Origin of the sequence: Photobacterium sp. J15 (genome assembly GCF_963870815.1) — a bacterium.
Taxonomy (GTDB): Bacteria; Pseudomonadota; Gammaproteobacteria; order Enterobacterales; family Vibrionaceae; genus Photobacterium; species Photobacterium marinum.
This window is the reverse complement of the sequence record NZ_CAWMUI010000001.1, coordinates 2,247,306-2,362,648: the sequence shown is the minus strand read 5'-3', so window position 1 is coordinate 2,362,648 and position 115,343 is coordinate 2,247,306. Positions and strand designations below refer to the sequence as shown.

Below are 115,343 nucleotides of genomic sequence, written 5' to 3'. Positions count from 1 at the left end.
CAGGTTTGCAGGGACTATGTAATTTCCCTTTCTTATGGGAATAAATATGCCACTTTTGATGAGGGTATTATTTGATCTGTTACACATAAATGAGCGAACGAACATTCGCATACGCTCATTCTGGCTCGTTTGTTTGAAAACTAAGCAAAATAAGAGCCACTTTGGGCTCTTATCATTGATTTAAGACTCTTTGACACGGGGAAAAGGGAGTTATTGCGATCAGGCGTATGCTTTTCGACGTTCGTTTCCCTGATATTTATAGCCGACCGGATGGAAGCGGTAACAGTCACGACCCGAATCTTTGCATTCATACAATGCTCGATCTGCTCGTTCGATAAGGGATGACAAGGTATCGCCGCTTGAATAAGTGGAGATTCCTATGCAAGTGGTTATTTTTAAAGTGTTTTGATCCAAGTTCATGGGGAGCTCAAGGTGGCGGATATACCGTTGCATTCGCTCTGCAATGCTTAGCGCCATCTCCTGGTTGCAATGGGGTAGAAAGAGCACGAACTCTTCACCGCCGTATCGACCGAAGAGATCTGTTTTACGGATTTTCGTTTGAACAAAATCGGTGAAACCGCGCAAGACTTTGTCACCGACACCATGTCCCCAGGTGTCATTAATGCGTTTGAATTTGTCGATATCGAAAAAAAGCACTGAAAACGGGGCATTTCTGGCTTCACATTTGATCAAGGACTTCTGAGCCAACTGGAGCAGCATCCGTCGGTTATATACACCGGTTAGCGGATCCAGCGTAGCTTGACGGTATAGACGCATCAGCATATAAAGCTTGGATAGCTGAGACCAAATGACCATTAGCGCCAGGGCATTTTGCAGCCAGTAATCTGAAATGCTTTCCGGGGTGAAAATATGGCCACTATGATAGTGGACGAAGAGTTGAGTGGTGGCTGTAATAACAAGAAGATAAAAGCTTTCTTTCAGGGTTACAGGAAGAATGGTCAGTATGGCGACGTGTAATATCGGCAACAGGGTATAGCCGTATTCGAAACCTGTATAAACCACCGGAAATTCAAGAACTGAAATAGCGTAAAGGTAAAACAGGTTCAGCCCACATACCATCAGGCTCATGTACCATTGCACCTGTTTTAAGGTTGACAACTGGTTATTAAACCTGGCAAGGGAAAACAGGTAAATCGCCAGTACGATTCGTGCAATGGCGATACTTGCCCCCTGATGATCTGTTAGAAAGATCAGGTCGAAGGGAGTCCAGAGAATGATCAGTATTCCCCAGACAACCGACAGCATTGTTGTTCTCGTTCGTAAATAACCAGTGCGGGTATTCTTGAAACTACTGCTGTGCGTCCGGGCGCTCCATAGATCAGGAATATGGAGCCTGATTGTTTTTAACAGTTGCTCTTGATGATCATGCATTCCTTTACCAGCCAGGTCAGTTATGCTTGTTTGTGTTTTTGACAGGCTGAATTGTTGTATTTATTTGATTTATATATTGAAGGCTTAGTCTGTGAAAAACGGCATAACATGTCTTTACTTTCTCACTGAGAATTATTCCATGTGTTGAATAAAGTTTCCGTGATGTTTTCGTGATAATGAAGTGTTAAATCAATTGGATTTTCTAATGGTATTCATCAGATAAATTAATGGGAAGATTCATTCATCTTTTACCTCCAGGCCCAATAAGGGCTAGCGATGGTGATTGGCTGTGCATTGCAGACCGATCTTGGTATGATCCGGGCCCGTTTTATTTAACTCAGGTTTACATATGTTTTCAGGTTATTTGCCGCTTTTAATCCCGGCATTGCTGGGCGCTCAATTGATTCTGACGCTGGTGCTTACAAAAGGTGAAATTTGCCCGGGTCAGCGTGGCAGGGTCCATAAAACATTGCCTGTTATTTTGGTCGGGTGGGTGCTGGTGGTGATTAGTCAGCCTGTTGCTTTGCTGCCTCTGCTGACGCTGGCATTTTTTGCATTCAAGGTGAAGACCGGCAAGACGCGTGATGCGGGGCCAATCAAGGTGCTTTATGCTTCTGACGCTCTGGCATTTTTGAGTTGGGTAATGTTGCTTCCAGCAATGTCATTGCCTCAGATTGGCCTGAGTTTTATGGCTGTTGCACTGTTCGGTGCTTTGTTGGCACATCTGCTTCTGACCCAGGCTCGTACTCGTTTGCAAGCTTTTCACCGTCTTTTGCCTTTTAGTGGTTTTGTCAGTGCGATCCTGAGTGTATTGATGATGCTTTTGCTGCTGAGCGGCCTTGAGGAACAGACGATAACTGCGATGACAGGCGATGTTGTTGCTGCGCTGGCCTTATTAGTGTTGTCTCTGTTGGTCTGGAGTGGCCATATCTTGTTGACTAAAACTGTTAATCGTTGGCAATTACTTGTCGCAACTGTGTTGCTGACATCATCCGGTGTGATGCAGATGGCGATGTTCTGATTCATTTCGCCAAATCGATATTTTGTGATGAGCCCTTCCAATCGGAAGGGCTTTTTTTCGCAGGTTACTGTGGAATAGCTATGCTTAATTTGAGCAAGTGACCAACTGAGCAATGTACGAGATGTAAGGGGTTAGTATGGAAATTAGTAATCTGCTTAAAATGGATGGCAATATTGTCCTCGGCATTATTAATGAAAAACTTCGCCTCGAGTGCGACACAATTGATGATCTGGTAAGCCGCTACGAACTCGATTCTGAAGAACTGAATAATAAAATGGCCGAATTGGGTTATCGTTACGATCCGATCACCAATCAGTTCAGATAAAATCTGATAAGCGATGAAAAGAGTTACATAAAGCCGCCTTGATCTGGTGTTGGCTTCAGATCAGGCGGCTTTAATTCCTTCCAAATGAGTTTGGCACTGCTGTTTTGCTGTGGCAAAAAATGCTTGTAGGTAATGTCGGTCTCTTTCCGATGAGCGGATTGCGGCAAACAGCCTGCGCCAAAGCCCGTCACCCAATGGTTTACTGACAATCAGCCCTTGCCGGGCAAAATCATAGATAGCCCAGTTGGGCAGGGCGGCAACGCCCAATCCCGCAGAAACCATTTGCACCAGCATCAATGTATTGTCGGCCTGTTTCCAGTTAACCGGTTCTATCTCAGCTGGTTGAAGGAAATGCTTCACCACATCAAGGCGACTTTTTTGTACCGGATAGCTGAGCATAGTTTGATCCGCAAGATCCTCAGGAGAGATGTAATCTTTGTCAGCCAGTGGTGACTGAGGTGAAACCACCAGCCGCATTTCGAAATCGAACAGAGGTTCAAAGTGAATTTCACTGCGCGGCTGAATATCGGATGTGATCACCAAATCAAGTTCTCCAGCACTCAGTGCCGGTAGCGGTTCGAAGCCGAAACCTGACGAGAAATCCAGTGTTACGCTGGGCCAGTTGATTTGGTATTCCTTGAGGGCGGGCATCAGCCACTGGAAACAGGAGTGACATTCAATGGCCATATGCAGGCGACCGTTAGCATCTTCTTTCAGGCTGGCGAGCTCATATTCGGCTCTGGCAATACGCGGAATCAGTTCGTCGGCCAGGCGCAGCAGAATTTCACCTTCAGCAGTAAATTTTACCGGACGGGTTTTGCGCAGGAACAGCTGGCCGCCAAGGCGTTGTTCCAGATCTTTCAGCTGGTGGGAAAGGGCGGATTGAGTCAGGCACAGTGTGTTAGCTGTTGCTGTCAGTGAGCCGGTATCTCTGAGTACGGATAATGTTCTTAAGTGTTTTATCTCAATCATCGCTGTTGTGCTGTCCTTATCACTGTTTATTTCTATATCCCTGTAAAAACAGGTGGTTTTAAACTTTTCCTTCACACCTGGCTACTCAGAAACTGTTTTTCAATGTAACTGTTAATTTTGGATGTGTAAACATCTGGACGTCTATTTGGTTTTTAAAAATGCAAGCTCTTGTATATGAGTTTTATTCATAATCAATGTGAATGATAAGAAATTGTTCACATCAGAGCCTTCCGTCATTGTTGAAGCATCAACACTTACAGGATGTGAGAAAGAACAATGACAACACAAACCGCTAAAACAAAGACACATATTCTCGGTTATCCACGTATTGGCAGTCAGCGTGAATTGAAATTTGCTCAGGAGAAGTATTGGCGAGGCGAAATTGGTCAGCAAGAGCTGAAGGAAGTCGGTAGTCTGCTTCGCTACCGTCACTGGGGAGAGCAGGTCGGTGCTGGGCTGGACTATGTCTCGGTCGGTGACTTTGCCTGGTACGATCATGTTTTGGGTACCAGCATGTTGTTAGGGCATATCCCAAAGCGTCATGACAACGGTTTTCCAGACCTTGATACCCTGTTTCGTGTCGCAAGGGGCAGGGCTCCAACAGGTTGCGCATGTGCCGCTTCAGATATGACCAAGTGGTTTAATACCAATTATCACTACATAGTGCCGGAATTTACCGCAGACGATCAGTTCAACGTCAGCTGGCAACAGCTGTTCGAAGAGGTCACCGAGGCCAAACAAGCCGGTCATCAAGTTAAGCCGGTATTGTTAGGGCCTGTATCCTACCTATGGCTGGGCAAAGAGAAAGAGCAGGGGTTTGACCGTTTATCACTGTTACCGCGATTGCTAACGGCCTATCAGAAAATTCTGGCCAAACTGGCTGCTCTGGGCGTTGAATGGGTGCAGATTGACGAGCCGGTTCTGACGCTTGAGTTGCCGAAAAACTGGGTAGAATCTTTCAGGTTGGCGTATCAGGTGCTTCATGGTAGTCCCAAGCTGCTGTTGACCACATACTTTGATGATATCACTCATCATCTGGATAAAATCGTTGAGCTGAATGTAGATGGCCTGCATGTTGACTTGTCCGCCTCACCTGAGCAACTTGAAGCTGTTGTCGCTCAGCTTCCGGAGCAATGGGTGCTTTCTGCCGGGGTGATTAACGGGCGTAATGTCTGGCGGGCAGATCTGGCAAAGCTGCTTGGAATTCTTGAACCGGTGAAATCTAAGCTGGGAACGCGCTTGTGGCTGGCAAGCTCATGCTCATTACTTCACAGCCCGATGGATTTGGAGCTGGAAACCGATCTTAACCCTGAAGTGCGCCAATGGTTGGCTTTTGCCAAACAGAAATGCCGAGAGATTTCTCTGTTGGGTCAGGCACTGGATGGTTGTGAGGCTTCCCGTTCCGAATGTATTCATTACAGCGCACCGATTAAGGCAAGGGTCAACAGTGCTTTTGTGAATAACCCGGATGTTCGTCAGCGAACATTAGCTATTTCACCGATATTTGCCGAGCGTAAGGCGCCTTATTCCGAGCGAGCACGGTTACAACGATCAGCTCTGGATTTACCCTTGTTGCCGACAACGACGATTGGTTCGTTCCCGCAAACGGATGAAATCCGTGTTCAGCGTCGTGACTTCAAAGCGGGAAGGTTGGCTGAAGCAGACTATAATACGGCACTGAAAGGCCATATCACGGACGCCATAAAACGCCAGGAAGCATTAGATCTGGATGTGTTGGTTCATGGTGAGGCAGAGCGAAATGACATGGTGGAATATTTCGCTGAGTTGCTGGAGGGCTTTGCTGTTACTCGTTTTGGCTGGGTGCAGAGTTATGGCTCACGTTGTGTGAAACCCGCGGTAATTGTATCTGATATCTATCGTGCGAAGCCGATGACGGTTGAATGGGCGACTTATGCCCAATCTCTTACTGACAAGCTGGTGAAAGGTATGCTAACCGGGCCGGTGACGATTCTTGGCTGGACATTCCCGCGTGAAGACTTAACCCGTGAAGAGATTGCGAATCAGATTGCGCTGGCACTGCGTGATGAAGTTGCTGATTTGCAGGCTGCCGGAATTAAAGTTATCCAGATTGATGAGCCAGCTATTCGAGAAGGCCTCCCGCTTAAAGCCAGCCAGTGGCAGGCTTATCTGAACTGGGCCGTTAATGCCTTTAAGATTGCTGCGGCAAGTGCTGATCCGGAGACACAAATCCATACCCATATGTGTTACAGCGAATTCAACGACATTATTGAGTCGGTGGCAGCACTGGATGCCGATGTGATTACCATAGAAACATCTCGTTCGGATATGGAGTTGCTGAAAGCATTTGAAGAGTTTGATTACCCGAATGAGATTGGCCCTGGGGTTTACGACATCCATTCCCCGAATATCCCAGAAGTTGAGCATATCGAAAAGCTGGTGGAGAAGGCTGAATCGTTAATTCCGGTTGAACGTTTATGGATTAATCCGGATTGTGGCCTTAAAACCCGTAACTGGGAAGAAACAGAGGCTGCGTTAAAGAATCTGGTGACAGCGGCGAAACAGCTGCGTGAGCGATACGTTGCGAATGTACGGGTGAAAACGGGTTAACATTAAGTCGCCAATTCAGCGAGCCGCAATTAAACAAAAAGAGCGCCACTGGCGCTCTTTTCCGTGAACATAACGCTATAGCCAAAGAATTGTTTGATGGCTATTTCAGTGGGCGATTACTGCTCTACTGTCCGCTGGAAAGTCAGGCTGTGAGTAGCGTTTGTCAGCGTCAGCTCGTTGCCTGAGATGGATGCATCGCTCCATTCGGTTAACGTGCGGCTCATTAGCTGTTCCATTTTCATTGCCGGCTCCGGACAGGCCATCATGGTCATGCCCATTTTTTCAATGCGGAGCTTGCTGTCTTTCAGTTCAGCCTGACCGAAATAGCGGTTACAGCCTGAGTGACCGTGTGCAGACATATCCTGGCTTAGCTCCAGGTTTGGAGCGCGGAACGGTTCTGGCAGGTCAATGGCTTTGTTATCAACTTTTGTCAGTACCCAGTTGTGGGTAACAAGATCAGATTCGGCTACCATGTCGGAATTGTCACTGTCGAATGCACATGCAGCAAGAATAGCGGGTAGGGCTAGTACGGCCAGAAAACGTTTTTTCATAGTATGATTTCCTGAGTATGTTTTTTATCCGGTCGCATTCGAGCATAAGTTTGCTGAATAGGGCGTAAACAACTTATCGGCTCTGATGCGCATGTTTTTATTGCTGCTGTCTTGTTGCAGCTGTTTTGTTGCGGTATTGCTTTTGATTCAGGGTGATGGTTTCAATTAATTGCTTTCCGTCACTCTATATCAGCGAAGCTTGTTGTTTGTTGAACGAGAAACACGCAATAAATAACAAAGCTTTTTCTATAGTTTGCCAACATGAGTACTTAATCATGTTAGACGGATGTCATATCTTAACTTAAGTGATTACTCTGGTTGATTTTTAACCATGTGCAGGTGAACGTCCTGTTGTGGGAACGGGATCGAAATACCTTCTTTATCGAAACGTAACTTAACCTCTCGGGTTATATCCCAGTACACATCCCAGTAATCATCGGTTTTCACCCAAGGACGGACAATAAAGTCAACTGATGAGGTGTTAAGCGTATGAAGTTTGATAGTTTTTTCCGGTGAGCGCAATACCGCCGGGTGAGCATCAACGATTTCATTCAGCACGCGTTCAGCATGTTCAACACTGTCGCTGTAACCGATACCAAACACCATATCAACGCGTCTGACTCGTTCATGGGTAACATTCTTGATGGTATCGCCCCAAATCTTGCTGTTAGGGACGATCAGTATCTGGTTATCGAATGTTTTGATGGTAGTGCTGACAAGGCTCATGTGGCTGACCTTCCCTGAAACACTTCCGGCTTCAACAAAATCCCCGACATCAAACGGGCGGTATATCAGTAGCATCATGCCGGATGCAAAATTTGACAGGGTATCCTGCAAAGCGAAACCGATGATGATACCGGCGACCCCGAAACCGGTCAGGATAGGGGTTAAGTCGAGACCGATTTGAGACAGGGCGATCATTAAGCCGATAATGAAAACACCCTTGCCGGACATCGAAATGAAAAAGTCCTGCATCAATTTAGACATACGCAGGTTAGGTGAGGCAACGGCTCTGGCTACCATCTTACGGCTCAGGTTCTTCAGGATATTGAAGATAAAAATGATCAGGCCGAAGACGAAGAGTTTGAACAGAACCTGAGGTGTATTGTCCAGCAGCCATTGGCCGACATTGCCTGCCCAGGTGGAAAGCAGAGCGATAAGTACTTTCGGGTTCAGTATATCGTCAGTCAGGTTGCCTGTAGTTTGAAAAATTTGTTGGGTGTAGGCTGTGGTATCGATATCCATTTTGTTTGCCAGCTCAACCAGAAAATTCAGGTTGTCGATATCACTGGCAAGGTTTCTCTGCGCCAACAGATGAAGGATTTGAAGCGACGGTTTTTCTGCTTCCGAAGCGGCTTTGAGCTGTTTTGACAACATCTTCTCTTGCTGGCTGTCAAAAGTAAGCGAAGCCGACATAAACTCAAGTCGGTGCTCAATGTCTTTAATGAGTTCAGCCTGACGCTTTGGATCTGGTATTCCTAGTGTTTCCAGCCATTTGTAGTTGACCCACTGTTGACCGAGCATTTCAGTGTAAAAGCGTCGGGCCTCATCCAGACGTTTTTGCACCATCAGCTTTTCTTCCTGTCCGGCTTCATCCAGCTTTTTCTCTTCAGCCGTAATTTTTTCGCCAAGGAATTTTGAGGCGCGGGAAATAAAGGAGACTTGCTGCTTTACGTATTTTGTTAGCAGTGGTGTGGTTTCGTCGGTGCGACTGTCAATGAGATCTTTCAGAACAGCTCGCAGCTGATTGTTTTTATTAAGCAACTGCATGTCGATGACATTTCTGGCTGAGCCAGTTTTGGTAAGAGATTCCTGGTAAAGAGTGGCAATCTCCTGCTCAAGGTTACTTAACTTTTGTGAGAGTTCATCACTTGGTTGTGCCATGACTAACGATGACATCAGCAGTAAAACAATCATCACTATACGCATGTTACAGCTTACTCCGGCTAACAGTTTGTTCTGCAAATAAAAACATTATGACAGTTATAGGGGATTATGGAGAGTTAGTCTAAGTCTTGCTGACATAAAAAGTTGTGATTGTGAAACTGACAGCACCAGTCGGGAAGTTTTATTTCTTGATTTAATATGACGGTCATTTTCTGAGGATGGTGATGTAAGACATGAAAGAGTGTCTCGTAATGCTCACGATCACAGATAAGACTATCGCATGCAGAGGCGGCAATAGTTTCAGCCATTAATTGGGTGTTGATTCTGTTAGCTTTGCCAAAAGAAGATAGTCCTTTGACATGACAGTAAGTGAGCAACTGCTTTGCCAGTGGAGGTGAGGACTGAAGGATACCGACCAGTTTAGGCCGTGCTTTCATTGTGCTCAATAATTCAATCCATGATGCTGCCTGTCTGATTTGCTGACATTTTTGCACGCTTTGTCCCTCCTGATTCCGTTAATGATGTACCAGTCCAGAGTTCGCTGGATGGTATCAGTCTTGATGAAACGCTGTTTTATTTTATTGAGGGGTTATTGAGAAATGTCATTACAAGGTTAAATTTGACAAAAAAAGCCCATACCGAACGGTATGGGCAAATAGCGAGTGTTAACAGTTTTATTTGCAATTGCAAGGTGTGTCAAAGCGACACGACAAGTCAGTACTAAGTTTTCTTAACCTTAGCTGGCAGTGAATGTGGTTTCGCCTGTTGATGATGCTTCACCTTGCTTAACCGGGATTCGGAAAAGAATGGTGTAGCACACCGGCAGAACAATCAAAGTAAGCAGGGTCGCAAAGCCCAGACCAAAGATGATAGTTACCGCCATGGCCTCGAAGAACGGGTCAAAGATCAGCGGGATCATCCCCAGCATGGTTGTGATTGCAGCCATACATACCGGTCTTACACGGCTGACTGAAGAATCAAATACTGCATCGTATGGTGATTTACCTGCATCCAGTTCAGCCTGAATCTGGTCAACCAGAACGATACCATTTTTAATGATCATACCGCTCAGGCTCAGCATCCCCAGGATTGCCATAAAGCTCAGTGGGGCGTTCAACAGCAGCAGACCAGCAGCAATACCGATGATAGCCAGCGGGACGTTGAACCAGATAACCAGTGGCTGGCGCACCGAGTTAAACAGCACCACGGTGATCAGGAACATTGCCAGGTAACCTATTGGCAGTGAACTGAAGATGCTGGCCTGGGCATCTCGTGAAGTTTCATATTCACCACCCCATTCCAGGCTGTAGCCATCCGGCAGAGGAATGTTCTCGATCTTGTCGCGGATCCGGCGGTGTACTGAGTCGGCGGTTTCCTCTGTGCCAAGAATTGGGTCAGCCAGCACAGTCAATACACGCTTACGGTCACGACGCATGATGATCGGGTTTTCCCACTCAGTATCAAATGATGAGATCAGTTGGGTAACCGGAACAAAGGTGTTGTTCTCCGGGCTCCAGACCTGAAGCTTCTGCAGGCTGTTGGCATCCAGTCGCTCTTGTTCCGGTGCGCGGGCCATGATTGGCATCAGGTGAGACTGCTCGCGGTAAGTACCAATGGTCATACCGCTGAAGTTGATCAACAGTGCGTTATCAAGATCCTGTTTGCTGATGCCTACCTCACGTGACTGAGCTAGGTTCAGTTGCGGGCGAACAACCGTAACCTGATTGCGCCAGTTGTGGCGAATGTTCTCTGCTGTTGGTTCTGCAATCATGACTTGCTCTGCCTGATAGGCCAGCTGACGCAGTACTTCAGGGGCTTCGCCGTAGAAACGTGCTTCAATCTTTGCTGCCGGAGACGGACCGTTTTCCAGATATTTCACGCGGAATTCAGCTTCCGGATAACTATCACGAAGGTGGGCGGTCAGCAATGGCATGCCGGTTTCCTGTTGTTCCAGGTCGTCCATCTCAATGATTAGCTGAGCATACGCCGCGTAACCTTTTTCTGGTACATAGGGCAGCACGAAACGCTGTGCACCTTGGCCGATAACAGAGGTCAGGTTTTTAAGGCCAACATTGTTTTGGGCCTCGTAGCTGAGAATGTCGTCTTCAATGGTGTTAATGAATGTTTCTGTACCGCGTACATCAGTACCTTCTGGCATCCACACATCTACAAAGAAAATTGGAGTGCTTGATGGCGGGAAGAAAACATTTTTCACATGACCCATACCGAAAACAGCAGCAACCAGCATTACCAATACCAGACCGATACTCGCTACGCGGAAACGCATTGCAGTCGTCAGCAGGGCACGGTACAGGTTGAAGAACCAGCCTTTATACAGATCTTCCTGCTCAGCTTCAGCATCATTGGCCTTACCATCTTTAAACAGCAGGTGACAGAAGAAAGGCGTAATTGTGATTGCTGTGATCCAACTGATAAACAGAGAAATAAGCAGAACCTGGAACAATGATGCACAGAACTCACCGGTTGCATCCTGAGACAGGCCAATAGGCGCAAAAGCAATAATTGCAATAATGGTTGCACCAAGCAGTGGCCATTGCGTCTGTTTGACGACCTGACCCGCCGCCTCAAAGCGGGTTTGTCCACGCTGAATGCCAATCAGGATACCTTCAGTAACAACAATGGCATTATCAACCAGCATCCCGAGGGCGATAATGAGTGCACCCAGGGAGATGATCTGTAACTGAATTCCCAGTACGTTCATTACAATGAATGTACCGAAAATGGTCAGCAGCAGCACTGCACCCATCAGCAAGCCGGAGCGAACTCCCATGAAAACAAGCAGTACTACGATAACGATGGCAACAGATTCTGCCAGGTTGATCAAAAAGCCTGTAACGGATTTCTCAACGACAGCTCCCTGGTCATAAACAGTATTCAGCGTCATGCCAACCGGTAGCTGTGATTCAAGCTCAGTGATTTTGGCAGAAATTGCTTTTGATACATCAACAACATTTACACCAGTGCTGAATGAAATACCCAGCGACAGGGCATCCTGACCCATGTTGTGATAAATGATGTTTGGTGTTTCTGTTGTCGTCTTGTAGACAGTTGCAATGTCACCAAGATAAACGAGGTCGGCACTGCCCGGAGGGCTGACCAGAAGGCGGTTCATTTCTGAAACATCATCGAACTCACCGGTTGGGTGAATACGGATGCGGTTTTGACCAATAAGCATCTTACCTGCGTTAGAAACCACATTCTGATTTTGAATCTGACTGTAAATGTAGTTCTGATCCAGACCTAGCGCGGTCAGTTTTTCCTGGCTAATTTCTACAACAACCTGCTCTTCAGGAGCACCGACTACGGAAACTTTTTTCACTCCATCTACCAGCACCAATTCACGGCGCAGATAATTGGCGTAGTTTTCCAGTTCACGATAGCTGTAGCCTTCGCCCTGAATATTCAGCAGGATGCCGAAAACATCGGAGAAATCATCGATGATTTGTGGCTGTACGGTACCCGGAGGTAGATCAGCAACAGTGTCATTGACCTTTCTGCGCAGCTCATCCCAGATTTGTGGCAGTTCACGGGCGTCGTAGCGGTCTTCCATTTCGACTTCGATTTGTGAAAGGCCTGCACTGTTAATCGATGTAATATGTTTGATTTGCTGCATTTGCTGGATAGCGTCTTCTAGCGGCAGCGTCACTTCTTCTTCTACCTGCTCAGGTGATGCTCCCGGGTATGGGGTAATTACCAAAGCCTGTTTGATCGTAAATTCAGGAAATTCAAGCTGACCCAGTCCACTAAATGAAACTGCACCGCCGATCAGCATCAACAGGACAAACATCCAGCTGATTACTTTGTTCTTAATACTGTAATGAGCAACATTCATGGATTAAACGCCTCGTTCCCAGCGCAGAGGTTTTACTTCCATGTTGTCTTTAACTGCCGTAGCTCCGACGGCAACAATTTGATCACCGATGTTCAGACCGGAAATCACTTCAACACCCGAACTGCGGATTTGACCAAGGGTTACAGTAACAGCTTCCAGCTTTTTACTGTCTGGCTGGTAACGCCACACCTTAGTTTCATTGCTATTGTCAGTGTGTACAATCGCTGTCATTGGTAATACAGCAACAGGCTGTTGTGCGCTGTTGAAAGATGACATATCCAGTAACAGTTCAGCGCTCATGCCCGGCAGGATATTCAGTTCTGCTGGTGGCGTGAGGGTAAATACCACTTCATAGGTCTGGCTGCCCGGACTTACTTTACTGGCATGCTCTTTATATTGAACAGGGTATACCGATGTTTTGCCTGTTGAGGTCATGGTCAGGTTAAAGCCATTTTCAAGTGCCAGCGTTTTTGGTGCCTGGAAGCGAACCATTGGTTTGAAGGCTTTATCGAATGATGCATCTTTTTTTAGCGACATCAGCAGTGATTCCGGAACTTGAATACTGACATCAACTTGCTTGTCGCCTTGCAGGGTAAGTACGACCTGAGTCGCCTGGACATTTTGGTGGTTGTCTAGGTGGACTTTTGCAACAGTACCAGAGAATGGTGCTTCAAGGCGTGTATATTCTAGCTGGTCACGAGCACTGTAGAGTGCAGCTTTCGCTGACTTCAGCGCAGCCTTAGCAGTATCGTATTCCGCTTTTGAGATCAGCTTGCGTTTGTAGATCTCTTCCTTACGTTTGAAGTCAACCGAAGCCAGATCATGATTGGCTTCAGCATTAAGTAGGGCGTTTTTTGCATCACGATTATCTAACTGCGCAAGCAGATCCCCTTTTTCTACATGTTGCCCTTCAGTCAGATTAAGTTTTTTCAATTCCCCATTGATACGAAATGCCAGATCAGCCTGTTGGCTGGCAGCAACTTTCGCCGGGAATGCGCGCAGGTTTTGAGCGACATTATCGTCAATTGTCATCAGCTTAACCGGGCGGACCACAGATGATTGTGTGACAGCACTTTCTGCTTCTCCACATCCGGTTAGCACGGTTGATATCATTATTGAAATAAGGCTGATTTGCGCCAGTTTCATTGTCGTTATTTCCTGTTGTGATATGACGAGCGAAAATATAACCTGTATCAAAGTTGCTAAAAACCGGACTATTTGGAATGCATTGTTCCAAATTTTGCAACAAAAAGAGGCCGGTTTTTTCTTTACAATGATGTAGTTTTTTGAACACACGGGTACAGGATGAAAACGGAAGATATAGAGCTATTCCATCGGGTTGTAGACGCTGGAAGCCTGATTCGGGCAGCGGAAATTTTTGACTTGCCAAAGTCTAATTTGAGTCGACGGATTAAAGCTCTGGAAGAAGAACTGAATATTCAGCTTTTCCAGCGGAATAACCGAGCTATGCAGCTAACTGAAGCCGGTGAGAAGTTCTATGAAAGGACGAAGACGATTCTGAATGACTTGGAGCAGAGTATTCAGGAAATTACTGCGCCAAGGTATGAAATTTCCGGACACTTACGGGTACAGCTGCTTCCATTGCCGAATATCGTGGAAATTGGCCGAATGATCTTCAAATTTATGGACCTGTACCCGAAGGTCAGTGTTGAAGTGCTTATGAGCTCTGAAGAGTCTAACCTGGTTGAAAATCATATTGATGTCGCTTTGCGGGTAGGGGATAAACTGGAAGACTCCAACCTGATTGCTCGTCCGCTTACATCATCGTCATTCGGGTATTATGCAACGCCGGAGTACATTGCTAAACATGGTAAGCCGACTACACCGGAGGAAATTAAAACCCATAACTTTATTCGCTATCGTTTCCCGAACGGACAGATTTTAAATGATTTGCCACTGGAAGGCAGAGAGCCTATTTCTGTATCAGGAAACCTGGTGATGAATAGCGTGCCGCTGATTATGGAGGCGTGTTTGCAAAATCGTGGAATAGTGTTCATTCCGGAGTTTTTAGCTGATTTTTATATTGAAAAAGGGATGTTGGTAAAATTACTCGAAAACCAGGATCCGGTGATGCGGCTTGGTTGGCTGGTATATCCGTCTCGTAAATATCTGTCGCTTACCGTCAGAACCTTTATCGATTTTATGCTGACAGAGCTTGAAAAAATGCCTATGTGTGAACATCTGGAAGCAGATGTCCGCGGAATGGCGGTGTAATTAAATAAATACAATAAAGAGTTTGCGAAGTTTATTTTGATTACTTTGCTTTAAATAAACTTTGCAAAAATTCCTTTTAAGAATAACTAGGCGCGAGGAATTATTTTATTTGTTAAAGTGGAAATTATTGATGCGTAAATATCACCCATAACGTTTAAGTCTAAGTCGTTTGATTGGTTAGGGGTGATTAATCTGGTGAATATCAGCTCTTGATTGAATTATGATTATGTATGGGTTTTCATACTTCTTTGTAAGCATAGAAGTATGGGGGTTTATAAAACAACGTCGTTCATTACAAATTATAATTCATCATGAAAAATACATTAAACCGTTTCAAATTACTCATCATATCTGCTTCAGTTTTGATTTTTTCTGGTTGTGCCAATGTAAATGACATGCCAATTCAGGAAAACGGTAATCACATTGACACTTCGGAAGAAAGTGTTTTGGTTGGGCGCCTTTCTATCAAGAATGTTAATGCACCGGATTATCAACCAGAATTGCTGACGATAATTACTAAAAAAGGCGAAGAATATTTTTCACACGTTAGTCCGGTACTGTTGGCAAGTAATGGAGAAAACGGAAAAGACTACTTTTTTAGTATGAAAGCAAAGCCGGGCAATATGGAACTAAAACATATTCGCTTTTTGAGTAATGGCTTTTTGATTCATGGAATGGGTGACCTGATTGTCAATCAGTCTGTTGATGTGCCGGAAGATCAGGTTGTATATATCGGTAACATTGACGCAGTGATTGTGCCGAGAGAAGAAGGACAGATGCGTGCAGGTCCGGTAATTCCACTGATTGACCAAGCTGTTACCGGCTTTTCTGATGGTACATATGAAGTAGAAATCAGCGATCAGTATGAAGATGATGTGCGTCTTCTTCTGAAAAAATATCCATATTTAAAAGACAAGAAGATTAGCAAGCAGATCTTGGCACCTTGGAAGGCTCCTGTGGTTGTCGAGTAGTAAGACAGCAATATTTTTTTTTAAAAAAAAGGCCCCCTCATTAAGAGGGGGCAATAATTACCATCGCTTTTATTATTCGCTTACAACGACTTTGAGCTGAGGAAGTTTTTCTTATTGGCTCATTAGCCGAAATCACCGTTTACGTAACCACGGGTGCGGTCATCGTGCGGGCTGTTAAACAGTGAATGAGTGTCATCGTGCTCAACCAGTTCACCCATCAGGAAGAAGGCCGTTCGGTCTGAGATACGACGCGCCTGTTGCATTGAGTGAGTAACGATCACGATAGTGAAGTCCTTTTTCAACGACTCCATCAAATCTTCAATTTTCTTGGTAGCAATTGGGTCAAGCGCAGAAGTCGGTTCGTCCATCAGGATCACTTCCGGTTCCATTGCAATGGTTCGGGCGATACACAAACGCTGCTGCTGGCCACCGGACAGACCGAATGCGTGAGACTTCAGGCGGTCTTTCACTTCATCCCACAGTGCTGCGCCGCGCAGTGATTTTTCAACCACGGCATCAAGACGTTTCTTGTCACTAATGCCCTGAGCTCGCAGGCCGTAAGCTACGTTTTCATAAATGCTCATCGGGAATGGGTTTGGCTTCTGGAATACCATGCCGACTTTGATGCGAAGCTGTGCAACATCGATGTTGCCATAAACATCTTCGCTGTCCATGGTTAGCTTGCCCTGGATTTTTACGCCTTCAATCAGGTCATTCATACGGTTCAGGCAGCGCAGCAGGGTAGATTTACCACAACCGGACGGGCCGATTAATGCGGTTACCTGACGGTTCGGGATTGGCAGACAGATTTTCTTCAGAGCCTGGTTTTCACCGTAGAACAGATCCAGGTTTTCAATTTCAAATTTGTTCATCATTTTCTCTTCCCCAAAAATTAGTAAGTCGCAGTGTTGAATCGGCTGGCGATAAGTTTGGTAATCATGTTAATCACAAGAACAATCACAATTAGGATGGTGGCGGTTGCGTATGCCTGATTCCATTCGTGAATGGTGTAGAGTTCCTGGGTCAACTTATACAGGTGAACGGTTAGCGTACGACCTGAGTCCAGCATGCTCTCAGGAATACGCGCCACCATACCTGCTGTCATGAATACCGGTGCAGATTCACCGATAACACGACCTACGCTGAGGATGATGGAGGTTACGATACCAGGCATCGCGCTTGGCAGAATAAGTCTCCAGATTGTGTAGATTTTTGAGGCACCCAAACCGTATGAACCTTCACGGTAGGTTTGTGGAACAGCCATTAAAGCTTCTTCTGTAGTACGGATGATAACCGGAAGAATCAGGATACTCAGTGTCAGTGCGCCTGACAGGATCGAGTAGCCGAAGCCCAGAACGACCACGAAGAAAGTCATACCGAACAGACCGTAGATAATCGACGGAATACCGGCAAGAGATTCAGTACAGAAGCGGATCACTTTAACCAGACGGCTACCGACTTTTGCATATTCAGTCAGATAGATAGCAGTCATGATACCCAGAGGTGCCGCAACGGCGATGGAAGCTGCAACCATATACAGGGTTGAAACAATCATCGGCCAGATACCCGATTCCTGACCAATTGTGGTGTAGTTGCTGGTGATGAAATCCCAATCAACGTGGGACAGGCCATTACTTAGGATGTACCAGACAACCCACAGCAGGAAACCAACCGTGATAGAGGCTGAAAGCCAGATTACGCTTAGTGCAATTTTATCTTTTAGTTGCTGCTTACCAGCATTCGTAGACTGTAAAGACATAGTGATTACCTCGCTCGCTCACGGTTCAGGTAAAGCAGAGCGGCATTTAGCGTCATGATGAAAATAAGCAAAACAATACCGGTGGCATAAAGTGCACTGGCGTGAATACCGGTTGCGTACGACATCTCAATGGCAATGTTCGCAGTCAGAGTGCGCGCTGAGTCCAGAAGACCCCGAGGCATAGCAGGGGAGTTACCCATCACCATGATGATGGCCATGGTTTCACCTAATGCACGGGCAACCCCCAGGATAACGCCAGTCATGATGCCTGAACGGGCTGCCGGAACGAGCAGTTTGAATACCGTAAACATATGTGACGCGCCCAGTGCCAGAGAGCCTTCTTTATAGCTCCGTGGTACTGCGCGGATAGATGTTTCTGAAACCGTGATAACGGTTGGCAGGATCATGACAGATAGCACAATGATACCTGCAAGGATTGTGTTACCAGCTGGTACCGAGAATACGTCCTGGATTAGTGGCACGATGATCACCAGACCGAAGAAACCGTATACAACTGAAGGGATACCAGCCAGCAGTTCAATCATCGGACGAATCAGGTTTGCCAGGCGCACCGGTGCAACTTCAGCAATAAAAATGGCAGTTAGTACACCGATTGGTACACCAAGCACAACCGCACCGGCTGTTGATACAACAGACGCTACGATCATCGGGGCAATACCGTAAAGGGCTGGCGGAAGCCAATCCATACCAAATACGATGCCTTCTACACCAGCCTGGGCAAAGGCGTCGAAACTTTCGCGGAAGATAAAGTAGCCGATAGTAATCAGCGACAAAATGCCAAGTGCGGCACTCGATAAAAATAGGTACTTAAAAAAAACTTCGCGCCAATCAGTCTTATTCTTGGTCTTTAGCGAAGGCCCTTTAGGCGGATTTTCTATGTTATTTGCGATGGTCATAATCTGTACTCCGATATTGATCAAGCTTTGGCTCATTCATATATCAGGGAATCAAGAAAATCCGGCCACCGTCATCGACGATGACCGGACAAAATATCAGCTAAATTATTTAACTGAGATGAAGCCTTTTTCTGTAACAATGTTTTGTGCTTGTGGAGTGTGAATCCACTTCAGAAATTCTAGTGCAGCTTTAGAAGGACGGCCTTCTTTATACACAACAAGGAATGGACGTTGTACGCTATATTCACCTGCTTTGATTGCTTCAACAGATGGTTTGTGGTTATCGATAGCCAATGGTTTAACTGAGTTATCTACTGACCCCAGAGAGATGTAACCGATAGCAAATGGGTTGTTCGCCACGATTGTTTTCAGCTGACCGTTACCGCTGGCAACCTGTGCGCGCTGAGAAATCGCAGAAACTTTAACACCGTTGATTTTCTTCTTCAGGCTCATGATGTCTTCGAAAGCGCCACGAGTACCAGATGCGGTATCACGGGTTGCAACTACGATTGGCTTGTTTTCACCGCCAACCTGATTCCAGTTAGTGACTTCACCTTTATAGATTTGAGAAACCTGCTCTTTAGTCAGGTTAGAGATGGGGTTGTTATTGTGAACAACAACGGCAATGCCGTCGCGAGCGATAACTACCTCTTTAATGTTGTCTGCTTTTTCAGATGATTTCAGGTCACGAGAACTCATACCAAGGTCAGAAGAACCGTCGTGTGCGGCACGGATACCAGCAGAAGAGCCCGGGCCCTGAACTTCAACAACAACATCGTGAGAGTTTGCATAGGTTTCACCAAGTACTTCCATGATAGGTGATACGGAGCTTGAGCCTACAACTGAAACAGTTTCATTTGCGACGGCAGTGTTAAATACCATTGAACCTGCAAGGGCTAGTGCACCAATAACCTGTGTTTTCATTTTCCTAATCCTTAAAAAGCTGGCCTTATTGCCAATAGGTTTGAATGAACGATAAAAAGGTTAGGAAAGTTTTATGACAATCATGTTTCAGAAGTTTGAACACTCTATGACGATGCAGATAAGTGCTTAATGATTGATCTATTTGTGGAAATGTTAACTTCGTAGGCTGTTCATAATTTAAACCAATGGAACTGTGTTTTTTATAAATCAAATGAATTGTTATTAACGATAAGTGCAAGATTTTTCAAAGAAAAACCGGCTGATAATTTTGTAGACATTTGTGTGATCCAGATCTATATTGTGCGCTCTTTAGTCAGTCTGAATTACCTACTGTATTTTTGCGGATACAAAAATTAAATTTGAGGCCAAAATGCAATTTTCATTGAAAAACTTATCCATTCGTTACCAGGTATTGATGCCTGTAATGTTAATGGTGGTAGTGCTCTTTACGACTTTGATGATCGCAAAAGGAAAACTTGATAACGAACAAGAAGTGATCGCTCAAAATACCGATGCCCTGGTTGAGTATAAGGATACACTGGCCAAAATTGATGATCGCGTTTATCCGCTGCGTATAAGTGCAGTGTACGCTATTTATGACCCTGCGCGCCGCGACAGTTTTAAAGGTGAACTGGCCAGTGCAGAAAAAGAAATTGCGCGTGATCTTAAATTGCTGGAGCAGGTCGATGCTTTCAGAAGTGCGGCTGACAATGTTCATTCGGCGATTCAGGACTACATTGCTTACTCTAATCGTGCGGTTGTTACCCTGAATCAGCACGACCGTGGTGAGCTGTCTGAACAGGAATTTAATAATTTCATCTCTAAATACCGTGCTGTCGGCAATCGTATGGTTGAGTCTATCAACGAGCTTTCGCAGCAGGTGAATTCATACTCTACCAATACGCTGGATCAGAGTGCTGAAAATAGCCGTAATATGATGAACAGCGCGACGTTCGCGATTCTGGCTGTATTTGCTATTGCTGTGCTTGTGGCCTGGTGGATGTCTGGTTTGGTGGTTAACCCGATCTTCAAACTTCAGTCTGTGATGCGTGATGTGGCGGCTGGTAACCTGCGTGTCAATGCTGAGCAGGACGGTACTAATGAAATTGCTCAGCTGAGCAGTGATGTAAACCGTACTGTCAAGCAGTTGCACCAGACGGTTGATGCACTAATCCGTATCAGTGAAGATGTGGCATCTGCTTCTACCGAACTAGCTGCGGTAATGACTCAGTCTGAAGCGAATGCTCAGCAGGAGCACAATGAGATTGATCAGGTTGCTTCTGCGGTTAACGAACTTTCAAGTACAGCTGAAAACGTCAGTGATAACGCAACTGCTGCGGATGCAATGGCTAAGCAGACTGATGAACTGGCTCGTGAAGGTTTGAGCATCTTCGAGCAAAGCAGTGCGGCAAGTGTTCAGATGAACAAGACTCTGACAGAAGCGGCAGACGTTGTAACTCGCCTGAAAGAGCAGTCTGAACAAATCAGCAAGGTTATTGAAGTTATCCAGGGTATTTCTGAGCAGACAAACCTTCTGGCTCTGAATGCTGCTATCGAAGCCGCTCGTGCGGGTGAATCCGGCCGTGGTTTTGCGGTAGTAGCCGATGAAGTACGTATGCTGGCAGCGCGTACCCAGTCGTCGACTCAGGAAATCCAGGCAATCATTGAAGAGTTGCAGTCACAGTCTAACCAGGCGAATGACAGCATGCAGAGCAGCCTGGAAATGCTTGAGCGTAATCAGGAACTGTCGAATCGTGCTAATGACGCATTGGTTGGTATCACAGAATCTGTAGTTCAAATCAGCGATATGAACACTCAGGTTGCAACAGCCGCAGAGCAACAGTCTCAGGTAACACAGGACATTAATCGCAATGTCACCAATATGTCGGAGATTGTGAATCAGAACGTTGCTGGTATTAGCCAGAGTGCGACGGCCAGTAATGAATTGTCGCAGCTTGCTGAGAAGCAGAAACAGCAGCTTTCTTTCTTTACAATTTAAGCTGAATTAAAATAGCTAAATAAGTGGAAAAAGACCTGTCCCTGACAGGTCTTTCTGTTTTCATATAAAGAAGAACATAAAAACCGAGGCCCGAAGGTATCCATGCTTAAAAAAGCACAGCAAATGGTTGTATTTAACGCTCTGACAAAACAGAAGAGCTTTACCCGTGCAGCACAGTTGCTAGATATTTCCAGAACCCAGGTTAGTAAGCAAATACAGCAGTTGGAAGAGAGGTTGGGGATACAGCTTGTTCAGCGTACAACACGTTCGTTTGCTCTGACCGAGGCCGGACGAAACTTTGCCGCTCATTGCGCCAATATCGTTGATGAAATTAATGAAGCGGAAAGTGAGTTACTGGTTGATTCAAATAGCCTTCATGGTTCATTACGTGTTGGTATTGCCCAGTCTTTTGCTTCGAACCATATCGGCCCATACATTAGTGAGTTCCATGAGCAATATCCGCAGCTTAATCTTGAAATGAGCCTGTTTGATCACCGCGTTGATCTTATTTCCGAACAGCTTGATTTATGGATTGGCATTATGGATACCCCTCCAGAAGGCTTTGTGGCCCGCCACTTGGTTGATTGCCAGTTTGTATTGGCTGCCAGCCCGGATTATTTGGCGAAGCATGGGGTGCCATACCATCCAAATGACTTGAAAGAACATAACTGTATTACCTATTACAGCCGGGAGCGTAAAGATACTTCCTGGAGCTTCAGTAAAGATGATGAAAACTTACAGGTTAAGGTAAGAGGTAATTATCGAGTGGATTCGGCTGATGCTATTCGTGATGCCACTTTGGCAGGGAATGGTATTGGTTACCTGGCGACGTATCTGCTGAAGAATGAGTTCAGGGAAGGGCGGTTGATTCGCTTAATTCCTGACTGGGAACCTAATCAGCATATGCCGTTATATGCGATTTATCCTCGCCATAAATTCTTGCCTGCTAAGGTAAAAGTGTTCATTGATTTTGTCCGTGAGCATATTGGAGAGCCTGCTTTCTGGGATCGGGAACTGATGTAGTTTGTAGCCAACCACTGGGTTATTGGTAAATAACGTTTAAAATTTGCCATTATTAGACGCAGGATCAGCACGAAGAAGCTGCAGCTTCTTCGTGCTTTTTTTTATCAGTGGTACATCAGATACTTAGTTTGGGTATATGGTTCAAGCTCATACTTGGATTCAAGGAAAGTGATTAAGTCCACTAACTGACCAACAGTCATCACATCATTGTAAACAGGCATCACGGATTGTCCTGAAATCTGAACATCTTTTAAGTTGTAACCTTTTGCAATCTGATGAGATGGGTTGATCACCGAAGTAACCAGTTCCGCGTACGTTTTCAGGCTCTGTACTTTCCCGCCCAGCTCGACCGAAAGCTGGTCTTCTGAATCTGCTGGTCTTTCAAAGCCTTCCATTGCATGACAGCTGAGACATTGCATTTCAAGAAATACCTGTTGGCCTTTGGCGGGATCGCCGGCAGGTAAGCTAAAACCTCGCGGACCGTCTTCACAGCCAGTGAGGCCGAACACAAAAAATATCATTGTTAGTATTAGATGTTTTTTCATGAAATCACTCCGTATTCGTACATTGCCAAGCTATTTATGAACATGCTGTTGAGTATCTTATTGACAAGTGTAGAGGATGATGAAAAAAGCATCGGCAAAATAGCCGTAAATTGAACAGGGCTAATAGTGTGATCATGGTCATCATTGTCACTTATGCTAACAACAGTATCCCGTACAAGCACCAATCTGCCGTTTTCGTTTGCTTTGCCGATATTTTCCTCGATTTTTTGGTTTTATGTATCAATTCTGTAAATTTGCATAACAATTTGATGCTTGTCACAGTTTTTAAAATCCCTAAAATGCCGCCGCAATCGTTTTACTAACCCACTAATTAACATTGGAGAATGACCATGGGGCATCTGGTCAGCATCTTAGGTATTGTTTCACTATTTGCGGTTGCAATCTTATTTTCGGAAAATCGTCGTGCGATTAGCTGGCGTGCAGTAGGTGGCGCGTTTGCAATTCAGATTCTGTTCGCAGGATTTATTTTGTATGTGCCTGTCGGACGAGAAGTTCTGAACACAGTATCCAATGCCGTCTCTGGTGTTATCGACTACGGTCGTATCGGTTCTGAATTCCTGTTTGGTGATCTGGCTAAGTTTAAAATTGGTTTTATCTTTGCCGTTAACGTATTGCCGACAATCGTATTTTTCTCTTCACTGATTGGTGTGCTTTACTACCTGGGCATCATGGGTTGGATTATCCGTGTTCTGGGTGGCGCGCTACAGCGTGTACTAGGCACCAGCCGCACTGAATCTATGTCTGCAACGGCTAACATCTTTGTTGGTTCTGTTGAAGCACCGCTGGTTGTTCGTCCATACCTTGCAAAAATGTCTCGCTCTGAGCTTTTCGCGGTAATGGTTGGTGGCCTGGCTTCTGTAGCCGGTGGTACGCTGGTCGGTTACGCGGGTCTTGGTGTTGAAATCAGCTATCTGATCGCTGCAAGCTTCATGTCTGCACCTGCTGGCCTGATGATGGCGAAGATTCTGGTTCCACAAACAGAAACGCTGACTGATGAGCCTCAGGTTGATGATGAAGATGAGAATGCGCCTGTTAACATTATCGACGCAGCATCTCAGGGTGCGCTTAGCGGCCTGCAGATTGCGATGGCTGTTGGTGCAAGCCTGCTGTCTATCATCAGCTTGATTGCTCTGCTTAATGGCGGTCTTGGCCACCTTGGCGAACTGATTGGTGTTGAAAACCTGAGCCTTGAATTGCTGTTTGGTTACATTTTCGCACCAGTTGCATGGCTGATCGGTGTGCCATGGTCTGAAGCAACAGTTGCAGCAAGCCTGATCGGTAAGAAAATTGCTGTTAATGAATTCGTAGCCTTCGCTGATCTGATGGCTGTTAAAGATCAACTAAGCGCTCACTCTCAGGCTGTTGTTACTTTCGCATTGTGTGGTTTTGCAAACCTGACATCAATCGCAATGCTGATGGGTGGTCTGGGCGGTATCGTACCAAGCCGCCGTCCTGATATTGCACGTCTGGGTCTGAAAGCTATTTTTGCAGCGACTCTGTCAAACCTGATGAGTGCAACGCTGGCAGGCATCTTCCTGTCATTCTGATCAACAAGCATCAGTTACCAAATAAAAACAGAGAGCTTCGGCTCTCTGTTTTACTTTTGGGGGTATAGTTAAATCCGTTTGAATGGATTTATGTACTGTTGCATTTAAGACCTAAGGACAGAAGTAATACTAGTGGGCCTGTAACTACCGCTTTGTCTTAAAAATGAGATAGAGACTGGCTCGCGCTTGTTGAAAAAGCGGTCTTGGTTTTATCAATACTTGCCATTAGCTACTTGTTCCCGGTAGCATCACCGCTTTCATTCCTCTTATTAATCAAGAGATAGCCATGAAATCACCTGTCGATAAGTTGCTGCAAAGTCATGAAAACCTTGTTCATTCGGAAGGAATGAAGGTGACCTCCCATACTCAGCGTGAGGATGGTGACTGGATCCTTCATACGCTGATGGTTGAAGGATGCGAAGCTCCGTTTAAGTTCAGGCGTACAAAGAAATACAAGAGCCTGAAAGGGGCAAAGGTCAATATGACGTATTATCCTGTTACAGAAAAAGTTGCCGGCTTTGATATCGAAGTAATGAAGGTGGTCAGAGTTAAACTTTATTGAATTCCACAGCAAAAAATAATTTACAACCGCAGCTATGCATGTTCAGAGAATTTCATTCTCAGATTTTTTATCTTTTTCTTTATTTTCAATGAGTAGCTGCGGTTCTGCGGTGGTTCCATCATCTTCCTGCCTGTGACACAGAGCGCAAGTTTTAACATTAGTCTCCTTAATGTAAATCAAGGTGTCATTACCACAATGGCGGCAGGTTCCTGAAAAGCTAAGTGTTTGTGTTTTAGGCTTGTTTGATACACCCGGCATAGCGATATCCTTTCCAACTGCTCATTTCCGATTTATCCGCAACATGTCAATGCATTGTTATGCATACACGGCTATCTACCAGACTAGACCAGAATTTTTTTAATAGACAAGTTTTACTAATTTTGTCTTCAAGTAAGCTTCTGAGGAAAAAAGGCGCTCACCGAATACCGGGAGCGCTTCAAGTAAAGGGGATTGGAAAATAGCAAATACCAAAAAGAGACCGATTTCTTTTACACCTCCGTTATCTATCTTCAATTAAAATCACGATTAATTCTTTCGGGCCGTGAGCACCATAGGCCAGTGTTTGCTGGATATCAGCGGTTTTAGATGGCCCGGAAACCAGAATGGCATTTGTTGGCATGCCGATATGCCACGCCTGTTGCCTTATCAGTTCAGCGAAGTTGTTGCTGAGTGTTGAACGTTTGAGTAGTGCGACATGTGTTGGTGGTATCAGTGACAGTGTTCGAGGCTCGTCTGTACTCGGCCACAGAACTAAAGTGCCTGTATCGGCAATGCCAGCCAGACAATGGGTGATACCTGCGTCGACCTGTTCAAAAAGCTCATGTTTCCATTCTCTGATGTCCTGATCAAAGCTGATCACATCATTTTGTCCTGATGCCTGTTGGATCTCATGAATGAATTCTCCGTCTTTACCAATCGCGATGCGCTTGAGCTGTTTAGTTGCAACTACTTCTGTCAGGGTGCTTTCAAGCAGCTCGACTTTGGTGCTAATCACTTCGGCATGGCTGGCAATCATAGCCTCGACGAATCGTTGTTGCCGCTCTTCATCTGAGTCGGTTTGCCACGGGCTGTAGCTATGATTGTTTGAGCTTACTGGGTGCGCGCCTGCATCACGAAGTCGGGACAAAATTGTAGAACGTGCTGGATTCATTTCTTTCTCCTTACTTCCGTGCCTTCATCAGCTGATGCAATGTTTTGTCAGCAGGCTTCGGCGCTGTTCGACATTGAGTCCATGGGCCCAGGTTGCTTGGAATCAGTGCTTTCAGTTTGGTTGCCGCATAAGTACCTGAATGGTAAAGCGAAGGGTGAGTTGCGGCATAGGCAAAGCCTTTCATCGCCATTCTTTCCGTTGAATTAGCTGCGGCTTTCTGGCCGTCAATTTCTTCATTTCCGGGCTTTGGTGGATTCTTTGCTTCATAACGCAGTCGTTGCAGCAGTTCCGGGATCGGGATTCTGACCGGGCAGACTTCATCGCAGGCACCGCAAAGACTGGAGGCGGTAACCAGATCTTTAGTTTGCTTCAGTCCCATTAAGTGTGGGGAGATGATCTTTCCAATCGGACCCGGATATACCGTGCCATAGGCATGTCCGCCGATACGGGTGTAGACAGGACAATGATTCATACAGGCACCGCAACGGATACATTGCAGCGTTTTACGCATCTCCTCGTCGCGGTAGGCTTGTGAACGTCCGTTGTCCAAAAGAACTAAGTGGACTTCTTCCGGGCCGTCGAGTTCACCGCTACGTCGTGGCGAGGTGATCATGTTGAAATAGGTCGTGATGGCCTGGCCTGTTGCCGATCGGGTAAGGGCACTGTAGAGCGGTGGTACGTCAGACAGAAATTCCACTACTTTCTCTATGCCGGTGATGGCGATATGGACGTCAGGTACAGTGGTACACATCCGGCCGTTGCCTTCGTTTTCGACAAGACACAATGTCCCGGTTTCTGCGACGGCAAAGTTAACGCCGGACAAGCCGATTTCAGCATCGCGGAATTTTTCCCGTAGTCGGGATCTTCCTGTCTGAATCAGAGCGTCTACATCCAGCGTCGGGGTGAAATTTTCCAGGTTATGTTCAAAAGTATCGCTGACTTCCTGCTTATTTTTATGAATGGCAGGCATGATAATGTGTGAAGGCTTGTCGCCATCTAACTGGACGATATATTCGCCCATGTCACTTTCCAGGCATTCAATACCGATCTTTTCCATTTCGTGGTTAAGTTCAATTTCTTCACTTACCATGGATTTCCCTTTCACAATGGTCTTGGCATTGTGCAGGCGAGCGATATTGGCAATGATGTAGTTGGCCTGTTCAGCATCTTCAGCCCAGTGAACCTGGATACCGTTGTGTTTACAATTTTCTTCCAGTTGCTCAAGCAGATCCGGTAATTTGCTCAGGCAGCGTTGGCGGATGGCTTCAGCCAGTTCACGAATGTTCTTCTCTTCAGCCGGATCCGGAAAAGCCGAGCGGCGTTTATCACGGAGGTAATCCATCGCACCGCGGAAATTCTGACGCAGTTGTTTATCTGCCAGTGCAGATTTTGCCTGCTGGTGGAAGAACTGCGGTCCCTGATCTTTAGTGTATTTAGTCATGGCGACTTCCTCCGGTTCTTTCCAGCAGGAAGCTGGCAAGATGGCGTCCGCGCATGGTTTTGCCCTGATATTCCAAAGCACCGTTGATATTAAGCAGACACCCCCAGTCAGCACTGACCAACTGTTCAGCGTTAGTGTCTGACAGGTGGCGGGTTTTATCTTCAACCATTGCCTGGCTGATGTTCGGGTGGCGAACGGCAAAGGTTCCGCCAAAGCCACAGCATTCACTTTCGTAGGCTTGTTCTCGCAACTCAACATTCTCAAGCTGGTTGAGCAACTCGGTTGCCGTTACATGGACATTCATTTCCCGACGGGCGGCACAAGAGGTATGCATGACGACAGAAGTTGGCTGGCCGTGATCTGTCAGTTTCACTCGGCAGACATTGACCAGGAATTCGGTAAGCTCAAATACGCGATCACAGAAAATTTCAACTTTATGTTGTTTTTCATCACCTTTAAACAGGCGGCGATAGTGATGGTGCATCATTCCGCCGCAAGATCCAGAAAGAACGACGACAGGCCAGTTTTCATCAAATAATGCTATCTGGCTCAGTGCGACTTCCTTAGCTTCATTATCGTAGCCTGAGCTGTAAGCCGGTTGGCCACAACAGGTTTGTTTCTCGATGAAGATGACTTCAATACCTTGCTGTTCCAGCAGCGTGATGGCATCCAGTCCGGCTTCAGGATCGAACATGTCGACCAGACAGGTGGCGTAGAAATATACTTTGTCCGGCTTGGCTGGGTAGATTCGCATCCTGGACTCCTTGAGAGCAGTAGGCTATTTCATCCGGCAGTCTGGCTTGTGTGTTCTGCTGCCTTGCTGCCGGATGAAATAGTGGTGTTGCAGGTGGTTATTTCTGTTATGTGGTGAGTTATTACTGTGTTAATTGTATTAGTTCATCAGTGCATCTGTGATATGGAAGCCATAGATGATTGCCAGACCAATCAGACCGGTAACAACCAGGTAGTAGAACGTTGGGATTACTGTCTTGCGTAGGGTGGCACCTTCGCGTCCTAGCAGGCCGACGGTTGCCGATGCGGCTACCACATTGTGGATAGCAATCATGTTCCCCGCTGCTGCGCCGACAGCCTGTAGTGCTACAACTGCTGCACTGGAAATTGTCAGGGTCTGAGCAACTTCAAACTGGAACTGGCTGAACATCATGTTAGACACCGTATTCGAGCCTGCGATGAATGCACCTAAAGCACCGATTGTTGCACTCAGTGCCGGGAAGAAGTCACCGACAAGGTTTGATGCAAAGTTAGCTGTTGTTACCGGCATACTTGCAAGGTCGGCAGCGTTAACACCAGAGTTGATGAAGATACGGACCATCGGGATGGTGAACACCAGTACAAAGCCTGCGCCAATCAGTGTTTTGCTTGACTCTCCGAAGGCTTTAACCAGAGGTGTGACCTTACGTGATTGCAGAAGAACTGCCAGCAATGCTACGAAGACCAGAATGCCGCCCGGCAGGTACAGTGGCTGGATAGCCGCACTGATACCGGTTTCGCCTAGGATGTCTTTGAAAGACAGGCTGATCCCGACAAGGAAACCTTTGAAGTCTGCGCTAACACGGCTTGCAACCAGAATGACTGCCAGCAGTACATACGGAGCCCATGCTAAAGCCATGTTCATTGGCTTTTTCTCATCGTTACTTAGATCCATTTTCAGGGAACCAAGCCACTCTTCCGGCCACTTGTCTTCGCTTTCAAAGTCCCAGTGGTTTTTGGGTACCAGGAACTCTTTCTTAGCGGCAACAACAACGATAGCCAGACCGATCAGACCACCAATCAGTGATGGGAATTCAGGCCCCAGGAATACACCGGTCAGGGCGTAAGGGATAGTGAACGCAAGGCCGGCGAAAATTGCAAATGGCAGAATTTCCAGACCTTCTTTCCAGCTCTTATTCTTACCGAAGAAGCGGGTCAGCATCATTGCCATCAGAACAGGCATCAAAGTACCGACGGTGGCGTGAATAAGCGCAACATTGGTGGTGATTTGTTGTAGGTAGATATCCCAGGTAGAGCCGTTGGCGACCAGGGATTCAGTAATGTTATGGGTATCCAGACCTTTGTTAACACCAACAATGATTGGTGTACCTACCGCACCGAATGAAACCGGTGTGGACTGAATCATCATGCCCATTACAACAGCAGCCAATGCCGGAAAACCGATAGCGACCAAAAGTGGGGCGGCAATAGCTGCTGGGGTACCAAATCCTGAGGCTCCCTCGATAAACGAACCGAAGCACCAGGCAATAATGATGGCCTGAACCCTACGGTCAGTTGAGATGTCTGTAAAGCCGCTTCGGATAGTAGCGATGGCACCGGTGTGCTTAAGGGTGTTAAGCAGGAATATGGCACCGAAAACAATCCAGAGAACTGCAACTGTAATTGCAAGTCCTTGCAAGGTTGAAGCGAAAATACGGGTTGCCGACATGTCCCAAAACAGCAGGGCGATACCGACAGTCATGATAAAGGCTACAGGCATGGCTCGTTTCGCTGGCCAGTTCAGGCCGACCAACAGAACCGCAGCAACCACAATGGGTGAAAATGCGACTAACGCTAGTAGGGTTTCGTTCATAGTAGTACTTCCTTAGTACAGGTGTTTCTTGTCTGGCTACTTATACGTTGTTATGGATTGTAGGTTGTTTGTTAACGCGGTGTGACATTACCGCTTTATTTTTTCCTGATATAGGGAAATAATGAAAAAGATTAATTCCAAAAGTGGTTAAATTATGGCCAAGACAGATGACTTAATACTTTTTGCGCAGGTAGTCGAGTGCGGTTCTTTCAGCAAGGTTGCAGAACAGAATTCCCTTACAAACTCAGTAGTTAGTAAACGAATTGCGAGACTGGAAGAAGATCTGGGCGTTCAGCTTTTGTATCGGACGACGCGAAAGTTAACAGTAAGTGAAGCAGGAAAGGTTCTGTATCAGGGTGCGAAAAATGTGAAGCAGGCAGCGGTAGAAGCGATCGATGCTGTCAGTGGATACGGTGAAAAAGTAAGCGGTCATGTCAAAATGTCTGTACCGACGATATCCGGTGATTTGCTTCTGGCAGATGCAGTGGCTGAGTTTTGCACTATGCATCCCGGCATGTCGGTAGATATGTCTCTTGATAATCGCTTTGTTGATTTGATAGCAGATGGCTACGATCTGGTTATTCGCACCGGATATTTGGAAGATTCGAGCCTGATTGCCCGCCATATACTGGATTCGCAATGGGTAATATGTGCAGCTCCTTCTTATATAAGCAAGCATGGCCGGCCTGCCATACCGCAGGACTTGGTTAACCACAATTGTCTTCAATACGCTTACCAGACAACAGGTGCCAGCGAGTGGCAGTTCATTGGTGAGCAGGGTAATTACATCCAGCGTGTCAGTGGCAACTTTTCAACTGACAATGCGGCAGCACTCAGGAAAGCTGCTTTGGGAGGATACGGTATAGCTTATGTGCCGCGTTGTCTGGTTTATCATGATTTAATTGAAGGTAAGTTGGTTGATTTGTTCCCTGACCAGGTTGGCAAAAAGCTCGGCGTTTATGCAGTGTATCCCTATACACGTCAGCCATCGCAAAAAATTCGACTATTAATTGAACATATCCGCAAGAAGTATCTAGAAATGCATTATTATTTTTAGGTTATATTTGTACTTTATTGAGGTTATTCAATATCAAATAAAGTATTATTTGATGTAATAGATAGAATTGTAATTAGATAGTAAAGATAGGGAATAAAATGAATTGGTATCTTCATGTCCTAAAAAATTACGCAGTATTTAAAGGACGAGCACGCCGAAAGGAATATTGGTACTTCTTTCTGATCAACTTAATCATAAGTATTGTCTTAGGTTATGTTGATAGCGCTTTGGGTACCCCTGGCGCAGCTGAGGGGGCGGGTGCCATTGGTGCCGTATATTCACTTATTGTTTTAGTTCCGGCGATCGCAGTCGGTGTTCGTCGTTTGCATGATACAGGACGTACCGGTTGGTGGATGCTGATTGGCCTTATTCCTCTTATTGGGGTTTTGGTTCTGCTGTATTTCTTTGTCCTTGATAGTAATCCTGGCAGCAATGAGTATGGACCTAATCCAAAAGAATCAAATCATAATCAGGAAGGCAGCTTTAAAGTTTAAACCACATTTTACTTGTGGTAATTGCTGTTATTTTAATTAATTAAGAAGTAAAAGCCCGGCAAATTAGTCGGGTTTTTTTATTAAAAACAGTAGCCTGTAGCATTTGAATCTTATTAATGAGAATGAATGTGTATTATTCTCCCAGATAATCAGTCAATTAGCGGATAAAAGTATTTTATTTTAAAGGGATAGGTAGTGATATCTATTTTCTGATAACTGATAATAATTACCGTGTAACCATCTACAATTAATACCGAACTGAAATTGCTTTGGTAATTGAATGATTCGATTTTTATCGATTTGCTTCTATTTGAACTATTCATCAAATGTGAGCTTGTAATGCTTACCTTATCTGAAAAGGTTAGCAGGGTAGTTATTGCTATTAATAAAACCGGAAAGGTTGTTAGTTGGCTAGTTAAATAAATCATGCCACAAGTAATTAGTGGAGAAACGTAATGAAAATGAATAAGGTAGCGTTATCTTTCCTGGCGGTATGTATTGGCTTTTCAGGATATTCTTTAGCATCTGAGAAAGATTACTCTCATTACGAAAGTGGTGGGAGTGAAGACGATTATAAAGGTTATGAAAAATACAAAAAACATAAAGATCATTACAAGAAATATCACCCCAAAGTAAGAGATGCTGGAAGACTAGCTTTGAACCTTGTGGGTAAAGGCAATATGTACGAGAAAGATGTACCAGACCTTGACGGTGATAAACAGCCGGATTCTGCTTCTTGTTTCGATGTTGAGTTGAAAGATATAGAGAAAGGAAGATTAATAGGTACTGCGACTGATTGTCTTTCAGAAGTTATGGAGCAAGATGGCGGGATCAAGTTGATCGGAACTACATTCTTTAATTTACCCGGCGGGCAGATTGTTACACGAGGGCTGACGACTGTTCAGCCGGTGTTGCAAGATACTGTAACTCCGGATGGAGTGGATATCAGCCATATAACAGGCGCATCCAGTGATAAAAATAGTATTATTAAAGCGACAGGAAAGTATAAAGGCCATATAGGTACCGTTAGGTTATCAGGAATGGTGAATCTTGATGAGTTCACAGGCGAAGTTGGTACGCCAATATTCTTTGACTGCTTGTTCATTGTTGATTTAAAAGAGATTAAGTTCAGATATCCACATCATTGGTATAAATGGTATAAAGAGCATTATTATCAGGATTTCTATAAAGCCCACTATGGCATTGAAAATGATGAACCTGATAATTCATATGACGATACCGGTGATTCAGGCGAATCTTATGAAGATACAGATTCCGGTGGCGAGTCATACGAGGATACCGGTGGTACAGAAGAGCCATATGAAGATACCGGTGATTCAGGCGAATCTTATGAAGACACAGATTCCGGTGGCGAGTCATACGAGGATACCGGTGGTACAGAAGAGCCATATGAAGATACCGGTGATTCAGGTGAATCTTATGAAGACACAGGTTCCGGTGGTGAGTCTTATGTAGATACTGGGGAAACTCAGGACCCATATGAAGATTCCAGAGATTCATATCGATATTATTAAAGTCTGACTTTTTTAAGTAAAAAGCCACTATCGTCATGATGGTGGCTTTTTCAGTTATGACTTGTTTTGCGATTACTTGGCTAATTAAGCTTTCGCAAATTTATAGGTACGGAAACCACCAATCAGGTTGCGCGCTTTATAGCCATTGTTTACGAGCTGGCGGTATGCGACGTTACCACGGAGGCCAACAGCACAATAGATAACAATTTCTTTATCTTTTGGTAGTTCATTCATGCGGTTGCGAAGTTGGTCAACCGGAATGTTAAGGGCACCCTCGATATATCCCATGTTCTCTAGTTCACCCGGATTACGTACATCCAGCAGAACTTGGTCTTCTGACAGGTTCTCAATTTCATCGAAATGAATCGCTGTCGCATCACCTTTCATGATGTTACTGGCAACAAAAGCAGCCTGATTAATGACATCTTTAGCACTGCCGTATGGTGGCGCATAAGTCAGTTCAAGATGCTGCAATTGTTCTACTGTCATACCTGCACGCTGTGCTACTGCCATCACGTCGATACGTTTATCAACGCCGTCTTTACCTACAGCCTGAGCGCCAAAAATTTTACCTGATTGTGGGTCAAACAGCATTTTGAATGACACGATTTCTGCACCAGGGTAGTAGCTGGCATGGCTGGCCGTGTGAACGTATACCTTTTCATAATTGGTACCTTCACGCTTCAGCTGCTTTTCGTTCTTACCGGTAGAAGCGACGGCTAAATCGAAGATCTTACAGATCGCTGTTCCCTGAGTGCCTTGGTAGGTTTCGTTGCGACCCAGCATATTATCTGCTGCCATACGACCCTGACGGTTAGCCGGACCGGCTAGTGGAACAAGAGTGGCGTCACCTGTTACAAAGTCTGCTTCTTCAATTGCATCACCCACAGCATAGATTGCAGGATCGCTGGTCTGCATGCTCGAGTTGGTCCAGATACCGCCAAGTTCACCGATTTTCAGTCCGGCTTCTTGTGCCAGCTTGATTTCAGGACGAACACCGACAGCCATGATCAGGATGTCCGTTTTTAAGGTATCACCATTGCTCAGGGTCAGATCCAGATGGCCATGGATATGCTGATGAGCAGCATCTTCACCGGAATCTTCGCTGGCAATATGGGCTTCCGGAACATACTCAACAGCGGAAAGCGCCGTGCTTAAACGCAAATCAACACCGTGGCTACGGATCTCAGCATGAGCAAACCCGGCCATTTCTTTATCTACCGGAGTCATTACCTGATCAGCAAGTTCAAGCAGGGTGGTTTTAATACCGCGCTGGTGGAAGGCTTCCATCATTTCCAGGCCGATGAAACCGCCACCAACCACGGTTGCGTGTTCGACGTTGTTCATCTCAATGGTATGGAGAATCTTGTCCATATCAGGGATGTTACGTAGTGAATGGGTAAGCGGATTGTCAACACCTGGAATCGGTGGAACAACCGGTGCAGCCCCCGGGCTGATCAGCAGAAAATCATAGTTTTCGGTGTACTCAGAGCCGTCTAACATACTACGAACAGTAACAGACTTTTCTTCACGGTTAATGCTGATGACTTCGTTCATAGTACGAACGTCAACATTAAAACGGGCAAGGAAGCTTTCCGGAGTTTGTAGCAACAGTTTGCTTCGTTCTTTGATATCACCACCAATGTGGTAAGGCAAACCGCAGTTGGCGAATGATACGAATTCACCACGTTCAAACATGATAATTTCGGCGTCTTCGCTTAAACGGCGGGCACGTGCTGCAGCAGAAGCGCCACCTGCAACACCTCCGACGATAACAATTTTAGTCATTGATAACTCCACAAAAACATAAATCAACAGAGAACTAAACCAAGCTTAGTCCTCGGGATATTCGGTATGGGTTTTTTAGCTGATACTCTGATTTTTAACTTAAGGCTTTGATGTAAATCCAAGTTTACTTAATACGTTGGTTGCCGGGCAAAAACCTGTGAATGCGCTTTGGATCAGGTTGGCACCTATAAACAGGGTGAACCAATAAAAGTTTGGATGGACCCAAAGTGTTAATGCCACGGAAATAAAGATCATTGTTCCTGCGAATACGCGAACAGCATTTTCCAATGTCATATCTTTTCTCCCCGGACAGGTTTTAGCAATTAACGATTCTGTTGAAAACTATAAAACTTTAATTTAGCTTTGTCTAATAAATATTATCCTAAATTAGTGTTGACTTAATCCTGTGGTTTAGTAATCTCTAAATTAGGTTTTGCTTTGGTAGTGAGGGTGAAATGATCGACATAGATAAAATGCACTGTCATGCGATTGAAGTAGCTAACTGGTTGAAAACTATCGCTCATCCGGAGCGTTTGATGGTTCTGTGTCAGTTAACTAAAGGGGAAGTACCTTTGAAAGAATTGCAACAGAACTCGAGCCTTGGGCAATCAGCGCTCTCACAACATCTCGCCATTCTAAAAGCGCAGAAGCTGGTCAGTTTTCGTAAGCAGTCTCAGCAAGTGTTTTATTCTCTGGCGGATGACAAATCAAAACAGCTACTTGAAGCGTTACAAGGTATTTGTTGTGTATCGGAGGAGAAGAAATGACGGGGCTGATTCCACTGAATGCGTTACTGGGAGGGATGCTGTTAGGTGTATCTGCAGTATTGCTATTGATGGTAAACGGTCGGGTGGCCGGTATTAGCGGTATTGTTGCCGGTTTGCTAAAGCCGCAAAAAGGGGAGTTTTCATGGCGATTTCTTTTTGTGCTGGGAATGATTCTGGCTGGTTTGATAGCACCTTACCTTGGCTTTGACTTTCCTCAGACTCTGCCGGTGACATCGACGTTGATGCTTGTCATTGCAGGATTGCTGGTGGGGTTGGGAACCAAACTTGGCAACGGTTGCACCAGCGGTCATGGCATATGTGGGGTGGGACGACTTTCAAAGCGTTCGATAGTCGCAACTGGTGTATTTATGGCTGCCGCTGCCATTACTGTTTTTATTCGTCTTCATAGTTAAGAGGCCAGAATGTTTACACGATTTGTCACTTTGTTAGCTGGTTTGTTGTTTGGCTTGGGCATGATGATGTCCGGTATGGTTGACCCGAATAAAGTTATTGGATTTTTAGATTTTGCCGGTAATTGGGACCCAAGTCTGGCCTTCGTGATGGGAGGTGCGTTGCTTGTTTTTATGCCTGCGTATTTCTTTATCATCCGCAAAATGGATCGCCCTGTCTGCGATACAGATTTCCGGTTAAGTAAAAAACAAGCTGTAGATAGTCGATTGGTTATCGGAGCTGTGTTGTTCGGGATCGGCTGGGGGATTGCAGGTATATGCCCTGGCCCTGCTGTGACGTCATTAGCAGGTGGTCATGTGAGCGTTTTGATATTTATTGCCAGCATGGTGGCTGGAATATGGCTGGGCTGCAGACTGACAGATATGTTTGAAAACGCTAATGAGCTCAAAGTTAAAACTGCAGATGTTAACTAACCTCAATAGCGACATGTCGAAATAGCAGGGTATTGATTAAAAAAGTATTAACTCATGGGATTCGTAGAGATAGAACCGATTTGTGAGCGATGACTGAGAAGGTCAGCGGTATTGAAAAGCAAGGGAGAAGCAAGATGGCAGATAAGGTCAGTCAAGGCATAGTCGCTAAATTCCTTAACAGCTTCTTTCCTCCTATTTTGATCATTCTGGCTTTGATGGCTGGTGTCGCAGCTTTATTGCTTACGCCAAGGGAAGAAGATCCGCAAATCATAGTGCCAATGGCTGATGTGCTGATTCAGGCACCGGGCCTTTCTCCGTCACAGGTTGAGAATCAGGTGACTCAACCTCTGGAAAAACTCCTCACTCAGATAGATGGTGTCGAAGATGTTTATTCGACATCTCTGAAAGGTGCTGCTCAGGTTATCGTTCGTTTTTATGTTGGTGAGCAGCGTGAAGAAGCTCTCATCAAGCTTTATAACAAGATTTATTCGAACCTGGATCTGGTTCCTCCTTCCGTTACTCAATGGGCTGTCAAACCGGTAGAAATTGATGATGTCCCTGTTGTTGTTGCGGCGCTTTACAGTACAGAGCCGGAGTTGACCGGCAGTGCTGAATTGCGCCGAATCGCCGAACAAGCAGTTAATCAGCTACAGGCGTTGAATGATACCAACCGCGTTTCTGTTGTCGGGGGGAATCCGCGGGTGATTCAGATTTCGCTCGATGCTGCAGCTATGGCAAGTCGAATGACCACAGTAGATGATATCCAGCAGGCTTTTGCGCTGACTAACCAGCACCAGCAACTTGGAAATATTCATCAGCAGGGGCGGGTATATCAGCTCGAAAGCGGACAATTTTTCCGGAATGCAGACGATGTTGCCGATACGGTAGTGAATGTTGTTAATGGACAGCCTGTCTACCTGAAAGATATTGCTACCGTCACCGACGGACCGGAGGAAGCTGAAAACCAGACCTGGTTCAGCTTTGGGCCGGCAACTGAGCAGTTCAGTCAGCAGAGAGCGGAGCCTTACCCTTCTGTTTTTCTTGCTGTTGCAAAACAGAAAGGAAGTAATGCGGTCTGGGTTGCTGATGACGTGGTCAGCTTGTTGGAAGAGATGGCTGACACTCAATTTCCGCCGCACGTTAAAATTTCTGTAATTCGTAACTACGGCGATACAGCCAATGAAAAAGTCGGCAATTTGGTATCCAGCTTGGGGTTGTCGATTCTTACCGTAGTGGTATTTGTTGGTGTATTTCTTAACTGGCGTTCGGCTGTGGTCGTCGGGATTGCTATTCCGATAAGTTACGGTGCAGCGCTGGCGATGGACCTGGCCTTTGGTTATACCATCAATCGGGTAACCCTGTTTGCTCTTATCCTGGCTTTGGGCCTGATTGTCGATGATCCTATAGCCAGTATTGATAATATTGAGCGCTTCCTGAAGCGCAAAGGTCTCAAAAAGCCGACGGCAATTGTGATGGCAATGTCTGAAATTCGCAGTGCACTGTTGATGTCTACTGTGGCCATTGTCATTGTTTTTACACCGATGTTTTTCATCACCGGAATGATGGGACCATACATGGCTCCGTTGGCCTTTAACGTTCCCGTCAGTGTGATTTTTAGTACCGCAGTCGCTTTCTTGATTACGCCGTGGTTGGCTAAAAAAATACTGACCACTGCGACAGACAAAGGTCATTACCGTATAGAAGGCACACTGTTATATAAAGCTTACGAGAAGGTACTTACGCCGCTTTTGGCTCGTAAGCGAAACAGTGTCATCTTTCTTATTAGTGTCGGATTTGCTTTTCTTGCGGCAGCAATGCTGCCTGTTTTGCGTGCTGTTCCTCTCAAATTGCTGCCTTATGACAATAAGAATGAATTCCAGCTGGTATTGAATATGCCGGAAACCAGCAGTGTCGAGCAAACCTCTAACGCCTTGAGCGATTTTGCCGATTACCTGAAAAGTGTGCCTGAGGTGGTGTCAGTATCAGGTTTTGCCGGAATTGCATCACCGATGGACTTTAACGGTATGGTCCGGCACTACTTTATGCGAACCATGCCTCATCAGGGAGAGCTGCGCATTGTGCTGGCAGAAAAGAACCGCCGTCGGCAGCAGTCTCATGAGCTGGTGACCCGCCTGCGTGCAGACTTGACGGCAATCGCACAAAAACTGGATGCCGATATACAGTTGGTGGAGACTCCGCCGGGGCCTCCGGTGATAGCGACGATTGTCGCAGAGGTCTACGGTCAGCCACAGACTCCGTACCACGAGCTGCAGACAGCAGCAGTTAATGTTGCAGAACGATTGAAGCGAGAGCCTTTTGTGGTGGAAACGGATACCAGCATTCAGGGGGAGCTGGAAAGCTGGCAGTTTATTGTCGACTCAGAGAAAGCCGCGTTATCCGGAGTCTCGGTACAGGAGATAAATCAAACTCTGGTCGCCGCCAATGTCGGACGGGTTGTCAGCTATCTGCATGATGATTATGAAATTAATCCGCTGCCGATTGAAGTTCGTCTCACGCGAAGTCAGCGAGATGATCTCAGCGCACTGGAGAACCTCTATGTACGAGGTTTGCCAGGCATTACCAAGCGGGTAGAGCAAGGCCGATTGGTTGATGCCGGGCAACCATTGGTGCAGATATCTGAGCTGGGTGACTTCGTGAAAGTACCTGCACCACAACCTGTAATGCGTAAAAATCTCCGTCAGGTTGTCTATGTCTTTGCCGAGTCTGCTGGTCGTGTACCTGCGGAAGTGGTTGTGGATGTGTCCGCTGATCTGCAAACCGCATCAGGTGAGGTTATGCTCGCGTCGGATGAAGGAAATATTCGCCAGCCAGGTAACCGAACCTACTTTTCTAATGGCGGCGATGATTTCTGGCAGTTGCCGCCAGGCATTGAAGTGAAATGGAGTGGTGAAGGGGAATGGAAGATCACCCTGGATGTATTTCGCGACCTGGGTATTGCCTATGGAGCCGCATTATTGGGGGTGTTTGTGGTAATGGTATTGCAAACAGGGCTACCTGCTGTCTCTGGAATTATCATGTTGGCAATTCCCTTAACTGTCATCGGCATTATGCCGGGGTTCTGGCTTCTCAATCAGATTGGAACCACTGAAATTAACGGTATTCCGAATCCGTCTTTGTTCACTGCAACTGCCATGATCGGCATGATAGCACTTGCCGGGATTGTAGTTCGTAATTCGCTGGTGTTGATTGAGTTCATCCACCAGTCATTAAGAGAAGGTGAAACACTCAGGGATGCGTTGATTAAAGCGGGAGCTGTCAGGATGAGACCAATATTACTTACCGCCGGAACGACCCTGCTCGGTAATGTGGTGATCACTTTGGATCCAATTTTTAATGGTCTCGCATGGGCGATTATCTTTGGTATCGCTGCATCGACATTGTTTACTTTGCTGGTGATACCCGTTGTTTATTATCTTGCTTATGCCAACCAACCTGGCCATGGATTACCGGAAAAACCCGAATCCGAAAAGAATGTGGATGTAGAAGAGAGCAATAACGCTGAATCGAACCAATTATTCAATTCACCTGAAAACTACAGGGAGTCGCAATTATGAGTACGAAAAAGCTGGCACTGATAATTGCCGCGTTTGCAGGGCTTGGGATCCTTTTCTTTGCGATATCCGGTGGTTTTGTAACCAAACTTGATACTGAAAATGAGTCGTTGCAGGGAGAACCATTAGCCGGACGTGAAACTGTTCAGGTTACAGCCCGCAAATTACCGGTGTGGCAGGCATATACAGGCACCATTATTGCTGATCAGCAGGCAACACTTTCTGCCAGATTGACGGCTCAGGTTGCTGACGTTTTAGTTGATGTAGGGGATAAAGTAAAAGCGGGAGATATTCTTATTCGGCTTGATAACCTGGATCTTGATGCTCGTGTCCGTCAGACAGAGCAGGCACTGGCTAGTGCACAGGCACAGTTGAACATTGTCCGTAAGGATTATGCCCGAACAAAATCATTAATTCAGAAAAAGCTGGTTGCTCAGTCAAAACTTGATGAAGCCCTGAGTGCACTACAAACTGCTGAAGCTAACTTTAAGCAGCATCAGGCTTCACTGGAAGAAGCGCAGACGACCTATGGCTACAGTATTATTGCTGCACCTTTTGATGGTGTGATTACGCAAAAGTTGATGCATAGAGGTGATATCGCATCCCCCGGTGTTGCTATGCTGAGCTTGTATAACCCTCAGACATTAATGATGGAAAGCTCGATTGCTGCCAGCCAGCGGTATTTATTGGAGCTGGATCAGCAATGGCCCGTCACTCTTTCTGAGCAGAAACTGTCATTCAACGGTGTCATAAAAGAAATAACGCCTGCTTCTGATGCCGGGTCACGAAGTGTGATTGTGAAACTGGCTTTTAGCAATGGCGCATCACAGCCGGACGAGCAGTTGATCTATCCTGGCATGTTTGCACGGGTGAAGATTCAGACCGGCGAACAGGAGTCTTTGTTGATTCCTCGCTCCGGTATGTATCGCATCGGGCAGTTGCAATACATTAAGGTGGTTGAAGATAACCGTGTTGTTCCTCGGCTTGTTGAGACCCGTGCTTTTGACAATGACAACTTGATTGTCAGGAAAGGGGTAACAGAATATACGGTTCTACTTGTAAGCCCATAATTGTTGCTTGATTCCAGTAGATGGGCATAACGTTAACCCGCTTTTAGCGTGGAGATCCTTATAGAAATCCGATAAACCATTAATGAAATCGAAGATTTCATTAATGGTTGTTGTGATTTAATTCCCATAACCTTAAGTTGCTATTTGACCGAACAAAAACAGGATAATTTACGGAAGATTATCCATATCTGCAGGGACATATCGTTTTTTGGAGTACGATAAATGAAACATCATACAGCAGGGCTGCCAGATACAGCCACGAATGGCTTGTCGCATATGCGATGTTCAGCCGCTCAACCTCATCAACATTCTGCTTTCTCTTCTGCTTTTACCTTCCCGTATTTTGGCTTCTTTGCCGATTTCCGATTTAGCAACTTTAGCTAATTCCCCTGTTTAGTCCTCAACGGACTGGCGATCCCTGTATTAATTCAGGTTTGTTTTTCGCTGCTGACCACGGTGTTTAACTTTGTAGATCGCAAAACAATCCCTTTTATCTGTTTGAGACTGACCGAACAATTTACTCAGACAGAGCGATATAAACATTTTCAGAGATAATTGTTGTGAAATTGAAGCTTTTAGGTAGTGCGCTGATCGTTGCGGGTACAGCGCTGGGTGCGGGAATGCTGGCAATCCCGATGGTACTGGCACAATTCGGCCTGCTATGGGGCACATTGATGATGCTTTTCATCTGGTCGGGTACAACTTATGCGGCGTTGTTGCTGCTTGAAGCCAGCATTAAAGCTGGTGGTGGCCTGGGAATGAATACCATTGCCCGTAAAACACTGGGCAAGGGCGGCCAGGTAGTCACAAACGGCCTTCTTTATGCCTTGCTGGTTTGTCTGTTGATGGCTTACATCATCGGTGCCGGTGATCTGGTTAAGAAAATGCTGAGCGGTGTGGGTCTTGAGTTAACCATGATGCAGTGTCAAATTGCTTTCGCTCTGATCGCTGGTGTTGTAGTTGCTGCCGGTACCGCGGCGGTAGATAAGCTGAACCGGGCTCTGTTTGCCGTTATGGTGGTGATGTTGGGTCTGACCCTGGTATCTCTGGTTCCGACTATTTCTGTCGATAATCTGTTAGAAGCCTCCAGCGACAGCAAAATCGATCTAATCAAGACAAGTTCCGTACTGTTCACCAGCTTTGGCTTTGTTGTGGTTATCCCGTCTTTGGTTACATACAACGAAGACGCGACCCATAAGCAGCTACGTAACATGATTATCAGCGGCTCCTGCATTCCATTGGTTTGTTACCTGTTCTGGCTATACGCAGCGATGGGTAACCTGTCAGCTGAACAGATGGTATCTTTCGCGAATGTTTCTGAGCTGATTGCCGCTTTGGGCGCAAATCACAGCATTATCAACGTGGTTCTGTCGGTATTTACTGGCCTTGCTTTGCTGACATCTTTCCTGGGTGTTGCAATGGCGCTGTTCGATCAGAATGCGGATGCTTTCAAACAGAACCGAGCGGTGACGTATGTACTGACCTTTATTCTGCCATTGACTGGTGCGCTGCTTGCCGCGGATAAGTTCCTTTCTGTTCTTGGTTATGCTGGCATCATTCTGGTCTTCCTGGCGGTGTTCATCCCAATGGCAATGACCATTAAATTGCGTGGTGAAGATGACTCTGCATTTGAAGTTGATGCGACAGGTGTACTTTACAGAGCGGGTGGTGGCCACATGGCGATGGGACTAAGCTTCCTGTTCGGATGCTTCCTGTTAGCTGCTGAGCTTATTTAAACTTCACTGAATAAAACTACGAAAAAAAGGCGTTTACCCTTAAGGTAGACGCCTTTTTTATTCAGAGAAATTGTTGAAACTGAAGCGTACAATAGTGTTTGACCGAACAATAATGTACTGATTTTAAAAGCCTTTCAATGACCGAACGAAGGCTTCTTTCAGCATCCCGTTTGGAGTACTACAAGGGAATAGGACGGGATAACTGTCTGTTTCAATCAATGCGGTGATAATACAAACTTTCCTGTAGTGCGGCTATAGCTCATGACTTTTGTGCAATGTCATAATTGAGCTGCAAGTGTAAACTTATTAATACAGGTGATTGAAAAAACAGCAGTTTAAGATAATCTGATGGTGTTAACAGGAATAAATAGCAATGCTTTGTCTGGTGACAGGGGTAATATATTGCTATCGAGAATAGTAAAAGGATGTTGGGGGAATAGTTATGTTTTGGGATGACGCTGTACTTGTATCTGAAAAGGCGTTGGCTGGTGGTGAATTGATGCCGATAACCACAGAAGCTGAGGTCATTCAGGAGCATGGCGTGAGTTATCTCGGCTATGTCGTTACTCAAAACGCCCGGAAAAAGCCGATCGCGAAAACTCAGCAGGCTAACCCTTTTTTACCTTATGAGCCGGCTATGTATGTAGGGGAGGCCGGTAAAAATCATGTCTGTCTACTTAATAAGTTCCCGGTGATCTCTCCTCATCTTCTTATTTGCTCCAAAGAGTTTGTTGCTCAGTCCTCGCCTTTGACATCGGATGACTTCAAAGCATGGTTGTTAGGCTTCAGTCGTTCTGATGTGCTTGGTTTTTATAATAGTGGTCCAGAGGCCGGTGCTAGTCAGCTTCATCGTCATATGCAGATTGTACGGGCGGACATACCGATGGAACCTGTTATTTCATCGGGTAAGCTGCCGTTTAAGCATTGCCTCTTTGTTCATGACGAGCTGAATGCGGACAGATTGTATCAACGCTATATGACAGCGTTGGAGTTATTGTCGTTAAACGACAATAACCAAGGCCAGTGTCTGCCCCATAACATACTGCTGACAGCACGCTGGATGTTGGTGTTGCCTCGATCGATAAACAATATAGAAGGAGTGTTTGCTAATGCTCTTAACTACAGCGGGCGTTTTTTGGTAAAGGAGCCAAAGCAGTTGGAGTGGTTACAGCGTTACGGGATTATGCGTTACTTATCTGAATGCAGTGTAATCTAGAGGTTTAGATACGTCATTAACTCAAGGACTGTTTTCAACTGTTTCAGATAAAAGAAAACCCGGTTGCCGAAGCAACCGGGTTTTTTAACACTTAAAGTAATTAAAAATTACTTCTTAGCGTTTTTCTCTTTCTGCTCAGCGATTACTTCTTCAGCAACGTTTGCAGGACATGGTGCGTAGTGTGAGAACTCCATAGAGAACTGACCACGGCCAGAAGTCATAGTACGTAGAGTACCGATGTAACCGAACATTTCTGACAGAGGTACATCACCCTTGATACGTACGCCAGTAGCGCCAGCCATCTGGTCTTTGATCATGCCGCGACGACGGTTAAGGTCACCGATTACGTCACCAACGTGGTCTTCTGGAGTGAACACGTCAACGTGCATGATTGGCTCAAGAAGCTGAGCACCCGCTTTAGGCATTGACTGACGGAATGCGCCTTTCGCTGCGATTTCGAATGCTACTGCTGATGAGTCAACTGCGTGGAAGCCACCGTCGAACAGCTCAACTTCAACGTCTAGTACTGGGAAGCCAGCTAGAACACCGTTGTCCATCATGCTCTGGAAGCCTTTCTCAACTGCAGGCCAGAATTCCTTAGGAACGTTACCGCCAACAACAGTTGAAGAGAAAGTGAAGCCTGAGTTTGGCTCACCTGGCTTGATGCGGTAGTCGATCTTACCGAACTGACCAGAACCACCAGACTGCTTCTTGTGCGTGTAGCTATCTTCAATTGCTTGAGTGATAGTTTCACGGTAAGCAACCTGTGGCTGACCAACGATCAGGTCAACACCGTAAGTACGCTTAAGGATGTCAACTTTGATGTCTAGGTGAAGTTCACCCATACCTTTCAGGATAGTTTCGCCTGAATCTTCGTCAGTCTCAACCTGGAATGATGGATCTTCTGCAACCATTTTACCGATCGCGATACCCATTTTCTCAGAACCGCCTTTGTCCTTAGGAGCAACAGCGATAGAGATTACTGGCTCAGGGAAGATCATTGGTTCAAGAGTACATTCGTGCTTAACATCACATAGAGTGTGACCAGTCTGAACGTTCTTCATACCAACAACAGCGATGATGTCACCAGCTTGTGCTGAATCGATCTCGTTACGCTGGTCAGCGTGCATCTCAACCATACGGCCGATACGCTCAGTCTTACCAGTTGCGCTGTTAAGGATTGTGTCACCTTTCTTCATCTTACCAGAGTAGATACGGATGAAAGTTAGGGCACCGAAACGGTCGTCCATGATCTTGAACGCAAGCGCACGTAGTGGCTCGTTTTCGTCAACTAGTGCAACTTCACCAGTCGCTTCACCAGTGTCTGGATCTGTTAGCGGCTGAGGATCAACTTCTGTTGGAGATGGTAGGTAATCTACAACTGCGTCAAGAACTAGCTGAACACCTTTGTTCTTGTATGCAGAACCACAGTAAGTTGGGAAGAACGCTAGGTCACGAGTACCTTTACGGATACAACGCTTGATGTCTTCGATAGAAGGCTCTTCACCTTCCATGTAAGCTTCCATTAGGTCATCGTCTTGCTCAACAGCAGTTTCGATTAGCTCTTCACGGTAAGCTTCTACGTCATCAACCATATCCGCTGGGATTTCTTTGATTTCGTAGTTTTCTGGAAGACCAGTGTCATCCCATACAAACGCCTGACGGCTTAGTACGTCAACAACACCAACGAAGTCGTCTTCACGACCGATTGGTAGAGTCATAACCAGAGGAGTAGCACCTAGAACGTTCTTAACCTGGTCAACAACGTTGTAGAAGTCTGCACCCATACGGTCCAGTTTGTTTACGAAGATCAGACGAGCAACTTCTGATTCGTTCGCGTAACGCCAGTTAGTTTCTGACTGAGGCTCAACACCACCAGAACCACAGAATACACCAACACCGCCATCAAGAACTTTAAGAGAACGGTATACTTCAACTGTGAAGTCAACGTGTCCCGGAGTATCGATGATGTTTAGACGGTGATCGTTCCAGAAACAGGTAGTCGCTGCAGACTGGATTGTAATACCACGCTCAGCTTCCTGCTCCATGAAGTCAGTAGTAGTTGAGCCATCGTGTGTGTCACCGATCTTGTGGATTTTACCAGTAAGCTTAAGGATACGCTCAGTAGTAGTGGTTTTACCCGCATCAACGTGCGCGAAAATACCAATGTTTCTGTATTTAGATAAATCTGCCATTGTTTTTCTCTATAAACAATTACTGTCACTATTCGGTGGGGGAGTATATCACTGATTCCAACAAACATTACATAGCTCATTTAAGATTAAATGAACATTTGCTTGTTTTTGCTCCGTCTTTTTCACATTTCTGGCTTAAACGCTCAATAAAAGTGCAGAAAGTATGGTGAACCAAGATTATATTCTGGGAAATTGCCCAGTTATAAGTCGCTTAGTGTCAATTCCAGCTTACGGTTTGTTGCCTTAAACTGCCTGCATTAATGTGTTTGCCATTAAAAATGTGTAAGACTCAAATCGCGTTAAGTCTAGTCTGATTCAGCCATAGCTACCAGTGCGAGGCATATTTTTATTCTTCCATCGGAGGGTGTCAGTTATATTTCCTTTATTTGACATCACTGGTATGAATTGGCCTTCATAGGTGCATTAGTGAAGTTGAGCACTTTCATAGGAAGAGTTTATAGCCAGTTAGTTTTCGTTTGCTACGAAGTATCATTGATTTTTGGGGATGCAGTACCGGACGGAATATCAGTTCTGATTTAAAAGCTTCCGTCCAGTAGGAAAGAAAGGATTAGTGATTAGAGAAGTTGTCGCCTTTTGCCATGCGATCGTACAGGATGACGTTTACTGCGGCAGCAAGGTTCATACAGCCTTCAGTTGGTACGTAGATAGTCTCTCTGCAGAATTCCGTGATTTCTTTCTTCAATGTGCCGTCTTCAGGACCAAAGATGTAAAAAGCACGTTTAGGGTGCTTGTAATTGGGTAGGGGTTTGGCACCTTCAATCAAATCGACGGCAACAGGCACACAGTCGTGTGGGATGATTTCTTTTAAGTCCTGTACGCCAATCAGTGGGATATCCTGGTAGACATTTTTAGTATCAGTACAGAACTTCTTAGCAAGGTCGTATCGCGTCCCTGTATAAAACACTGAATTTACCCCGTAACAACCAGCCGCGCGCATGACTGAACCAACATTTTCAGGCGTTTTGGGATTGAAAAGTCCCACACAGGAATAACCTTTGTTCATAACTTGTACATCTTCTAAATCTAAAAAGAGGCAGGATTATACGGATTTTTCAGGAAGAATGCAGGGGGAGACTAGATTGAGCTAGTAGGAGAGCCGGTAAACCGGGTTCTTTTATAGATTAAGAACCCGATTGTTAAATCAGTAAGATTAGCCGCAGCACTTCTTATATTTTTTACCGCTTCCGCATGAGCAAGGGTCATTTCGGTTAGGTGTTTTTTCAAAAACAGTCGTTTGTGGCTTATTTAGCAGTGTTTCAAGCTCTATGATGTTTTCGGCAGCGTCTGCGTTGACGGTAATAATACCAACCAGCTTGTTTTCGGCCAGGGTCGCTTCGACTTCAGCTTTACGTGTTTCGCTCTGAACTGTCAGAGGTAGCGGGTTTTCTTCGGTGCCTAATTTAGCCGAACGTTTTGTGTTGAAGCCATAGCTTTCATGCTTTGGCTTTTTTTCTATGCGGCCTTTGTAGAAAAATTTAGACATAACCTGATCCTGTGTACCTTAAATATTGCGTATCCAGAGCCTTAGTCGGTTCCGGAGAAAAGTGTCCTCATCTGAGATGAGGGAGGTGGATGTTAGCGGCTAATATTGTGCCCTGCAAGCTATAGTCGAATGACTTTGTCGAACCATTCTTGTGTGCAGATGCTTATTGGTGTTGATCAAACCGTTAATGCGATTGCTCGTGCTACGTTGTCGAATCTTGGATCCTGTCCTATCGTAGAATAATGAAAACAAAAAGAATTTAGAGATGGATTTTGCGCTGATGCAGGGAGAGGCAAATGTTGAGACAACTCTCATGGACTGTAACTATGCTGCTGGCCTGCGGGATGTTACTGGCAGACGAAGTTGCGGCAAAAGCAGAAACAGAAGCAAAGGAAGTTGTAAATATCATTGAGTCGACCAGCCTGGTCGGATTTGGTGAAGCTAAGTACGGCAGTGACTTTTCTCACTTTGATTATGTAAATCCTCAAGCCCCAAAAGGTGGACTGGTCACTTATGCCCAGGTTGGTACTTATGACAGTTTTAACCGTTACGCGACTCGTGGGGTATCCGTAGCCGGTGCAGATGCGATTTACGATACCTTATTCCTTTCTTCAGATGATGAAATCGACAGCCATTATCCATTAATTGCAGAAAAGGTTCGCTACGCCGATGACTTCTCCTGGATGGAGGTCGATATTAATCCGAAGGCACGTTTTCATGATGGGCATCCAATCACAGCTTCTGATGTCGCTTTTACCTTCAGTAAGTTTATGAAAGAAGGAGTGCCTCAATATAAGGTCTATTTTAAAGACGTGAAATCGGTAACTGCTAAATCAGATCTGACGGCACGTATAGAAATGGCGACACCAAACCGTGAGATTTTGTTTGCTTTAGTAAAAGGTATGAATGTTCTGCCTGAACATTTCTGGAAAGACAAAAATTTAGGTGAACCGCTTACAGCGCCTCCGCTCGGCAGCAGTGCATACAAAATTACCGCTTATAAACCCGGTCAGAGCGTGACCTACTCATTAGTTGATGATTACTGGGCGAAAGAGCTCCCGGTAAATGTTGGCCGTCATAATTTTCAGAATATTAAATACGATTATTACCGCGATGAAACCGTCACGCTGGAAGCTTTCAAGGCTGGGGAGTATGACATCCGCGAAGAGAATGTCGCTAAGTTCTGGGCCACTTTATATCAGGGAACCAATTTCGATAAAGGCTACATTCTCAAAGAAGAAATCTCGCATCAAATTCCCCAGTCAATGCAGGCATTTGTTTTCAATATCCAGAGTCCATATTTCAGCGATGTCAGGGTGCGAGAGGCTTTGAACTATGCGATGGATTTTGAATGGATGAACAAAAGTCTCTTTTATAACCAGTACACCCGTACTCGTAGCTATTTTCAAAATACTGATTATGAAGCTAAAGATAAGCCGTCAGAAGGTGAGCTGAACGTATTGGCTCCGGTTAAAGATAAAGTGCCGCCACGGGTTTTTACTACAGAGTATCAGCCACCGGTCTCGGACGGTTCAGGTCGTATTCGTACCCAGTTGCGTAAAGCTATAGCGTTGATGAAAGATGCTGGTTGGGAACTTAAAAACAAGGTGATGACCAATACCAAAACTGGTGAGCCGTTCGCATTTGAACTGCTTATATATAGCCCGACAACAGAACGCCTGGCGATTCCGGTGCAAAAGAACCTTAAGCTAATGGGAATCGACATGAAGATCCGTACTGTCGATACCACTCAATATATAAAGCGGGTACGGGATCGTGACTTCGATATGGTCTCGGCGGGGTATTCAGCGAATCCTTATCCGAATCCGAATTTGTTGATTGCCTGGAACAGTAAGTTTATCGACAGTACTTACAACCAGGCTGGTGTTAAAGATCCGGCTATTGATTACCTGACAGAGAAAATCGTCGAGAACCAACAGAACCCGGATGTGCTGCTGGATTACGGGCGGGCACTTGATCGGGTTTTGCAGTGGAATTTCTTTGTTATCCCCCAATGGCACATCAGTAAATTCCGGGTTGCCAGTTGGGATAAATTCTCTCGTCCGGAGGTCAGGCCGAAGTATTCCCTAGGTAAAGATACCTGGTGGGTTGATCCGGTTAAAGCTGCAAAGTTGCCAGATAAACGCAGGTAGCCATTATGAACCAGAAGTGTTTGGGAAGGTGCAATCATAAGGTACAGGGAAGATGACTGCATATATTATCCGTCGCCTGTTATTGGTGATCCCGACATTATGGGCAATCATTACGATTAATTTTTTCGTGATCCAGATTGCGCCCGGTGGCCCGGTTGAGCAGGCTGTCGCTCAGCTGGAAGGCCATTCTTCCGGCATAATGGAGCGCTTCACTGGCGGCGGGCAGGAGGTTGCAGCGGTTGAACCCGGTGAAAGTTCGAGTGGCTATCGAGGTTCCAGAGGCTTAGACCCTGAAGTTGTTGAGGCGATCAAAAAGCAGTTCGGCTTTGATAAGCCGTTGCTTGAGCGTTATTGGGACATGCTGAAAAACTACGCCACTTTTAATTTTGGGGATAGTTTGTTCAAAGGCGGCAATGTCATTGACTTGATTATCGATCGTTTGCCTGTCTCTATTTCACTCGGATTGTGGAGCACATTGATCATTTATTTTGTCTCCATTCCGTTAGGGATCGCGAAAGCCATCAAACACGGTTCCCGTTTCGATATCTGGAGCAGTGCCATAGTGATTGTTGGTTATGCCATTCCCGGCTTTCTGTTCGCAATCCTGCTTATCATCTTTTTTGCCAGTGGCAACTATTTCAGCTGGTTCCCGTTGCGTGGGCTGGTTTCTTCTGACTTTGAACAACTGACATGGTATCAGCAGATCGGTGACTACTTCTGGCATTTAACCCTGCCTATTTTGGCGATGGTGATAGGCGGCTTCGCAACTCTGACCATGCTGACAAAAAACTCTTTCCTTGATGAAATTAACAAACAGTATGTAGTTACGGCACGGGCTAAAGGACTGGACGAGCGCAGTATTCTTTACCGCCATGTTTTCCGAAACGCCATGCTGATTATTATTGCTGGCTTTCCTGCCGCCTTTATCAGTATTTTTTTTACCGGGGCCATGCTGATTGAAGTGATGTTTTCACTTGAGGGGATTGGCTTGCTCGGTTTTGAATCAACGATACAGCGTGATTACCCGGTTGTTTTCAGTTCGCTGTACATCATGACTTTGCTGGGACTATTACTGAACATTATTTCGGATCTCACTTATACCTTTGTAGATCCTCGGATTGACTTTGAGGCGCGCTAGTGACGATGAATCCACTGACAAGGGAACGTTGGGCCAGATTTCGTGCACATAAGCGAGGCTATTGGTCGCTCTGGATCTTTTCTGTGCTTTTTGTGCTCAGCCTGTTTGCTGAGATTATTGCCAATGACAAACCTTTGTTGCTTCATTTCAAATCCGGCTGGTATTTTCCGATAGTGGAGCAGTATTCAGAGACGCAATTTGGTGGTGAATTTGAAGCAGAAGCTGATTACACCGACCCGTACGTGGTCGATTTGATTGAAGCCGACGGTTTTATGATCTGGCCGCTTATCCGCTTCAGTTATGACACCATCAATTATGATCTTGATGGACCTGCACCGTCACCGCCGGACGGGGTTAACTGGCTGGGAACCGACGATAAAGGACGGGATGTACTGGCGCGGATCATCTATGGTTTTCGTATTTCGGTGTTGTTCGGTTTTGCACTGACTATTATCTCAACCATTATTGGCGTGATTGTCGGGGCATGTCAGGGATATTACGGTGGCCGGATTGATTTGTTCGGCCAGCGGTTTATTGAAGTCTGGTCTGGGATGCCGACTTTATTCCTGCTTATTATTCTTTCCAGTTTTGTTGAACCCAACTTCTGGTGGTTGCTGGGTATTATGGTGCTGTTCAGTTGGATGGGGCTGGTGGGTGTTGTTCGTGCTGAGTTTCTTCGCTGTCGTAATTTCGATTATGTCCGGGCTGCGCAGGCGTTAGGTGTGAGTGATGGTCGCATTATGCTCCGTCATATGCTGCCTAATGCTATGGTTGCGTCACTGACTATGATGCCATTTATTCTCAGTGGCTCGGTTACCACATTAACCTCCTTAGATTTTCTTGGTTTTGGCCTGCCAGCCGGATCGCCGTCACTGGGTGAATTGTTGGCACAGGGTAAAACTAATCTGCAGGCGCCATGGTTAGGCTTGTCTGCCTTTGTCGTGCTTTCTGTGATGCTGAGCCTGCTGGTATTTGTCGGTGAAGCGGTACGGGATGCGTTTGATCCCCATCAGCAGAGGTAACTATGGCGAATTCAATTCTGACTATCGACAATTTGTCTGTCGGCTTTCATAGCGGCGCTGAGGTAAATCAGGTGACTTATGATGTCAGTCTGTCGATTCAGCGTGGTGAGACGCTGGCACTGGTGGGAGAGAGTGGCTCCGGAAAGTCAGTTACCGCCAATGCCATTTTACGTTTGCTGCCTAAGTCATCTACTCATTATCTTGGCGGTAAAGTGGAGTATGACGGAACCAACATGCTGATATGCAGTGAACGGGAAATGCGACGGATGCGCGGCGATCGCATCGGGATGATTTTCCAGGAACCTATGATGTCGTTGAATCCATTGCATAAGATTGGTCGTCAGCTCTTTGAAACGCTGTCTATACATCGGGGAATGCGCCCCAAACAAGCCGAAGAAAAAGCATTGGAATGGCTGAAAAAAGTCGGGATACGTAACGCCGAAAAACGTTTAACCGCTTATCCTCATGAGTTATCCGGTGGTGAGCGCCAGCGAGTAATGATAGCGATGGCACTGATTAATGAGCCTGAACTATTGATAGCCGATGAGCCGACGACGGCATTGGATGTTTCCGTTCAGGCTCAGATACTGGATCTGCTTAAAGAACTTCAGCAAGAACTGGGAATGGCGATGCTGTTCATTACCCATGATTTGAGTATTGTTAAACGGATCGCTGATCGCGTCGCCGTTATGCAGTTGGGGCGAATTGTGGAAACTGATACCAAGGACGTGATTTTTAACAGCCCCTCCGATCCTTACACCATTAAGCTGATTAATTCCGATCCCAGCGGTAGCCCGGTTCCCGTTAATGCTAAATCATCTCCACTTTTTGATATTCGTGATTTACGAGTATGGTTTCCAATCACCGGCGGTATTCTCAAGCGGGTAAAAGACCATATAAAAGCCGTGACCGATGTCAGCTTTGTACTTAGGAAAGGGCACAGTGTTGGGTTGGTAGGGGAGAGTGGTTCCGGCAAGTCAACGACCGGCATGGCACTCCTCCGTTTACTGAATAGTGATGGGCAGATCAATTTTGAAGGTGTTGATATATCTGGCCTAAGCCGTAAGCAAATGCTTCCTTACCGAAGTAAGTTACAAGTCGTTTTTCAGGACCCTTTTTCGGCATTAAATCCGCGGATGTCGGTTGCTCAAATTATCGGAGAAGGGCTGAAAATTCATAAGTCGCTGACACCGGGAGAAGAAGACCGGGTGATTTGCGAAGCGATGCGTGAAGTTGAGCTCGATCCTACAACCCGCCATCGTTACCCCAATGAGTTTTCCGGCGGCCAGCGTCAGCGGATAGCCATTGCCCGCGCTCTGGTATTGAAACCTGAGTTTATTTTGCTTGATGAACCGACATCATCCCTCGATCGGACGGTACAGTTTCAGGTGCTGACTTTGCTGAAATCGCTGCAGGAGAAATATGGGTTAAGTTACCTGTTCATCAGCCACGATCTCAGTGTGGTGAAATCTTTGTGTCATTACACACTGGTATTAAAAGATGGCAAGGTGGTTGAGCAGGGTGAAACAGAACAGATTTTTAATGATCCTCAACAGGATTATACCCGTCAGCTTGTTAACTTATCTGCGGTGTAGTTAGCTTGTACTTCGTGAGCGCGAACTATGCAAAGAGCGCTCTATTGTTGGTTGTTAGCGCTTTTTCTTAAACTTGTGGTTAATGAATTGTTAATGCGGTTTGGTTCGAATCGATGCTTGTGTTCATAAACTGAAGTTGTGTGTTCGAGCTGTCCTATCTCAAATCAATCTATTACTTTGAATAGTATTTCCTGTGTTATGACAGAAATTCTATATCCCTTCCTTGTTACTTCTATTGTTAGCTTTTTCTAAGAACAAAACTTATCTACTTCTCTGGAAAAGGCTGCTTAACTGCTCTGCTCTTATTGGTGCTTATGTTACTAATTATGTGATCTTTGGCATAAAAATGGCTTTATGTAGTCTATCGCTAGAAAATTTTACCGATGAAAATTTAATCACCATTGGCTTTAGTAGCTCATAATTGTTCAAAATCCAGTCCAAACCGCCAGCTGTTATCGTAATGTTGCTGAATCGTGCTGCCACTCACGGTTAATTGAGTGACAAAATAAAATCATTAACAATCGAGTTACATTCTGCTTATTATACGAACCACGCATTAATCACAATCTAGATGACAGGGAGAATTTAATGCAGTCGTTCGTAGATTTTCTGAATGGAATCATTTGGAGCCCGGTGCTGATTTACTTATGTTTAGGTGCCGGCTTGTTCTATTCCATTGCCACACGTTTTGTACAGATCCGCCACTTCAGGGAAATGTGGCGTTTGCTGATGGAAGGGAAGAGCTCTGACAAAGGTATTTCATCTTTCCAGGCATTAGCTGTATCACTATCAGGCCGTGTGGGTACAGGTAATATTGCTGGTGTTGCTGCGGCTATCGGTTTTGGTGGCCCGGGTGCGGTGTTCTGGATGTGGGTGGTTGCTTTCTTCGGTGCAGCAACAGCTTATATCGAATCGGCACTGGCTCAGATTTACAAAGAAGAAGATGAAGACGGTCAGTTCCGTGGTGGTCCGGCTTACTATATCGAAAAGGCGATGGGTAAGAAGTGGTATGCATGGATCTTCGCTATTGCCACTATCTTTGCCTGTGGTGTGTTACTGCCGGGTGTGCAGTCAAACAGTATCGGTAATGCGGTTGAGGCAGCGTTTGGTTCCGGTGAAATGATTGAAACAACAATTGGCACGATCAGCCTGGCGAAAATCGTAACAGGTACCATCGTATCAATTATTCTGGCTTTCATTATCTTTGGTGGTGTTAAGCGTATTGCCAGCTTTACCCAGATTGTTGTGCCTTTTATGGCATTGGCTTACATCATTATTGCTTTCATCATTATCCTGCTGAACATCAACATGGTTCCAACTGTGTTCTCCATGATTATTGGTGATGCCTTTACACCAATGGCGGGTATCGGTGCTGCAATCGGTTGGGGTGTTAAGCGTGGTGTTTACTCAAATGAGGCAGGCCAGGGTACAGGCCCTCACGCCGCTGCTGCTGCGGATGTTCAGCACCCGGCACAGCAAGGCTTGGTTCAGTCGTTCTCAATTTATATTGATACCTTGCTGGTTTGTTCTGCGACAGCATTCATGATCATCATTACTGGTGCATACAATGTTCATGGTGGTGCCGAAGGCGCGTACCTTGTTCAGAACCTGTCGGCAGATATCAGTGCCAACGGCCCTATGTTTACTCAGCTGGCGATTGAGAGCGCAATGCCAGGTATCGGTAAGCCGTTCATTGCCTTTGCTCTGTTCTTCTTCGCGTTCACAACCATTCTAGCGTACTACTACATTGCAGAAACCAACATTGCCTATATCCGCCGCTCACTAAAGCTTCCGGGTATGATGTTTGTGCTGAAGATTATCCTTACTGTTGCGGTTTTCTACGGAACGGTGAAGACAGCCAATCTGGCCTGGGCGATGGGTGATGTCGGTGTTGGTCTGATGGCGTGGCTGAATATTGTTGGTATTCTGATTATCTTCTTCCTGGCAAAACCAGCAATGGTTGCCTTGAAAGATTACGAGAATCAGCAACAAGCTGGCGTGAAAGAGTACACATTCAACCCTGTGAAGCTTGGCATCAAGAATGCCGACTACTGGGAGAAACGTTACAAGTCTTTCGGTAAGTCATCATCAGGTGCAAGAGATCTTTCTGGTGAACCGATAGAGCCGACAGCATAAAAATATAATTGTTAATATAAGGGGCCATTACGATTGGCCCCTTTATTTTTGTTCTGAGCATAATGTTTTAATTGTTTAATCAGTTATTAAAGCTTTTAAAATATAACGGGGTCAGAAAAAGGCGGAAGGTGTAGGAGTGCGTAACTATCTGATTGTGATGCATATCATAAATTGGAAAATTGCAAGAAAGTGTTAGCCAAGTTTATATTTGATGTCATATTCACTTTATCTAACTTTTTTTTCATCAATATAACTAATTTGTTGAATAGGGAAAGATATTGTTAAAGGCGATAAAACGAGTAAAGCTGTAGCGAAAATGAATATATGTCTTTTCGAGTGAAGACAAAATGTATGAAATGGAATAGAGAGTAATTTTTCTTTGATATAAAAAATTGGCTGAAAGAGTCAAAATTTTAACACTCCACAATAGAAACCCTCGTGATTAGACTTGCTCAATCCATCAATTTCAAATTGATTCAGGCAAGATAACTATGAACCTCTCATTAAGTAACTTAGGTTTCAAACAACGGATTATCCTTACCGTTGCAATCCTGGTGGCAGTTGCTCTGTCTATAACCAACTGGCTTTCCTACCGGCATTTCAAAGAAGATAAAGTTGCCACGATCGAACAAAAGTCGCGGCTTATTGTCGACAGTGCGAAACGTGAAATTGAACTGTCAATGAACCTGGCTGCCGATGCTCTGGAATCAACAAAAGGCTTCTATGCCGGAGATCACTCTGACAGTGAGTATGTGGAAGTTGCCAGATTGATTACCAAGGCGGCAGATTATGCCAGTTTTACAGCCGGTTACACTGACGGACGAGCTTATGGTGATTCCGGTGGTAATGATGGGGTGTTTGAAGTCAGCGATTATGACCCGCGTACCCGTGGTTGGTACAAAGAGGCGATGGCAAAGAACCGAACCATCCTGACTGATTTCTATACTGATGCGACTACCGGAAGCCTGATGGTAAGTGTGGCAACACCTATCAGCAGTAACAAAGAAGGTGTCGTGGTTGGTGATGTATCTCTGAAAAGCCTGAATGAAACGATTGGTCATGTTGACTTCCCGGGCGCTGTGACTTTGATACTCAGCGAAGATTTCATTCAGTTAGCATCAACGGATCCAACGGAAGAACTGGGTGTTGCATTTGGTCTTCCAGACCTTGAGCGCGAAATGGCCACTCAGGGTACAGGCGCGGCGGATTACCAATGGAACGGAGCGGATAAACGAGCTTACTTCACTGAAATACCGCTTGTTGATGGCAATAAATGGTATTTGTATGTCGGTGTGAACAAGTCAATTGTGTATGCTGATGTGGAAAAAGCCTTCGAAGAAGCGGTGACTACATCTGTCATTATGCTGCTTATTGCGTTGGCGATTGTCATTTTTGTTTTAAACCAGCTATACCGCCCGATTACGGCACTGAAAGAAACTGTACAGGATCTTTCTGCCGGTACAGGTGACCTGACTCGTCGTCTGGAAGTAAATAGTAAAGATGATCTTGGCCAGATTGCGGAAAGTGTGAATATCTTTATCGGCAACCTTCAACAAATGATGTTGGAAGTGCAACAGGCGACCAGCCATATCTCAGCCAGTGTTGAAGATTTGAGGCAGCAGTCAGAGCAAAACACGGGTGTGCTTCAGTCTCACGTCGATGAAACCGATCAGGTTGTCACCGCCATTAATGAGATGAGCATTACAGCCGAGAATGTTTCTGCCAATGCCGCTGAAACGTCATCACATATCCATCAGACTAACGATCAGGCTCAGGAGTCTAAGATCATTGTCAGCAATGCGGTTAGCTCTGTTTCCGCTCTGATTGGTGATGTGGAGTCAATGGCTGAAAGCATCAGCGAAATGAACCGTAACAGCATTGATATTGCCGGTGTGTTGAAAGTGATTGGTGATATTGCAGAACAGACCAACCTGCTGGCACTGAACGCCGCCATTGAGGCTGCACGTGCTGGTGAGCAGGGCCGTGGTTTTGCGGTAGTTGCTGATGAAGTTCGCGCCCTTGCGGCCCGTACTCAGCAAAGCACTTCTGAGATCGAACAGATGCTTAACAGGCTGACATCAGGGGCTGATGAGCTGGTTACCAACATGAATGTCATTAAGGAAAGCTGTAACGAGACAGCCAGCAACACTGAACAAGTGAACCTGGATCTGGATAAGATGGCGAGTTCGATTAATGAGGTTAACAACCTTGCAGTTGAAATTGCGACAGCCGCAGAGGAGCAAAGCTCGGTTTCGGAAGAAATCAGCAAGAATATGGCTTCCATCCGCCATATGGCTGACACGCTGGCAGAAAGCGGTCGTCATAACCTGGAAAGCAGTCAGACACTGGCGTCTGCGAATACGCAGCTTGCAGCCATTGTCAGCAAGTTTAAGCTCAGCTAAGCAAGCGTCAGGCGAGTACTGAGATTCATTTAGTATTCGTTGACTTCGTCAGAAAAAGAAATGCCACCCTCTTTTGAGGGTGGCATTTTTCTTAGACCATTACTTTTTCTTTGTTTCGTATGCGTATCCTTGTCGAATTGTTGTGCCTGTTACACAACAAACTTATTCATGATGCTGTCTTGCTCGCGAACATTCTGGATTTGTGTTTCCATTGCTTCGTTAGCCATGTTTGCAGCATCAGCAACCTGTACAGATAGCTCCTTGATGTTAGTGGTATTGGTGTTGATCTCTTCAGCAACCAGGCTTTGTTCTTCAGCCGCTGAAGCAATTTGCAGGTTCATGTCGTTGATCTGCTGGATCGCCGAGCTGATTCGTTGCAGAGCTTCGTCAGCTTCCTGTGCCTTAACTACCGTGTTACCGGCGGTTTCTTTACTCAGTCCCATCACACTAGCTGCTGAACTTGCACCTGATTGAAGCTGTTCAATCATCTGACGAATTTCAGTGGTAGATTCCTGGGTGCGCTGGGCAAGCGTTCGAACTTCATCGGCAACAACGGCAAAGCCTCGGCCTGAATCACCCGCACGGGCAGCCTCAATGGCGGCGTTCAGTGCCAGCAGGTTAGTCTGATCAGCAATGTCGTTGATTACTTTCAGAATCGTTTCGATATTCGAGGTTGCTGATTCAAGCTGTTTCACTACGTCTACCGCATGATCAATCTGATCCGACAGTTCGGCAATCGCATCGCTTGTGTGCGAAACAATTTCTCCGCCTTCCTGTACCGCGACATCTGCATTTTGTGCGGCAGAAGCTGCGCCTTGAGCGTTATTCGCAACGTCAGCAGAAGTGGTTGCCATTTCATGCATCGCAGTCGCCAGCTGTTCCAGCTCCTGTAGCTGGCTGGCCATGGCACTGGCTGAGTGCTGAGCACCTTGCGCTGTATTTTCCGTACCCTGCAAAATGCTGTGGCTGAGTGATTTAGATTGGATGATCAGGTTTTGCAGCTTTTCGGTGAAGGCATTAAAGCCTTTTGCAAGCTCGGCAAACTCAGGATCGGTATTGGTATCAAGACGACGAGTCAGATCCCCTTGTCCTGATGCTACATCCTGAATAGCAATATTCAGGTCCTGAAGTGGACGCATCAGTACTTTGATCAGAAGCAGCAGAGCAATAATACCGGCAATCAGAGCAACAATTGAGTAGATGATGGAATCATTTTTCAGCTCATTGACAGCGGCAAAGGCTTTGTTTTCATCAAGGATGGCACCGATATACCAGTCTTGCCCCTTAATTTTTGTGAACGAGATTTTTACGGTATCGCCGTCTAGTTCAGAGGTTGCCACCTTGTCTGAAATTGGCAGGTTACCGAGGAAGTCTGCCATTGGTTTGCCGTTAAGCTCTTTATCAGGGTGCGCAATGACAGTTCCGTCTTCGGCAACGATAAAGAGGTAACCGGCATCAAACAGCGATACCTGATTTACCAGCGTTGCCAGGCCGCCCAGGCTCATGTCAAAGAAGATGGCACCGGTAAACTCACCATTTTTAAACAGTGGTGTCGCAATGGAGACAAGAATCTCTTTGGTGACAGAGTCTGCATAAGGGGCGGTGATGATCAGTTTTTTCGCCTGTTTGGTGTCTTTGTACCACGGGCGAGCGCGCGGATCCCAGCTGGCACCCGGTTGCCATGTCGGATCGTTACTGGTGTGTCTGCCGTCTTTTTCAAAACCGACCCCCGTCAGCAAGAAGGCTTCTTTAAGCGGTGTTTGTCTGATTACGGTGTTAATACTGTTCACCGATAAGTCTTCTTCAACCAGGCTGGTGGCGTAGGTGGCGAGAGAAGTACGGCTGTTTATTTCCGCGGTGATGGTATTGCTCATGCCAGAGACGATTTCATCAATGCTCTGGATCACCAGCGACTGAATTTGGGATTTAGTATTGAAATACTGATTTGCAGATAACAGCGACAAAGCAGCAAGCAGTATTGCCGACGATGTTGCTACAATTTTGTGACTGAACTTCATGGATTGAAACCTCAACGAGCACACGAATAGTAGTAATTGTCCTGGTCATTTTGTCGGCATGCTGAGGGATTTGTTAATACCGTTCTGAGCACTTTGTGATCAAAAATTGAATATTTTTGTCTCAATGTTATAAACGTTCGTTTTTTAATCTATAGGCGATATTTTCATCTTATACATTCGGTGTGATATTCGCTTATAAATGCGATTGCGCAGAAATTGTTTTAGAGAGCCCAAAAGAAAAGGCAGCACATGAGAGGCTGCCTTCAGTCATAAGATTTAATCGTGAATCAGGTTAATCAATTAAACCGTACCCGTCGCGGAGCACGTCGATGATTTCCTGTTTAGGATTTTCACTGAGAACAATCTTTTCACCAGTGATCTTCTCGGCAATGCCAGTGTAGACTTTCGATACTTCCATTAAAGCTTCTACTGGTAGTGCGTTATCACGAGCAAGGGCGAAGCGTTCTTCCATACGGTCTTTGTTCAGCAGAATATCCGGATCCGGGAAGTGGCTTAGTAGCATCTGGCGGAAGCCTTCTTTCGAGTTTTCCACTATGTTGCCTTCGCGGTAGGCTGCCGCGTCCCAGATGCGTGATGAATCCGGTGTACCGACTTCATCCATATAGATAAGCTTTTCATTACCTTCGGCATCAGAAACGTAACCAAACTCGAATTTTGTATCGACAAAGATCTGGTCAAGTTTTGCCAGCGCTTCACTGATCACATTGAAGCCTTGTTTCAATAAAGTCTCGTAACGTTCAATATCTTCTGCAGAGTTGAAGTTAAATGCGGCAAAATTGTCTTCCAAATCTTTGCGGCTCACGTTGACATCATCAACCGCAGGAACGCCCGGGATGCCTTCCAGAATACCTTTCGTAGACGGGGTGATAAGTTGTTCCGGTAGCTTCTGATCTTTTTCTAAGCCATCAGGAAGTGTAATACCACAGAATTCGCGTTCGCCGTTGGTATATGCGCGCCACATTGAGCCGGTAATATACTGGCGGCAAATCGCTTCAACTTTAACCGGTTTGGCTTTCTGGACGATCCAGACGAAAGGATGGGGAATGTCGAGGATATGGCTGTCTGCCAGACCATTTTCACGGAACAGTTTGAACCAATGATTTGAAATGGCATTCAGGGCTGCACCTTTGCCCGGTACACCTTTGATACCGCCTTCACCGTGCCAGATGCAGTCGAAAGCTGAGATACGGTCACTGATCACCATAATTGCCAGTGGCGCATCCGGTTTTACATTGTAGCCTTTTTCCTTGATCAGACGGCGGCTGTCAGCTTCAGTCAACCAGTACACAGAACGTACCTTACCGCTGTGAACGGGTTGGTCGCTACGGATTGGGAGGTCATCATTTACAGCGAGAACTTGATCAGCAAGGCTCATGGCGAATTCCTATTTCAAAGTGAAGATAAAACCATGCAGACTAAGCTGAAACTGTCGTTAAAAAACCTTGTTAAAAGGCCGCTTAGCCTGTAACTGCGGCAGATGATATCAGAACTGTTTTTCCCTTTCAGCAAGAAAAGCAAACGTTTGCGTAAATATTTTCGGGGAATTGATAACCGCTTCGGAAAACAGTCGATGATTTTACTAAGTCTGGTGCGTTAAGTTATGGCAAGATCGTCCGACTTTCATTCTCTGCCCGGAAACAAAATGACTCAGTACACTCCTGAACAGACCGCATTTATCAATCATCAGGCTGGCAACGGGCTTTGTATTGCCGGTGCCGGTACTGGCAAGACGACAACGCTTGTCGGTCTGATTGAGAAAAAGCTGACTCAGGTTCCGGCGCAGGAAATGCTGGTTATGATGTTTAACCGAGATATCCGTACAGACTTTAAGCAGAAGCTTCAGGAGCGGGGAATCGCGCAGCCGGTGCCTGTGCATACCTTCCATAGCTTCTGTCTGAAGTTGTTGAATCAGACTGGCTACCTGAATGAAACCGGCTACCGGGTTGATTATCAAAGCGGTGAAAGTGATAAAGCGTTGGTGAAAACGGTACTGCGAGAAATTGCTGGTCAGGAGAAGACCTACCAGCGTCAGCAAATGATCAAAGATCCGAAAACCATTGAGCTGTTGCTAAGTTTTATCGGTTTGGTGAAAGCCTACATGCTCTCGCCACGCGAAGTATTTTCGATGTCGGAAATCAGCCGTGACTACCTTTTCATCATTGATGCTTTTGAGCAGTTTGAGACGTTGCGTAAGCAGCAAAAGCTGCTGTTTTTCGATGACTGGCTGGTAGAGTCGGTGAAGTTGCTGGAGTCTTCAGAACTCATTCGTGCGCATTATCATCAGCATTGCAAGCTGGTGGTGGTCGATGAATTTCAGGATATCAATACCGCTCAGTACCGTTTGCTTAAACAGTTGCTTGGCCCGCAGACACAACTATTAGCTGTGGGCGATGTTGACCAGTGTATCTATAAATGGCGGGGTAGTGCGCCGCAGTTCATGCTGAATTTTGAGCAGGATTTTGCCCCGGCGACCACCTATACCTTATCCCATACCTTTCGTTTTGGTCACAGTCTGGCGCTTTCTGCCAGCCACCTGATTGCGAATAACAAGCAGCGATTCAGTGACTTTCTGACGATTTCCGAGCCGGGTGTGTCGGACACCCGTGTTGAGCTGTCGGGCACGCCGCGGCAGGTCGGTGAAATTGCCCAGTCGGTTCAGCGTTATATCAAAGATGGTGGGGACCCGTCAGATGTTGCGATTCTGGTTCGTCGTTGGTCACAGACGCTGCTGTTTGAACTGGCTTTCCTGAGCAAACAATTGCCTTACCAGATGCCGGTGCCGTCGGTGCTGGGTAACAGCCGGGAAGTCAAACTACTGATTGAACTGATGGCGTTAGCGACCGGCCGCTATCAGCAGGCACCACAACAACAAAAGTGCGTATTGCTGTTTAATTTGCTCAGTTTTCCGCACTGTTATGTGCCGAATAAGATCTTACGACCGCTTTGCGATCAGCTTGCCGGGATGGAATCATCTGCCTGGTCGGTATTTATCACCCGCTATGACAAAGCGAACGAATCGCTAAAACTGGACAACCTGATTGAACGGTTGGATCTTCTGGTTCGCCTGCAACGAAAGGGGAGCTTCAAGGCGCTTGAGGTGTTTAATCAGTACCGTAATGAAAGCGGCCTGGATAACTGGATCTGGAAGACAGAAGCTACGGCGACAGAAGTTGAAGAAGCGGTAGAAAGGCTCGACAGTGTCGCAACGGTACTCGAGAGCATGGATCAGAACTGCGACAAAGCATTGCAGTATTTTGAATATTATACCCAGCAATCGAGCAGGCATGATGCCGAGAAAGTCAGTAATGGTATCCAACTGACAACCATCTTCCGTGCCAAAGGTTGTGAATATAATCATGTTCACTTGCCATTCTGGGATAAGGATGCCTTTCCTTACATGAATAAAGCGGCGGGCAGTATTGCGGCTGATGTTGAAGAAGAACGCCGATTGGCTTACGTCGGGCTGACCCGTGCAAAAGAACTGGCCACCATTTACTACACCGAGCCGGAGAAGAAATCTGTTAAGGCTACGAATGCAAGTAAGTTTGTATTGGAAGCAAAAGTGGAGCTGGCTAAAGAGCTGGGGCCTAAATTATACGAAGACGGGGAACTGCCATATTCCCGATCTCCGGTAGTGGAAGAGTACTATCGACGTCTTGGCCGCGGCGAAGACATGCAGGCTCCTCCGGCAAAAAGTGCGGCGGCTTTTATTGAAACCGAAGGTGAAGATTACAGTTATCAATGGGCACTCCGTCAGCCACTGCCGAATAATGCCGATAAAGTTATCGGTGCAATGATTCGAACCAAAACGGCAAAATATCTGGATTCTGAAATCAGCCGGGTTATTCGGGAGTTAAACTCGGCATCTGATACGAAAAAGAAAGTATTGGTCAACAGGCTTATTGTTGCCGCTAATGCTCGCAGCAGAGTGAGAAGATAATAGGTATAAATTTAATCTTCGAACATATAAATTGAATTTATATAAATGAATAAATAAAGCCTCCCGAAGGAGGCTATATTTTTTTGAAGATAAAGAATATTAAGAGATTTTATTAATAATATTCGATACCTTCACCTTGGGTAATCAGTGTGCCTGCTTCATTAGTAATGATACGGTCTAATTCAAACAGTGAACCGATAGCAGCATTACCGCGGCCGCTTTCAACGAATTTGCATACAGCATCCACTTTAGGTCCCATAGAACCGGCAGGGAAGTTAAAGTGAGACAAACCTTCTGGTGTTGCCACTTTCATTTCTGCCTGATCTTCTTTACCGAAGTTACGGTAAATAGAACCGTCGGTCAGGATAATGAACAGATCGGCGTTGATAGTTTCTGCCAGTAGTTCACCGGTCAGATCTTTATCGATAACACATTCAACACCAACCAGACGGTCGCCTTCAGCACAAACCGGAACACCGCCGCCACCGCAAGCGATAACTACGTTACCAGTATTCAGGAGAGTTTCAATCTGCTGTTTTTCAACGATAGCTGTTGGCATCGGTGATGGAACAACACGGCGGTAGTATTCACCGTCAGCTTTGAAGATCTTGTCGCTCTCGGCCATGATTTCTTTAGCGCGCTCTTCGGTGTAAACCGGACCGACAAACTTAGTCGGATTAGCAAATGCCGGGTCATCTTTGCTGACTTGAGTCTGAGTTACCAGAGTTGCAATATTCAGTTCTGCGTTGATGTTACGCAGTTCCTGCTGCAGCATGTAACCCACCATACCGCAAGTCTGAGAACCCAGTACATCCATTGGGTATGGTGTAGTTTCAGGCGAATATTCCTGATAAGCGCTGTTCTGTTCCATTAACAGACCAACCTGAGGGCCGTTACCGTGAACGATTACAATTTCATGTTCTTTGGCAATTGAAGCAATGCTTGCAGCTGCTTTAACAATGTTTTCTCTCTGGTTTTCTGCAGTTAATGCTTGTCCGCGAGCTAATAGGGCATTTCCGCCCAGAGCTAGTACTATGCGCATGATCGTATCTCCGCCTCTTAAAAGAGTGCTTTTATCTATAAGGTACAGTTAATTCTTTGATTAACTTGATTTTTGTTTTGCTTTTAATTTGAAGATTGCTTTGGAAAGCAGGGCTAGATTAAATAAAAAACCGTCCTGTAAATGTGACAAATTTCAAAAAAAAATATTCACTTTATTTTGTTATGGAATGAAATGAAAATAGCTCTTCGATTAAATATCCAGCCATAAATCAATATTCAAGGCGTGTTGCCATTATTTTTATATGATTCATTCGTAGGGACTGAATAGATTTCCAGTCGAATATTCAGTGAATATTTGAGAAAAGATATAGAACTGTTCACCTGATCACAGTTTTAATTTTGACCTGTATGTTTGAAGTTTAATTAAAGCTGCTTCGCAACCCTAAATTTACCGTCCTTTGTTAAAGCACAAGCTGTGTCTCTCGGTAATCAGTGTTTAAATTGCATGCGCACTGGTTTGAGTTTGTTCATCTAAATGCCTGATAGGAATATATTTGATCAGATATTACATGGTGTGGTTTTTGATGCTGGCGTTCAGCATTAATCGGCGTATATTGAGTGGCGGCAGGGGGTTATTGATTTATCTGTTTACAGGTGGATTATCTCTTTACTAACGAAGAGAAAGCTTACTCTGTTTCTGAATTAACAAGTACGATCGAATAGCACATTGATGTGTTGCTAGCTAAATTTAGTGAACACATCGAGTGAACTGTTCAGCAGGAATGATGATGAATATTAAACAATCAGAACTATTGCAGACAGGCTTTTACGTTAACGGTAAATGGCAGCAAAACGACATCCGTTACACTGTCACCAATCCAGCTAATGGTGAAACCATTACTGAGGTTGCCAGTGCCGGTGAAAGTGAAACTCTGGCCGCAATAGAGGCCGCAAAGGCCGCGTTCAAACAGTGGCGTAAGAAGACCGCCAAAGAACGCAGTCTGGCTGTGCGTCGCTGGGGTGAACTGATCATGGAACACCAGCAGGATCTGGCGACGATCATGACTACGGAGCAGGGAAAGCCTTATGCTGAGGCGTTGGGGGAAGTCAGCTATGCAGCCAGCTTTTTCGAATGGTTTGCAGAAGAAGGCAAACGAATTTACGGTGATGTAATTCCGTCTCACCGTGCCGATTCGCGCATTGTGGTTACCAAAGAGCCAATTGGTGTTGTGGGTGCGATTACACCGTGGAACTTCCCGTTGGCAATGGTTACCCGTAAGGCGGGGCCGGCCCTGGCTGCCGGTTGTACTATGGTACTGAAGCCTTCTGAAGAAACACCGCTCAGTGCAATGGCACTGGCAGTGCTGGCTGAAAAAGCCGGTATTCCTGCTGGTGTGTTTAACGTTGTTTCCGGTGATGCGACAGCTATCGGCGGTGCGCTGATGGAATCCAAAGCGGTTCGTAAGATCTCTTTCACAGGTTCAACCCGAGTCGGTAAGTTGCTGATGCGTCAGGCTGCCGATTCAGTGAAAAAACTGTCGCTTGAGTTGGGTGGTAACGCGCCTTTTATCGTTTTTGATGATGCGGATATTGATGCTGCGGTTGAAGGCGCAATGGCATCTAAATTCCGTAATACCGGACAGACCTGCGTTTGCGTAAACCGTTTCTATATTCAGGATAGTGTTTATGACGCTTTTACCACTAAGCTGGCTGAGGCGGTGAATAAGCTGAAGGTAGCATCCGGCTTTGAAGATGGGGCAACTCAGGGACCGCTGATCAACGCTATGGCTGTCGATAAAGTGGAAAGCCATGTTACAGATGCTGTAGCTAAAGGTGCGGCTGTGTTGACCGGTGGTAAGCGAAGCATGCTAGGCGGTAACTTCTTTGAGCCGACTGTACTTGCCAATACTGATCACGAAATGCTGATTGCCAATGAGGAAACATTCGGCCCGGTGGCAGCTTGTTACCGATTCAGCTCAGAAGAAGAAGTGCTGGAAATGGCGAATAACACAGAATCTGGTCTTGCCGCTTATTTCTATGCCCGTGACATCGGCAGGGTATGGCGAGTGGCTGAAGGTCTGGAGTCCGGTATCGTCGGCATTAATCAGGGGATTATCTCTACAGAAGTCGCACCGTTCGGCGGTGTGAAAGAATCCGGCCTTGGCCGTGAAGGCTCTAAGTACGGCATTGAGGATTACGTAGAAGTGAAGTACATGCTGATGGGCGGTATTTAATTCAACTTTAGTCAGGTATTTTCCGTTACCTGATGTTTTTCATTACAAAGCGTGCTCTTCAGCACGCTTTGTAGTCCCTTGCGTGTTTTATTCTCCGAGTACTATTGTCGGAGTTATAAGTATATGCAGTCATTCTCATTTCCTTCGGGCGTTATCGCCAGCTCATCATCTCCCTTTTCTTTTGTGCCGGATGGCGAAACAGTTACCGCTGTTTTGGATGCAACCGAATTTGATTTTTTTCCTGAAAGGATGCGCATTGCAGACATTCTGTTTGAAGCATCATCAAAAGCTCTGGTCTATGGTGATGGTTTCCAGATGCTGGCACAGACAGCTGGTACGCTCAGAGAACCGGCTGATGTCGGGCGATGTCCGGATAACAACAATAGTTACCGTATTTATGGTGAGAATGACCCGAAGCGTTATTACAACTATTTGGTTGTTGAGGACGGCGGTAGATTCTGTCTGTTCGGATTTACCTCCTGTCGTCGTTTTGCCGGCTATTTTGAATGCCACGACGGTTATATTTCTGCTTTTCTGGACGGAGAAGGCGTTGCAGTTAACGATTCACAGAAAGGCTGTAACCTTGAATCTTTCGTAGTGCTTAAATCCGATTCGTTTGATGATGTTTTCTCTAAATATGCTGAGCAGATAAAACGTCATCACCCGTCCCGGGAAACAATCAACCAACCGGCACCTGTCGGATGGTGTTCTTGGTATGCCTATTATGCGGGTGTATCTGCTGAGGATATCCAGAAGAATGTCGATGAAATGCAGGGTGATCTTGATGATATTGAGTGGGTCTTGCTCGACGATGGTTATCAGGCTTTCATGGGCGACTGGCTGACACCGTCTGAACGTTTTTCCGGTGGTGTGAAATCACTGATTGAAGATATCCGGAAAAAAGGTAAGAAGCCGGGGATCTGGCTGGCTCCGTTTATTGCTCAGCCGGAATCAGCTTTGTTCCGTTACCATCCGGATTGGTTTGTTGCCTGTGATAACGGCGAGCTTCTGAAAGCCGAAGATATTACGTATGGAGGCTGGCGCTGTACGCCTTGGTACATTCTCGATACTAGTCACCCGGATGCGTGCGCTTATCTGACAGAAGTGACGCGAACAATGCGTGATGACTGGGGGGTAGAGCTGTTTAAGCTGGACGCTAACTATTGGGGAACCCTGAAGGGGAAGCGTTCCCGGAAGGATGTTACCGGTGTTGAAGCTTACCGGATGGGGATGGAAGCAATTGCTGAAGGTGCTGGTTCTGCCTGGCTGCTGGGATGTAATGCACCGATGTGGCCGTCACTGGGGTTAGTCGATGCTATGCGTGTATCAGATGATGTAGAGCGTCGGCCTCATCGTTTTTCTCAGATTGCCCGTGAGACTTTCTATCGCTCCTGGCAGCACCGTAAGTTGTGGCAGATTGATCCAGACTGCGCCACTCTGGTATCGATTCCGGGGCAGGAGACGACAGAGGAAGCCTATCAGTTCCACCGGGATGTTTTACTGGCTTGTGGCGGTCTGCTGTTATCAGGTGATCCTTTGTATTCACTTCACAAAAAGAGTCGTAAGAGCCTGAGGCAGTTAATCAAGCGGCAAGCTGGAAATCAAAACGCTGCGACTTTTGCTGATTTATCGCTTCATCATGCACAACTTGAAATTGCACCTGATGCCAAACTTCATATGTTGTTTAATTTTGACGGACAGAAGGCAAGGGATGTCATTCTTGAAGCTGATGAGCCCATGTATTGGATTGATTACTGGAGCGGTGAAAAGTTGATACCGGAGTCGGCATTGGTAATAGATCTGATGTTAAGTGATGGTGTTAATAGCAGGGCAATTATCGCAACCAAAGATCCTGATTTGAAATGGTGATTTTTAGTTCTGGTTTTAAGTTTTGTTGTGTCGACCGGAATCCATTTTCATCTGTTGTCATGAAAAGAAATTTCGTATCGGTGTGAATTGCCTCGATAGAAAGAAATAAACACGTTAAACCGTTCGCCTCCTTTGAATTTCCTGAACAAATAATAGCCTCATACCGAGAGGGACAAAGGAGGCTAAAACTATGTTTCAAAGAACAAAAGGGTCGAAACTGAAGTATCTTGCCGGGCTGGTGCTCGGGTTGTGTGCCAGTAGTTACGCACTGGCTTCACCGACGGCAGTGCCCGGTGATGTAGTGAACTGGGAGCCCGGTAAGACTCAGGCAAATAATGGCGACATTGTTAAATTTAAGGAGGTCTGTTACAAGGCGAAAAACCGTCCAGGTAGTTGGGATTCACCATCAGCAAACAGTTGGTTTTGGGATGTTGTAGATTGTCCGACTAGCGGTAATCCTGTCCCGAACCCGAACCCGAACCCGAACCCGAACCCGAACCCGAACCCGAACCCGAACCCGAACCCGAACCCGAACCCGAACCCGAACCCAAATCCCGGCGAACTGACAATCATTCCTGACGGTAAAGGTGCATACCTGATGCCACGCAGCGAGCTGGAAGCAATCGAAGAACAGCAGACAAATACCGACTTGTTTAAGTTGGTTCGCTCCGATATCGCCACGCTTGATAATGCATCAGTTGAAGCTGTTGCTCCACTCAAAGCGACTAACCCTGAAAACGTTCGCAGAGCTGAATCTATTGTTGATGAAGCCATGTGGGAATACCTGTTCCCGCTTCGCAATGAAAAATATACCTATACTCGCTTTTTACAGGCTATCGCCAAGTTCCCGGCATTCTGCCGAACATACACTGATGGCAGAAATTCAGATGACATCTGTAAGCGCTCTCTGACCACCATGTTCGCGCATTTCGTGCAGGAGACTGGTGCTCATGCACCAAGCTGGGAAACCAGCAAAGGTGTACCTGAGTGGCGTCAGGGGCTTTATTACTTGCGGGAAATGTATAAATCAGAAGATAAGCTGGATAAAACATACAGCAAGTGCAGTGGTTGGCAGGGTGAGCGCTGGCCTTGTGCGCCGGGTAAAAGCTACTTTGGCAGAGGTGCCAAACAGTTAAGCTGGAACTATAACTATGGTCCGTTCTCTGAAGCTATGTTCGGTGATAAGAATGTACTGTTGGAAAATCCGGCGCTGGTGGCTGATACCTGGTTGAATCTGGCGTCAGCGGTATTCTTCTATATTTACCCGCAACCGCCTAAGCCAAGTATGCTGCATGTTATCGACGGCACCTGGAAACCGAACGCTGCCGATAAAGCTGCCGGTATAGAACATGGTTTCGGGGCAACTATCCAGATCATCAACGGTGCTTTTGAGTGCAACAAGGGGGCTGAAACGGCATTGGCACAAAACCGGATCGACTATTACAAGTTGTTTGCCAAAGAGCTAAACCTGGATATCAGCAGCGAGAAGCTTGGCTGCGCGAACATGAAGCCATTTGATACTGATGGGGCTGGTGCTTTGATGATTACATGGGATAAAGACTGGGGTTGGAATGCCAACACACCGGGGAACAAGAGCTTTAGGTGTAAGTTAGTACCGTACCAGTATGCCTTTAATGCGCTGTTCAAAGGCGACTATGAAAAATGTGTTGAGCATCACTTTAATGTTCAGGCTTATGACGAAAACGGTAATGTAATCCCCGAAGGGCAATAACACGATTAACGGTAATTAACTTGTTATGACTGGTTGGAAGAATATTTAATCAACGGAGCCACCTTGTTTATCAATGTCACATGAACAAGGTGGCTTTTCCGTTTTCATTGTCTTTATGGTTACGGGGCGGTTATCGTAGCGGAAGGCATGGATACTTAATAAAGCTTGTCACCCTGTTTCTTTGGGGCTTTCCATTACTACCATCGTTGTAATTGAGTTTACTTGCGGTATTTCCCCTAACACATCGGAGTGAAACCGTTTGTATGCAACTAAATCTTCCGTTTCAACCCTGAGCAGATACTCACTGGCCCCCGTTATGTTATGGCATTCTTTGACTTCGTTAGCATCGATTATGTGCTCTTCAAACTCTAACTGAGCTTGCTTACTATGATTTGAGAGGCCAATTGTAACGTAAGCAACAAAGCCCATTCCGAGCTTATTTCTATCAAGAACAGCTCGATACCCTTTGATTACGCCGCTGCGTTCAAGCTCTTGTACTCGCCGCAAGGTTGCAGAGGGTGATAAACCGATCCTATCGGCGAGTTCTACATTTGTCAGGCGGCCGTTCGATTCCAGCTCGCGCAATATCTTTTCGTCAAACCTATCCATAAGTGTGATTTGTTGTGAGTAACCCATGTTTGATGGCTGAGATAGAAACAAAATTTACCTCATTGCGCATTAAAATATCAATAATTCATCACGTATGGTAAGAAATTGATATGGAAGCACAGCAAATTATAGCTTTAGTTACATTCGCCTTCGTCTCAACCATTACACCGGGCCCTAACAATATTATGTTGATGGCATCAGGTGCTAATGTGGGCTTTAGGCGCACTATTCCTCATGTATTTGGAATTGTTTTTGGGTTCAGCCTGATGATTGTTTTAGTCGGTCTTGGTTTGATAGAAGTATTTAACCGCTACCCATTAACTCACAATATTTTACAGGTTAGTTGTATAGGCTATTTATTATATTTAACGATAAGGATCGCATTAAGCAAGCAGGAACAAAATCAAAAATTTGATTATAAGCCAATGAGCTTTTGGGCTGCGGCCAACTTTCAGTGGGTTAACCCAAAAGCTTGGTCTATGGCTCTGAGTGCTATAAGTGTTTATAACATTTCAGATAGTTGGCAGGGTGTCATTATTGTTGCACTGATTTTTGCTGCAATAAACATCCCAGCAGCAAGTGTTTGGACACTTGTCGGCGAAAGGTGCCAACTACTTCTAAGCAGTCAAAGCAACACTAAATATTTTAATTATGGTATGGCTGCGTTGCTACTTGTCTCGACCTTAATGATGGTATGAGTGCCAAGTTAGATTATCTCAATTGCTGCCGAAACCCCAATTTCAACAAGAGGAAACTCCCAATGGCATATTTACCTGGTGATACTGAAAAACGATTCGTTGCAATTTTGAACAAAAAAATTGAGACAGGGCGTGCACTTAATGTACTTGGTCATCTGAGTGCCGGGCTCTCAAACAGGCTCGAACAGGATGAGGCTATATTCGTTGATTATCTGGATTTAGATGGTGGTCTTCACCCTAGTCTGTCTCATTATCCTTTTATTGTTTTGAAGTCAGATAATTCAAATAAAATCAGGAAGGTAAGAGAGAAAGCCATTGAACATGGGATTAAATTTACTGATTTTACACATACTATGATCGAGGGCGGGTCTGTTATTCAGCAACAAGTCACAAGCCGAACCAAAGAGGAAGAGTTCGAATATTTAGGTATATGTTTATTTGGAAGCGAAGAAACGCTTAAAAGAATTACTAAGAAATTTAGCTTGTATAAGTGATTCTTATTTAGTGTCGGATAAGCAGAGTGAGGTTTGTTGTAAAAAAGGAAAGTAAATCTGATACCGCATGTATTTACCCTGCTTATCAAACACTGGCTTCGTATTTATCTTGTTTTTTATTGAGTCGCATTATTGTGATTTTTCATGTGAGCGATTTTTTACGTTGTGCGCTGGCTCAGCTAATATATATTTGTATTTATAATAGAATATCTGGTAATAATACGCTCTCGATGGATGGGCGTCAGGGAAGGAATATAATTATTAATTATCAGTCAGGTATTCTATGCCTAAATTGCTCAACATATTTGGCGTTATGCCAAAAGTCTTTCTTCTTGTCATCATTTGCATTCCCGGGCAGGTTGTCGCTAATCCGGCCTCACCGCTCCCTTGTATACGCTTTTTGAAATCGATAGCGCAAAAGCAGGATAAGCCGTATCTGGAGTTGTATGCGTTATCTACTGTTCAGCCAGAAAAAGCCATAAAGCACTTGCCTAAGGTAACCAAAATGCTGTTACCTGACTATTCACCCTTTCGTAAGGCTATTTATCTGTTGATTCAATACAATATCGAACAGGCGGAAGGGGATGATGATGTTAAAGTTCAGGGGTATATCAGCAAACTGCACAAGCTCGGTGAGGAAACCCAAATAAAATGGATACAAGCAGAAGCGTCATTTCTGCAAGCTGTAGAGTGGGTTGATAAAAGAAAATATGATGAAGCCGCAGCACTATTAGATGAAGTTGAGGCTGACGCGCGTGAGCTCGGATATGTATCGTTGCTGGCTAGAACAATTAAATGGCAAGCCAACATCGACATTGACCATTCTGAATATAAAAAAGCCCTAACGCGTTATCAGCAGGCTTATGATCTGTTTATCGATTGCGGTGACACATTGCAGGTTGCTCAGGTTTTATCCAACATGTCGACACTTTACATCCGAATGGAGGAGTGGCCAAAGGCTGATTTATATATTCAGCAGGCGATTGAGATTTATCGCAAACATAACTTTTCAAACCCGTTCGCTGAAGCGATACTCTATATTAATGTCAGTGTAATTGATAAATATCTCAACCGACCCCAAGAGCGGATTAAGCATATTAAAAAAGCAATGGTGCTGGCTTCGAAAACACGCTCTTTCCGGGTAAAGCTGACAGCGTTGATGAATTTGTCTGCCGTTTATCTGGATGCAAATCGACCGCAAAAAGCACTGGAAAACGCCATGGCTTGTCTGAAACTGGCTGAAAAGGTTGGTGAGCCAAGAGGTGTGGCATATTGCAATGAGAGTTTAGGTGAGGCTTATTTTAAGTTAGGTGAGCTTGAAGCCGCGCTGAAACATACTTCGTTTGCCCGGGATAATTATCAAAAGCTTGGAGACCGAAAACGTTACATTTATATCAGTAATCTGATTGCTGATATTTTCGAGGAAGCCGGGGACTATAAAGAGGCGCTGAAATACTACAAGACCTATGCCAATGACGATAAAGAGTATCTCTTTGACGTCAGAAGAAAAGAGCTGTTCGATCTTCAGGAAAAGTTTGATGCAAAAGTAAAAGAGCAGGAAATTACGCTGCTTAAAACTGAAAATGAACTGAATGCGGCTCGCATTGCTGAGCAAAAAGCGAGGGAAAACTCACTTCGGGTTGGCGTTCTGTTTATTTTGTTTGTTTTGTATCTGCTTTATCGCAGGTACAAAGATGTTCGACGTGATAACGAAGTTCTCGAGCAATCTAATGCAGAGCTGACAACTCAATCGATACAGGATCCGCTGACTAAATTACACAACCGCCGCTATTTACAGCAGTGGCTAAAAAGTGCGCCGAAGCATTTTAAGCAACCGACCAGTCTTCTGGCGTTGCTGGACATTGATCATTTTAAAGCGATTAACGATAAGTTGGGTCACGACGTTGGCGATCAGGTGTTGATTATTTTGGCTCAGCGATTGAAAGAAACCATTTGTTGCGACGATCTTGTGGTGCGTTGGGGCGGTGAGGAGTTTTTACTGATCATCAACACTTGCAAAACCGAAGCTGAATCTGTTCTTGAACACTTAAGGCTATTGGTATCAGATTCAAAGTTTACAACTAATGGTGGTGAGATTACGGTAACGGTTTCTATTGGTGCCGCAGTGTCCGAAACGCCGGAAGCGTTACAGGAAAATTGGGAGTCGATGTTACAGGCTGCCGATAAAGCGCTGTATAACGTGAAATCGGCAGGCCGTAATGATTATCAGCTTTCCACCAGCTCCAGCTGAATGTCATGATTTCTGATCCACTCCAGATCGGCTGGATCGACATCGTTATTAGTTACCAGAACCGAAAACTGGTTTAGTCTCCCTATGCTGGTGGAATAGATTTGCCCGAACTTGCTGGAGTCGGTTAGTACAATATTGCGCATGTTCTTATTCAGGATGGTATTAGCAACATCAGCTCGCATCATATCGCGGCTGGTGAAGCCGGTATCTCGGTGGAATCCGTCAATACCCAGAAAAGCCGTGCTGAAGTGGGTGTGCTCGATACAAAGGCGGGTCAGCGGGCCGACCAGGCTTTCTCCCTGGTGCTGATATATGCCGCCCAGCAGGATGACGTCTGATTTGCAGTCCCTGATCATATGAGCAATGTAGGCACTTGGGGTGATAATGGTTACATCGCCGCGATCTGCTAATTCTCTGGCGAGCAGGGCATTGGCACTTCCCCCTTCAATCATCACCGTTTCACCGGGTTGAACCAGTTCAGCTGCACGTTTAGCCAGTTGTTGCTTAACATCAAAGCGGATATTCATCCGGTTATTCATGTCATCGCTTTGTAACGCAGTTGCTCCACCATGAACCCGCTTTAGATACCCTTGTTTCTCCAACAGACTAAGATCTTGTCGGATAGTCACTTCTGATACACCAGTATGGGTGGCCAGTTCAGCGACAAGGACACGTTTTTGTTCATTAACAAGTTCAAGAATTTCACTGTGACGAGGGTTCATGATACGCCTTGAGATAAATAAGGTTGGATATATCTTAGTCTTTCGTTTTTAATTTCAACAAGCTTTCTTATGAAAGGCAAATACTAACGATTTAATGTAAAAAAGTCATGGATTAACGCATTCGAAATTTTTTATTAGGCAAAAACAGATGGTTAATCATATCTGATGCCAATTGTGTTAATTGTTAGTAGAATTGTTTCCTTTTAAGATGTGTTACCCTAAAAGTTGTTACATTGATATCCTTAATGGGAATGAGTCCCTGGTTGTCGCCGATAATGAGAATAAAAGATTTAACCCCGGTAAATAGACTTAGTACGCTTACTGCACTGTTGTTTGGTGTCGGTCTGTTTGCTATCTCTGCAATTTGCCTGTTTAGTGCCCGCTATTTTTTCCTGATGAACCTGAATGATATCGAGCAGCAGCAGATCCTTCAGCACAATAGTGAGGCTGAGTCTGTCATAAATATTTTGGTTCAGAGCCAGGGAAAGCGTGCTTATGACTGGGCAACATGGGATGAAAGTTATCAATTGGTAACAGTAGGTGATGATGCTTACAGAGACCGAAACCTTTATTACGAAGGCATGAAAACACTTGATCTCGACATGATGGTATTCATTGATCATCAGGGAGAGATTGTAGAAAGTGTAATGGCTTCGGCTGCGCATCAGTTGGATGATTTACCTGTTTCATTGAGAAATCAACTGATGTCAGATGATGGTATAGGGACTTTTGTTGATGCCCTTGTAATAGGGAACGTGCCCGATTCAGACGAACGTGCCGGCCTTATTGTGATGGACGGAGATATCTGGATTATCAGTGTTACGCCTATTCGGGATAGTCTCGGCGAAAGCCCTGTTGGTGGATGGCTAGTCTGGGGACGCTATTTATCAACGGTTTTTCCAAGCCATTATGAATCAATCCTGGCTGCGAAAAGTTCACTGTCTGTTTTCTCGCCTGAAAAAGTGAAAGACATAACGGTATTTCCGTTGGTTCAGGTAGAGGACAGTGGGCAATCCCTGACTGCTTGTCGTTTGCTCGACGGCTTCAATGGTAAGCCTTTAGCTGTTTTGAAAAGTGCACAGGAAAGGACTGTTTTCCTTGAAGGTAACAAGCTGATCACCTGGTTAGCGTTATCAATACTGTCAGCCTCTGTTGTGATCGGTTTAATCACTATGCTTGTCTTCCGGCTGAAAGTCGGAGTGCGGTTCACCGAACTGGAAAAAGGGTTGGAAGCGGTTGTTAAAGGGCAATACAAGACCCGTATGAATGTTGAGGGAAACGATGAGTTTTCTATGGTAGGTGAAGTGATTAACCAGATACTGGCTAAATCGTCACATACATACTCAGCACTGAATGATGTAGCGGAGAAGTTTGAAGCCCTTTATAAAAACAGCAACCTCGGGCTGTTAATGATTCTCGATGATAAAGTGATCGATGCAAATGACACTATAGCCAGGATTTTGCGTTATCCGTCGGGAGCCGTGCTGATTGGCCAACCATTACTAAATCTCTGCCCTGAGTTGGGAAGTAAGCCATGTACGATAGAAATGCTCTACCGGGCTGCGGAAAAGGGAGAGCGGCATTTTGATGTTGAAATGCTTGCGGCTGACGCAAGCCTGATTCCCTGCAAGCTTGAGATTACACCGATTAAACAGCAGAATTCTGATGCTTTAATGCTATCGATTAAAGATCAGAGTCAGCAAAAAGAGCAGGAAGGCCTGATTGAACAGTTGGAGAAACATGACCCTGTGACCGGTGTGATGAACAGAAGCACTTTGTTCGAAGAACTGGCTGAACAGATGAAGGTGAGTGAGAAAAACGACATTTTGTTCTCACCGTCTCTCCTTTATATCCGTATTGAACGTTTTAATATCGTGGCCGGCGCTTTTGGTCATCATATGGCAGAACAGATCCTAGTCGCAGCGACCAGTGAATTAAAACAGATTGTTGACATCGGTACATTAGGGCGGGTGTCTGAGAGTGAATTTGCTTTTATCCTTAATACAAATAGCCGGTTTGCTCCGTACCGATATGCAAGAGCGATTGTTTCTGCTCTTGAACAGCCGCTAATGGTTGAAGGTCTTGAGGTTCGTTTGTCGGTGTCGGTTGGTGTTGTATTAAAGACGAAGATGACCCCAACACCGGAAGCTATGATGAATGCCGGTGAATATTCAACTTATCGTGCCGGTTATGAAAAATCTCGGATTCAGCTGTTTAACGAAAAGATCGGTGAACAATTCAAAAGCCACATTGTTATTCAGCGGGATATGGCAAGAGCTATCAGGGACGGGGACATTTACCCTAAGTTTCAGCCGCTGGTAAAAGCCGCTGATGAACAAATTTGTGGTTTTGAAGCGTTGGCTCGCTGGCATCACCCTGAGCTTGGTGAAGTGTCTCCGGCGCAGTTTATTCCAATGGCTGAGTCCCGTGAACTAATCATTGCTCTTGGTTGTGTGATTCTGGAGAAATCCTGCGAATTTCTTGCAAAAGTCAATCGCATGCGACAGGAATGCGGGTTAGGGCTTTTGACCATGCATGTGAATCTGTCGAGTCCGCATTTCTCTGATCCTGAACTGTTACCGACAGTGAAATCATGCCTTAAACGTTACGATATCAGACCTGATATGCTAACTATTGAGATAACTGAAAGCATGTTGATAGGTTCAACCCATCATGTTATCCATCACATGCAGTCGCTTAAATCGATGGGAGTTAAGCTGGCGTTAGATGATTTCGGAACCGGCTATTCAGCCCTAAACTCACTGTGTGAGTTCCCGCTGGATGTGGTCAAGATAGACCAGAGCTTTGTGAAGCGCATCGGCATTGATCATCAGGGCGAAATTCTGATGAGTAACATAGTCAGAATGTCTAAGGCATTGGGACTTTCAACGGTGGCAGAAGGTGTGGAAACCGAAGGCCAGAAACTGGCACTTCAGGCGCTGAAAATCGAAGAGCTTCAAGGCTTCTATTTCTATCAGCCAATGTCTCAGCAGGAGTGTTTGCAGGCAGCATTGGGTTCGCCGTTAGCCAGCAAGTGGGTGAGTTAAGCCAGTTTAGCTATATATAAAGAAATAGTTCAGCCATACAAAAGCATTCATTTGCCTGAAAATGAAAATCCCCGTCAGAGAGTACAGCCTCTTGCGGGGATTTTCTTTTGCTTAATTTGGGTGCCTTAACGCCTGAGAATTACAGGCTATGCTCGGTACGGGCGATGATATCGTCCTGTGCTTCTGGTGACAGAGCCGTGAAGAATGCCGAGTAACCGGCAACACGGACAACCAGGTCGCGGTATTGCTCTGGATTTTCTTTAGCGGCAAGTAATGTATCTCGTGACACAATGTTGTACTGAACGTGCCAGCCTTTGTGGTGGTTGAAGAAGGTTCTCAGCAGCATGCTTAGTTTCAGTTTATCGCTTTCACTTTCGACTGAAGCCGGTGACAGTTTCTGGTTAAGCAGAACACCGCCCAGGATTTTATCGGTGTGAAGTTTACCAACCGAGTTATATACCGCCGTCGGACCTTTAATATCTGTACCAGATGACGGGCTTGAGCCTTCAGCCAGTGGAGTTTTCGCTTTACGACCGTCAGGCGTAGCCATGGTAGCGGAGCCGAAAGGCACGTTAGCTGAAATACTGGATGTCCCGGCATAGTAGCCGCCGCCAATCGGACCGCGTCCGTGTCTGGTGTTATGGAAGTTTGATAGGGCATCGATATAGGCCTGATAAGCTTCGATCAGCAGGTTATCCACTGTGTCGTCATCGTTACCGAATTTCGGTGCAAAGTTTTGCAGGCGAAGTCGAAGTTGTTCTCCCTCGCTGTCGGCAAAATCATTAGCAAGAGCATCGGCTAGTTCTGGTTGGCTGATTTGCGGCTGGTCGAAGACCATATGTTTCACTGCTGCAAGGCTGTTACCCAGGTTAGCAATACCTACTTGAAGGCCGGATACCCAGTCGTATTTTGCGCCACCTTCTTTCACTGTTTTACCGCGTGCCAGGCAGTCATCAACTAATGATGAGCAGAAAATATCGTGAGCCTGTTGTTCCAGTACGGAGTCAACCACACAGTCAATTTCGATAGACTTTCTGGTGTAATAGTTGATTTGGTCACGCCATGCCAGCATAACTTCGTCGAAGCTTTGGAAGTTGTTATTGCTGAGTGATTTATCGTGCTCCAGGAAGGTCTCACCGGTTGTGGCATCACGACCACCATCAAGTGCAGCCAGCAATACGCGGGCAAAGTTGATGAAGCTCATACCGGTACAGCGGTACCCCCATTTGCCTGGAACGGCAGTTTCGATACAGCCGATAGCAGAGTAGTTGTAGGCATCCTGGCGTTCGACACCCATTTTGATGAATTCAGGAATGACGATTTCATCATTGTTGAAGGCTGGCATACCGAAACCGCACTTGATGACATCGATACAGCCCATCAGGAAGTCCTGATCCAGGCCTTCATGATAGCGAACACTCAGGTTTGGCTGGGTTGAGCGAAGCTGACCACAGGATTCCAATATTGCCCATGACAGACTATTGACGGCGTCTTTTGGTTCACCAAACTTATCAAGTTGTTGACCGCCAATGGTGACATTCTGATACAGCGGACTTCCGGCAGAGGCTTTTGAATGGCTGCCTGAACGGATTTTGTTAACTTCAAGCAGTTTGAGCCAGCAGCTTTGCAGCAGCTCGATCGCAAACTCACGACTGATGGTTTGTTCAACGTCAACATCCTGCTCGTAGAAGCTGTGAAGGTATTGGTCCATACGTCCAAATGACACAGAGTGGCCGTTTGATTCAATTTGAAGCACCAGTTGAACGAAATAGCAAAGCTGCAATGCCTGCCAAAAATTACGTGGCGGCTCAGTGGCAATATGACGGCAGTTTTCAGCAATGGTACGCAGTTCTTTACTGCGTTGCTCGCGGGTTTCATGATCTGCCATCGTTTGAGCGAGGTCAGCGTATTTCAGAATGTGTTGCTGAACGGCAAGCAACACAATCTCGACAGATTTCAAAAACTGTTCGCGTTTCAGATCGTTCCAGTCAGCTAGATCCAGGGCAGAGCGATGCTGGCGAGTTTCTTCAAGCAGTCCGTTAAGGCCGATTTTTAACAGTTTTTCATTATCTACGGCAAGGTGGGCATCGCCAGATGTCATGTTACCTTCTGCTTTGATAATGGTTGAAGCCAGGATTGCTTGTTGCTCATCAGTAAACAGGCCATAACAACGATCCTGTACTGTTTTTCCTCGCCAGTATGGTGTTAGTTGGTGGATGGCATCTTTGTCTTCCGAAGTCACTGCAAAACCGGCTCCCGGACGATCGGCAAGATCATCAATTTCTGCTTCAAGCCAGCGTACGGTGTACTCAGGGAAAATAGGTGCAGCCCTTACTTTGCTGGCCTGATTACCAACAATCAGTTCATCGTGTTTAATCCAGATCGTACGGGTTTGCAGGTGTTCGGCCAGTGCCAGTGCGCGGCGAACGACAACCGGCTTATCTTCGTTTTCCTGATAAGCTCTTGTATAGGCTTCGGCTCGCTCGGTACAAATCGGCGGTGTCACAATATTGATCAACGCATGTTTATGGGCCTGAATTCGCTCTGGTAAATGGTTCAGTTTCATCTTGTTACCCTCTGATCTTCACGTTAATTGTTTGTACTGGATGTGTGCTTGCATACGAACAGGCTGTCTCCAGCAGTTCCGGTTTGTTCAATGGTTTGTCGGCACATAAATACGGCATGTCGAGCAGCTGGTATTTATTGATGCCGAGGGTGTGATAGGGCAGCAGGTGGAGCTCATCGCAGTTGTCCAGCCCTGCTGCAAAATCAATAATCTTTTTCAGTGCAACTTCATTGTCATTAAATCCAGGAACAACAGGCACTCGGATAACGATCCGTTTGGCATGTTTTGCCAGTTTCTCAAGATTTGAATGAATCCTTTTCAGCGAGCCGTGTGCCCAGCTTAGAAAAATGTCGTTATCTGTGTGTTTCAGGTCGGTCAGCCAGCAGTCAATGTGCGGCAGCACCTTTTCGATGTTCTTCCACGGCACATGAAGGCAGGTTTCGACAGCGGTGTTAATACCTTCCTCATGCATGCGGCTGGCAATGGCGCTGACCATATCCGGCTGGAGCAGGGGCTCACCACCGGAAAATGTCACTCCGCCCTCGCTTTGTTGATAGAAGGGTTTGTCTTTCAGTAGCTGTTCACACAGCTCATCAACGGTTTCTTCTTTGCCACAGACAGTTAATGCCTGGCTCGGACAGACGTCTCTGAGATTTTCAATGTCATTGGTTGTCAGGCAGTCCCGTTTGATGGTGAGAGCGCCGTTGTCGTCCCGGTTGATATGATCGCTTTTGTCCTGACATAAATTGCAGTCAGAAAGACAAAGCCTTTGATCATAGAGTAATGACAGCTCAGAGCTGCGGCTTTCCGGGTTTTGACACCATGGGCAGGCGAGGCTGCATCCTTTTAAGAAAAGGATCGAACGGATCCCGTCGCCATCATGGGTTGAGAAGCGTTGAATATTGAAATACACGTTCACCTCGGCCTTTTAGTTTTGGCGGTTTTTAACCGGCAAATGAAATTGATGTCTTTCGTTATTCGAAACTTTAGTTGTTGTGAACGAAAGTTGAATTGATTTTGATCAAATTGTCGTCAACTCATGCCAGCTATAGTTAGCAACAACAGAACAAGGTGAGGTATGTACGATGTTAGAGTTTTATCTTGATACAGCTGATGTAGCGCAGGTTGCACGTTTTAACGAATGTTTGCCTTTACGCGGGATCACCACCAATCCGACAATTTTGGCGAAAGGTGGAAAGGGTCTTAATGAAGTGCTGGCCGAGATGGCTGAAGTGTTAGGTGCTGATGCACGTTTCCATGCGCAGGTTGTCAGTAAGACGGTTGATGGCATGGTTGAGGAAGCAAAACAAATTAACGAACTGCCATATGACATGGTTGTTAAAGTACCTGCGACAGAAACAGGCCTTGCTGCAATCCGTAAAATGAAGGCTGAAGGTATTCAGGTACTGGCAACCGCGATCTACTCTGCACATCAGGGATTCTTGGCGGCGCTGGCTGGTGCAGACTATCTTGCTCCTTATGTTAATCGTATCGATGGTATGGGAGCGGACGGTGTAAAGGCCGTTGCTGATTTGCAGCAGTTGCTGGAAAAGCACGGTTTGAATAGCAAAATTCTGGCGGCAAGCTTCAAAAATACTCAACAGGTAACTGAAGTGATGAAGCTAGGCATTGGTGCAATTACCCTGCCAGTTGATGTGATGAGCCAGATGTTGGGACATCCGGCGGTTGAGCCTGCTGTTTCGCAGTTCAGTCTTGACTGGGAAAACGCATTTGGTGAAAAGCTTTCATTCGAAAGCTAATACCAATCGTGATAAGTACTTATCTTCAGAAATAAAAGATAAAAAAATGAGGGCGTTAGCCCTCATTAAATGGTTTACAAAAATATTATTGTTATTTTGTCTTTTTAGTCAGACATTGAAGTCTGACTAAGGAGATATTTGAATTGGTGTTCCATCCGGAACAAATTGCGCAATTTCCCTTATTTGTGGGTTATTTACTGCAATGCAGCCTCGGGTCCAGTCAACACCCTTATAAAGTAAAGGTTTATTTTTGCCATTAGGCAAGCCATGGATAAAAATATCTCCACCCGGATCTACACCTAACATTCTGGCTCTTTCAATATCCTGTTGGTTTGGGTAGTTAATATGAAGACTCAAATGAAACTTACTTTGTCTGTTTCTAAAGTCAATTTCATAAACACCTTCCGGTGTACGATAGTCACCACGCTTGAATTTGTGCCCAACTGGCTGTTTTCCAAGACTAATATTGTATTCTTTAAATATTTGGTTGTTCTTGATTAGAAATAGTTTCCTTTCAGCTTTTTTTACCAGAACGTAATCCGCTGTTGGTCTGTCACTAAATGCAAAAACACTTTGTGAAATAACCAGTAATAATGATAGTAATAGGGTTTTCATTAACTACTTATTTTTATTTAGGTTTTATATATAGGGTGACACCGCTAAATAGTTCAGAGGATGAATTCACTTATTCATATGGTTCCTTGTCCATTGGATTAATGATTAAAGTGATACGTCATCGCGACTTTTATAAGTTTTGACATCGTTCTGACATTGCTGACTTTAATAAATGGCCGAACGATTTTCAACCAGTTTTGTGGTCGGATTTGTTCTAAGGCGGTCAAATATTAAACACCATAAATTCAATCCATTGATATAAATCTGATAAATTTTTAACCGTCAAAAAATAATTTTTGCTGTCATTATTTTGTCGCCAATAACCCGACAGATTAGCAAATAAATTGAGCTAAAAATAAGCGATCAGGATCACCAAATAGCAAATGCCTCACAACTTCTTTAAGAACAGCAGCTGTGGGGAAAGTATTCTGCTATTATGCAACCGGCTTAATTGCTGTGATTTGTTTATAAGCAGGGAGCGTTGTTGATGCCATCAAATCGTTATCACATCTATGTTCAGGAAGATACTTCGTATCAATTTTTCCAGTCTTGCCGCTTTTGGCAGGAAGCGGTGACTTGTGCATCTTCGAAGCAGACTCAGTTAAACACCCGAGTTTATATTTTTGACACTGATGCCAACACCAATACTGAAGATGTATTTCGCATTGATGAGGGTGGTCATCCAGTCAGTAATGGTCATTTGGCTCGTTCATTGTACCAGCAAGTAAAACTCACCCCGATCAATGAACTGACGTTGCTGGGAGTAACTGAGCCTTTGATATTGGATAATGCTGTTATGACGGTTCTGCCGTTGGCAGATGCTTACTCTGAAATCCACAGGCTTTGTGGTGCAGAAGAGCTCACTCAGTCTTTAGAAGCTGAGGTATTGGCTTCACCATTCAGTCGTTCTTACCATGAAGAGAATGACATTGCCTTGATGGTTTATCGAGATGAGCAACTGGTGGCGACTGCGGTATTCAGTCGTTATATTGAAGATCACCGTTTTCCTGTTCATCGTGGTGAACTTTGCTATGAGTTGTCTCTGCATACTGTTTTTGTTTCATCTTCTTTCAGAAGACAGGGCATAGCCACCAGTTTAGCCAATACAATCATTAATATTGCTCGTAATGACCTTAAGCATCTTCACTTGCGCTTACTTGAGGCAAATATTCGTTTGATGCCTTGGTTCTCTGCGTTAGCATTGACTCCGGGTGGCGAGGCGATCTGCGGAATTCTGAGTGAAGCATTTACAGATATGAATGACGATGTCATTGAGGAACTGATGGATGATGGTTGGGCAATAAGTTATCAGGATCCGGTTATTTTTGTCGAAAGCATGGCTTAATGTCAGCCCTTCAAAACCGGAAACCTCGAATAGCGCGGGTATGGTTCAATGTGAACCATACCCATTTTTATTACTAACTTGTCGAATTAATACGCTTCATTCGTCGCTTGATATTCGATCTGGTTACGACAAAATCAAATAAAGGTGCAAACAGGTTGGCAAACAGTATTGCCAGCATGATGCCTTCCGGATAAGCCGGATTGATAACTCGTATTAATACCGCCATTACACCAATTAACAATCCGTAAGCCCACTTCCCGTTATCAGTAAAAGCGGCAGAAACTGGATCTGTTGCCATAAACAACATACCGAAAGCAAAGCCTCCGAGTACCAGATGCCACCAGAATGGCATTGAAAACATAGGGTTGGTATCCGAGCCGATAATGTTGAGCAATGTTGCTGTGACGACCATGCCAATAAATACGCCGACTACAATACGCCACGATGCGATTCTCATAAAAATGATCATGGCACCGCCAAGGAGCAGTCCTAAAGTGGATACTTCACCAATGGATCCGGGGATATTGCCTATAAAGGCATCCATCCATGTGATGACTTCTCCGGTTGCATTATGAATCAGTGCGGTTGATCCGTTGTCGGCCCATTGGGTTAAGGCTGTTGCGCCGGTATAGCCATCTGCCGCCGTCCAGACCAGCCCGCCTGAAATCTGCGCAGGATAAGCGAAATACAGAAAGGCTCGTCCCGCCAGCGCCGGATTAACAAAGTTTCTGCCTGTACCGCCGAATATTTCTTTAGCGACGACGATACCAAAGGTGATACCAAGTGCTGCCTGCCATAAAGGTAGAGTAGGGGGCACGATTAATGCGAACAGAATTGATGAGACGAAGAAGCCTTCGTTGATTTCGTGCTTACGCACTACAGCGAATAATACTTCCCAGAAGCCACCGACAATGAATACCGTGATATAAATTGGCAGGAAATGCATGGCTCCCAAAAGGAGTTTACTTCCCCAACCAGCAGATTCAGCCAACGTTCCGCCCAATGATAGGGTTGCAGCATAACGCCAGTTTTCATCAATAAGTGAAGCAATTTGTTCCGGTGTGTAGATGCTATTAAGAGCTACAATAGCCTGATTACCGACATTGTACATTCCCCAAAATAAAGCCGGGAAGGTAGCCAGCCAGACCATTATCATGATGCGTTTCAAATCAACACTATCGCGAATATGGGTTTGTCCGGATGTTACTTGACCGGGAGTATAGAAAATCGTGGCGACAGCTTCATACACGGCATACCATTTTTGATATTTACCGCCGGGTTCAAAAGCCGGTTCCATTTTTTCAAGAGTGCGTTTAAGTCCCATTTAACAGCCCTCATGTCAGACACTAAATAATAAGCGTATGAAGTTAACCAATGTAAATTACTGTTGTAAGTTACGAAGGTCGGGGCTGAGTGGTTCATTTAGGTGAGTTAATTTAAATATAGATGTGGCGTTAATATTACTCAATTATTCTATTGGTGAGTGTAACTGCAAGTTGATGTGTTTCTTGTGTTTTTATCTATAAGTTTCAGGCTCTTAATGCTTTTTCTTCGCTGCTTTTAATTTGGTTAAGACAATAACCACATTATTAGTGCTGTATTTTTTGCTGTAATAACATTAAATAATGTGTGGTATTAGGCTGTGTGGAAAATATAAAGTTGAAGTTATTTAAGCTAAGTAAGCTTATTTTGTCATCCCTCGATTATAGAAGGACTAAACTTCGACCGAGTTGTGAGTATTGAACCATAATAGATACTTAAACGTATCTTTAACTAAATTGTTTTATTCGTAGTTTATATTGCTAGCGTTTGGCATTGATTACACTCGCATCATTATGACCTTATCGGTGCGGGTTAAGGAGCCGACATGGATGAACTCGCGATTGATCTGGCACGATTTCAATTTGCTTTTACCGTCTCATTTCACATCATCTTTCCAGCTTTCACTATCGGGCTGGCAAGTTACCTTGCAGTACTTGAAGGCCTTTACCTTAAAACCGGTAAACATAAGTACATCGAACTTTATCATTACTGGGTGAAGATTTTCGCCATCAGTTTTGGTATGGGTGTCGTCAGCGGCATTGTGATGAGCTACCAGTTTGGTACTAACTGGGGCGTTTTCGCTGATAAAACAGGCCCGGTACTGGGACCGCTGATGGGATATGAAGTCTTTACTGCCTTTTTCCTTGAGGCCGGTTTTCTTGGTGTGATGTTGTTTGGCATGAACCGTGTTGGTAAAAAATTGCATTTCCTTTCAACGTTGATCGTCGCAATAGGCACGTTGCTGTCAGTATTTTGGATTTTATCCGTTAACAGTTGGATGCAGACACCTGCCGGTTACTCGGTTAATGAATTGGGGCAATTCATTCCAGAGGATTGGTGGGCGGTTATCTTTAATCCTTCTTTCCCGTATCGATTAGTCCATATGGTGTTGGCTGCTTACCTGACAACAGCGTTCGTGGTTGGCGGTGTTGCTGCTTATCATCTGTTGCGATCCCAGCATAACCATTTGGCCAGAACCATGTTTTCGATGGCGATGTGGATGGCGGCGATTGTCACGCCTATACAGGTTGTCGTCGGGGATTTACATGGCTTGAATACCTTGGAGCACCAGCCTGCTAAAGTTGCTGCGATGGAAGGACATTTTGAAACTCAGAAAGGCGCGCCTTTGATCTTATTCGGGATTCCGAATGAAGAGACCAAACGAGTTGATTACAAAATCGCGATACCTCACTTGGGCAGTGTCATTCTCAAACATGAATGGAATGGTGAAGTAAAGGGGCTGGATACCTTCCCTGAAGATCAACATCCCCCGGTAACTATAGTTTTCTGGAGCTTCCGAATTATGGTCGGCCTGGGTTTCCTGATGTTGGCTATAGGGCTTTATAGTCTTTGGCTGCGAAAGAAAAATGAGCTCTACCATAACGAACTGTTCCATCGCTCTTGTGTGGCGATGGCACCGACCGGCTTTATTGCCATTTTATGTGGCTGGATAACAACAGAGGTTGGTCGTCAGCCGTATACCGTATATGGCTTACTCAGAACGGCGGACTCGGTTTCTCCTGTTGACGCAGCTGCTGTCAGTGTGTCATTGGCTGCTTTTGTCGTTGTCTATTTTAGTGTTTTCGGTGCCGGTTTCTTTTACATTTTGCGCTTGATGCGTAAGTCGCCGACGAAATATCAGGAGGCACTGGATAGTAAATCAGCCAAAGCCAGCCCAGGAATTACCACCACTACTCACTTGAATCCTTAGGAGGCCATATGGATTACGCGCTGATATGGTACATCTTAATTGCCGTAGCTGTATTTGCTTATGTCATTCTGGATGGCTTTGACTTGGGGATCGGCATCTTGTTCCTGGGCGGAGAGTCAGAAAAGGAACGAGATCTGATGATGAACAGTGTTGCTCCGGTCTGGGATGGTAATGAAACCTGGCTGGTGCTGGGCGGTGGTGGTTTATTTGCAGTTTTTCCGCTGGCTTATTCAGTAGTTATGCCTGCTTTGTATGCGCCGCTGACTATGATGTTACTCGGGCTGATCTTTCGCGGTGTTGCTTTTGAATATCGGTTCCGGACAACACGAGGAAAGTTCCTTTGGGACAGTTCCTTTTTCATCGGTTCGCTGGTGGCAACTTTTACACAGGGGATGATGCTGGGGACTTTGTTGCAGGGTATAGAGGTTGCAGGACGTCAGTACAGTGGCGGTTGGTTTGACTGGTTTACACCATTTAGTGTTTTTTGTGGATTCGTGACTGTCGCAGCCTACAGTTTGTTGGGGGCTTGTTGGTTGTTGATTAAGCTGCCTACACCATATCTCTCTCGTTATTATTCAATAGCTAAAAAGTGTGCATTGATTATGGTTGTGATGGTGGTTGTTCTCAGCATTTGGTTGCCTTTGGGGAATAGCCAGATTGCAGAGCGTTGGTTCTCATTTCCGCAGGCCTTATTGTTCCTGCTAATTCCTGCGGGCTCAGCGTATTTGGTTTACCTGCTGTTTAAAGACCTGATTGAGCACAAGCCGGTGAAAGCTTATCTGGCGAGTTTAGGCTTGTTTTTCCTGGCTTCGTTAGGCTTCGGTGTAAGTACATTCCCGTATATTGTGCCGCACAGCCTGACTTATACCGAAGCCGCAGCGCCCGATACCAGCCTGAAATTTTTGTTGAGCGGAGCAGTGATTCTGCTGCCGTTAATTATTGCTTATACCGCTTATTCTTATTGGGTTTTCCGCGGCAAGTTGAATGAAGATGAGGGGTATCACTAATGAATCCCTGCTTTAAACGATGGCTGTGGTTTATTGCGTTATGGTGTGGCGGTGTCTTATCTGTGTTGCTGCTGGCTATGATAATACGCTGGGTGTTGTCTCCAGCCTGAGAGCATGCAGTTGTTTAAAATCAGAAGGAAAATAATAGCCGGATCATAAGTGGATATGATCCGACTAAAGTTAGAGCGAATGAGTCAAAAGACAGTGGTCAAGTTCTTATAGAACTTCTTCTGCTTTTATGTCTGCATCTTGCGTTTGTTTCTCTCTTTGCAGTTCTGCCTCTGGCGCCGGATATTTATCCGGAATATGCTCTTTTCGCTGTTTATCCCGCCCCAGCATCAGCAGGCAAGGTGTGAGGATCAGCGTAAGTACGGTCGCAAATGCAAGGCCACCGGACACGGCTGTTGCCAGCTGTGACCACCATTGGGTACTTGGCGCTCCGAACTCTACTTTACGGCTTATAAGGTCAATGTTCATCTCAAGTACCATTGGCATTAGACCAAGTATGGTGGTGATAGTGGTTAACAGCACTGGCCTTAAACGCTGGGAGCCGGTGTGCATGACTGCCAGGGTTTTGTCGTAGCCTTTTCTCCTTAGTTGGTTATAGGTATCGATAAGAACAATGTTGTTATTAACAACAATTCCAGCAAGGGAAATGACCCCGATACCGGACATCACGATTCCGAATGGACGCTGGAAAATCAGCAATCCAAGGAAAACGCCGATGGTTGAGAACAGGACGGCGCTCAGAATCAATAAGGCCTGATAGAAGCTGTTGAACTGAGTGATAAGGATCAGTCCGATGGCGGCCAGTGCGACTAAAAATGCCGAGAATAAGAACGCCGATGAGTTTTCCTGCTCCTCATTTTGCCCCCTGAGTTTGAACGAGATGTTCTCTCCGAGCGGGAGCTTTTCCAGTTCAGCCTGTACTTTAGGCAGTTCCAGACTGAGGTTATAGCCCGGAGCCATGTCTGCCATGACTTCGAGGACCCGTTTCCCGTCAATACGGCTGATAGTTCCTTGTTTTGGTGATGGCTGAACCGTGGCGAAATTGGTAATAGGGATCAAACCATACTGAGTTTTGACTCTCAGTTCATCAAAACGGCCAATGTCACGCTGGTTGCTTGGGTATCTGACCAAGATATCAACTTCATCATCGGTATCATCAGGCAGATATTCGCCGATTTTTAGGCCGTTGGTAACGAACTGAACGGTATTGCCGACTAATGTTGCATCGCCGCCAAAGCGTGCCGCATCATCGCGGTTAATGTTGATTTCCCAGTCGATTCCTTCTTTGTTGTCTGAGTCTGAAATATTGGTAAAAGCCGATTGAGATTCAATCCAGTGACGTACCTGTTTTACGGCTCTCGACATCTGCACTGTATTGGTGCCGCTGATCTCAATAACCAGATCATGATCGCTTGGCGGTCCGGCTTCAGGGAATTTAAATTCCAGCTCAATGCCTGCCAAATCTGCTGTCTTTTCACGTAATTCAGCAATGATCTCTTTCACTGGCGGGCGGTATTGCCAGTCTAATGGGTTAAGAACAATGTAGCCGATCTGATCATCACCGCCGGTACGGGTGTAAACACTACTTAAACCTTCTGTACCCAGAACCCGGCTTTCAATTTTCTGCATGAGCTTATCTTTTTCATAAATAGATAAGTCGCCATGAGAGCGGGCCTTAATTGTAAAAAACGGGGGATCGACTTCAGGGAAGAACACCATCCCAAGCCCGGCTTTTGAATAGCCAAAACCGATTGCTGCAGCAAAGAGCAGGGCACCAATCAGGATTTTCCCCGGGTGACGGATGGCAACAGCAAGGGTGGACAGATAAATACGAGTCAGCCCTTTAGCCTGATCAAAGTGACCTTTTTCTAGGGCAATTCGCCGTTGTCGTTCCGGTTTGCTGATATGTTGAGGTTTGCCTATAACACTCCCCAAAACCGGAACAAACAGCATTGCCATGACAAGAGAAGCACTAAGCGTAGCTATCAGGGTTAATGGCAGATAACGCATAAATTCACCGGTAACATCCGGCCAGAACAGCATAGGTGCAAATGCTGCCAGTGTCGTTGCTGTCGAAGCAGTTATTGGCCATGCCATACGCTTGGCTGCTTCCTGGTAAGCTTGTTTGCGAGGAATACTTTCCTGCATCCGTCGATCAGCGTACTCAGTAACAACAATTGCCCCGTCTACCAGCATACCGACCGCCATGATCAAGGAGAACAGCACCATGATATTGATGGTCAGTCCACCCATAGCCAGAACCAGTAAACCAGTCAGGAAGGAGCCGGGAATCGAGATGCCAATTAGTAAAGCGGTACGGGAACCTAAAATTGCCAGGATGACCACAACCACAAGAATGATTGCAGATAAAATATTGTTCTGCAGATCATTGAGCATAATTTTGACATCTTTGGATTGATCCAGCGTGTATTCGACCAGAAGGTTATCCGGCCACATTGATGTCTTTTGGGCTTCTTCAACAACCTTTTTAACAATTTCAACTGTTGCAATGATGTTTTCACCAGCGCGCTTTTTAACATCGAGTACTACAGCGGGTTGACCATTCAGGCGGGCAAAGCTGTTTGGATCTCGGTATGAGCGACGAACGGTCGCTATATCGCCGAAGGTTACAACAGTATTGCCGTCAACCTTTATGGGTAGTTCAAGGATATCTTTGAGTGAGTCAAATACCGACGGGACTTTAACTGAGAATCGTCCGTGGCCACTATCGATAAAGCCGGCAGCAACCACCCGGTTGTTCCTGGCGACCAGATTAAAAACATCATTCTGGTCGAGTCCGTAACTTTCCATCAGTAAAGGCTCAACCAGCACTTCGACCACATCTTCACGGTCACCGGCAATATCGACTTCCAAGACTTGCTTAAAACTCTCGAGTTTATCCTGAAGCTCCCTGGCAATTTGAATTGTGGTTCGTTCCGGAACGGTACCGTAAAGAACCATAGACAGGATAGGGTCGAAGCTGGCAATGGTAATTTCGTGGACTGTGGGTTCGTCACTTTCATCAGGTAGCTGAGCTTTGGCGATATCCACCGCTTCACGAACATCGGTCAGCGCTTCGTTCAGATCGGCACCGGCGTTGAATTCAAGGACGACGGAAGCATATCCTTCTGCTGCCGTCGTACGCATCTCCTTTACATTTTCAATCGACTGTAATTCTTTCTCCAGAGGTCGCGCCAGTAAGCGTTCAGAGTCTTCAGGGCTTATCCCTTCATGGGTGACAGAAGCATAGATGATTGGAATTGCGACGTCCGGATTCGATTCTTTTGGGATCACCTGATACATCACAATTCCGGCTGTCAGGATGAGTGCCAGCAGGGTGAGCATTGTTCGGGAGCGGCTGAGGGCCGCATCTATTATCGCAAACATCAGTTATTCTCCGCGTCTCTGACCGGAATAACACGGTCGCCGTTACGGACAAAGCCCTGACCTGTGGTGATGACATCAACTTGATCTTTAACGCCGCCTAACCATACTCCGTCAGGTTCAACCTTGACGATGGAGATAGGGATAAATTTCACTTCGTTATCATTGATAATGGTTTTGATTCCAAGGTTGCCGGCTTCATCTAGTGCTAGCATGGATGGAGTAATCTTGACTGCTTGCTGTGTATCCAGCGCAAGGGCGACATCAGCACTGATTCCGGCTGAGAGTTTCATTTCCGGGTTGGGGATTTCTATCTCAACTGCAAAGGTATTGGTTTGTTCAGAAGCAACTGTTGCTTTGTAGCGTAATATCCCTGAGGCCGTCAGGCCGGTTATCAGTGAAATTGACGCTTCTTGTCCGTTGTAAACTTGCAGTATATGACGTTCGCTAACATCGGCGCTGATTACAAGTGGATCAAGGTCGACTATAGTGGCAACCGGATCACCAATACCAAGGAAATCCCCCTTTTCGATATGCAGGATCTCTACAATGCCATCGAATGGGGCAGTAATTACGGTATTTTCCAGCGCCAGCTCAAGGTTTCGAACCGTTGCCTTAGCCTCAATAAGTGCCGCCTCTGCCTGGCTGAAAGCGACTTCGCCCTGCAAACCGCGATCCCTGAGCGATTTTGCCGCTTTATGTTCTTTTTCTCTTACAGTTAGAAGTGCCTCGGCACGTTTTAATTGAAGCTGACGGTCTGCCTTATCAAGCTGTACCAATGCCTGACCAGCTTTTACTCTGTCTCCCTTACGCACGCGTAAGGTATCAACTTTGCCGGAAACTTCGGCTCCTAATGTCGCCTGCCTGTCTGGGGCTGTTCGTCCGTAAAGAGAAATCGAACGGCTAATTGGTTGGGTTTCGAGGGTAGAGATAACAACTTTTGCGAGAGGGGCTGAGGATGTAGATTGGGTATTTGTCGAGGAGTCTGAGGGCTCCAGGTCAGGAGTGCTGTTGATACCACTTAGCAACCAAATACCAATTGCAAGCAGGATAAAAATTGAAATTATCCAGGGGTTTCGTGAGATCGTCTGTTTGAATGGGATCATTTGCTACTTTCCTTGTCAGCATTTTGTTGGATCTTTGGTCGCTACACAGGAGGAGTAAAACTTTATTATGCCAACTGCGCTGTTACGAAGTTGAATATAATAGCAATTTATTGCCTGGTTTAATGGTTACATTTTTAACTTTACATCCTGATTCACAAAATGCTCTTAAGCTGCCTCAGGATGTGGTCGCTTATCTATGAAGAGATTTATAGAGAAACGTATTTCCATGAAGGAACGTATCATTATTTCGGTATCCACGGTCAATGGATCCAAGCATTTCCATTTGGGATTGAAGGCTCAAAAAGGAATTCGCTGGGCCGTGGCTGCGGCAGTGACAGCATCGTTGGTCACCGTTGGTTCCATCTTCTATCTGATGAATGAAGTGGATTTTGCCAAAGTTAAACAAGAGGAATTAGAGAAGCGTTCCTATTCGTTGAATGAAGAGCTTGATGTGCTTAAGCAGTTAAAAGGCGAGCTTGAGCATGACCTGGGTGAACGCGAATCTAGGTTGTCTATGGTCTCTGACAGGCTGGGGGAACTGGAGAACCTACTAGGTGTGAATGCTGATGGTGAAGCACCTCTGGAATCTCGTCTGGATGTGGCTGCAATTAACTCTGCAGTAAGAGTCGCCGTGCTTGAAAGCTTGCCGAATGGCGCTCCGGTTAAGAATGCTCGTCAGTCATCACAGTATGGCAGAAGGAAGCACCCGGTTACCGGTAAGGTTCGTTTGCATGCCGGATTGGATTTTGCGGTCAATATCGGAACGCCGATTTATGCGCCGGCAGACGGTGTTGTAGAAGTTGTTCGTCCAAGTAATAAAGGTTCGGGTAACTTTATCAGACTTCAGCATTCTTTTGGTTTTACGTCATCTTATTCTCATTTGAAGAAGTTTGCCGTCCGTAGTGGAGACTTTGTGAATAAGGGCGAGCTGATTGGTTATTCCGGCAATTCGGGCTTGTCGTCCGGGCCGCATCTGCATTATGAAATCCGGTTTGTTGGCAGACCGTTAAATCCGCGTCCGTTTGTTGATTGGGGCATGGACAACTTTGAACATATTTTCGAAAAAGAGAGAAAAATAAAATGGGTATCTTTAATAAACAAGGTGGAACAACGAGTCAGCACGCAACTACAACTGTCATCGCAAAGGGCTGTAACATCACAGGAGAACTCCAGTTAGCCTGCGACATCCAGGTTGACGGTAACATTGAAGGTAAGCTGCGCTTAGAGAAAACCTTGGTTGTCAGTAACTCTGGCCGTCTGAAAGGTGAGATTTACGCCGACAAGATCGTAGTAAACGGTCTGATTGAAGGTACTTGCTATGCCAACGCCATTGAAATTCTGGATAAGGGTAAAGTGAGTGGCACGATTTTCTGTGACGATCTGAGCATCGATCGCGGTGGTTGCTTCCTGGGTAGCACTCACCCGGCAGAAAAAGAGCAAGTGGTCGAGCTTTCTCCGAAAGATAAAGCTCCTGCAAAAAATATGAAGAAGAAGCCAGAGCAGAAAGCGATTAACGAGTAAGCTCTGTTTTGTGATTTGATACAAATAAAAAGCTCACCTTTTATGGTGAGCTTTTTATTTGCAAGTGATTTTGTGCTTAATCCCAAATTCTATTGTTATTCAGATTGAACTGGTTGGCTTTCTGGTTAAACTAAGCTGTTATATTATTATTTTCTTAGAACATAGTCATATGTTGATGTGATTGCATATTAATGCCATCAGTATCTTATTAATTTCACAGCTAAATGTTTAAGTATCAGGAAGATAGATGTCTGAGACAAAGAGAGATAAAAGACTTAAACAGCTTTCTGAGCTTTTGGTTGGACGCGAAAAATTACATTTAAAAGATGCAGCAGATAGACTTTCTGTATCTGAAATGACAATTCGTCGTGATTTAAGTGAGTCAAATCCACTTGTTAGTCTTATTGGTGGTTATATTATCAATAAGCAAATAAACGCACCTGAACGTGAATACGTTATTAATGAGCAAACAATAAACAACGTAAATGAAAAAATAAGGATAGGTGAGCGAGCAGCTAATTTGGTTGCTGAGAATCAAACAGTTTTCTTTGATAATGGAACGACAATAGTTCATGTAATTCAATCAATTAGCGATGATTTGTGTTTCACGGGAGTCTGTTTTTCGCTAAATGTCTTCTTGGCTCTGAAGAATAAACCGAATTGCAAACCTGTATTGTGCGGCGGTGGTTATGACCCTAAGTTTAATAATTTCTATCCACTCGGCGTCAATAGTGAAATAGATAATATACGGTTTGATGTGGTATTTCTTTCTGCCGCAGGTGTTGATATTAATCATGGTATAACTTGTTACTCTTTTCATGAGTTACCTTATAAAATGCGGGCAATCAAACAAGGCAAGAATGTAATATTGGCAGCGGACCATTCAAAGTTTGGAAAAGTAAAATCAGCCTTTGTATGTAAACTATCAGATGTGCACCAAGTTATTACTGATTCTGAATTACCTGATGAATATAAAGCATACTTTTAGTCATTGATATTGGATGTGGTGAATGACTAAGTTGTTCATCCCAATTTGTTATTCAGACAAAATAAAAAAGAGGCTTAAATAAGCCTCTTTTTCTTTATTGCTAATAGCCTAAGATATGGTTTTATTTCTTGCTACGACGCAGGAAGCCAAGACCAAGCATAGACAGTAGACCGAAGATACCAAATGAACCACCTGAACCATCGTATGGCTGTACAGTGAATTTCGGTGTCAGTGAGTCACGCTTGGTGATTGTTACTGGGATGTTAACGGTAGAGCCTTCAACATCAGTTCCTGAAGTTGATGATTTCGTTGCTGCAGGACGAACCAGCTTCATCGTCATAGTGTATTCACCAGCTTCCATACCACTAACATCAAAGAAGACTGTTTGTTTACCATCTTTGTTCAGTTTGATCTTTGGCAGAGCTACTTTAGACACATCTTCCGGAGTTGGAGAGAAGCTGATTTCAGCAATGTCGCCTTCTTGTGCTTTGTCAGTTGGAATTGCGTAAGCAACGTCCATTCGACCACTTGTCATTGTAAGCAGAACACGCTCACCATCTGTTTCACCGTAGCCGTAAGACAAAGCCATGATTGCAGAGTCGTGGTCTGATGAGCGGTAAGCATTTGGTGCATAGAATGGGTTGCCTGATGGCTTATATTTACTTGAATAGCTGTATAGCGTTGATTCAGCAGAGTTAATATGCCAGTCAGTTACATCAACGACTTTAGATTTTAGTGATTGAGTTACAAGAATATGGTCTAGAGAGCCGATTTCATCGTCGTATGAATAGCTCCAGATTAGTTCGGGCTTAACCGGCTCCTTAGCTTCTTCCTTCGTAGCATTTTGTTTCGCTGCTTCTTCTTTCGCTGCATCATTTTCTTTTTTTGCATCGAAAGCATTTATAAAGTCGTAAAAACGATCGATTTTTGCACCTTCTGGGCCGAATTGAGGTTTTTTACCAATAAAGGTATAACCTGCAGCCGTGATGGTTTTTCCTTTAGGGATCTTGGTAAGAACCAGCATTGGATCTTCATTAGCGTAAGAGTTCATATCACCCATAATTACCTGGTCACCGCCAAGTTTTGCCATTTCTTGGCCAAGATGGTCAGCGGCCGCAACACGGAAGTTTTCACAATTTCCTTGGTAATCAGGATTTTTAACGTCATCTTTTGTCGGATCGAAGTCTTTCCAGTTTTTCCAGCCTTTCCAGTCTTCCCAGCAGGTAGAACCTTTAGATTTTAAGTGGTTAACAGATACGGTCAGTTTTTTACCTGTATTGTTAACCATAAAGGTAGCAGCAAGTGTATCGCGCTGGTAGTTCTTACCGTTTTCACGAACTTCACCTTTTTTGGAATCAATAATGGCTGCACCCATATCATCGGTAACTACCGGAGCTTTTTGTGAAGGCATTGGAATAACTTTTGCGTATTCCAAAGTTACTTTACTTGGTCGGTACAACAAGCCTGTGGTAATAACATCACCACCAATTGAATCGTTTGAATCAATTACAGTATTTCCGTCAGAGTCAATACCAACAAATGCATATTGATTATGGATTGATTTACGGTTGTGGCGATCTTTGTATCTCTCGTAAGAGAACTTTTCATTTACGCTATCAACTAACTCTTTGATAGCACTAAAGTTACCAAATCCATTGTTCTCAATTTCCATCAGGCCGATAACGTCAGCATCAAGACCATAAATTGCTTCAACAATTTTTGTTTTTTGGCGTTCGTACTCAAATTGGCTATCAGCACCACGGTCTGCACCATGAGTGTTTTCATCACCACCAAAAGGTGAATTGAAGAAGTTCAGTACGTTTTGAGTTGCAACTCGAATAGCAAATTGCTCTTCACTGGTACTGTCATCTAATTGTGGTGAAGAATGACGTGGGGAGTTGTGAATGAAGTTCGAATCATCAACTGTATTTGTAGGAATTAAACGGAAGTTGTTGTAAGAGTAGTGGATAACGCCTTCTAATCCGACAACACTGTCGTTTATTCGAATGTAATTTTTGTGTGGATCGGCTTTAAAGTTCGGATAATATGGAATATCACCTGTGCCAGGTTTTTTGTCACTATCTATATAGAGACGACGATCATTGTTTTCCCAATACTGTTGCTTAGATTCTGCACTTCCTGGAACATGATCTTGGTTTGGTTGCATGTTAGGGCGTTCATATGCCAGAACCATATTGCTGCGCTTGTCAGTGGTATCGAAGTCTGTGCTGAAGGTACGTGTAACACGCATATCTTGTGTACCATCAGTAACATCATCAATATCAGCTGGAAGAACAACTTTCATGCCTTCATAGCGTTCTAATGTTGCTCTGAAGCTATCTTTACTGTTAGAGTCTTTATCGGATTCGAGGCGCTTCAGGGCTTCGATAGAAGTATATTCTTCGATATTAGCTTTTTCTTCTTCAGTTGCATCCCTGCTAGAGAGTGCAACCAAAGTTGTCATGCCATAGTCTTCTTTAACGAAGCCTGTTACGGTAACTGTTTTGCCGACTAAGCTATCATCAAGTTCGTCATTTGTTTTCACAAACAGACCATCTGAAGTTTTTGGATTGTTATCGCTATCGTAGATATAAAAACCTTTAACAAGATGAGTGGCGATAGCTGTAACATAACCTGTTACTTGATACATATCTTTTGTCTGATATGTACCGTCGTCAAGAAGTGGTGATCTGAATTCTTCACCTTGGATCTCACCGATGGTTACTTTAATTGGGTCTACAGGTTTATCTGCTAATTCAGGATTACCTAAACCGTAAAACGTATCTTCTGCTTCTGGCAGCCAGTCACTACCTGTAAAAGTTGATTTAGGAAATTCAGCTTCTTTTATACGGCGAAGTGTAGTTCCTGCTCCCCAGTCAGAACCGGCAATACCAATGATGTCATGAATATTATTTTTGGGTTCTGTGGTACCAGCCAGTAGTACAGAGTCATCACCGTTAAAATTCATTGCTCCGTGCTTGACTTCATTGTAAGTTCCAGCCTTTACATAGCTTGCGCCATTGTCACCGATTGCTTTGATCAACGCTTCGGAAGAATCCCCGTTAATTACAACAATAGATTTGCCAGCAGGTACTGTTACATCTTTAAGAACTGATTCTTTGTTTTGTCCAAGGATAAGGTTAATGTACTTACCACCATCGTAATATAGGCCAATAGAAGTATCGAAAGTATAATCTTCTGAACCAGTGTTTGTTAGTTCAATTGCTTTATTATAGCTTGAGCCTTCAACATACTCAGAAATAAAAATATCATTGATGCCAGCAAACGCAGGGGCGGCTAGTGCTGCAGTAATTGCAGCGGATAATAGAGTTACTTTTTTCTTCATTGTTCTTTCTCTTAATTGCTCACTGTTAATTTTGTGGAAGTATTTCAGTGAGTAGAATTAGAAATAAACGCGTGCGTAAGCGTAGGCATCCTGTGATGCTTCACCAACGTTACCTTCAATTGCAATTACTGATGAACGAGTCGGTTTGAAGTTCACACCAAGCGTACCCCAGATACGTTCTTTACCCCATGTGTGGTGTTTGGTATCCCACTGCTGGCTGGTTTCATCCCATTTTTCGTAAGTTTCATAGTTAGATGAAGCAACCATTTCCCAATTTTCATTAAAGATGTATTTAGCTGAAACCAGTGCACCTTTGTTTTTCTGCTTCTGGTAATCGTTATAAACACTGACGGGATTGTTAGGATCACTTACATCGACAACAGTTTTGTCATCGGCAATGTCTTCTTCTTCGTAGTAACCATTAATACCCAGTAACAGGCTGTCAGTTACAGCAACACGCATACCAAAGCCTGCAAGCCATTGCTCACCATATTTAGATTCACCTTCTGAACCGTTACGGCCTTCAAGACCCAGAACAGCAGAGAAGCGTTCACCAAAGTAACCAAAGTAACCGTTGACTACATCGCCAAGAAGGGAGCCGGAAGAAGATTTAGCGTTGTAGCTGTATGATGTGCCAAGTTTAAAGTCACCGTAAGTACCTTCATATTTTACAGTTGCATCTTGGTCACCGGCTTCGCCTGTTTCAACTGTAGTATCAAAGGTAAAATCACCCCATTTGTCATAATCGTCGAACGCGGTATCAGTCAGACCAACTTCAAAATAGTGGTAATCATTTAATTGGTAACCCAAAAACATTTTATCAATGCTCAGGGTCATATCACCGGAACCGCCTTTCCAGTTTTCACGTTCGTAATCCAGTTCTAAACGATAAAAAATTTCGCCGTTTTTACCTTTGACACCCATTGTTGCGAATGAGTCATCGATGTAGCTGTCATCAGAAAAGAATTCACCTGAATCTTCATCTGCACCGAAATGGCCACCAACGCCAACTTCACCATATAATTTCAGATAATCACCATTATCATCCTGGTAAATAGTGGCAGCTTGTAAGCATGGAGCAGCGAAGATTGCGGAGATAAGTACCGCTAAAGCAGTTTTATGAGTCGTTTTAACGTCCATTATGCGACCTTGTTTTGTTACTAAAGTAACATTGGGTTGGGTTATTTTGTTTATATAATCACATTGCGTATGTATCACTGCAATAAGTCGCTTTATATTTTGTGATAACTGTCAATAACATCATTGATTTATAAAATGTTTTGTTAGCATGCTTTCTGTTGGAAGTGTGATTATTTTCACATTTGGTGGGTATTTAGAATAATTAAAGGAAATTCACTGAGGGAATAAGTGTTTGTTCAGCGGTGTGTGAAATATACGTGTCAGTCGCTCAATGATGATGAAGATTAATTCATTAGAAATTGAATAAAGTTTATTTTGCGAGAGATGTTCTGTAGTGATTACTTACCTTATGGGCTGCACTTTTATGATTTTCTTATTTTATAAATATTAATTGCTGTTAAAGTTTTAATGAATATTAATTCATGGTTTGGAATGTTTTGAAAAGTACATTTCTATACGATCAAAAGCTAAATTTATAGTGTTTTCATCAGCACAGTAAGCCATTCTTACATGGTGTTCACCTGAAGGTCCGAAGGCACCTCCCGGTGTTACTGTGACTTTGGCGTTATTTAATAGCTCAATAGCAAATGTGGTGGAATCTCTATGAGTAGTCATGATTTTGGGGAACATGTAATAAGCGCCTTCCGGTTTTTGCCATGAAAAAATATGCGGAATATTAGTAAGCCTTTCAGCCATTAGAGCTTGTCGTTTTGCCAAAATAGACAAGAATTCTTCTTTGTGTTGTGAAGGGGAGGAGAGTGCAGCAATACCTGCCAGTTGTGAGATTCTTGGCGCACATATCATCGTAGCATCATGAACCTTCATCGCTTCCTGCTTTAGCTCCTGGGGCATGATCATATAACCTAATCGCCATCCGCTCATGGCATAAGCTTTAGAGAATGAGTGCAGATAAACAATGTGCTCTTGGTATTTTTTAACACTGGCCAGATTGAAGAACTTTTCTTTGTTCTCATAGGTAAATGAGCTGTAGGGATCATCGATGATGACAAAGATATTGTGTTGAAAAGCGATTTCTCCGACAAGAAGCAACTCCTCTTTAGTGAAGATCTTACCCGTTGGATTTGATGGTGAAACAAGCACGATGGCCTGAGTCTTGTCTGTAATTAGGCTTGGTAATGTTTCAAGGTTTAAGCGCCAGTTATTTGCCTCATCTAGAGGCCAGTAAATAGCCTTGCCATTGAACAGAATGATTTGCTGAATGTGGGAAGGGAAACAGGGATCGGTAAGGATTATCTCATCACCGGGATCAAGCATAGTATGGAACATGGTGTTGAGCCCTTGCATGTTTCCTGCAGTGATCATGATATTGTCATCGGGTGATACCTGAATGCCAGTTTCAGCAAGGTGTTTTGCTGCGACAAGTTCCCGAAACTCAGGCAATCCGTCGGGCAAGGTATACTTGCCTGCGTCTGGATCCTGATTAACCCTTTCAATGACGCCTTCCCGAATATATTGCGGTGTTCTGAAAGAGGGGAGTCCCCATGCGAGCGAAACAGCGCCAGGTACTTTTGCACTTAACATTGCCATGTGTTTAATCTCGGATACACAGGCTTCGTGCACGTAGTCGGAAACGATGTCGGTGATAAATGTCATTAAGTAATGATAGGACAGGAAAGATCCCGCTGACGCGATAAATAGCGGGAGTAAGTAGGTGCTAGTCGATGGCTCACACAGTTTAACTGTGATTAAAAAGCAAAAAAGCCTGCTCTTGCGAACAGGCTTTTAATCTCTTTCGAGAAGAAGTGGTGCGTCTGAGTGGACTCGAACCACCGACCCCTACCATGTCAAGGTAGTACTCTAACCAGCTGAGCTACAGACGCATTCAAATTGTACTGATAAAAGCTTTTGGCTCTTATCGTGCTTTTACAAGCAAATAATTGGTGCGTCTGAGTGGACTCGAACCACCGACCCCTACCATGTCAAGGTAGTACTCTAACCAGCTGAGCTACAGACGCATTCAAATTGTGTTGATACAAGCTGCTGGCTTATATCGTGCTTTTACAAGCAAATAGTTGGTGCGTCTGAGTGGACTCGAACCACCGACCCCTACCATGTCAAGGTAGTACTCTAACCAGCTGAGCTACAGACGCATTCAAACTGTGTCGATAAAAGCTTTTTACTCTTATCGTGCTTTTACAAGCAAATAATTGGTGCGACTGAGTGGACTCGAACCACCGACTTCCACCATGTCAAGGTGACACTCTAACCAGCTGAGTTACAGTCGCATTTTAAATTGTGTTGATACAAGCTATTGGCTCATACCATGCTTTTACAAGCAAAATCTGGTGCGTCTGAGTGGACTCGAACCACCGACCCCTACCATGTCAAGGTAGTACTCTAACCAGCTGAGCTACAGACGCAAACTTTTAGTTCATGTAAGAGAATTGGTACGACCGAGTGGACTCGAACCACCGACCCCCACCATGTCAAGGTGGTGCTCTAACCAGCTGAGCTACGGTCGTATTATCTGGTGTTCCCTTAGAACAAGGGGGATATTAAACACTTCATTCCACCTGTTCAAGTGCAAGGTTCGATAAAATCAGAAAAAAACAACCGCTTGATTACTGTTTATCCAAAAAGACAGCCGGTTGAGCAACTGGTGTCACAGATTGCGCTAACTATTTGTACAGTAACGCAATCATTGAACAAAACTAACTCTCTGTTGCGGCTAATTTAACCTCATTTTTTTCCAGTTCATTATAAAGTTGCTCGAAGTGTGTGGTGAGCTTATGGCTTGGGAACAGGTGCACCAGCGGTTTCTGGTGGTAGTGAGATTCCTTCATTTTGATTGATTGCGGCAGGTATGGCTCCAGGATTGGTAATCCAAGTTCCTTTAAATCGGCAATGATTTGCGAAGGGAAGTTTGCCTGAGCATTAAACATGTTGACGATAACACCTTCCACTTCAAGCTTCGGGTTATGATCTTCCCTTAGTTCAGCCAGATTATTAAGCAGTGTCAGCAATGCCTGTTGAGAGAAACTGTCGCAATCAAAGGGGATCAGAAGTCGTTGAGCTGCGATAAGCGCGGCTTTACTGAAGAAGTTGAGGTTAGGCGGTGTATCCAGGTAAATGCGATCGTAATCTTTTTCCAGAGTATCAAGTGCGTCGCGGAGTTTGTAGATTTTGTAGCGGCGTTCCAATTCGGATTCGAGTTTTTCCAGTTTAGGGCTTGATGGAATGATGTCTAAGTTTTCGAAGGCTGTCGGTTGGGGAAATTCATTAATCGGAGTGGAGACAGTAAACCAGCCAACGCTTTGATTAAGTAAATCGGCTATTGTGGTTTTACTTTCCTGATTGATGTCGTGGCCGAGGTAATGACTGCTGTTGCCCTGAACATCGAGATCGACAAGTAATGTTCTATATCCTTGGGCTGCACTGAGCGCGGCCAGATTAGCTGCAATACTTGATTTACCAACGCCACCTTTTTGATTGAATACAACGCGCCGCATGTTTCCTACCTTAAACGTGTGTGAATTGACAGGTAATTGAATTGGTTGAGGTTACTGTAATAGTTCGTGCTCCGGCGGTAACAAACGCGAGATCCATAATACGAGTTTGTGCTTCATATTCGGACCATCTTCCTGATCGGTTGCGAGTGGGGTGATTTGTTTCACTTCAACCAATAGTCGATAGATGCACTCCACCTTGTCCTTGGAAGAGACGGTTTTGTCCAGATCGCCATATCCTTGCTTTTTCGCTAGGGCCATACCCAATTCAAGGGCTTTCTTTAGCAACTTGGCTTCGTTCTTGTGTTTCTTCATTGCCTGCTCCTTGCAATACTGATTTGCTGAGTTCATCCACTCGGATAAACTGAGCGAATGGGTATCGTCCTGCCAACATCTTAGAGCCTATCAGAATGAATTAAAAGCCTGATTTTTCAAGAATAGTCGCTAAGACTGTTATTCGCTACCGTATCAAATTCCGATTTTTATCTGACAGCGTTTGAAGGTGCGTTGCCAAAATTGAACGTGTGCCATTGTTGCTTCTCTGAAACTGTTATGTAATTCCCCGGCAACGTAATGATTGTAGTAGGAGGTATATTGTTCCGTGGCTGAATTCGGTGGTTGCAGGATTGTTTGTAGTGGTTCTCGGATCTCGTTGAACTGAGAATCGAGCTCTGCCAGATAGGGTTGGATCTCAGTGACAAAGAATCGGTAGAACACATTGTTCAGATATTCGGCTTTCTGTTGATTTCGATTCTTTCCGCAAATGACGGTGGATTCGTTTTCCTCAAGAAGCCGAGTGGTAGTATTCAGCCAGTCCTTTGAGCGAGTAATCGAATAAACTAATTGTCCGAAGTATCGATGGGTATGAATTTGCTCCTGATGAAAAAGTAAGCGTTCGGCTTGTTTTTGCTGTACGGTTTGATTGCCTTGAATCGCTTGATAAACGAAATCTAAATATCGTATTGCTTCCTGATTTTCTGCTTTGCCGGGGAAGTTGTTAAGTGCAAAAGGAAGGCTGGTGATCCTCAGTTGTTGTCGCCACTCTTTACCTGAAGTCAGCATGTTCCAGAAGTAGACCGGGAGTTGCTTTCGTTTTAGCTGGCGGAAGTTGACAAGTTCCGGTTGTAGTTCTGAGTCCTGTGGCAATGTGTCGATGCAATGTTCCAGTCCGCCCATAAACAGTAACTCATAACGGAGTTGATGAGTTCTGTCTTGTACCTTCCCCAGTACGGAGTTTCTTTCCGCTATTAAATGGAACAGCCCGCACTTTCTCAATTCATAAGCATCAAGCAACCCCATTCGAATATCTTCAATCGGTATAAGCAAGTCTCGAATATCTGCCAACTGAATGATTTGAGTTTCCGGTGCCGGGGAGGGGGAGACATCCAGTACGTTAGCCAGCCTGGAATGATAAGTTTCAAAGCTTTCTTCCGCAGTGTTTCGCTCACAACCAGGCAGAGTGAGAAAAGAGAGAGAGAGAAACAGTGGGTATAGAGTCTGGCGGCTCAGCATTCGCTACCTTTATGATTTTTCATAACAGCAATCGGGATACGTACGCGAATAGGTAATGGATTACCCATTGATGATTTAACGCAATTGTACGTTCAATTACTTACGCTGATATAAGTATGGTGAAGGGGGGAGAAAAAAGAAAAGGCGACCTCAGGTCGCCTTTGCTAATTCAATGATTTTATCGCTTTCAACTTATCGAGTTGAGAGCCTGATTGTTATCGGAGTGACATTGCGATTTGGAAATCATTGTCTTGCTTCTGTACCCAGTGAAGCCTCGAACCGAGCATGACTGCTGCAGAACTCAGGCCGATAATATTACCAATCCAGAATCCGTGAGGCCCCATGGCCTGAACAACCCAGTCAGTCATGCCCAAGGTGTAGCCAATAGGTAATCCCAGAATCCAGTAAGCAATGAAGGTGCGAACAAAAATTGCGCGCATATCTTTGTATCCGCGTAGTGCACCAGCTGATACCACCTGAATCGCATCAGTACATTGGTAAACAGCCGCAAGGAAAAGTAATTGGCCAGCAAGGGCAATTACGTCTGGGTTGTCAGTATAGAGCAGGGCGATCTCTTCTCGGAAAAGGACTGTCAGGATAGCTGTTGTCATTGACATCAACAGGGCGATCAGCAGGCCACAGTGGCTGGCAATTTTTGCTTCCTGAAGGTTTTGCTCACCCAGCAGATGACCGACACGGATACTCAGTGCCGCCCCCAAGCTCATTGGTAACATGAAGACTAGGGAAGAGAAGTTAATCGCGACCTGGTGCGAAGCGACAGTAATCGAGCCCAGAGGAGAGATCAAAAGTGCAATGGCGGCAAAAAGTGAAATCTCAAAGAAAATGGATGCCGCAATCGGAAAGCCTAGTTTGAAAAGTCGGGAAATCGCCTTGAACTGAGGTTTGTGCCAGGAGGTGAACAGGTTCGCTTTTTGCAGGCGTTTGTTGACTAATACATAAATCAACATAGAGATAAACATCAGCCAGTAAACAATCGCTGTTGCAACACCACAACCGACACCGCCGAGTTCAGGCGCACCGAATTTTCCGTACACAAAAATCCAGTTCAGCGGAATATTCGCGCCCAGGCCGATAAAGCCGATCACCATAGCCGGCACTGTCATCGACAGGCCTTCAGCAAAGCTTTTCAGGGTTTGGAAAAACAGGAATGCCGGAACGGCAAACAGGACCGCATGCATGTAGCCGACAGTTTTTACTGCCAACGCTGTTTCGACATCCATGAATTTAATCAGTACGCCAGCGTTGTAGAGCACCAGCATGATTGGAACAGAGATGATTGATGCCAGAACAAAGCCATGCTGGACTTCGAACGCGACACGCTCTTTTTTTCCGGAGCCATTCAGCTGAGCAACAATAGGTACTAAGGCAAGCAGCAAACCGACACCGAAAAGAATAGAGGGTAGCCAGATGCTGGCTGCTACAGATACAGCTGCCATATCTGTTGCGCTGACACCACCGGCCATTACGGTATCGACAAAACCCATAGAGGTTTGAGCGACAGACGCAATAAGAACGGGGATAGCAAGCTTTAATAGGTGGCGGGTCTCGCGCCTGTAATTGTGCACAGAATGCTCCTGATGCGTGATTAGTAATACATTTGAGATGAGCGGTAAATTATACCGCCACCCAGTATTGATACAATTGCCAGATTGGCTTTTATCAGACCAGAAAGCGTATGGGGTCTTTTTCTTATAGCTCGCCTGTATTGAATGCGTCTTATTTATTCGTATCGTTATCAATCACAGCCTGTTTTTTACCGGCAAGCTTCGCTTTGTACAGCATGTTATCTGCAATGGCATAGCAGTTCATTTTTCCTGGGTAAGAGTTAGTACCACCAATACTCGCACTGAGCTTGAGTTGACAGCCATCGACATAAAGTGGACTGTGTTTCAGTTTTAGTAGAATGCGTTTAGTGAGGGTTTCAACTTCATCGGATTCAGACCAGATTGCGAACTCTTCGCCGCCAATCCTGCCAATGATGTCGCTGGTGGACAGGCAGGTTTCACATACTCGGGTAAAGTGTTTGAGTGCAAGATCACCGGTAACATGACCAAAGGTGTCATTCAGCTTCTTAAAGTCATCAATATCCAGGATCAGCAGCCATCCATTCTTTTTTTCTGAGTGGTGTGAGAATGTTTCCCAGAAGAACCGTTGATTGGCAATGCCGGTAAGTGGGTCTGTGTTTGCCAGTTCACGAAGTTGTTGATTGACCGCGATCAGCTCTCGTGTTCTTTCGCGAACGCGCTCTTCCAGCCTTTGGTTCAGATGTTGGGTTTCCTGTTTTTGTTTATCCAGCTGGGTAATAGTGGACTCCAGATGAATAGCCATTTTATTAAATGAAGCCGCTAGTTTGCCCACTTCATCATGGTGTGTAACGGGAATTTGCTGCAACCAGTTACCTAAGCTGATTTCAACGGTTGCTTTTGTAAGTTGTCTGATAGGTGTCAGAAGGCGCTCAGTTCTGCGCGTGCCATAGTACACAGCAATCCAAACGATCAGTGCGGCGATAATGAATGCGTAATGCTTGGTGTGTATCAGGTCTTGAGTTAACTCAGATTCCGGCGAATAAATAACAATGGTGACAGTGCGGTTCTTACTTAGTGGAAAATGAGTATGGAAGTTGAACCAGGTTTCACCCATGAAATTGATTGTTTGGATCGATGAATGGTCCTGATCTGCTTGATTCAGGGTTGGCCAAAGTTGACCCAATAGTGATGTTGGTTCAGAGGCAACATTCATTAGTTTGCCGTCTTTGGCAGCATGAGTGTTATCACTGCTTGCCAGAATATCACCATTTGCATCGATAAGAGCTACTGTGCTGTTTTTGCTGGGTTTGGCATTAAGTAAGGCTTCTTCAATACTGGCAAGGGTTAAGTCAACTCCCCAGACACCGATAAGCTCTCCACTTTGATCGTGTATCGATTTCGAGAGTGTAATGCCGAGTAGTTCGTTATTGACAACCCCTGGGTAAACATCACTCCATATAGGCAAGTTTGTGTTTAATGCATCTTGATACCAGCCTCTTTGGCGGGCATCAAAATGTTTAATGCGTTTGATGAATGCATCAGGCTTATCTGAATACGATGTGCGATAGCTGAGTAACGGGCCAGCGCCTTCATTTTCGGATTCGAAACGCACGAAATGGTGTTTTAATTTCTGGCCGACAGAAAGCAGGCCCCCCTGAGTGTTGGCAAAGTAAAAGTAATCAATGCTTTCATGATGATTAAGAGCGTTAGTCAGGTATGCCAGAAGTTGCTCTCTGTCTTTTACTATTTCTGTCAGCTGGTTTTGTATAACTTCCTGATGCAGATAGACTTCGTGCGCTTTCGAGAAGAATAAATCCAGCTTGTTATATATGGTTTCGCTTGAGTGGTGATACAGTTTCTCGACCGTTAAGCGGTGATCTTGTTCATAGCTGTGGCACCACAGCAGGCTGACAGACAGAGCCGTCAGAATAATAAACAGACTTATAGTCAACTGGATGCGCAGAACCAGATTGTTAGAGAAAAAGCTAAGCATTTAGGCGTGTTGAGTCTTATAGATGTTGTATTTATGTATTGTGTGTAGAGCATGCGGAGAATATATGGTTCAGTGGGGGGTTACAAACTAAAGAAAGACCTTTGCTCTTTAATTATTCATGGGAGGTTGTATTTGTGTGTTTTTTGTTCTGGTGTGTGTGGTTGAACGGTACTTATGTATGATGAGTTCCCTTACAGAGTGAGCGAAGGGAGGCAGAAAAGTATGCTCTGGTGTCACATATCCAATATATCAGGCTGGCTTGCCCGGAATCGAACTGCAGTCAATAACAGCCCGGTTTTTCCCTGTCTGTTTGGCTTGGTAGAGCATTTTGTCTGCAATCGCGTAGGCGTTTACTTTTCCAGGAAAACAGTCGGTACCTCCGATACTGGCGGTAAGATGTATTTGGTTGCCGACTGAGTGAAGCGGTGACGAATTCATGTTGTCAAAAATGATTTCAGTCAATTCCTGTATTGCTTCTATGGTTTGTGCTTCAGACCAGATTGCGAATTCCTCGCCTCCAATACGGCCCATAAAATCATTTTTACCCAGGCAGGCTGTACAACATTGAGTGAAATGCTGTAAGGCTAAATCACCTGTCATGTGTCCGTATGCATCGTTTAGCTGCTTAAAGTCATCAATATCCAGAATTAGCAGCCAGCCGTGTTTGCTCTCTACCCGGTTGGCAAACATTTCCCAGAAATGGCGACGGTTTGCTATACCTGTCAATGGATCAAAGTTGGCTAGCTGACGCAGGCGGGCGTTAAGGGCACTGAGTTCTTCAGTTCTTGCTCGGACACGCTCTTCAAGTTTGAGGTTTTGTTTTTCAAGCAAGACATTCAGTCGTTCTGTTTCTTGTTTCTGAGTATCAAGCTGAGTGATAGTTGCCTCGAGATTCGTGGTCATATGATTAAAAGAGCGGGCAAGTTGTCCCACTTCATCATCACGATCAAGTTGAATCTTATGGGTCCATTTCCCCTGGCTGATTTGCTCTGTAGCCCGGGTCAGCTTTCTTATTGGAGTGAGAATGTATTTCGTTGCCGCGGAGCCGAAATAGATCGCTAAAGTGGTCATCAGTATTGTGATGATAATGGCGTAATCTTTTGCTTCTAAAATGTCTTTGGTGAGATCTGATTCAGGCGAGTAAAAGACAATACTGACCGAGCGATTTTTCCCCAAGGGATAACTGGAATGAAAATTCAGCCAGGGTTTCCCATCGAAGTCGAAGGACTCTATCACACTTTCCTGATTTGGTTTCTTTGTTCTGACAGAAGACCAGATCTGGTTCAAAATCGGAGCGCGCTCAGAGAGCACATTAATGAGTTTTCCTTGTCGTGGACCATGTTTGGGATTACTGCTGGCGAGAATGTCTCCGTTGGAATTAAGCAGGGCTACAGTGCTGTTCGGACTCGGTTTAGCCAACTGAAGCTCACGTATTACTCTCGAAAGTGTAAGGTCTACTCCCCAGACACCGAGTACCACGCCATTTTTATCACGTAATACTTTAGATAGGGTGATACCCAGCATATTTCTGTCAATGGCTCCGGGATAGATATCACTCCAGATTGCTTGATCTGTTTGTAATGCGCGTTGGTACCAGTCTCGTTCCCTGGCGTCATAATGTTTTGTTTTACCTATAACTTTAATGGCTTCACCATCAAGCTTATTCTTATAGCTGGTGAGAGGGCCTGCCTGGCTGTTATCAGACGCGAACATAATGAAGCTTCTGTCATCACCTTGCCCCAGAGACAGCAATCCACCTTGATTATTACCAAAATAGTAATAATCAATGTTGAAATGATGGTTGAGGACATTTTCGAGATGTGACAACAGCTGATCTCTGTCTTTTACTATGTCAGGGAGTCGATCGATGATTCTCTGCTGATGCTGGTACACGAGTCGGGCTTCTGCGAAAAAATCATCGAGTTGTGCTTGAATTGTCTGGCTGGAATAACGATATAACTTTTCAACCGTTTGCAAACGAACTTGCTCTGAGCTGTGGTACCATAACAGGCCAATTGGCGTTGCAGTCAGCAGGACAAACAATGTCAGGATGAGTTGAATACGAAGGCCAAGGTTTTTGGGTAGTCTGCTTAACATTCGTAATCCTTGGGCCTGAAGGGAATATCATTTCTTCACGGTATTTGATTGAAGGATATATTGCTCTGGGTGATGTTACAAATGTCACACGTGTAATTTGCGGCATAGTGCAAAAATGGTTTGTGTGGCTGTTAAATATCTTGTCAGGTAATATTTACAGCCATGCCAGTATAAAGATTCAGAGGAGATATTATGTTTACCGGTATTGTCCAGGGTACAGCTGAAGTGGTGGATATTAAGAAAAAAGACCGCTTTCAAACGCATGTGATTCGTATGCCATCTGAATTATTATCTGGCCTTGAAACCGGGGCATCTGTGGCACATAACGGTTGTTGTTTAACAGTTACAGACATTCTAGATGACCTGGTTGCATTCGACCTTATGCAAGAGACATTAAGAGTAACTAACCTCGGGCTCTTAGCGATTGGCGATCATGTCAACGTAGAACGTGCCGCTAGGTTTGGTGATGAAATTGGCGGCCATTCAATGTCTGGACATATTAATGTGGCGACGGAAATCTGCGACATTATTACGACACCAAATAACTGTACAGTATGGTTCAAGTTACCAGCCGATTTTTCCAAATATGTTCTTCGTAAAGGCTATATCGGTATTGACGGATGTTCTTTGACTATTGGTGATGTTAAAGAGGATTGCTTTTGTGTTCACTTGATCCCTGAAACCTTAAATCGAACCTTGTTTGGTCAACGTAAGATTGGGGATGTTGTAAATATCGAGATTGATCCTCAAACACAAGCGATAGTTGATACAGTCGAAAGGGTGTTGGCAGAAAAAGCATTATAATGCGTTTATCTGTATTAAGGCTTCTTGTAAATACTGAATAAATATCTTAATCCCTACAGCCAGTCTGTAGGGATTTGTTTTTATGATGTTTTGCTTGCAAATATATAATTTGATTATTGTTTAAAATATTTGTTCGTCATCAGCGTCAACAAATAAATTAATTGTTTTGTGTAATTCATCCACTTCCATCGTTAAATGAATGGCATGACAACATGCCGGACAATCATCATAAAACTCCTGGCTACCTGCGCTTGCATCAAGTGTAATTCTTATATTGTGTCCACAGTGTGGGCAGACAACACTTTGCTCTGAGATGTTTTTCATATTGAACTCCTTTCAATGTGCGATGCACATTCACCTGGCAGGGACCAGTTGTAATAATTTACTCAATGAATTGCTCTATCTAAACTTTAGCGTTTGCTATTCCTTTTTGCCGAGAATTAACTGTAAAGTTTGATATCTTTTGAAGTTCTAGATAAATGAATAATGAAAGTGCAAAAAAATGCATTTAAAGGTGGCTTTTTTTAATTTTATAAGATTCAACAAGCTTAATAAAAAGTCAGTTTAGGTACATTAACAGGCAGGAAAAATGAACGAAATTTGATGTAAAGACAAATAGGGCTGTCTTTACATCATTTATAAAATTATCAGCGAATTAAAGGTTGGCGATCAGTTGCTGATTTACTTCGTGAAGCGAGGTAAGTTTTTTATCTGCAATAGCCCAACGAGCATCATCAGCATATGCTTTTTCAGGTACCGCAACCCCTTTCATTTGTGCTGCTTTGGCTGCTAGCAGTCCATTTACGGAGTCTTCGAAGGCAACGCAGGCCTGAGGTGCAACACCCAGCGCGTCTGCCGCATTGATATACACTTCCGGATGAGGTTTACCGTAACGGAGAGCTTCGGCAGATAATACTGCAGAGAATTTGTCTTCAAGCGAGAGCGCTTCCAGAGTTGCCTTTATCAGGCTCATTGGTGATGAAGAGGCAAGGGCGATTTTCAGGCCGTATTGCTCGCATGCATCAATGGCTTCGCATACGCCAGGCAGCATAGGTTTGTGTTCTTTGATCAGCTCTTCAACACGGGCTACGATCATATTTGTAACTGTTGCGCAGTCTGCGCCTTCCCATGGTTGTTTGCCAAACCAGAATTCAACAACCTGATCGATACGCAAACCCATTGTTTGCAGTGTGTCTTTTTGTTCAATGGTGACGCCAAGAGAGGAGAAAACATCGACTTGGGCCAGTTGCCAGAAGGGTTCGGAATCGACCAACAGGCCGTCCATATCAAAAACTGCAGCTTGTAGCATGGATCTTTAATTCTCAATAAAAAGGCGCCAGAGGCACCGGAACATAACATATAAGTCGAACAGGCTTCTAAATTAAGAAGAAACCTGTTCGAAAATTAGCTTTCACTTTTAACCTGAGCCAAGAAGGCCAAGTCTCTCGATGATATGTTCGGCCTGAGCAATGTAGCTTCCGCCGAACAAATTACAGTGATTAAGGACATGGTATAGATTATATAGCTCACGTCGATCTTGATATCCGTCATCTAAAGGCCAGACAGACTGATATCCTTCGTAAAAACTTGAAGGGAAACCACCAAACAATTCGGTCATGGCGATATCGCATTCGCGGTCACCCCAATAACTGGCCGGGTCAAAAATGATGGGGCCGGTTACAGTTAATGCGGTATTACCGTGCCAGAGATCACCGTGGAGTAGGGAAGGTTTCGGCTGGTGGTGCATCAGTAGCTGAATTACCTGGCTGGTGATGGTGTCTATATTGCCGAGATCAATCCCTTTTTCTTTGCAGAGTTGCAACTGCCATGCAATGCGCTGTTCGGCAAAAAATCGACACCAACGTCTGCGCCATTTGTTTGGCTGCGGAGTCAGGCCAATGAAATTATCGAAATCAAAGCCATATTCTGCCTGTTCTCCCCACTTGTGTTGGTGAGCCAGATCCTGACCCAGCGTATAGGCAGAGTCATTATCGATAACTTTGGTTGGCAGATAATTAAGGATAAGAAAGGATTTATCCCGTGTAGTGCCTAGGTGAATAAATTGAGGAATCTGTACACAGTCGGCTTCGTTAAGCATACGTAAGCTTTCTGCTTCTGTTTCAAATACAGCAAGCTGTTCGCGATCATTCATCTTAAGAAAGAAGCGCTCATTGCCATCACCAATACAGTAGCATTCATTGATATCACCGCCTTCCAGAGGTTCTTTCTCGGTAATTTTAAAGGATTTACCTAAGACGTCTGAAAGCTGGTGAGAAATCGCTTGCCACATAGCACCCTCCACGGCTGATCAAGATAATAAGTGTCTCGTCAACATCTTAGCTGATTAATTGAGCAAATAATTTTGCCCTAATCAAGCTTTTGGCCTGAACATTTGGACAACAACGTTTTAATAATAGCCAAACGAACACAAAAAAGTTGAATGGATAACATGACAAATTAATGAAAAGCCGGAATTATTTCCGGCTTTTTGAGAAGATTAAAGGCTGGGCAATAATCTTGCGGGCATAAGATCGTTGTAAATTGCTTCTTTGAGTAATGTATTTGCTTTGTCGATATCCGGTGCAAAATACCTGTCTTTGTCATAAAAGCTGACGCGATCACGCAGGGTCGATTTGGCCTGTTCGATTCGTTCTGAGCTTTTATTTGGGCTTCTGAAGTCAATCCCCTGAGCGGCAGCCAAAAGTTCAACGGCC

At 45.1% G+C, this 115,343-nt stretch carries 87 protein-coding genes and 6 tRNA genes (1 of these 93 only partly in view); 41 read left to right on the top strand and 52 right to left on the bottom strand.

The genetic code is table 11. The annotated features are described in order from the left end of the window. Positions 1-219: 219 nt before the first annotated feature. Complete coding sequence (locus tag AACQ93_RS10730; protein ID WP_084419104.1) at positions 220-1,392, bottom strand: GGDEF domain-containing protein; 1,173 nt, start codon at positions 1,390-1,392, stop codon at positions 220-222. 349 nt (positions 1,393-1,741) lie between these two features. On the opposite strand from AACQ93_RS10730, the gene AACQ93_RS10725 reads away from it, so the two are divergent. Beyond that, on the top strand, positions 1,742-2,413 hold the full coding sequence (locus AACQ93_RS10725; RefSeq protein WP_064604877.1) for a hypothetical protein: 672 nt from the start codon (positions 1,742-1,744) through the stop codon (positions 2,411-2,413). Between the two features lie 136 nt (positions 2,414-2,549). Next, a complete protein-coding gene (locus AACQ93_RS10720; protein WP_007466859.1) occupies positions 2,550-2,738 on the top strand; it encodes a DUF4250 domain-containing protein in 189 nt (62 codons plus the stop codon). Positions 2,739-2,798: 60 nt separating this feature from the next. Here the strand turns inward: AACQ93_RS10720 and metR are convergent, their stop codons facing one another. Beyond that, positions 2,799-3,710 (bottom strand): HTH-type transcriptional regulator MetR, encoded by a 912-nt coding sequence (metR, locus tag AACQ93_RS10715; RefSeq protein WP_007466857.1) that lies wholly within the window; start codon positions 3,708-3,710, stop codon positions 2,799-2,801. Between the two features lie 276 nt (positions 3,711-3,986). Here metR and metE point away from each other — a divergent pair, with 276 nt between their 5' ends. Continuing rightward, positions 3,987-6,299 (top strand): 5-methyltetrahydropteroyltriglutamate--homocysteine S-methyltransferase, encoded by a 2,313-nt coding sequence (metE, locus tag AACQ93_RS10710; RefSeq protein ID WP_064604874.1) that lies wholly within the window; start codon positions 3,987-3,989, stop codon positions 6,297-6,299. A gap of 116 nt (positions 6,300-6,415) precedes the next feature. On the opposite strand, the gene AACQ93_RS10705 is transcribed toward metE, so the two are convergent. From AACQ93_RS10705 to AACQ93_RS10685, 5 genes are all read right to left on the bottom strand, one after another. Then, on the bottom strand, positions 6,416-6,850 hold the full coding sequence (locus tag AACQ93_RS10705) for an META domain-containing protein (RefSeq protein ID WP_064604872.1): 435 nt from the start codon (positions 6,848-6,850) through the stop codon (positions 6,416-6,418). 309 nt (positions 6,851-7,159) lie between these two features. Then, positions 7,160-8,779, bottom strand: a complete 1,620-nt coding sequence (locus tag AACQ93_RS10700; protein WP_064604870.1) for a mechanosensitive ion channel family protein — start codon at positions 8,777-8,779, stop codon at positions 7,160-7,162. A 74-nt stretch (positions 8,780-8,853) separates the two neighbouring features. Next, positions 8,854-9,231: a hypothetical protein gene (locus tag AACQ93_RS10695; RefSeq protein WP_064604868.1), complete on the bottom strand. Its 378-nt coding sequence runs from the start codon at positions 9,229-9,231 to the stop codon at positions 8,854-8,856. A gap of 242 nt (positions 9,232-9,473) precedes the next feature. Beyond that, on the bottom strand, positions 9,474-12,590 hold the full coding sequence (locus tag AACQ93_RS10690) for an efflux RND transporter permease subunit (RefSeq protein WP_064604866.1): 3,117 nt from the start codon (positions 12,588-12,590) through the stop codon (positions 9,474-9,476). Between the two features lie 3 nt (positions 12,591-12,593). Further along, positions 12,594-13,736: an efflux RND transporter periplasmic adaptor subunit gene (locus AACQ93_RS10685; protein WP_198160122.1), complete on the bottom strand. Its 1,143-nt coding sequence runs from the start codon at positions 13,734-13,736 to the stop codon at positions 12,594-12,596. 159 nt (positions 13,737-13,895) lie between these two features. Here AACQ93_RS10685 and AACQ93_RS10680 point away from each other — a divergent pair, with 159 nt between their 5' ends. Continuing rightward, complete coding sequence (locus AACQ93_RS10680) at positions 13,896-14,825, top strand: LysR family transcriptional regulator (protein ID WP_064604864.1); 930 nt, start codon at positions 13,896-13,898, stop codon at positions 14,823-14,825. Between the two features lie 311 nt (positions 14,826-15,136). Then, positions 15,137-15,796, top strand: coding sequence for a hypothetical protein (locus AACQ93_RS10675; RefSeq protein WP_157097558.1), 660 nt, complete (start codon positions 15,137-15,139; stop codon positions 15,794-15,796). Positions 15,797-15,918: 122 nt separating this feature from the next. On the opposite strand, the gene pstB is transcribed toward AACQ93_RS10675, so the two are convergent. The 4 genes from pstB to AACQ93_RS10655 all read right to left on the bottom strand — a co-directional run bounded on the left by pstB (position 15,919) and on the right by AACQ93_RS10655 (position 19,396). Next, the gene (gene pstB / locus AACQ93_RS10670; protein ID WP_036800320.1) at positions 15,919-16,668 is read right to left on the bottom strand and encodes a phosphate ABC transporter ATP-binding protein PstB; all 750 of its coding nucleotides are present in this window, start codon (positions 16,666-16,668) and stop codon (positions 15,919-15,921) included. Positions 16,669-16,688: 20 nt separating this feature from the next. Continuing rightward, positions 16,689-17,555: a phosphate ABC transporter permease PstA gene (gene pstA, locus AACQ93_RS10665; protein WP_007466840.1), complete on the bottom strand. Its 867-nt coding sequence runs from the start codon at positions 17,553-17,555 to the stop codon at positions 16,689-16,691. A 5-nt stretch (positions 17,556-17,560) separates the two neighbouring features. After that, positions 17,561-18,472 (bottom strand): phosphate ABC transporter permease subunit PstC, encoded by a 912-nt coding sequence (gene pstC, locus AACQ93_RS10660; RefSeq protein WP_064606639.1) that lies wholly within the window; start codon positions 18,470-18,472, stop codon positions 17,561-17,563. 105 nt (positions 18,473-18,577) lie between these two features. Next, positions 18,578-19,396 carry a phosphate ABC transporter substrate-binding protein gene (locus AACQ93_RS10655; RefSeq protein ID WP_064604860.1) on the bottom strand — a complete coding sequence of 273 codons (819 nt, stop codon included), beginning with the start codon at positions 19,394-19,396 and terminating at the stop codon, positions 18,578-18,580. Between the two features lie 370 nt (positions 19,397-19,766). Between AACQ93_RS10655 and AACQ93_RS10650 the strand changes: the two genes are divergently transcribed. Together AACQ93_RS10650 and AACQ93_RS10645 are read left to right on the top strand one after the other, a co-directional pair. Next, positions 19,767-21,395: a methyl-accepting chemotaxis protein gene (locus tag AACQ93_RS10650; RefSeq protein ID WP_064604858.1), complete on the top strand. Its 1,629-nt coding sequence runs from the start codon at positions 19,767-19,769 to the stop codon at positions 21,393-21,395. Positions 21,396-21,497: 102 nt separating this feature from the next. Beyond that, a complete protein-coding gene (locus tag AACQ93_RS10645) occupies positions 21,498-22,418 on the top strand; it encodes a LysR family transcriptional regulator (RefSeq protein WP_064604856.1) in 921 nt (306 codons plus the stop codon). 104 nt (positions 22,419-22,522) lie between these two features. Here the strand turns inward: AACQ93_RS10645 and AACQ93_RS10640 are convergent, their stop codons facing one another. Beyond that, on the bottom strand, positions 22,523-22,963 hold the full coding sequence (locus AACQ93_RS10640; RefSeq protein ID WP_036800317.1) for a c-type cytochrome: 441 nt from the start codon (positions 22,961-22,963) through the stop codon (positions 22,523-22,525). Between the two features lie 350 nt (positions 22,964-23,313). Here AACQ93_RS10640 and AACQ93_RS10635 point away from each other — a divergent pair, with 350 nt between their 5' ends. Both AACQ93_RS10635 and AACQ93_RS10630 read left to right on the top strand, forming a co-directional pair. Then, the gene (locus AACQ93_RS10635) at positions 23,314-24,531 is read left to right on the top strand and encodes a NupC/NupG family nucleoside CNT transporter (RefSeq protein ID WP_064604854.1); all 1,218 of its coding nucleotides are present in this window, start codon (positions 23,314-23,316) and stop codon (positions 24,529-24,531) included. 286 nt (positions 24,532-24,817) lie between these two features. Continuing rightward, the gene (locus AACQ93_RS10630) at positions 24,818-25,093 is read left to right on the top strand and encodes a hypothetical protein (protein WP_007466825.1); all 276 of its coding nucleotides are present in this window, start codon (positions 24,818-24,820) and stop codon (positions 25,091-25,093) included. Between the two features lie 42 nt (positions 25,094-25,135). On the opposite strand, the gene AACQ93_RS10625 is transcribed toward AACQ93_RS10630, so the two are convergent. The 5 genes from AACQ93_RS10625 to AACQ93_RS10605 all read right to left on the bottom strand — a co-directional run bounded on the left by AACQ93_RS10625 (position 25,136) and on the right by AACQ93_RS10605 (position 30,268). Continuing rightward, positions 25,136-25,351 (bottom strand): hypothetical protein, encoded by a 216-nt coding sequence (locus tag AACQ93_RS10625; protein ID WP_064604852.1) that lies wholly within the window; start codon positions 25,349-25,351, stop codon positions 25,136-25,138. A gap of 241 nt (positions 25,352-25,592) precedes the next feature. Then, entirely contained in the window at positions 25,593-26,243 is a 651-nt protein-coding gene (locus tag AACQ93_RS10620; RefSeq protein WP_064604850.1) for a LutC/YkgG family protein, read from the bottom strand. Positions 26,244-26,253: 10 nt separating this feature from the next. Next, on the bottom strand, positions 26,254-27,684 hold the full coding sequence (locus AACQ93_RS10615) for a LutB/LldF family L-lactate oxidation iron-sulfur protein (RefSeq protein ID WP_064604848.1): 1,431 nt from the start codon (positions 27,682-27,684) through the stop codon (positions 26,254-26,256). Beyond that, positions 27,677-28,438, bottom strand: coding sequence for a (Fe-S)-binding protein (locus AACQ93_RS10610; RefSeq protein WP_064604846.1), 762 nt, complete (start codon positions 28,436-28,438; stop codon positions 27,677-27,679). Before AACQ93_RS10610 ends, AACQ93_RS10615 begins: the two co-directional genes overlap by 8 nt. A 138-nt stretch (positions 28,439-28,576) precedes the next feature. Beyond that, complete coding sequence (locus AACQ93_RS10605; protein WP_064604844.1) at positions 28,577-30,268, bottom strand: L-lactate permease; 1,692 nt, start codon at positions 30,266-30,268, stop codon at positions 28,577-28,579. A 154-nt stretch (positions 30,269-30,422) separates the two neighbouring features. Between AACQ93_RS10605 and AACQ93_RS10600 the strand changes: the two genes are divergently transcribed. From AACQ93_RS10600 to AACQ93_RS10590, 3 genes are all read left to right on the top strand, one after another. Next, entirely contained in the window at positions 30,423-31,325 is a 903-nt protein-coding gene (locus tag AACQ93_RS10600) for a LysR family transcriptional regulator (protein WP_064604842.1), read from the top strand. 98 nt (positions 31,326-31,423) lie between these two features. Further along, a complete protein-coding gene (locus AACQ93_RS10595; protein ID WP_064604840.1) occupies positions 31,424-31,819 on the top strand; it encodes a DUF805 domain-containing protein in 396 nt (131 codons plus the stop codon). Positions 31,820-32,274: 455 nt separating this feature from the next. Then, the gene (locus AACQ93_RS10590; RefSeq protein ID WP_064604838.1) at positions 32,275-33,354 is read left to right on the top strand and encodes a hypothetical protein; all 1,080 of its coding nucleotides are present in this window, start codon (positions 32,275-32,277) and stop codon (positions 33,352-33,354) included. Between the two features lie 84 nt (positions 33,355-33,438). Here AACQ93_RS10590 and AACQ93_RS10585 read toward each other — a convergent pair whose 3' ends face one another. Continuing rightward, a complete protein-coding gene (locus tag AACQ93_RS10585; protein ID WP_064604836.1) occupies positions 33,439-35,142 on the bottom strand; it encodes an FAD-dependent oxidoreductase in 1,704 nt (567 codons plus the stop codon). A gap of 99 nt (positions 35,143-35,241) precedes the next feature. Next, complete coding sequence (locus AACQ93_RS10580) at positions 35,242-35,436, bottom strand: YgaP family membrane protein (protein ID WP_007466160.1); 195 nt, start codon at positions 35,434-35,436, stop codon at positions 35,242-35,244. Positions 35,437-35,597: 161 nt separating this feature from the next. On the opposite strand from AACQ93_RS10580, the gene AACQ93_RS10575 reads away from it, so the two are divergent. From AACQ93_RS10575 to AACQ93_RS10545, 7 genes are all read left to right on the top strand, one after another. Continuing rightward, a complete protein-coding gene (locus AACQ93_RS10575; protein WP_007466159.1) occupies positions 35,598-35,909 on the top strand; it encodes an ArsR/SmtB family transcription factor in 312 nt (103 codons plus the stop codon). Continuing rightward, positions 35,906-36,322: a YeeE/YedE family protein gene (locus AACQ93_RS10570; protein ID WP_007466157.1), complete on the top strand. Its 417-nt coding sequence runs from the start codon at positions 35,906-35,908 to the stop codon at positions 36,320-36,322. The genes AACQ93_RS10575 and AACQ93_RS10570 overlap by 4 nt, the downstream gene beginning before the upstream one ends. Before the next feature lie 9 nt (positions 36,323-36,331). Beyond that, on the top strand, positions 36,332-36,793 hold the full coding sequence (locus tag AACQ93_RS10565) for a YeeE/YedE family protein (protein WP_064604834.1): 462 nt from the start codon (positions 36,332-36,334) through the stop codon (positions 36,791-36,793). Between the two features lie 134 nt (positions 36,794-36,927). Further along, positions 36,928-40,368 (top strand): efflux RND transporter permease subunit, encoded by a 3,441-nt coding sequence (locus tag AACQ93_RS10560; RefSeq protein ID WP_157097557.1) that lies wholly within the window; start codon positions 36,928-36,930, stop codon positions 40,366-40,368. Continuing rightward, the gene (locus AACQ93_RS10555; protein ID WP_064604829.1) at positions 40,365-41,435 is read left to right on the top strand and encodes an efflux RND transporter periplasmic adaptor subunit; all 1,071 of its coding nucleotides are present in this window, start codon (positions 40,365-40,367) and stop codon (positions 41,433-41,435) included. Before AACQ93_RS10560 ends, AACQ93_RS10555 begins: the two co-directional genes overlap by 4 nt. A 560-nt stretch (positions 41,436-41,995) precedes the next feature. Next, the gene (locus AACQ93_RS10550; RefSeq protein ID WP_064604827.1) at positions 41,996-43,171 is read left to right on the top strand and encodes an amino acid permease; all 1,176 of its coding nucleotides are present in this window, start codon (positions 41,996-41,998) and stop codon (positions 43,169-43,171) included. 442 nt (positions 43,172-43,613) lie between these two features. Further along, the gene (locus AACQ93_RS10545; protein ID WP_064604825.1) at positions 43,614-44,387 is read left to right on the top strand and encodes a phosphorylase; all 774 of its coding nucleotides are present in this window, start codon (positions 43,614-43,616) and stop codon (positions 44,385-44,387) included. Between the two features lie 107 nt (positions 44,388-44,494). On the opposite strand, the gene fusA is transcribed toward AACQ93_RS10545, so the two are convergent. The 3 genes from fusA to AACQ93_RS10530 form a co-directional block, all read right to left on the bottom strand. Next, the gene (gene fusA / locus AACQ93_RS10540) at positions 44,495-46,582 is read right to left on the bottom strand and encodes an elongation factor G (RefSeq protein WP_064604823.1); all 2,088 of its coding nucleotides are present in this window, start codon (positions 46,580-46,582) and stop codon (positions 44,495-44,497) included. Between the two features lie 568 nt (positions 46,583-47,150). Further along, a complete protein-coding gene (locus AACQ93_RS10535) occupies positions 47,151-47,606 on the bottom strand; it encodes an RNA methyltransferase (RefSeq protein WP_007466139.1) in 456 nt (151 codons plus the stop codon). A 147-nt stretch (positions 47,607-47,753) separates the two neighbouring features. Next, entirely contained in the window at positions 47,754-48,086 is a 333-nt protein-coding gene (locus AACQ93_RS10530; protein WP_007466137.1) for a PBPRA1643 family SWIM/SEC-C metal-binding motif protein, read from the bottom strand. A gap of 344 nt (positions 48,087-48,430) precedes the next feature. Here AACQ93_RS10530 and AACQ93_RS10525 point away from each other — a divergent pair, with 344 nt between their 5' ends. The 6 genes from AACQ93_RS10525 to AACQ93_RS10500 all read left to right on the top strand — a co-directional run bounded on the left by AACQ93_RS10525 (position 48,431) and on the right by AACQ93_RS10500 (position 58,532). Next, entirely contained in the window at positions 48,431-50,239 is a 1,809-nt protein-coding gene (locus AACQ93_RS10525) for an extracellular solute-binding protein (RefSeq protein WP_064606637.1), read from the top strand. A gap of 52 nt (positions 50,240-50,291) precedes the next feature. Continuing rightward, positions 50,292-51,377 carry a microcin C ABC transporter permease YejB gene (locus tag AACQ93_RS10520; protein ID WP_007466134.1) on the top strand — a complete coding sequence of 362 codons (1,086 nt, stop codon included), beginning with the start codon at positions 50,292-50,294 and terminating at the stop codon, positions 51,375-51,377. A gap of 5 nt (positions 51,378-51,382) precedes the next feature. Further along, positions 51,383-52,399, top strand: coding sequence for an ABC transporter permease (locus tag AACQ93_RS10515; RefSeq protein WP_036799929.1), 1,017 nt, complete (start codon positions 51,383-51,385; stop codon positions 52,397-52,399). Between the two features lie 2 nt (positions 52,400-52,401). Continuing rightward, positions 52,402-53,994, top strand: coding sequence for an ABC transporter ATP-binding protein (locus AACQ93_RS10510; RefSeq protein ID WP_064604821.1), 1,593 nt, complete (start codon positions 52,402-52,404; stop codon positions 53,992-53,994). A 588-nt stretch (positions 53,995-54,582) separates the two neighbouring features. Beyond that, entirely contained in the window at positions 54,583-56,130 is a 1,548-nt protein-coding gene (locus tag AACQ93_RS10505; protein WP_064604818.1) for an alanine/glycine:cation symporter family protein, read from the top strand. Between the two features lie 491 nt (positions 56,131-56,621). Then, positions 56,622-58,532 carry a methyl-accepting chemotaxis protein gene (locus AACQ93_RS10500; protein ID WP_064604816.1) on the top strand — a complete coding sequence of 637 codons (1,911 nt, stop codon included), beginning with the start codon at positions 56,622-56,624 and terminating at the stop codon, positions 58,530-58,532. A gap of 149 nt (positions 58,533-58,681) precedes the next feature. Here AACQ93_RS10500 and AACQ93_RS10495 read toward each other — a convergent pair whose 3' ends face one another. Both AACQ93_RS10495 and AACQ93_RS10490 read right to left on the bottom strand, forming a co-directional pair. Further along, on the bottom strand, positions 58,682-60,550 hold the full coding sequence (locus AACQ93_RS10495) for a methyl-accepting chemotaxis protein (protein ID WP_064604814.1): 1,869 nt from the start codon (positions 60,548-60,550) through the stop codon (positions 58,682-58,684). Positions 60,551-60,842: 292 nt separating this feature from the next. After that, positions 60,843-61,946 (bottom strand): phosphoribosylaminoimidazolesuccinocarboxamide synthase, encoded by a 1,104-nt coding sequence (locus tag AACQ93_RS10490; RefSeq protein ID WP_064604812.1) that lies wholly within the window; start codon positions 61,944-61,946, stop codon positions 60,843-60,845. Positions 61,947-62,213: 267 nt separating this feature from the next. Between AACQ93_RS10490 and AACQ93_RS10485 the strand changes: the two genes are divergently transcribed. Then, a complete protein-coding gene (locus AACQ93_RS10485; protein ID WP_064604810.1) occupies positions 62,214-64,511 on the top strand; it encodes an ATP-dependent helicase in 2,298 nt (765 codons plus the stop codon). 112 nt (positions 64,512-64,623) lie between these two features. On the opposite strand, the gene arcC is transcribed toward AACQ93_RS10485, so the two are convergent. After that, the gene (gene arcC / locus AACQ93_RS10480) at positions 64,624-65,553 is read right to left on the bottom strand and encodes a carbamate kinase (RefSeq protein WP_007466116.1); all 930 of its coding nucleotides are present in this window, start codon (positions 65,551-65,553) and stop codon (positions 64,624-64,626) included. 748 nt (positions 65,554-66,301) lie between these two features. Here arcC and AACQ93_RS10475 point away from each other — a divergent pair. The 3 genes from AACQ93_RS10475 to AACQ93_RS10465 all read left to right on the top strand — a co-directional run bounded on the left by AACQ93_RS10475 (position 66,302) and on the right by AACQ93_RS10465 (position 71,348). Then, the gene (locus AACQ93_RS10475) at positions 66,302-67,747 is read left to right on the top strand and encodes an NAD-dependent succinate-semialdehyde dehydrogenase (protein WP_064604808.1); all 1,446 of its coding nucleotides are present in this window, start codon (positions 66,302-66,304) and stop codon (positions 67,745-67,747) included. Positions 67,748-67,870: 123 nt separating this feature from the next. Next, positions 67,871-69,616 (top strand): glycoside hydrolase family 36 protein, encoded by a 1,746-nt coding sequence (locus AACQ93_RS10470; protein ID WP_064604806.1) that lies wholly within the window; start codon positions 67,871-67,873, stop codon positions 69,614-69,616. 190 nt (positions 69,617-69,806) lie between these two features. Next, a complete protein-coding gene (locus AACQ93_RS10465) occupies positions 69,807-71,348 on the top strand; it encodes a chitinase (RefSeq protein ID WP_064604804.1) in 1,542 nt (513 codons plus the stop codon). Positions 71,349-71,516: 168 nt separating this feature from the next. Here AACQ93_RS10465 and AACQ93_RS10460 read toward each other — a convergent pair whose 3' ends face one another. Then, on the bottom strand, positions 71,517-71,957 hold the full coding sequence (locus AACQ93_RS10460; RefSeq protein ID WP_064606634.1) for an Lrp/AsnC family transcriptional regulator: 441 nt from the start codon (positions 71,955-71,957) through the stop codon (positions 71,517-71,519). A 110-nt stretch (positions 71,958-72,067) separates the two neighbouring features. Here AACQ93_RS10460 and AACQ93_RS10455 point away from each other — a divergent pair, with 110 nt between their 5' ends. The 3 genes from AACQ93_RS10455 to AACQ93_RS10445 all read left to right on the top strand — a co-directional run bounded on the left by AACQ93_RS10455 (position 72,068) and on the right by AACQ93_RS10445 (position 75,400). Further along, positions 72,068-72,655: a LysE family translocator gene (locus AACQ93_RS10455; RefSeq protein WP_064604802.1), complete on the top strand. Its 588-nt coding sequence runs from the start codon at positions 72,068-72,070 to the stop codon at positions 72,653-72,655. 62 nt (positions 72,656-72,717) lie between these two features. Beyond that, on the top strand, positions 72,718-73,149 hold the full coding sequence (locus AACQ93_RS10450; protein ID WP_064604800.1) for a DUF2000 domain-containing protein: 432 nt from the start codon (positions 72,718-72,720) through the stop codon (positions 73,147-73,149). 283 nt (positions 73,150-73,432) lie between these two features. Further along, the gene (locus tag AACQ93_RS10445; protein WP_064604798.1) at positions 73,433-75,400 is read left to right on the top strand and encodes a GGDEF domain-containing protein; all 1,968 of its coding nucleotides are present in this window, start codon (positions 73,433-73,435) and stop codon (positions 75,398-75,400) included. Here AACQ93_RS10445 and AACQ93_RS10440 read toward each other — a convergent pair. After that, positions 75,376-76,122 carry a DeoR/GlpR family DNA-binding transcription regulator gene (locus tag AACQ93_RS10440; protein ID WP_064604796.1) on the bottom strand — a complete coding sequence of 249 codons (747 nt, stop codon included), beginning with the start codon at positions 76,120-76,122 and terminating at the stop codon, positions 75,376-75,378. The genes AACQ93_RS10445 and AACQ93_RS10440 overlap by 25 nt on opposite strands. A 275-nt stretch (positions 76,123-76,397) precedes the next feature. Between AACQ93_RS10440 and AACQ93_RS10435 the strand changes: the two genes are divergently transcribed. Continuing rightward, a complete protein-coding gene (locus AACQ93_RS10435; protein WP_064604794.1) occupies positions 76,398-79,169 on the top strand; it encodes an EAL domain-containing protein in 2,772 nt (923 codons plus the stop codon). 139 nt (positions 79,170-79,308) lie between these two features. On the opposite strand, the gene AACQ93_RS10430 is transcribed toward AACQ93_RS10435, so the two are convergent. After that, entirely contained in the window at positions 79,309-81,735 is a 2,427-nt protein-coding gene (locus tag AACQ93_RS10430; RefSeq protein WP_064604792.1) for a formate C-acetyltransferase/glycerol dehydratase family glycyl radical enzyme, read from the bottom strand. A gap of 4 nt (positions 81,736-81,739) precedes the next feature. Next, entirely contained in the window at positions 81,740-82,648 is a 909-nt protein-coding gene (locus tag AACQ93_RS10425; protein ID WP_064604790.1) for a glycyl-radical enzyme activating protein, read from the bottom strand. A 172-nt stretch (positions 82,649-82,820) separates the two neighbouring features. Here AACQ93_RS10425 and AACQ93_RS10420 point away from each other — a divergent pair, with 172 nt between their 5' ends. Next, positions 82,821-83,495: a fructose-6-phosphate aldolase gene (locus AACQ93_RS10420; protein WP_064604788.1), complete on the top strand. Its 675-nt coding sequence runs from the start codon at positions 82,821-82,823 to the stop codon at positions 83,493-83,495. 126 nt (positions 83,496-83,621) lie between these two features. Here the strand turns inward: AACQ93_RS10420 and AACQ93_RS10415 are convergent, their stop codons facing one another. Beyond that, entirely contained in the window at positions 83,622-84,110 is a 489-nt protein-coding gene (locus tag AACQ93_RS10415) for a L,D-transpeptidase family protein (protein WP_007466091.1), read from the bottom strand. 487 nt (positions 84,111-84,597) lie between these two features. Between AACQ93_RS10415 and AACQ93_RS10410 the strand changes: the two genes are divergently transcribed. Next, a complete protein-coding gene (locus AACQ93_RS10410) occupies positions 84,598-85,455 on the top strand; it encodes a GNAT family N-acetyltransferase (RefSeq protein WP_064604787.1) in 858 nt (285 codons plus the stop codon). Positions 85,456-85,528: 73 nt separating this feature from the next. Here AACQ93_RS10410 and AACQ93_RS10405 read toward each other — a convergent pair whose 3' ends face one another. Then, positions 85,529-86,779, bottom strand: a complete 1,251-nt coding sequence (locus AACQ93_RS10405; protein ID WP_064604785.1) for an NADH:ubiquinone reductase (Na(+)-transporting) subunit B — start codon at positions 86,777-86,779, stop codon at positions 85,529-85,531. 543 nt (positions 86,780-87,322) lie between these two features. Here AACQ93_RS10405 and AACQ93_RS10400 point away from each other — a divergent pair. Together AACQ93_RS10400 and cydB are read left to right on the top strand one after the other, a co-directional pair. Further along, positions 87,323-88,708: a cytochrome ubiquinol oxidase subunit I gene (locus AACQ93_RS10400; RefSeq protein ID WP_064604783.1), complete on the top strand. Its 1,386-nt coding sequence runs from the start codon at positions 87,323-87,325 to the stop codon at positions 88,706-88,708. An 8-nt stretch (positions 88,709-88,716) separates the two neighbouring features. Next, complete coding sequence (gene cydB, locus AACQ93_RS10395) at positions 88,717-89,715, top strand: cytochrome d ubiquinol oxidase subunit II (RefSeq protein WP_064604780.1); 999 nt, start codon at positions 88,717-88,719, stop codon at positions 89,713-89,715. 216 nt (positions 89,716-89,931) lie between these two features. On the opposite strand, the gene AACQ93_RS10390 is transcribed toward cydB, so the two are convergent. Then, a complete protein-coding gene (locus AACQ93_RS10390; RefSeq protein WP_064604779.1) occupies positions 89,932-93,111 on the bottom strand; it encodes an efflux RND transporter permease subunit in 3,180 nt (1,059 codons plus the stop codon). After that, on the bottom strand, positions 93,111-94,214 hold the full coding sequence (locus AACQ93_RS10385) for an efflux RND transporter periplasmic adaptor subunit (protein ID WP_064604777.1): 1,104 nt from the start codon (positions 94,212-94,214) through the stop codon (positions 93,111-93,113). Before AACQ93_RS10385 ends, AACQ93_RS10390 begins: the two co-directional genes overlap by 1 nt. Before the next feature lie 226 nt (positions 94,215-94,440). On the opposite strand from AACQ93_RS10385, the gene AACQ93_RS10380 reads away from it, so the two are divergent. The 3 genes from AACQ93_RS10380 (at position 94,441) to deoR (ending at position 96,723) form a co-directional block, all read left to right on the top strand. Continuing rightward, positions 94,441-95,391, top strand: coding sequence for a M23 family metallopeptidase (locus AACQ93_RS10380; protein WP_064604775.1), 951 nt, complete (start codon positions 94,441-94,443; stop codon positions 95,389-95,391). Next, entirely contained in the window at positions 95,295-95,735 is a 441-nt protein-coding gene (locus AACQ93_RS10375) for a bactofilin family protein (RefSeq protein WP_084419100.1), read from the top strand. Before AACQ93_RS10380 ends, AACQ93_RS10375 begins: the two co-directional genes overlap by 97 nt. A 247-nt stretch (positions 95,736-95,982) precedes the next feature. Next, positions 95,983-96,723 (top strand): DNA-binding transcriptional repressor DeoR, encoded by a 741-nt coding sequence (gene deoR, locus AACQ93_RS10370; protein ID WP_064604773.1) that lies wholly within the window; start codon positions 95,983-95,985, stop codon positions 96,721-96,723. Positions 96,724-96,844: 121 nt separating this feature from the next. Here the strand turns inward: deoR and AACQ93_RS10365 are convergent, their stop codons facing one another. The 15 genes from AACQ93_RS10365 to AACQ93_RS10295 all read right to left on the bottom strand — a co-directional run bounded on the left by AACQ93_RS10365 (position 96,845) and on the right by AACQ93_RS10295 (position 111,825). Continuing rightward, the gene (locus AACQ93_RS10365; protein WP_064604771.1) at positions 96,845-100,069 is read right to left on the bottom strand and encodes an ExeM/NucH family extracellular endonuclease; all 3,225 of its coding nucleotides are present in this window, start codon (positions 100,067-100,069) and stop codon (positions 96,845-96,847) included. 57 nt (positions 100,070-100,126) lie between these two features. Then, a complete protein-coding gene (locus tag AACQ93_RS10360) occupies positions 100,127-101,209 on the bottom strand; it encodes a porin (RefSeq protein WP_064604769.1) in 1,083 nt (360 codons plus the stop codon). 420 nt (positions 101,210-101,629) lie between these two features. Further along, entirely contained in the window at positions 101,630-102,757 is a 1,128-nt protein-coding gene (locus tag AACQ93_RS10355) for a pyridoxal phosphate-dependent aminotransferase (RefSeq protein ID WP_198160121.1), read from the bottom strand. 216 nt (positions 102,758-102,973) lie between these two features. Further along, positions 102,974-103,050: transfer RNA gene (locus tag AACQ93_RS10350), tRNA-Val, on the bottom strand. Between the two features lie 58 nt (positions 103,051-103,108). Next, a tRNA-Val gene (locus AACQ93_RS10345) sits at positions 103,109-103,185 on the bottom strand. Between the two features lie 58 nt (positions 103,186-103,243). Beyond that, positions 103,244-103,320, bottom strand: a tRNA-Val gene (locus AACQ93_RS10340). Positions 103,321-103,378: 58 nt separating this feature from the next. Then, positions 103,379-103,455: transfer RNA gene (locus AACQ93_RS10335), tRNA-Val, on the bottom strand. 58 nt (positions 103,456-103,513) lie between these two features. Next, positions 103,514-103,590, bottom strand: a tRNA-Val gene (locus AACQ93_RS10330). Positions 103,591-103,615: 25 nt separating this feature from the next. Further along, a tRNA-Val gene (locus AACQ93_RS10325) sits at positions 103,616-103,692 on the bottom strand. A 189-nt stretch (positions 103,693-103,881) separates the two neighbouring features. Then, on the bottom strand, positions 103,882-104,679 hold the full coding sequence (locus AACQ93_RS10320; RefSeq protein WP_064604765.1) for a ParA family protein: 798 nt from the start codon (positions 104,677-104,679) through the stop codon (positions 103,882-103,884). 51 nt (positions 104,680-104,730) lie between these two features. Next, positions 104,731-104,991 (bottom strand): DUF5062 family protein, encoded by a 261-nt coding sequence (locus AACQ93_RS10315; protein ID WP_007469905.1) that lies wholly within the window; start codon positions 104,989-104,991, stop codon positions 104,731-104,733. A 153-nt stretch (positions 104,992-105,144) separates the two neighbouring features. Beyond that, entirely contained in the window at positions 105,145-106,188 is a 1,044-nt protein-coding gene (locus AACQ93_RS10310; RefSeq protein ID WP_064604763.1) for a DUF3080 domain-containing protein, read from the bottom strand. A 215-nt stretch (positions 106,189-106,403) separates the two neighbouring features. After that, positions 106,404-107,774, bottom strand: coding sequence for an MATE family efflux transporter (locus AACQ93_RS10305; RefSeq protein ID WP_036801348.1), 1,371 nt, complete (start codon positions 107,772-107,774; stop codon positions 106,404-106,406). A gap of 151 nt (positions 107,775-107,925) precedes the next feature. After that, the gene (locus tag AACQ93_RS10300) at positions 107,926-109,728 is read right to left on the bottom strand and encodes a diguanylate cyclase (protein WP_064604761.1); all 1,803 of its coding nucleotides are present in this window, start codon (positions 109,726-109,728) and stop codon (positions 107,926-107,928) included. 249 nt (positions 109,729-109,977) lie between these two features. Next, a complete protein-coding gene (locus tag AACQ93_RS10295; protein ID WP_064604759.1) occupies positions 109,978-111,825 on the bottom strand; it encodes a diguanylate cyclase in 1,848 nt (615 codons plus the stop codon). A 192-nt stretch (positions 111,826-112,017) separates the two neighbouring features. Here AACQ93_RS10295 and AACQ93_RS10290 point away from each other — a divergent pair, with 192 nt between their 5' ends. Continuing rightward, complete coding sequence (locus tag AACQ93_RS10290; RefSeq protein WP_064604757.1) at positions 112,018-112,629, top strand: riboflavin synthase; 612 nt, start codon at positions 112,018-112,020, stop codon at positions 112,627-112,629. Positions 112,630-112,749: 120 nt separating this feature from the next. Here the strand turns inward: AACQ93_RS10290 and AACQ93_RS10285 are convergent, their stop codons facing one another. The 4 genes from AACQ93_RS10285 to hutH form a co-directional block, all read right to left on the bottom strand. Next, positions 112,750-112,953, bottom strand: coding sequence for a CPXCG motif-containing cysteine-rich protein (locus AACQ93_RS10285; RefSeq protein WP_007469894.1), 204 nt, complete (start codon positions 112,951-112,953; stop codon positions 112,750-112,752). A gap of 331 nt (positions 112,954-113,284) precedes the next feature. Further along, entirely contained in the window at positions 113,285-113,938 is a 654-nt protein-coding gene (gene hxpB / locus AACQ93_RS10280; protein ID WP_064604755.1) for a hexitol phosphatase HxpB, read from the bottom strand. A 108-nt stretch (positions 113,939-114,046) separates the two neighbouring features. Beyond that, on the bottom strand, positions 114,047-114,919 hold the full coding sequence (locus AACQ93_RS10275) for a fructosamine kinase family protein (RefSeq protein WP_064604753.1): 873 nt from the start codon (positions 114,917-114,919) through the stop codon (positions 114,047-114,049). Between the two features lie 207 nt (positions 114,920-115,126). Beyond that, a protein-coding gene (gene hutH / locus AACQ93_RS10270; RefSeq protein ID WP_064604752.1) for a histidine ammonia-lyase crosses the window boundary here: on the bottom strand, positions 115,127-115,343 show its final stretch. Its footprint extends 1,316 nt past the window's final position; 217 of the gene's 1,533 nt are visible here — the last part of the coding sequence; its start codon lies beyond the right edge, outside the window; it ends in the stop codon at positions 115,127-115,129.

Excerpts from the sequence above, each read along its gene's own strand:
- arcC (WP_007466116.1), bottom strand. The coding sequence starts at position 65,553 with ATGCGCATAGTACTAGCTCTGGGCGGAAATGCCCTATTAGCTCGCGGA.
- AACQ93_RS10360 (WP_064604769.1), bottom strand. The coding sequence starts at position 101,209 with ATGGACGTTAAAACGACTCATAAAACTGCTTTAGCGGTACTTATCTCC.
- AACQ93_RS10730 (WP_084419104.1), bottom strand. The coding sequence starts at position 1,392 with ATGCATGATCATCAAGAGCAACTGTTAAAAACAATCAGGCTCCATATT.
- AACQ93_RS10375 (WP_084419100.1), top strand. The coding sequence starts at position 95,295 with ATGGGTATCTTTAATAAACAAGGTGGAACAACGAGTCAGCACGCAACT.
- AACQ93_RS10295 (WP_064604759.1), bottom strand. The coding sequence starts at position 111,825 with ATGTTAAGCAGACTACCCAAAAACCTTGGCCTTCGTATTCAACTCATC.
- AACQ93_RS10470 (WP_064604806.1), top strand. The coding sequence starts at position 67,871 with ATGCAGTCATTCTCATTTCCTTCGGGCGTTATCGCCAGCTCATCATCT.
- AACQ93_RS10445 (WP_064604798.1), top strand. The coding sequence starts at position 73,433 with ATGCCTAAATTGCTCAACATATTTGGCGTTATGCCAAAAGTCTTTCTT.
- AACQ93_RS10475 (WP_064604808.1), top strand. The coding sequence starts at position 66,302 with ATGAATATTAAACAATCAGAACTATTGCAGACAGGCTTTTACGTTAAC.
- AACQ93_RS10615 (WP_064604848.1), bottom strand. The coding sequence starts at position 27,684 with ATGACTAAATACACTAAAGATCAGGGACCGCAGTTCTTCCACCAGCAG.
- AACQ93_RS10625 (WP_064604852.1), bottom strand. The coding sequence starts at position 25,351 with ATGCCGGGTGTATCAAACAAGCCTAAAACACAAACACTTAGCTTTTCA.
- pstC (WP_064606639.1), bottom strand. The coding sequence starts at position 18,472 with ATGACCATCGCAAATAACATAGAAAATCCGCCTAAAGGGCCTTCGCTA.
- AACQ93_RS10415 (WP_007466091.1), bottom strand. The coding sequence starts at position 84,110 with ATGAAAACCCTATTACTATCATTATTACTGGTTATTTCACAAAGTGTT.
- AACQ93_RS10500 (WP_064604816.1), top strand. The coding sequence starts at position 56,622 with ATGAACCTCTCATTAAGTAACTTAGGTTTCAAACAACGGATTATCCTT.
- AACQ93_RS10635 (WP_064604854.1), top strand. The coding sequence starts at position 23,314 with ATGGGGCATCTGGTCAGCATCTTAGGTATTGTTTCACTATTTGCGGTT.
- AACQ93_RS10575 (WP_007466159.1), top strand. The coding sequence starts at position 35,598 with ATGATCGACATAGATAAAATGCACTGTCATGCGATTGAAGTAGCTAAC.
- AACQ93_RS10525 (WP_064606637.1), top strand. The coding sequence starts at position 48,431 with ATGTTACTGGCAGACGAAGTTGCGGCAAAAGCAGAAACAGAAGCAAAG.
- AACQ93_RS10405 (WP_064604785.1), bottom strand. The coding sequence starts at position 86,779 with ATGGGACTTAAACGCACTCTTGAAAAAATGGAACCGGCTTTTGAACCC.
- AACQ93_RS10535 (WP_007466139.1), bottom strand. The coding sequence starts at position 47,606 with ATGAACAAAGGTTATTCCTGTGTGGGACTTTTCAATCCCAAAACGCCT.
- AACQ93_RS10705 (WP_064604872.1), bottom strand. The coding sequence starts at position 6,850 with ATGAAAAAACGTTTTCTGGCCGTACTAGCCCTACCCGCTATTCTTGCT.
- AACQ93_RS10290 (WP_064604757.1), top strand. The coding sequence starts at position 112,018 with ATGTTTACCGGTATTGTCCAGGGTACAGCTGAAGTGGTGGATATTAAG.
- AACQ93_RS10720 (WP_007466859.1), top strand. The coding sequence starts at position 2,550 with ATGGAAATTAGTAATCTGCTTAAAATGGATGGCAATATTGTCCTCGGC.
- AACQ93_RS10675 (WP_157097558.1), top strand. The coding sequence starts at position 15,137 with ATGAAAAATACATTAAACCGTTTCAAATTACTCATCATATCTGCTTCA.
- AACQ93_RS10490 (WP_064604812.1), bottom strand. The coding sequence starts at position 61,946 with ATGAGCCTTGCTGATCAAGTTCTCGCTGTAAATGATGACCTCCCAATC.
- pstB (WP_036800320.1), bottom strand. The coding sequence starts at position 16,668 with ATGAACAAATTTGAAATTGAAAACCTGGATCTGTTCTACGGTGAAAAC.
- AACQ93_RS10545 (WP_064604825.1), top strand. The coding sequence starts at position 43,614 with ATGTTTTGGGATGACGCTGTACTTGTATCTGAAAAGGCGTTGGCTGGT.
- AACQ93_RS10640 (WP_036800317.1), bottom strand. The coding sequence starts at position 22,963 with ATGAAAAAACATCTAATACTAACAATGATATTTTTTGTGTTCGGCCTC.
- AACQ93_RS10585 (WP_064604836.1), bottom strand. The coding sequence starts at position 35,142 with ATGACTAAAATTGTTATCGTCGGAGGTGTTGCAGGTGGCGCTTCTGCT.
- AACQ93_RS10555 (WP_064604829.1), top strand. The coding sequence starts at position 40,365 with ATGAGTACGAAAAAGCTGGCACTGATAATTGCCGCGTTTGCAGGGCTT.
- AACQ93_RS10520 (WP_007466134.1), top strand. The coding sequence starts at position 50,292 with ATGACTGCATATATTATCCGTCGCCTGTTATTGGTGATCCCGACATTA.
- pstA (WP_007466840.1), bottom strand. The coding sequence starts at position 17,555 with ATGTCTTTACAGTCTACGAATGCTGGTAAGCAGCAACTAAAAGATAAA.
- AACQ93_RS10315 (WP_007469905.1), bottom strand. The coding sequence starts at position 104,991 with ATGAAGAAACACAAGAACGAAGCCAAGTTGCTAAAGAAAGCCCTTGAA.
- AACQ93_RS10570 (WP_007466157.1), top strand. The coding sequence starts at position 35,906 with ATGACGGGGCTGATTCCACTGAATGCGTTACTGGGAGGGATGCTGTTA.
- AACQ93_RS10505 (WP_064604818.1), top strand. The coding sequence starts at position 54,583 with ATGCAGTCGTTCGTAGATTTTCTGAATGGAATCATTTGGAGCCCGGTG.
- AACQ93_RS10630 (WP_007466825.1), top strand. The coding sequence starts at position 24,818 with ATGAAATCACCTGTCGATAAGTTGCTGCAAAGTCATGAAAACCTTGTT.
- AACQ93_RS10645 (WP_064604856.1), top strand. The coding sequence starts at position 21,498 with ATGCTTAAAAAAGCACAGCAAATGGTTGTATTTAACGCTCTGACAAAA.
- AACQ93_RS10605 (WP_064604844.1), bottom strand. The coding sequence starts at position 30,268 with ATGAACGAAACCCTACTAGCGTTAGTCGCATTTTCACCCATTGTGGTT.
- AACQ93_RS10515 (WP_036799929.1), top strand. The coding sequence starts at position 51,383 with ATGAATCCACTGACAAGGGAACGTTGGGCCAGATTTCGTGCACATAAG.
- AACQ93_RS10510 (WP_064604821.1), top strand. The coding sequence starts at position 52,402 with ATGGCGAATTCAATTCTGACTATCGACAATTTGTCTGTCGGCTTTCAT.
- AACQ93_RS10285 (WP_007469894.1), bottom strand. The coding sequence starts at position 112,953 with ATGAAAAACATCTCAGAGCAAAGTGTTGTCTGCCCACACTGTGGACAC.
- AACQ93_RS10620 (WP_064604850.1), bottom strand. The coding sequence starts at position 26,243 with ATGAATCCAGCACGTTCTACAATTTTGTCCCGACTTCGTGATGCAGGC.
- hxpB (WP_064604755.1), bottom strand. The coding sequence starts at position 113,938 with ATGCTACAAGCTGCAGTTTTTGATATGGACGGCCTGTTGGTCGATTCC.
- AACQ93_RS10680 (WP_064604864.1), top strand. The coding sequence starts at position 13,896 with ATGAAAACGGAAGATATAGAGCTATTCCATCGGGTTGTAGACGCTGGA.
- AACQ93_RS10485 (WP_064604810.1), top strand. The coding sequence starts at position 62,214 with ATGACTCAGTACACTCCTGAACAGACCGCATTTATCAATCATCAGGCT.
- AACQ93_RS10700 (WP_064604870.1), bottom strand. The coding sequence starts at position 8,779 with ATGCGTATAGTGATGATTGTTTTACTGCTGATGTCATCGTTAGTCATG.
- AACQ93_RS10560 (WP_157097557.1), top strand. The coding sequence starts at position 36,928 with ATGGCAGATAAGGTCAGTCAAGGCATAGTCGCTAAATTCCTTAACAGC.
- deoR (WP_064604773.1), top strand. The coding sequence starts at position 95,983 with ATGTCTGAGACAAAGAGAGATAAAAGACTTAAACAGCTTTCTGAGCTT.
- AACQ93_RS10430 (WP_064604792.1), bottom strand. The coding sequence starts at position 81,735 with ATGAAACTGAACCATTTACCAGAGCGAATTCAGGCCCATAAACATGCG.
- AACQ93_RS10580 (WP_007466160.1), bottom strand. The coding sequence starts at position 35,436 with ATGACATTGGAAAATGCTGTTCGCGTATTCGCAGGAACAATGATCTTT.
- metE (WP_064604874.1), top strand. The coding sequence starts at position 3,987 with ATGACAACACAAACCGCTAAAACAAAGACACATATTCTCGGTTATCCA.
- AACQ93_RS10455 (WP_064604802.1), top strand. The coding sequence starts at position 72,068 with ATGGAAGCACAGCAAATTATAGCTTTAGTTACATTCGCCTTCGTCTCA.
- metR (WP_007466857.1), bottom strand. The coding sequence starts at position 3,710 with ATGATTGAGATAAAACACTTAAGAACATTATCCGTACTCAGAGATACC.
- AACQ93_RS10460 (WP_064606634.1), bottom strand. The coding sequence starts at position 71,957 with ATGGATAGGTTTGACGAAAAGATATTGCGCGAGCTGGAATCGAACGGC.
- AACQ93_RS10650 (WP_064604858.1), top strand. The coding sequence starts at position 19,767 with ATGCAATTTTCATTGAAAAACTTATCCATTCGTTACCAGGTATTGATG.
- cydB (WP_064604780.1), top strand. The coding sequence starts at position 88,717 with ATGGATTACGCGCTGATATGGTACATCTTAATTGCCGTAGCTGTATTT.
- AACQ93_RS10400 (WP_064604783.1), top strand. The coding sequence starts at position 87,323 with ATGGATGAACTCGCGATTGATCTGGCACGATTTCAATTTGCTTTTACC.
- AACQ93_RS10655 (WP_064604860.1), bottom strand. The coding sequence starts at position 19,396 with ATGAAAACACAGGTTATTGGTGCACTAGCCCTTGCAGGTTCAATGGTA.
- AACQ93_RS10380 (WP_064604775.1), top strand. The coding sequence starts at position 94,441 with ATGAAGGAACGTATCATTATTTCGGTATCCACGGTCAATGGATCCAAG.
- AACQ93_RS10385 (WP_064604777.1), bottom strand. The coding sequence starts at position 94,214 with ATGATCCCATTCAAACAGACGATCTCACGAAACCCCTGGATAATTTCA.
- AACQ93_RS10600 (WP_064604842.1), top strand. The coding sequence starts at position 30,423 with ATGGCCAAGACAGATGACTTAATACTTTTTGCGCAGGTAGTCGAGTGC.
- fusA (WP_064604823.1), bottom strand. The coding sequence starts at position 46,582 with ATGGCAGATTTATCTAAATACAGAAACATTGGTATTTTCGCGCACGTT.
- AACQ93_RS10390 (WP_064604779.1), bottom strand. The coding sequence starts at position 93,111 with ATGTTTGCGATAATAGATGCGGCCCTCAGCCGCTCCCGAACAATGCTC.
- AACQ93_RS10310 (WP_064604763.1), bottom strand. The coding sequence starts at position 106,188 with ATGCTGAGCCGCCAGACTCTATACCCACTGTTTCTCTCTCTCTCTTTT.
- AACQ93_RS10690 (WP_064604866.1), bottom strand. The coding sequence starts at position 12,590 with ATGAATGTTGCTCATTACAGTATTAAGAACAAAGTAATCAGCTGGATG.
- AACQ93_RS10565 (WP_064604834.1), top strand. The coding sequence starts at position 36,332 with ATGTTTACACGATTTGTCACTTTGTTAGCTGGTTTGTTGTTTGGCTTG.
- AACQ93_RS10465 (WP_064604804.1), top strand. The coding sequence starts at position 69,807 with ATGTTTCAAAGAACAAAAGGGTCGAAACTGAAGTATCTTGCCGGGCTG.
- AACQ93_RS10495 (WP_064604814.1), bottom strand. The coding sequence starts at position 60,550 with ATGAAGTTCAGTCACAAAATTGTAGCAACATCGTCGGCAATACTGCTT.
- AACQ93_RS10320 (WP_064604765.1), bottom strand. The coding sequence starts at position 104,679 with ATGCGGCGCGTTGTATTCAATCAAAAAGGTGGCGTTGGTAAATCAAGT.
- AACQ93_RS10595 (WP_064604840.1), top strand. The coding sequence starts at position 31,424 with ATGAATTGGTATCTTCATGTCCTAAAAAATTACGCAGTATTTAAAGGA.
- AACQ93_RS10355 (WP_198160121.1), bottom strand. The coding sequence starts at position 102,757 with ATGGCAATGTTAAGTGCAAAAGTACCTGGCGCTGTTTCGCTCGCATGG.
- AACQ93_RS10590 (WP_064604838.1), top strand. The coding sequence starts at position 32,275 with ATGAAAATGAATAAGGTAGCGTTATCTTTCCTGGCGGTATGTATTGGC.
- AACQ93_RS10725 (WP_064604877.1), top strand. The coding sequence starts at position 1,742 with ATGTTTTCAGGTTATTTGCCGCTTTTAATCCCGGCATTGCTGGGCGCT.
- AACQ93_RS10530 (WP_007466137.1), bottom strand. The coding sequence starts at position 48,086 with ATGTCTAAATTTTTCTACAAAGGCCGCATAGAAAAAAAGCCAAAGCAT.
- AACQ93_RS10300 (WP_064604761.1), bottom strand. The coding sequence starts at position 109,728 with ATGCTTAGCTTTTTCTCTAACAATCTGGTTCTGCGCATCCAGTTGACT.
- AACQ93_RS10275 (WP_064604753.1), bottom strand. The coding sequence starts at position 114,919 with ATGTGGCAAGCGATTTCTCACCAGCTTTCAGACGTCTTAGGTAAATCC.
- AACQ93_RS10610 (WP_064604846.1), bottom strand. The coding sequence starts at position 28,438 with ATGCGAATCTACCCAGCCAAGCCGGACAAAGTATATTTCTACGCCACC.
- AACQ93_RS10440 (WP_064604796.1), bottom strand. The coding sequence starts at position 76,122 with ATGAACCCTCGTCACAGTGAAATTCTTGAACTTGTTAATGAACAAAAA.
- AACQ93_RS10435 (WP_064604794.1), top strand. The coding sequence starts at position 76,398 with ATGAGAATAAAAGATTTAACCCCGGTAAATAGACTTAGTACGCTTACT.
- AACQ93_RS10365 (WP_064604771.1), bottom strand. The coding sequence starts at position 100,069 with ATGAAGAAAAAAGTAACTCTATTATCCGCTGCAATTACTGCAGCACTA.
- AACQ93_RS10450 (WP_064604800.1), top strand. The coding sequence starts at position 72,718 with ATGGCATATTTACCTGGTGATACTGAAAAACGATTCGTTGCAATTTTG.
- AACQ93_RS10410 (WP_064604787.1), top strand. The coding sequence starts at position 84,598 with ATGCCATCAAATCGTTATCACATCTATGTTCAGGAAGATACTTCGTAT.
- AACQ93_RS10420 (WP_064604788.1), top strand. The coding sequence starts at position 82,821 with ATGTTAGAGTTTTATCTTGATACAGCTGATGTAGCGCAGGTTGCACGT.
- AACQ93_RS10685 (WP_198160122.1), bottom strand. The coding sequence starts at position 13,736 with ATGAAACTGGCGCAAATCAGCCTTATTTCAATAATGATATCAACCGTG.